The 83,874-nt window shown below is 39.3% G+C and carries 71 protein-coding genes; 57 read left to right on the forward strand and 14 right to left on the reverse strand.

Annotated elements, in window-relative coordinates; all coding sequences use genetic code 11:
• The first annotated feature begins 153 nt into the window (after window positions 1–153).
• Window positions 154–537, forward strand: a complete 384-nt coding sequence (locus tag EV207_RS04845) for a thiol-disulfide oxidoreductase DCC family protein (protein ID WP_243646950.1) — start codon at window positions 154–156, stop codon at window positions 535–537.
• Window positions 538–575: 38 nt separating this feature from the next.
• Window positions 576–998 carry a VOC family protein gene (locus EV207_RS04850; protein WP_132744220.1) on the forward strand — a complete coding sequence of 141 codons (423 nt, stop codon included), beginning with the start codon at window positions 576–578 and terminating at the stop codon, window positions 996–998.
• Window positions 999–1,097: 99 nt separating this feature from the next.
• On the opposite strand, the gene EV207_RS22945 is transcribed toward EV207_RS04850, so the two are convergent.
• Both EV207_RS22945 and EV207_RS04855 read right to left on the reverse strand, forming a co-directional pair.
• Entirely contained in the window at window positions 1,098–1,274 is a 177-nt protein-coding gene (locus EV207_RS22945) for a coiled-coil domain-containing protein (protein ID WP_165886835.1), read from the reverse strand.
• A 63-nt stretch (window positions 1,275–1,337) separates the two neighbouring features.
• Window positions 1,338–2,600: a helix-turn-helix domain-containing protein gene (locus tag EV207_RS04855; RefSeq protein ID WP_132744222.1), complete on the reverse strand. Its 1,263-nt coding sequence runs from the start codon at window positions 2,598–2,600 to the stop codon at window positions 1,338–1,340.
• Window positions 2,601–2,920: 320 nt separating this feature from the next.
• Here EV207_RS04855 and EV207_RS04860 point away from each other — a divergent pair, with 320 nt between their 5' ends.
• The 24 genes from EV207_RS04860 to EV207_RS04975 all read left to right on the forward strand — a co-directional run bounded on the left by EV207_RS04860 (window position 2,921) and on the right by EV207_RS04975 (window position 31,067).
• Window positions 2,921–7,150, forward strand: a complete 4,230-nt coding sequence (locus EV207_RS04860; RefSeq protein ID WP_132744224.1) for a S8 family serine peptidase — start codon at window positions 2,921–2,923, stop codon at window positions 7,148–7,150.
• A 68-nt stretch (window positions 7,151–7,218) separates the two neighbouring features.
• A complete protein-coding gene (locus EV207_RS04865; RefSeq protein WP_132744226.1) occupies window positions 7,219–7,755 on the forward strand; it encodes a signal peptidase I in 537 nt (178 codons plus the stop codon).
• Window positions 7,752–8,441, forward strand: a complete 690-nt coding sequence (locus EV207_RS04870; RefSeq protein WP_132744227.1) for a hypothetical protein — start codon at window positions 7,752–7,754, stop codon at window positions 8,439–8,441. The genes EV207_RS04865 and EV207_RS04870 overlap by 4 nt, the downstream gene beginning before the upstream one ends.
• A gap of 36 nt (window positions 8,442–8,477) precedes the next feature.
• Window positions 8,478–8,876, forward strand: a complete 399-nt coding sequence (locus EV207_RS04875; RefSeq protein WP_132744229.1) for a hypothetical protein — start codon at window positions 8,478–8,480, stop codon at window positions 8,874–8,876.
• Between the two features lie 134 nt (window positions 8,877–9,010).
• Entirely contained in the window at window positions 9,011–9,565 is a 555-nt protein-coding gene (locus EV207_RS04880) for an NUDIX hydrolase (RefSeq protein WP_132744231.1), read from the forward strand.
• Between the two features lie 29 nt (window positions 9,566–9,594).
• The gene (locus tag EV207_RS04885) at window positions 9,595–11,103 is read left to right on the forward strand and encodes a helix-turn-helix domain-containing protein (RefSeq protein WP_132744233.1); all 1,509 of its coding nucleotides are present in this window, start codon (window positions 9,595–9,597) and stop codon (window positions 11,101–11,103) included.
• Window positions 11,104–11,237: 134 nt separating this feature from the next.
• On the forward strand, window positions 11,238–12,896 hold the full coding sequence (gene hutU, locus EV207_RS04890; protein WP_132744235.1) for a urocanate hydratase: 1,659 nt from the start codon (window positions 11,238–11,240) through the stop codon (window positions 12,894–12,896).
• 138 nt (window positions 12,897–13,034) lie between these two features.
• Window positions 13,035–14,252, forward strand: a complete 1,218-nt coding sequence (gene hutI / locus EV207_RS04895; protein WP_243646951.1) for an imidazolonepropionase — start codon at window positions 13,035–13,037, stop codon at window positions 14,250–14,252.
• On the forward strand, window positions 14,245–15,195 hold the full coding sequence (hutG, locus tag EV207_RS04900) for a formimidoylglutamase (RefSeq protein WP_279389167.1): 951 nt from the start codon (window positions 14,245–14,247) through the stop codon (window positions 15,193–15,195). Before hutI ends, hutG begins: the two co-directional genes overlap by 8 nt.
• A 279-nt stretch (window positions 15,196–15,474) precedes the next feature.
• Window positions 15,475–16,236 (forward strand): SDR family NAD(P)-dependent oxidoreductase, encoded by a 762-nt coding sequence (locus EV207_RS04905; RefSeq protein ID WP_132744239.1) that lies wholly within the window; start codon window positions 15,475–15,477, stop codon window positions 16,234–16,236.
• 63 nt (window positions 16,237–16,299) lie between these two features.
• Window positions 16,300–17,583 carry a histidinol dehydrogenase gene (hisD, locus tag EV207_RS04910; RefSeq protein ID WP_132744240.1) on the forward strand — a complete coding sequence of 428 codons (1,284 nt, stop codon included), beginning with the start codon at window positions 16,300–16,302 and terminating at the stop codon, window positions 17,581–17,583.
• Between the two features lie 108 nt (window positions 17,584–17,691).
• Entirely contained in the window at window positions 17,692–18,714 is a 1,023-nt protein-coding gene (locus EV207_RS04915; protein WP_243646947.1) for a LacI family DNA-binding transcriptional regulator, read from the forward strand.
• Between the two features lie 94 nt (window positions 18,715–18,808).
• Window positions 18,809–19,420 (forward strand): cupin domain-containing protein, encoded by a 612-nt coding sequence (locus tag EV207_RS04920; protein WP_132744244.1) that lies wholly within the window; start codon window positions 18,809–18,811, stop codon window positions 19,418–19,420.
• Window positions 19,421–19,442: 22 nt separating this feature from the next.
• Entirely contained in the window at window positions 19,443–20,144 is a 702-nt protein-coding gene (locus tag EV207_RS04925) for an alpha/beta fold hydrolase (RefSeq protein ID WP_132744246.1), read from the forward strand.
• Between the two features lie 89 nt (window positions 20,145–20,233).
• The gene (locus tag EV207_RS04930) at window positions 20,234–21,466 is read left to right on the forward strand and encodes an ester cyclase (protein WP_132744248.1); all 1,233 of its coding nucleotides are present in this window, start codon (window positions 20,234–20,236) and stop codon (window positions 21,464–21,466) included.
• A gap of 70 nt (window positions 21,467–21,536) precedes the next feature.
• Window positions 21,537–22,814 (forward strand): histidinol dehydrogenase, encoded by a 1,278-nt coding sequence (hisD, locus tag EV207_RS04935; protein ID WP_132744250.1) that lies wholly within the window; start codon window positions 21,537–21,539, stop codon window positions 22,812–22,814.
• 72 nt (window positions 22,815–22,886) lie between these two features.
• A complete protein-coding gene (locus tag EV207_RS04940) occupies window positions 22,887–23,639 on the forward strand; it encodes an HpcH/HpaI aldolase family protein (RefSeq protein ID WP_132744252.1) in 753 nt (250 codons plus the stop codon).
• Between the two features lie 41 nt (window positions 23,640–23,680).
• Complete coding sequence (locus tag EV207_RS04945) at window positions 23,681–25,066, forward strand: amidase (protein ID WP_243646953.1); 1,386 nt, start codon at window positions 23,681–23,683, stop codon at window positions 25,064–25,066.
• A 151-nt stretch (window positions 25,067–25,217) separates the two neighbouring features.
• The gene (locus EV207_RS04950; RefSeq protein WP_132744256.1) at window positions 25,218–26,570 is read left to right on the forward strand and encodes an ABC transporter substrate-binding protein; all 1,353 of its coding nucleotides are present in this window, start codon (window positions 25,218–25,220) and stop codon (window positions 26,568–26,570) included.
• A 102-nt stretch (window positions 26,571–26,672) separates the two neighbouring features.
• Complete coding sequence (locus EV207_RS04955) at window positions 26,673–27,551, forward strand: carbohydrate ABC transporter permease (RefSeq protein ID WP_132744258.1); 879 nt, start codon at window positions 26,673–26,675, stop codon at window positions 27,549–27,551.
• Window positions 27,551–28,408 carry a carbohydrate ABC transporter permease gene (locus tag EV207_RS04960; RefSeq protein ID WP_132744260.1) on the forward strand — a complete coding sequence of 286 codons (858 nt, stop codon included), beginning with the start codon at window positions 27,551–27,553 and terminating at the stop codon, window positions 28,406–28,408. The genes EV207_RS04955 and EV207_RS04960 overlap by 1 nt, the downstream gene beginning before the upstream one ends.
• 88 nt (window positions 28,409–28,496) lie before the next feature.
• On the forward strand, window positions 28,497–29,735 hold the full coding sequence (locus EV207_RS04965) for an MFS transporter (protein ID WP_132744262.1): 1,239 nt from the start codon (window positions 28,497–28,499) through the stop codon (window positions 29,733–29,735).
• A 276-nt stretch (window positions 29,736–30,011) separates the two neighbouring features.
• A complete protein-coding gene (locus tag EV207_RS04970) occupies window positions 30,012–30,692 on the forward strand; it encodes an ester cyclase (RefSeq protein WP_207902918.1) in 681 nt (226 codons plus the stop codon).
• 39 nt (window positions 30,693–30,731) lie between these two features.
• Window positions 30,732–31,067 carry an ester cyclase gene (locus tag EV207_RS04975; RefSeq protein ID WP_424511348.1) on the forward strand — a complete coding sequence of 112 codons (336 nt, stop codon included), beginning with the start codon at window positions 30,732–30,734 and terminating at the stop codon, window positions 31,065–31,067.
• A 161-nt stretch (window positions 31,068–31,228) separates the two neighbouring features.
• Here the strand turns inward: EV207_RS04975 and EV207_RS04980 are convergent, their stop codons facing one another.
• Window positions 31,229–32,053 carry a helix-turn-helix domain-containing protein gene (locus EV207_RS04980; protein WP_132744266.1) on the reverse strand — a complete coding sequence of 275 codons (825 nt, stop codon included), beginning with the start codon at window positions 32,051–32,053 and terminating at the stop codon, window positions 31,229–31,231.
• 182 nt (window positions 32,054–32,235) lie between these two features.
• Between EV207_RS04980 and EV207_RS04985 the strand changes: the two genes are divergently transcribed.
• Genes EV207_RS04985 through EV207_RS05000 form a run of 4 tightly spaced genes read left to right on the forward strand, consistent with a single transcriptional unit; the run spans window position 32,236 to window position 37,186 of the window.
• A complete protein-coding gene (locus tag EV207_RS04985) occupies window positions 32,236–33,186 on the forward strand; it encodes a carbohydrate ABC transporter permease (RefSeq protein ID WP_207902919.1) in 951 nt (316 codons plus the stop codon).
• A gap of 3 nt (window positions 33,187–33,189) precedes the next feature.
• Window positions 33,190–34,026, forward strand: a complete 837-nt coding sequence (locus EV207_RS04990) for a carbohydrate ABC transporter permease (protein ID WP_132744268.1) — start codon at window positions 33,190–33,192, stop codon at window positions 34,024–34,026.
• A gap of 18 nt (window positions 34,027–34,044) precedes the next feature.
• Entirely contained in the window at window positions 34,045–35,310 is a 1,266-nt protein-coding gene (locus tag EV207_RS04995; RefSeq protein ID WP_132744270.1) for an ABC transporter substrate-binding protein, read from the forward strand.
• Window positions 35,311–35,335: 25 nt separating this feature from the next.
• Window positions 35,336–37,186: a beta-L-arabinofuranosidase domain-containing protein gene (locus EV207_RS05000; protein ID WP_243646948.1), complete on the forward strand. Its 1,851-nt coding sequence runs from the start codon at window positions 35,336–35,338 to the stop codon at window positions 37,184–37,186.
• 93 nt (window positions 37,187–37,279) lie between these two features.
• On the opposite strand, the gene nhaC is transcribed toward EV207_RS05000, so the two are convergent.
• The 3 genes from nhaC to EV207_RS05015 all read right to left on the reverse strand — a co-directional run bounded on the left by nhaC (window position 37,280) and on the right by EV207_RS05015 (window position 41,108).
• The gene (gene nhaC, locus EV207_RS05005; RefSeq protein ID WP_132744272.1) at window positions 37,280–38,773 is read right to left on the reverse strand and encodes a Na+/H+ antiporter NhaC; all 1,494 of its coding nucleotides are present in this window, start codon (window positions 38,771–38,773) and stop codon (window positions 37,280–37,282) included.
• 19 nt (window positions 38,774–38,792) lie between these two features.
• Window positions 38,793–39,998, reverse strand: coding sequence for a trans-sulfuration enzyme family protein (locus EV207_RS05010; RefSeq protein ID WP_132744274.1), 1,206 nt, complete (start codon window positions 39,996–39,998; stop codon window positions 38,793–38,795).
• A 207-nt stretch (window positions 39,999–40,205) separates the two neighbouring features.
• On the reverse strand, window positions 40,206–41,108 hold the full coding sequence (locus EV207_RS05015; RefSeq protein WP_132744276.1) for an AraC family transcriptional regulator: 903 nt from the start codon (window positions 41,106–41,108) through the stop codon (window positions 40,206–40,208).
• A 183-nt stretch (window positions 41,109–41,291) separates the two neighbouring features.
• Here EV207_RS05015 and EV207_RS05020 point away from each other — a divergent pair, with 183 nt between their 5' ends.
• The 7 genes from EV207_RS05020 to EV207_RS05050 all read left to right on the forward strand — a co-directional run bounded on the left by EV207_RS05020 (window position 41,292) and on the right by EV207_RS05050 (window position 48,020).
• The gene (locus EV207_RS05020) at window positions 41,292–42,107 is read left to right on the forward strand and encodes an SDR family NAD(P)-dependent oxidoreductase (protein WP_132744278.1); all 816 of its coding nucleotides are present in this window, start codon (window positions 41,292–41,294) and stop codon (window positions 42,105–42,107) included.
• A 31-nt stretch (window positions 42,108–42,138) separates the two neighbouring features.
• Window positions 42,139–43,176: an aldose epimerase family protein gene (locus EV207_RS05025; protein ID WP_132744280.1), complete on the forward strand. Its 1,038-nt coding sequence runs from the start codon at window positions 42,139–42,141 to the stop codon at window positions 43,174–43,176.
• Window positions 43,160–44,059: an SMP-30/gluconolactonase/LRE family protein gene (locus EV207_RS05030; protein ID WP_132744282.1), complete on the forward strand. Its 900-nt coding sequence runs from the start codon at window positions 43,160–43,162 to the stop codon at window positions 44,057–44,059. Before EV207_RS05025 ends, EV207_RS05030 begins: the two co-directional genes overlap by 17 nt.
• Window positions 44,060–44,077: 18 nt before the next feature.
• Window positions 44,078–45,238, forward strand: a complete 1,161-nt coding sequence (locus EV207_RS05035) for a mandelate racemase/muconate lactonizing enzyme family protein (RefSeq protein ID WP_132744284.1) — start codon at window positions 44,078–44,080, stop codon at window positions 45,236–45,238.
• Window positions 45,239–45,384: 146 nt separating this feature from the next.
• Complete coding sequence (locus EV207_RS05040) at window positions 45,385–46,347, forward strand: sugar kinase (protein ID WP_132744286.1); 963 nt, start codon at window positions 45,385–45,387, stop codon at window positions 46,345–46,347.
• Window positions 46,348–46,358: 11 nt separating this feature from the next.
• Window positions 46,359–47,015 (forward strand): bifunctional 4-hydroxy-2-oxoglutarate aldolase/2-dehydro-3-deoxy-phosphogluconate aldolase, encoded by a 657-nt coding sequence (locus tag EV207_RS05045; protein ID WP_132744288.1) that lies wholly within the window; start codon window positions 46,359–46,361, stop codon window positions 47,013–47,015.
• 51 nt (window positions 47,016–47,066) lie between these two features.
• Window positions 47,067–48,020: a dihydrodipicolinate synthase family protein gene (locus tag EV207_RS05050; protein WP_132744290.1), complete on the forward strand. Its 954-nt coding sequence runs from the start codon at window positions 47,067–47,069 to the stop codon at window positions 48,018–48,020.
• Window positions 48,021–48,174: 154 nt separating this feature from the next.
• Here the strand turns inward: EV207_RS05050 and EV207_RS05055 are convergent, their stop codons facing one another.
• Window positions 48,175–48,915, reverse strand: coding sequence for a GntR family transcriptional regulator (locus EV207_RS05055; RefSeq protein ID WP_132744292.1), 741 nt, complete (start codon window positions 48,913–48,915; stop codon window positions 48,175–48,177).
• A 132-nt stretch (window positions 48,916–49,047) separates the two neighbouring features.
• On the opposite strand from EV207_RS05055, the gene EV207_RS05060 reads away from it, so the two are divergent.
• From EV207_RS05060 to EV207_RS05085, 6 genes are all read left to right on the forward strand, one after another.
• Complete coding sequence (locus tag EV207_RS05060; protein ID WP_165886836.1) at window positions 49,048–50,364, forward strand: ABC transporter substrate-binding protein; 1,317 nt, start codon at window positions 49,048–49,050, stop codon at window positions 50,362–50,364.
• A gap of 33 nt (window positions 50,365–50,397) precedes the next feature.
• Window positions 50,398–51,324 (forward strand): carbohydrate ABC transporter permease, encoded by a 927-nt coding sequence (locus tag EV207_RS05065; protein ID WP_132744296.1) that lies wholly within the window; start codon window positions 50,398–50,400, stop codon window positions 51,322–51,324.
• A 19-nt stretch (window positions 51,325–51,343) separates the two neighbouring features.
• The gene (locus EV207_RS05070; RefSeq protein ID WP_132744298.1) at window positions 51,344–52,318 is read left to right on the forward strand and encodes a carbohydrate ABC transporter permease; all 975 of its coding nucleotides are present in this window, start codon (window positions 51,344–51,346) and stop codon (window positions 52,316–52,318) included.
• A 99-nt stretch (window positions 52,319–52,417) separates the two neighbouring features.
• A complete protein-coding gene (locus EV207_RS05075; protein WP_132744300.1) occupies window positions 52,418–53,740 on the forward strand; it encodes a family 4 glycosyl hydrolase in 1,323 nt (440 codons plus the stop codon).
• A gap of 10 nt (window positions 53,741–53,750) precedes the next feature.
• Window positions 53,751–54,485 (forward strand): 6-phosphogluconolactonase, encoded by a 735-nt coding sequence (locus EV207_RS05080; protein WP_132744302.1) that lies wholly within the window; start codon window positions 53,751–53,753, stop codon window positions 54,483–54,485.
• Window positions 54,486–54,506: 21 nt separating this feature from the next.
• Window positions 54,507–55,496, forward strand: a complete 990-nt coding sequence (locus tag EV207_RS05085) for an N-acetylglucosamine kinase (protein ID WP_132744304.1) — start codon at window positions 54,507–54,509, stop codon at window positions 55,494–55,496.
• 104 nt (window positions 55,497–55,600) lie between these two features.
• Here the strand turns inward: EV207_RS05085 and EV207_RS05090 are convergent, their stop codons facing one another.
• The 5 genes from EV207_RS05090 to murQ all read right to left on the reverse strand — a co-directional run bounded on the left by EV207_RS05090 (window position 55,601) and on the right by murQ (window position 60,903).
• Entirely contained in the window at window positions 55,601–56,842 is a 1,242-nt protein-coding gene (locus EV207_RS05090) for an MFS transporter (RefSeq protein WP_132744306.1), read from the reverse strand.
• A gap of 139 nt (window positions 56,843–56,981) precedes the next feature.
• Window positions 56,982–58,007: a Gfo/Idh/MocA family protein gene (locus EV207_RS05095; RefSeq protein WP_132744308.1), complete on the reverse strand. Its 1,026-nt coding sequence runs from the start codon at window positions 58,005–58,007 to the stop codon at window positions 56,982–56,984.
• Between the two features lie 149 nt (window positions 58,008–58,156).
• On the reverse strand, window positions 58,157–59,011 hold the full coding sequence (locus EV207_RS05100) for a MurR/RpiR family transcriptional regulator (RefSeq protein WP_132744310.1): 855 nt from the start codon (window positions 59,009–59,011) through the stop codon (window positions 58,157–58,159).
• 34 nt (window positions 59,012–59,045) lie between these two features.
• On the reverse strand, window positions 59,046–59,957 hold the full coding sequence (locus EV207_RS05105) for a BadF/BadG/BcrA/BcrD ATPase family protein (RefSeq protein ID WP_132744312.1): 912 nt from the start codon (window positions 59,955–59,957) through the stop codon (window positions 59,046–59,048).
• A 4-nt stretch (window positions 59,958–59,961) separates the two neighbouring features.
• Entirely contained in the window at window positions 59,962–60,903 is a 942-nt protein-coding gene (murQ, locus tag EV207_RS05110) for an N-acetylmuramic acid 6-phosphate etherase (RefSeq protein WP_132744314.1), read from the reverse strand.
• A 273-nt stretch (window positions 60,904–61,176) separates the two neighbouring features.
• On the opposite strand from murQ, the gene EV207_RS05115 reads away from it, so the two are divergent.
• From EV207_RS05115 to EV207_RS05125, 3 genes are all read left to right on the forward strand, one after another.
• Entirely contained in the window at window positions 61,177–62,304 is a 1,128-nt protein-coding gene (locus EV207_RS05115; protein ID WP_132744316.1) for a CdaR family transcriptional regulator, read from the forward strand.
• Window positions 62,305–62,437: 133 nt separating this feature from the next.
• Window positions 62,438–63,850, forward strand: a complete 1,413-nt coding sequence (gene glcD / locus EV207_RS05120; protein ID WP_132744317.1) for a glycolate oxidase subunit GlcD — start codon at window positions 62,438–62,440, stop codon at window positions 63,848–63,850.
• Window positions 63,847–65,154, forward strand: coding sequence for a (Fe-S)-binding protein (locus EV207_RS05125; protein WP_132744319.1), 1,308 nt, complete (start codon window positions 63,847–63,849; stop codon window positions 65,152–65,154). The genes glcD and EV207_RS05125 overlap by 4 nt, the downstream gene beginning before the upstream one ends.
• Window positions 65,155–65,410: 256 nt before the next feature.
• On the opposite strand, the gene EV207_RS05130 is transcribed toward EV207_RS05125, so the two are convergent.
• The gene (locus EV207_RS05130) at window positions 65,411–66,121 is read right to left on the reverse strand and encodes a GntR family transcriptional regulator (RefSeq protein WP_132744321.1); all 711 of its coding nucleotides are present in this window, start codon (window positions 66,119–66,121) and stop codon (window positions 65,411–65,413) included.
• Between the two features lie 287 nt (window positions 66,122–66,408).
• On the opposite strand from EV207_RS05130, the gene EV207_RS05135 reads away from it, so the two are divergent.
• From EV207_RS05135 to EV207_RS23665, 11 genes are all read left to right on the forward strand, one after another.
• Window positions 66,409–67,860, forward strand: coding sequence for a glycoside hydrolase family 1 protein (locus tag EV207_RS05135; RefSeq protein WP_424511349.1), 1,452 nt, complete (start codon window positions 66,409–66,411; stop codon window positions 67,858–67,860).
• A gap of 74 nt (window positions 67,861–67,934) precedes the next feature.
• Window positions 67,935–69,335 (forward strand): glycoside hydrolase family 1 protein, encoded by a 1,401-nt coding sequence (locus EV207_RS05140; protein ID WP_132744325.1) that lies wholly within the window; start codon window positions 67,935–67,937, stop codon window positions 69,333–69,335.
• A gap of 19 nt (window positions 69,336–69,354) precedes the next feature.
• Window positions 69,355–71,808, forward strand: a complete 2,454-nt coding sequence (locus EV207_RS05145) for a glycoside hydrolase family 38 N-terminal domain-containing protein (RefSeq protein WP_132744327.1) — start codon at window positions 69,355–69,357, stop codon at window positions 71,806–71,808.
• 45 nt (window positions 71,809–71,853) lie between these two features.
• The gene (locus tag EV207_RS05150; protein WP_132744329.1) at window positions 71,854–73,242 is read left to right on the forward strand and encodes a PTS sugar transporter subunit IIC; all 1,389 of its coding nucleotides are present in this window, start codon (window positions 71,854–71,856) and stop codon (window positions 73,240–73,242) included.
• A 35-nt stretch (window positions 73,243–73,277) separates the two neighbouring features.
• On the forward strand, window positions 73,278–73,589 hold the full coding sequence (locus EV207_RS05155; protein WP_132744331.1) for a PTS sugar transporter subunit IIB: 312 nt from the start codon (window positions 73,278–73,280) through the stop codon (window positions 73,587–73,589).
• Window positions 73,590–73,695: 106 nt separating this feature from the next.
• Window positions 73,696–74,922 (forward strand): hypothetical protein, encoded by a 1,227-nt coding sequence (locus EV207_RS05160; RefSeq protein ID WP_132744333.1) that lies wholly within the window; start codon window positions 73,696–73,698, stop codon window positions 74,920–74,922.
• Window positions 74,923–74,976: 54 nt separating this feature from the next.
• On the forward strand, window positions 74,977–75,303 hold the full coding sequence (locus tag EV207_RS05165) for a PTS sugar transporter subunit IIA (RefSeq protein WP_132744335.1): 327 nt from the start codon (window positions 74,977–74,979) through the stop codon (window positions 75,301–75,303).
• A gap of 94 nt (window positions 75,304–75,397) precedes the next feature.
• On the forward strand, window positions 75,398–76,282 hold the full coding sequence (locus tag EV207_RS05170) for an ROK family protein (RefSeq protein WP_132744337.1): 885 nt from the start codon (window positions 75,398–75,400) through the stop codon (window positions 76,280–76,282).
• A gap of 68 nt (window positions 76,283–76,350) precedes the next feature.
• Window positions 76,351–78,096, forward strand: coding sequence for a class I mannose-6-phosphate isomerase (locus EV207_RS05175; RefSeq protein ID WP_132744339.1), 1,746 nt, complete (start codon window positions 76,351–76,353; stop codon window positions 78,094–78,096).
• Window positions 78,097–78,164: 68 nt separating this feature from the next.
• Window positions 78,165–79,073: an ROK family protein gene (locus tag EV207_RS05180; RefSeq protein WP_207902920.1), complete on the forward strand. Its 909-nt coding sequence runs from the start codon at window positions 78,165–78,167 to the stop codon at window positions 79,071–79,073.
• Between the two features lie 25 nt (window positions 79,074–79,098).
• Window positions 79,099–79,221, forward strand: coding sequence for a hypothetical protein (locus tag EV207_RS23665; RefSeq protein ID WP_279389168.1), 123 nt, complete (start codon window positions 79,099–79,101; stop codon window positions 79,219–79,221).
• 134 nt (window positions 79,222–79,355) lie between these two features.
• On the opposite strand, the gene EV207_RS05185 is transcribed toward EV207_RS23665, so the two are convergent.
• Entirely contained in the window at window positions 79,356–83,528 is a 4,173-nt protein-coding gene (locus tag EV207_RS05185; RefSeq protein WP_132744341.1) for a S8 family serine peptidase, read from the reverse strand.
• Between the last annotated feature and the right edge of the window lie 346 nt (window positions 83,529–83,874).

Below are 83,874 nucleotides of genomic sequence, written 5' to 3' on the forward strand. Positions count from 1 at the left end.
ACAGTACGAATGTTAGCATTAAAGTAATGCCTTCAAATGTCGTCATAGGCGCCGCCTTCGTCTGCCCCTGGCTGGGGTTTGGGAACGACGCCGAACCCTTAAGTTGTACGCCACTGCATAGAAAGGAGCATTCCCATTAGTCATTATGAAAATATTGTATTGTTCGATGGTGTGTGCAACCTTTGCAACGGCAGTGTCCAATTTATTATAAAAAGGGACCCTAAAGGTTATTTTAAATTTGCATCATTGCAAGGTGAAGCGGGGAAGGAATTAATAAAAGGTTATGGTATCCCCGAAAATAGTGACAGTTTTATACTGATAAAAGATGGTGAGTGGTACAGCAAATCGAGTGCAGCCCTTCGTGTTTGCAGACACTTGAAAGGCTTTTGGAAGCTTCTGTATATTGTTCGATTTATCCCGCGGCAGATAAGGGACCACGTGTACGATATTGTGGCTAGGAATCGGTATAAATGGTTCGGAAAAAGTGAGAGTTGTATGATTCCTGATCCGAAGTTGAAAGATAGGTTTTTAGATTAAAGACATCTTTTAAATCATCAAAAAGGAGCTGTTTGATCATGACAATACGAATGACCCCCTATTTAATGATGAACGGAAACGCAAAAGAAGCGATCCAATTTTATGAAAAGGCATTGGACGCCAAAATTGTTTCTACTCAAACTTACGGTGAGATGGAAAGTCCTGAATTTCCTTGTCCTTTGGCGATAAGAGACCGGATTTCATTTGCGGAAATAAAAGTGGACGAAGCCGCTCTTATGTTTACCGATACACCCGGCCCGCCTGCTTTGAAAGGGAATCAAGTTATGATTTGTATATCAACAGGCGATGTGGAGAAATCCAAGCGAATTTTCGAAGCCCTACGGGAAGGCGGCCGGGTCAATTGTCCGCTTGAAAAAACGCCATTTAGCCCTGCCTTTGGTAATGTGACGGACAAGTTCGGTGTGACTTTCGAAATTGTGACAGAGAGCGAACCTAAATGATGGGCAAGTGTTCGAATCGTGCCCGTGGACCGGAAAAAGCGGCCTGGTCGGGCACGAAAGCGACCAAATCGTCCCCTCAGGTCGCGTCAATTTAAGTTGTTACCTTTTATTATCCGATTTAAGGTTTTTAACTTCTTCCTCCAGCAAGGCAACCTTCCGCTGAAGCTCCTCCTTTGGCTGCTTGACTTTTTTTGCAAAAATCATTATAAAACCGGCGATTGCAATAATGCCGCCGACCAAAGCAGCAGCCAAAATAAAGTAAATGTCAAAAAACATCAAAGCACCTCTTTCACGCTCGGTATCTTTCAAATTCACCTTAACATAAATATCCAAATATCGTTAGCCCTTCGTTTTGATTTCCCTTCCATCCCCATCATCCCTATTAATAATTTGGTCTGCGATCTCTAAAGCAAGTTCCGTCTGGCCGGTTTCAACGTAATATCGGTAAAGTTCTTTTTGATACTGTATGGTTATATGAATAAAGCCATGGGATTGGACATAAGGGAGAGCCTTTTCCTTCATATAAGTATGATACCGTTTCTTTTGCCCTTTAATTAAGTAGTCAAGCAGGTTGAAAAGAAGAATGTAGATGTCATCATTAAGTGCCGAAGCTGTAGATTTGCCATCATGGACCATCCCTAATAATTCTTCCTCCGATAATAGCCTCTCAAAGAAACAGCTGCGGACATACCCCTCCAAAGAAAGAAGATAGATATCTGTCCCTTTATCCTTTAGATCCATCGATTGTTTATAAAGTGATGCAGCCTTTTTGTAATTATTCCTGCTTAAGTGTTCATAAGCGAAGTTATGAAGAACTTTCCCTTTTTTATCGACAGAATGGCAAAGATCGCAGCTATGCAGCAGCCTATTATATTGTTCGACTGTTTCTTCAAATGGACGATGTTTGTCCACCTCCACCTGAATCAACATCAGCATTTCAGCATCGATAATATCAAGGAAATTGTTGTCCCGCTTGAAAAATTGCAAAGCCTTTTCTGCATAGTAGTAAGCTTTTACGGGTGAATGAATGTGGTGATAGGCGGCCGCTAAGTGATAGTAATATTTGGGATTTTGATAGAGTTCCGGCTGGATCGTCCTCAATATATCGATCGCTGTAAAATGTTCTCCTATAAACAAATGATAAATGCCGCGAACATGTTTAAATAAATTGTCCTCAAATTGGGGTAATTTTTTATAGTTCTTTTGTATGGCTTTAATCTGCTTGTTAGCGGCGGGGCTGTCACCAACCATCAAGAAATACCTCGCAATAAGCAATTGATAAAGCAGATGGTAATCGGAAATTGGGATTAAGTTATTTTGATCAAGTTCATTTTTTATCGCCTTTGCCTCATCAAGCCTTTGTGAACTAATGGCATCATGCCATTGGTCAAGTCTTTTCTTTAGGCTGGATAATTTGTTAAGTTTATCGGTCATATCGATCCCGAGACGCTCTGCCAGCATGTTTGTGATCTCAGGGGAATATTCGGTCAGTCCGCGTTCGATTTTGCTGATGTGTGTCACAGAACAAATGCCTTGCCCTAATTGATCCTGTGTTAAACGAGCTTTTTTGCGGTAGAACTTAATGATCTTCCCCTCATACATTCATTTTCCTCCTCTGATGGCATTTTTCTTAAGATGATAAAAAGCGGCGTACTAGATATTTTGGTATAGATCTTTAGATCTGTTTATAAAGAGCTCTATGAGGAAATGGGTGTCAGAAAACAACAAATTACCCCAATTTACAAACAAATGGCACTCTTGTAACATAAGCATCAATAATATGTCAATTTGTGCAGCACTGCCCCTGATGTAACTGCTTTATGGAGTTAGTTATTATTTTATCATTATTTTGCGGAAGGATTGATGCTTATAAGACATTAGTGTCATATTTGCTGTCAAAAAGATTAAGAGGAGGAAAACGCTTGAGGAAAAGAAAATGGTCGAAGCTGCTGATTGTTGTTCTATCTTTAATATTATTATTATTCTCAGCAACTCCAAGTCAATCGTCTTCTGCAAAAGAATCCCAATTAAAAGGGATCAAGAATGCGGATCAAATACTCAAATCGCTGACCGATAAACAGCGCAGGGCATTGAACGAACTCAAGGCGGGACCGGGATTTACCATCGATCCCAATATTGACATCACAAGTCCAAAGAAGATCAAGGTCATCGTCCAGTTCGAACAAAAACCTGCGAAGGTCGATGTGTTATCAAAAGCGGCAAAAGGCAAGAAAATGGGTCTTTCCGCTGCAAAAGCAAAAGTTGAAGACTCTCATAAAACGTTTAAAAGCCATCTGCAAAAACTTAAGAGCAAACGCAGCAAGGATAACAACCTGAAAGATGCCAAGATTACGAGAGAATACCGTCATGCGATTAACGGTGTAGCAATGGAACTACAGGCAAACGCCGTTCGTGACCTCTTGCAAACAGGTGTTGTGGCACGTGTCTGGAAGGATGACACGGTCAAGCTTGATCCGCCAAAAGTGAAAAAAGAAAAACAAATCCAGTCCAGAATGGTAGATAGTGAACGACAAATCGGCGTGGACAAGCTCCATGATGAAGGCATTACTGGTAAAGGGATTAAAGTCGGTGTTATTGATACGGGCATTGATTACAATCATCCAGATCTCACTGGCGCCTATGCTGGTTACCGCAGCAAAGATGGACAAGATCCCAAAAAAGTTGATCCGAACTCTGTCAAAGGATGGGATTTTGTTGACAATGATGCGGATCCGATGGAAACAACCTATAAGGACTGGAAAGCAACCGACTATCCGGAAATCTATCCAGGAACATCGGAAACTTACTATACGGAGCATGGCACACATGTTTCGGGGATTATCGCTGGTCAAAAAGCCGCTGATTTAGATTATGCTGTCCAAGGTGTGGCACCTGATGCCGATGTCTACGGTTACCGTGTCCTAGGACCATACGGCAGCGGCGCAATGAGTAACGTCATTGCAGGGATAGATAAGGCCGTCAAAGATGGCATGGATGTCATTAACTTATCATTAGGTGATACGCAAAATGATCCGCTTACTCCAACATCTGTAGCATTGAATAATGCGATGCTGTCGGGCGTTGTGGCTGTTGTTGCAGCTGGAAACGCCGGACCAAAAGATGGCACACTAGGTTCACCAGGAACGGCGGCCCTGCCGATTTCAGTCGGTGCAAGCGACGTGTCGATTACCATTCCGACATACACTGGGACTGCCGGAGATGAAACATTTGGCGCTATGAAACTATTAGCGAAAAATTTCACTGATCAGTTAAAAGAATTAAAGGGAAAGACACTTCCTGTAGCAGATATCGGACAAGGAACAGCAGACGATGTGAAGGGCAAAGATCTGAAAGGGAAAATCGCCCTCATCGAGCGCGGAAGCAATCCTTTGGCTGAAAAGGTCCAAAATGCGGCAAAAGCTGGGGCCGAAGCGGCTATTCTTTATAACAATGAAAAAGGGGATATCCCATATTACCTCGGTGAAGGAACCGGCTTTACCGCTACATTTACGATGTCGAAAGCTGATGGGGAACGCCTGAAAGCCCTTGTGGATAAAGGGGATGCGTCCTTTACATTTGGTGAACAAGGAAATGTTGAAACAGAAGGCGATCACTTAGCAGACTTCAGTTCAAGAGGACCTGTCGCGAAAAACTGGGATATCAAACCTGATGTTGTCGCTCCAGGTGTCGCTATTTTCTCAACTTTGCCTGAATATATCAATGCGCCCCAGGATGGCGATCAATACGATACAGCGTACGGCCGTCTTTCCGGAACATCGATGGCAACGCCTCATGTTGCCGGTGTCGCGGCGCTTATGCTGCAAGCGCATTCAAATGATAATCCTTTTGATGTGAAGACAGCTCTGATGAATACTGCAGATGATCTAAATGGTAACTATTCTGTCTATGAAGTTGGGGCAGGACGGGTTGATGCTTACGAGGCGGTTCACGCGAATGGGTCCGCAACAGTCATCGACCAGACAAAAAATGAAGATGAAAACGGACAGATTGTTAATATCGAAGAGAAAACAGGTTCGATCGCTTTTGGCAGCGAGTACTTTCCAGATAGCGATAAACCGATCGAAGACAAACGCAAAGTTGTCGTGAAAAATAACGGCAAACAGGCCAAAATCTATAACATAACAGCTGAATTTACGAAAGCTAACGATAATATAAAAGATGCCAAGAAGAATGGCGTAGAGATGCAAATGCCGGAATCGATCAATGTAGCTGCCGGAAAATCAAAAGATATCGAGTCAGCCATCCATATCCCTGCCTCCGCAGAAAAGGGCTGGTATGAAGGCTACATCCATATCGCTAATAAAAATGATGAAAAAGAAGCCTACCAAATTCCTTTTGCCATTCGGGTCACTGAAAAAGGCATTGGTTATATCAATCTTGCTCGCCCGGCTATTACCAACGACATGACCAATTATCATCAATATATGGTTCCGTTTACTGGATTTTCCTTTCAGCTTAACAGCCCAATGAAAACCATTGATGTTATCGTCACCGATGGGAAAACTGGCAAAGCGCTAGGATTTGTAGGCACCATGAATGCAGAAAACATGATACCAGGTGTGGAATATTACAATATACGAGGGTTCATGGGTATTGTTTATCCATTTACTGGAGATCCTGACAAACCGATAGCCGACGATCCTGTCAAGCTGCCAGAAGGGGATTATAATCTTGTTGCGACAGCTCACGATGAAAGTGGAGCGGATTATACCAATAGCAATGTGGCTGTCGTCGATAATACACCGCCTAAAATGACATTTAAAGATTACAAACCAGGTGTCTATGAACTTGATGAATCCATGTATACGGATGAGGATGGTCACCATGCCGCATGGGTCCACACTAATGTCTATGATTCAACGATTGATTTACTAAATTCAAGAGGACTCAAATATGATCAATCCGAGAATACGGTCATCTATTATCAAAATTCGCCTTTTCCAACCGGATTTCTTCCAGTTCAGGCAAATGGTGATATGAAGTTTGGGGTTGAACCAAAAGAAGTTGAAGATGGACCGCTGCAATTAGCTCTGTTACCGTTTGACATGGCAACAGCTGGTAACCCTGCAGGAAGGCCGATGTATACGTTTGTGAAGAAGGGCACGGCATATGCCAAATCTACCTATAACAAGGATAGCATCAAACTTGGCGATGAGATTACGCTGACATTGAGCTTAAATAATGTTAAAAAGCTGACTTCTGGTAATCTTGATATTGAATATCCTAAAGATCAATATAAGTTTAGGGATGTTAAGGTAAACAAGGCGTTTAAAGAATATGCTGAAGAAAATGGTCTTAACGTTAAATTAAAAAAGCCTACTATTAAGGAAGGAGACTGGAGCAATACAGTAAATGTCGGTGCCTCCCTTGAAGGTGATGAGGTTAAAGGGTTTGACGGGAGTGCTGCCTTCCTTGATGTCACGTTTAAATTGACAGATGACCAATATTACCACGGCTTTACCCAATTATCACTTAATAAACTCTCATATAACAAAGCAGGCAGCTCGGAGACTTCGACAATACCAGTTTTCGGCTCTGACTGGTTTAAAATCATATCGAAACACTCAAAAGTCCAAGGCTTTATTTTCCCTGAAGCCTTTATGCAGGATAGCGGGGAGTTGGATTATGATACGGACTTTACCAAAATCGGTGCCAAAGTCTATGCGAAAGCACCAAATGGCAAAGTATATGATGGCACGATAGATGATAACGGTCATTTTGTCATCCAAGGTCTTCCTGTAGCTAAGAATGAGTACAAAATTATTTTTGAAGTACCGGGACATCTGAAGAGGATTGAATCCGTTAAACTCAGTAAGGAACAAGACGGTGAGCTGGCCGGTATTTACTACTATATGCCGCCTAACCATTACAATTACGCAGGCGACATCAACCAGGACAAGATGATTGACATTAAGGACGTCATGCGGGTTGTTGCCCACTATGGCAAAAAGAACAAGAAGGCGGATATTAACCAAGATGGGATCGTCAACGAAACAGATATCCGTTATATCGAAAAGAACTTCTTAAAAGTTGGACCTGATGCTGGCAAAAACGCCAAACCGCAAGCAAAACTCGGCAAAAAAGGATTGAATGATTTCTTGGAAGCATTGGGGCTTGAACCGAATAATTAATAAAAAATATAAGGGGTGCCGGGAAGTGGCGCCCCTTTATCACCTTAGACAGAGAGTGGGATGCCGAAATGAAAAATATCATCAATAGAGGATTCAGACTGACTATGCAGCTTATTTTTTGTGTCATTATTTTGCTGTTGGTGATCACGGCCTATCAGTCTATCAAGCATCCGGGCTGGCCTGTCTCATTTCTCGGCTATATGCCATTGACTGTTTTATCCAATAGTATGAATCCCACTTTTGAAACTGGAGATTTGGTGATTTCCAAACAGGTGAATCCTGCAGATATTAAGAAAGGCGACGTGATCACTTTCAAAGGAGATCATGAAAGGTTAATTACCCACAGGGTGATTAAAATCAACCATGAACAGGGCGCCATTTCTTTTGTAACTAAAGGTGACAACAATAATGTTAAAGACCAAAAGAGTGTACCTGGCGAGCATTTAGTAGGAAAGCAGACTTTTCAGATTCCTAATGCAGGCTATGTTGTGAATTTTGCCCGCCGCCCTATTGGCGTGATTCTGCTTATTTTTCTGCCATTGGCGGGTTACGTATTACTGGAGCTGTATGAACGGTTCAAAATGAAAAGGGAGGAATTGACTTGAAGAAGACGAAAAGGTTTTTGTTAGGGACAACCTTGGCGGGTGCACTGATCGCATCGGCAGGATTTGGCACCTATTCATGGTTCACATCGGAAACACAAGCCAAAGGGGCCATGGAAAATGGCACATTGCAAATTAATGATGGAAAAGATATCACAACACCTATTTTCTCAGGTGAAAAGTTCGCGCCATCTCAGTTGCAATACGGGGAATGGCTCACTCTAAAGAATAGCGGGGATCTGGACACATATCTTAAAGCAACACTTTCCCAATCTGTTGATAAAGCATCATTAGACGGGTACAAAATTGGCTTTATTGCTATGAAGTATACAACAAAGCCAGATGAAGATGTCTTTGAGGCATCCAAAATTAACCTTGAAAAATTGTTTAAAGGTCCAACAAATGAAAGGTCTGTTGCTGTTCAAGGGCTGCCAAAAGGTGTTGAAGCTGTAAGCGGTATCCTGACAGATGATCAAGTGAAGGCAGCTGCTGATTCAGAAACCATTAAGATCGGCCAAGGCAATAATGAAGGAGCTTTCTGGGAACTAAAAGAGAATCAATATATGGATATTATGTTCGGCATCAAGCTTGATGCAAAAGCCGGTAATGAGTATCAAGGTGCAAAGTACAATGCAACGCTAAAGGTTAAAGCCAAACAAACCGAAGATGGATCAACATACGGTGGATAAAGGTAAGGCTTTTGTATAAAGGGGACAGGGAGCCAAATGAAAAAGAGATATATTTTTGTAGGTTTACTTGCGATCCTTTATCTATCAGCTTTTACTATAGGCGGGAGCAGGACCTATTCTTGGTTTACAAGCGAGACAGAGGCAAAGGGATCTGTGGTGAACGCGACAACAAAGGATTTACTGACGATTACCCCTAAGGTCATCTCTTATGATAAAAACTGCAGAGTCAAACTTCAGATTGCTGTAACAAATAAATCGGACATCAATATTCCGATAAAGCTAGGGCATTATCAAAAGAAGCTCTTGCCAAAGAAAACCATGACAGCAAAGTTTAATAAAAAAGTGCCTTGCGGGGCTGCAAAGACTGTATACCATTTAACGGGTTTAAACAATTATATAGACAAGGATATTATCATTCAGTTAAATAAAAGATAAGTTTTGAAGCCACAGTTCAGAAGCAGCTGTGGCTTGGTTTTTTTTTACGATTCTAAAGCCTTCTTGATCTTTCTAAGGATTCTATGGTATGCTTCTCGAATTCAGAAACGTTAATAGAGAAAGGATGGCAAACCATGAATTGGGTTCAATCCATAAAAAATTATCTAGCTTGGAATGAACAAGAAGAAAAAGATAAAGCAATAATACTTAAATGTATAGACATGTTTGATGACATACTGACAAGAGATAACGACATCGTACATATAACAAGTTCTGCATTTGTCGTTAATAAAAATAGAGATAAAGCTTTAATGGTACATCATAATATATATAATTCATGGTCTTGGACAGGAGGGCATGCCGACGGTGATGACGATTTATTGTATGTCGCAATAAAGGAGGTTAAGGAAGAAACAGGCATCCAGAATATCCGTCCTGTTATTGAGGATATGATATCTTTAGATATATTGCCTGTGTTAGGACATAAAAAAAGAGGAAATTACATAGCCCCGCACTTACATCTATCTGTCGCTTATTTACTAGAAGGTGATGAAGATGAACCGCTTTTTGTTAAGCCTGATGAGAACAGCAGTGTTCAATGGGTTCCGTTTGAGGAAATAGATGCATATTCGGACGAGCCTCACATGAAGGGAATATATAATAAAGTAATATCCAAAATACAAGGTTAATTGTGTATGGTTTAAGGAAGTGAAAACAGGTGGCAAGTATCTTAATAGCGGACAGGGATCAGACCGAACGGACGGGGATCCAGTGGTTCATCCAATCGAACCGCATCCAATTCGATCATATGGCCGAGGTAGCAGACGTTGAGGAAATGGCGCGGTTTATTGAAAATCAAAGGCCAGAAGTTGTCGTTATTGAACTAGAGATGATTCCAGCGAATCAAATGACGGAGATAAGTTTGCTTTTTCGCCGGCATGTCAAGAAAGTCATTTGTTTAACAGCAGAGGGTGTCTTTGAACGGGCACTGCAAGCCATTGAATTTCAAAGCATGGCTCTATTGATAAAGCCCTTGTCACAAGAGCAGCTGAAGCGAAGTTTGCTACAGGCCACGCAGCAGTCGCTTGCGGCGCCAAATAGCGATAAGGCGCTGGCGCCGGCTTCCGGCATCTCTTATGCAGCCTTATTCATGACCCAGCCGTTAGAACAAATTGAATACAGCTTAATCTTATTGCGTCCTGAGGAAAAGGATAGCATCCCAGCCCTATATCATTGGCTGGAGCAATACCCGCTCCCATATCCTGTACAATATTTTGCCTTAAGCAAAGATATCGTTTGTGTCCTTCAAGTGCCAAAGCAAAATGAGGAAGCGGTCTTGCAGCAAGAAGGCCAGCGGATCCTGCAGCGCTGGACCAGTGAGTATTCTAACCGGCGTTTAAGCTTAGCGATCCACCCGGCATCGATACCCGCGGAGAGCTTGCATGATATGTATATGATAACCAAGGACCTATTCAAATTAAGTTTTTTCAAGGGCTTGCAGCAGGTATTTCGGGTTAAGGAAGATGGCGCGTTTCATACGATTGATCCCTTCCTGACCCCGGAGGAGCAAAGGGTGTGGATGAGGGCTTTAGAGGAAGGGGATAAGCAAGGTGTTAAGAACTGGCTGTATCAGCATTTTACTGATTTCCAGCCGCCGTACCCTGAGCCTGAGCTATTGCGTGTCCGTTTTACAAGTATCCTTGCCCAGCTGCGCCGTTTTATGAAGACGTATCACTTAGATCAAATTAGTGAAATAGAAAAGCGGTACCATGGCATTTTTCAAACGGTTTTATCTGCACCGGTGTTGTTCAGCATCGTTCAAGAAGTGATTTTATTTATTTTTGATTTGATGGATGGGGCCGCAAAACAAAAAGAAAACTCTGCGACAGATGTGATTGAACGGGGCCTCCGTTTTATGGAACAGAATTATCATATCCAGGGTTTTGGTTTACAAGAGGTTGCGGATCACGTCGGGATGAGTCCAAGCTATTACAGCCATCTCATGACGCAAACAAAAGGCGAAACGTTCAGAGAAATCCTTACCGCCATACGTGTGAATAAAGCCCGGCGCTTGTTAGCAGAGACAACAATGACAGTCCAAGAAATTACAGAGCGGATCGGGTTCGCCGACCCAAACTATTTTAGCCGCGTTTTTAAAAAAGAGACAGGACAAACGCCGAGAGTGTATCGCCAACGTGAGAAAAGTAAAGAATCGAGGAAAAAGTAAGGTTTTGGCCTTGCTTTTTTTATTTTTGCATTTTAATGCTAACCTTTTTCGCTATATTCAAATATAAGGCATCTATTTATTAGGAGTTTTTCGAATTAAGATATATATAAAGCGATTACATTGGAGGTTATAACATGACAAATACAAAAGAAACGATTCGTGCACCAAGAGGTACAGAACTTCATACAAAGGGTTGGATTCAAGAAGCGGTTATGCGGATGCTGATGAACAATTTGGATCCTGAAGTGGCTGAGCGCCCTGAAGATCTTGTCGTTTATGGCGGCATCGGCAGAGCAGCAAGAAACTGGGAAGCCTATAACAATATCATTGCTACATTAAAAGAATTGGAAAACGACGAAACGATGTTAGTGCAATCTGGGAAACCTGTGGCAGTATTCAAGTCACATGCCAATGCGCCGCGTGTTCTCATTGCAAATTCAAACCTTGTCCCGGCATGGGCAAACTGGGAAACGTTCCGCGAGCTTGAGAAAAAAGGCTTGATCATGTACGGCCAAATGACTGCCGGCAGCTGGATTTACATTGGCAGCCAAGGCATCCTTCAAGGAACCTACGAAACATTTGCAGAAGCTGCAAGACAGCATTTTAACGGCAGCTTGAAAGGAACACTGACCGTGACTGCAGGTCTCGGCGGAATGGGCGGTGCTCAGCCACTTGCCGTAACAATGAATGATGGTGTTGTCATTGCGATCGAGTGTGACCGCAAAAGAATCGAACGCAGGATCGAAACGAGATATTGTGACAAGCTGGCTGAATCATTAGATGAAGCCCTTAGCATGGCCAAACTCGCAATGGAAAAAGGTGAGCCATTATCGATTGGATTACTTGGCAATGCTGCGGAGATTCTGCCTGAACTTCTTCGCCGCGGTGAGATTCCGGATCTTGTCACCGATCAAACGTCAGCTCATGATCCATTAACAGGCTATCTCCCTGTTGGTCTAAGTGTTGAGGAAGGCGAAAAATTACGGGAATCTAACCCGGAAGAATATCTAAAACAATCGAGAGCGAGCATCGTGAAGCACGTGCAGGCAATGGTTGATTTGCAAAAGGCTGGTGCTGTGACATTTGATTATGGGAATAACATTCGTCAAGAAGCCTTTAATGAAGGGGTAAAAGACGCCTTTGCTTTCCCTGGTTTTGTCCCTGCCTTTATCCGCCCGCAATTCTGCGAAGGAAAAGGACCGTTCCGTTGGGTAGCACTTTCAGGTGATCCTAAAGATATCCATAAAACGGATGAAGTGATTTTAAGAGAATTCGCTGATAACGAACACCTCTGCAAATGGATCAAAATGGCACAGGAAAAGGTAGATTTCCAAGGGCTGCCTTCAAGAATTTGCTGGCTTGGCTATGGCGAGCGGGCAAAATTCGGCCGAATTATCAACGAAATGGTCGCTTCAGGGGAAATTTCCGCACCGATTGTCATCGGACGGGACCATCTCGATTGCGGATCCGTTGCTTCACCAAACCGTGAAACAGAAGCAATGAAAGACGGCAGTGATGCCATTGCTGACTGGCCGCTTCTCAATGCGATGATTAACTCTGTGAACGGTGCAAGTTGGGTATCCCTTCATCACGGCGGCGGCGTTGGTATGGGTTACTCAATGCATGCAGGCATGGTCATCGTTGCAGACGGTACAAAAGAAGCTGGCGAACGTCTAGAGAGAGTATTGACTTCTGACCCAGGTATGGGTGTTGTCCGTCATGTTGATGCAGGCTACGATTTAGCGATTCAAACAGCCAAAGAAAAAGGCGTCAACATCCCAGGATTAAAATAAGTGATAAATAGGTTCGGCGCACTGCTCGGGTGATGCGCCGAATCACTATGTCAATAAGCTTGGGTTATATCATTGGAGGAGGGGACTATTTTGAAACAGGCAGATCTATTATTTTACAATATTGGTCAGTTATTAACGATGGACAGCGACGTGGACGGCCCGGTTAAAGGCAAGGACATGCAAAAGCTCACTGTAATTGAAAATGGGGCGGTCGCTGTTAAAGACGGCAAGGTCATCGCTGCCGGCAAAGAAGAAGAGCTAAAGGATATCGAGGCAGTTGAAAAAATCGACTGTGAGGGCAAGCTGGTGACACCTGGTCTAGTTGAGCCGCATACCCATTTGGTGTTCGGCGGATCGCGTGAACATGAGATGGCTTTGAAGCAGCAGGGGGCATCCTACCTGGAAATTTTGGAACAAGGCGGCGGGATTTTGTCGACAGTAAGAGCGACCCGTGAAACCTCTTATGAAGATTTGGTCGAAAAGGCGAAATTCCATCTTGAACGGATGATGTCGTACGGTGTGACGACGATGGAAGCGAAAAGCGGCTACGGGCTTGATGTCGATACCGAAATGAAGCAGCTGAAGGTTGTTCAGCAATTGCAAAAGGAATCTAAGATGGATATCGTTTCGACCTTCCTCGGTGCTCATGCTATCCCTGAAGAGCGGAAAGGTGAGCCAGAGAAGTTCTTAGACGAAATGGCTGCGATGTTCCCTGAAATCAAGGAAAAAGGTCTAGCCGAATTTGTTGATATTTTTTGTGAAACCGGTGTGTTTTCCGTTGAACAGTCTCGTGACTTTTTGAAAAAGGCGAAAGAGGCAGGCTTCAGGGTGAAAATCCATGCTGATGAAATTGATCCGCTTGGCGGCGCGGAGCTCGCGGCTGACCTTGGAGCTATTTCAGGCGATCATCTCGTTGGTGCATCCGACGAAGGAATCCGCCGTATGGCAGAAGAGGGTGTTATTGCCGATCTCTTGCCGGGAACGTCCTTCTATCTTGGCAAGAAAAGCCATGCTCGTGCCAGGGACATGATTAAGGCGGGCGGTGCTGTTGCCCTGTCAACTGACTTCAACCCAGGAAGTTCAGTCACGGAAAACTTGCAAATGATCATGAGTCTTGCTGCATTGAACCTGAAAATGACGCCGGAAGAAATTTGGCACGCTGTCACGGTAAATAGCGCCCATGCCATCGGCCGCGGGGAGACGGCTGGAAAGATTGCGCCGGGAAGAAAGGCAGATCTCGTCATTTGGGATGCGCCAAACTATTTATATATTCCTTATCATTACGGCGTAAACCACGTCAATACCGTGTATAAAGCAGGTGAAAAGTTGTATGAGAGGAGCGGGATCCGTGGCTAATCTCGAGCATTTATATCCAGCTGGGAAAGCCGGTTTTAAAGACAGCGAAGTGACCAAGTTCCATGAGTGCATCAAAGAGTGGAACGGTGAAGCCGCACGAGGCTACGGGATTCTCGGGGCGCCGCTTTCTAAGCCGTCGATCAGCCATTCCGGTGCGGCACAAGCACCGGCTGCGATTCGCCAGGCGTTCACATCCTACACGACTTATGCGATTGAAAGCGGTTTGGATTTAAAAGACATTGCCATTCATGATTTCGGTGATGTGGCGATGCATGTCACAGATCTTGCTTTATCACATGATAGAATTGAAGAAACCTTTTATGAGGTCTATAAAAGGAACCCAGATATGCTGCCGATCATTTTGGGCGGTGACCATTCGATCAGCTGCCCAAGCATTAAAGCCTTCGCCAAGGCTAAGGGATCCGTCGGTGTGATCCAATTTGACGCTCATCATGATTTGAGAAATCTTGAAGACGGCGGCCCGTCCAACGGGACACCATTTCGCGGTTTGCTTGAATCCGGTGCAATAAAGGGCGAACACCTTGTGCAAATCGGCATCCGCAGCTTTTCCAATAGCGACGAATACCGTCAATACGGGAAGGAAAAAGGTGTAACGATATATACGATGAAAGATGTCCGTGAAAGAAAGATCACAGATATTTTACAAGAGAGCATTGCTGCATTGAAAGACAAAGTCGATTGCCTGTATATATCCGTTGATATGGACGTCATGGATCAAGCCTTTGCGCCGGGCTGCCCGGCCATTGGCCCCGGGGGCATGGACAGCGCGACACTGCTTGAAGGCATCCGTTATCTTGGAGCCCAGCCGATCGTAAAAGGCATGGATATTGTCGAGATTGATCCAACCATCGATTTCCGCAACATGACGAGCCGCGTGGCTGCGCATGTGGTTATGAATTATATAGCTGGGAAAGAAGAATAGAATAGATATTTTCCACAGGCGTTACCTTCTTAGTCTCTATCCCAAATAGGGACAGGCGAAGGTGACGTCTTTGGCATTTTCATTCTTCTTTTCTTTACCCTAAAAAGGTAGTTCATTCAAATAAGTATCCAGTAACTTTCTAAATTTCTGACAAAAATCGTTTACATCGATTATGAAATGTAGTAGTATAAAAAACATAAAAGTTATGAATACGTATTCTGCGCCATAGCTTTTACCTTAATACGCCTTTTTAGCGAATATGCAAGAAGGAGGTTAACAATGGCAGATGATCGTTGTTTTGCGGGCCAGAAGGTTCTGGTAACCGGAGGAAGCAAAGGAATCGGGAAGGACATTGCGAAGACTTTTGCAGAGTACGGCGCCGAAGTCATTATTACCGGCAGGAAGGAAGAAGTGCTCGCCGAAACAGTCAAGGAGATAAAAGATATTCATAATGTTTGCTCCTACCTTCAAGCGGATGTTACCCAAGTTCAAGAAATCTATGGCATGGTTGACAATGCGGTTAAGCGTATGGGAAACTTGGATATTTTAGTGAACAACGCAGGAATAAATATTACTAAACCGGCGTTGGAAGTGACAGAAGAAGACTGGGATCAAGTGCTGGATACAAATTTAAAGGGGACTTTTTTTACAAGTCAAAGAGCGGCTTCATACATGGCGGATCAGGGGCTTGGAAAAATTATTAATATTGCTTCGCAGATGGCCTTTGTTGGCTTTTATGACCGTGCTGCCTATTGTTCCAGCAAGGGTGGTGTTGTTCAGCAAACGAAGGCGTTGGCAATTGAATGGGCACCGATGAATATTAACGTTAACGCCGTCGCCCCAACATTTATTGAAACCGAGTTAACAAAGAAAATGTTTGATGATGAAGCATTTTCGAAAGATATTATGAGCCGCATACCCCTTGGCAAACTAGCTCAGCCTAAGGATGTGACAGGGGCGGTCCTCTATCTTGCCTCACCTTGGGCAGATTTTGTAACAGGCGAGACCATTAAGGTGGATGGCGGCTGGACAGCTATTTAATTATTTATGTTTAATTATTTATGAATACGTATTCATGAAATTTTAATAAAAGGAGGAACGACTGTGGCAACTTTTTTGAAAAAGGGAAAAAGTGAAGCTGAACTTAAAGAAGCAGATACAAAGGTGCAGGAAGCTGTAAAACAAATTATTGCTGGTATCGAAGAAAGAGGAGATCAAGCGGTTCGTGAACTCTCGGAGAAATTTGATAAATGGTCCCCGGAAAGTTTTCGGCTGTCAGATGAAGAGATTCAAAGTATTGTAGATTCAGTGCCGGAACAAACTTTGGATGATATTAAATTTGCCCAACAACAAATTCGCTATTTCGCTGAACAGCAAAAAGCTGCTTTGAATGATATTGAAGTTGAAACAATACCCGGTGTTTTTCTAGGACATAAAAACGTTCCGGTTAACCGCGTGGGATGCTACATTCCTGGAGGCAGGTACCCAATGGTGGCATCCTCGCACATGAGTATTCTAACCGCCAAAGTAGCTGGGGTGAAAAGCGTTATAGCCTGTACGCCTCCAATTAACGGTGAGATTCCTGCAGCGACTGTTGCTGCGATGCATTTGGCAGGTGCAGATGAAATATATATTTTAGGCGGCGTCCAAGCTATGACTGCAATGGGTGTGGGTACAGAGTCCATTGCACCGGCGGATATGCTTGTAGGCCCGGGCAATGCTTTTGTCGCTGAATCCAAACGGCAGCTTTTTGGAAGAGTCGGGATCGACCTTTTGGCAGGACCTACTGAGATCCTTGTCATCGCTGATGAATCATCTGACGCAGAAATGGTTGCCTGTGATATTTTAGGTCAATCTGAGCACGGTCCAACTTCGCCTGGCGTACTCATTACAACCTCTGAAAAGCTTGCTCAAGAGACACTGAAAGAAATTGACCACCAACTTGAAACATTGCCAACGGCCGATATTGCACGTGTAGCTTGGGAAGAAAACGGCTCAATTATTTTGGTAGAAAATAAAGAAGAGGCTGTAGTGGAAGCTGACAAATTAGCTTATGAGCATGTGGAGATCTTAACTGAAGATCCAAGTTATTTTCTTGAAAATATGACTAATTACGGCGCGCTCTTTTTAGGCCCTGAAACCAATGTCGCTTATGGGGATAAAGTCATCGGTACCAACCACACCTTGCCGACAAAAAAAGCAGCCAGATATACCGGCGGTCTATGGGTTGGCAAGTTCTTGAAAACATGCACGTACCAACGCTGCACCCCCGAGGCAAGCGTTACAATCGGAAAGTATGCCGAACGCCTTTGCGATCTTGAAGGTTTTAAGGGACACAAAGCCCAAGCTACACTTCGGGTTAAACGCTATGAAAAGCAGAAGGTATAATAGGAAAAATCAGAATCCTCTTTCATTGACAACTAACCGTCCCTCATTTAGAATGAAAACGTATTCACTATATTTTCAGAGTACCTAGACTATTTTTGTGAGGGAATAATGATGAAGGTAACCGTCAATGACATTGCCAGAGTGGCTAAAGTTTCTCAAAGCACAGTCTCAAGAGTATTAAATAACTATCCTCAGGTAAAACAAGAGACAAGAAAAAAGGTGCTGGAGGCAATCGAAGAATTAAAATTTTCCCCTGATTTTGTTGCCAGAAGCATGGTAACGAACAAAACGAATACCCTAGGGTTAATAGTAGGGGATATTTCGAATCCATTTTTCGCCGAATCAGCGAAAATTATGATTTCGAGAGCGCAGGAAATGGGCTATGACGTGATTATAAGCAATACGAATCATATTGACAGCAATATGGACCATGCCGTACAAACCTTGCTGAGCAAACGCGTGGATGGGATTATCATTTCCTCTGCAAGCCGCGGCAGCAATAAAGTTAAAGAATTGCATGATGCCGGTTTCGCTGTCATCTTGCATAACAGCAGCGTTGAAGATGCTTCATCTAATTATGTTGTTTTAGATAACAAAAAAGGCGCCATTATGGCGATGGATCATCTGGTGCATTTAGGGCATGAGAAAATAGCCTTTATTTCAGGGCCTTCCAAATATTTAAACGTTTATCAGCGCTATGCCGGATATCAAGAAGCCCTGGAAAAACACGGCCTTCCATTTCGGAAAACATTTGTATACGAAGGTGAATTTTCATATGATGCTGTTTATTGGTTTGTGCAGAGAATGTTGGAGGAAAAAGAAAGGCCGACAGCCATTTTTGCAACTTCAGATCAAATGGCTCTGGCTGTGATGGATGCCGCTGCCGGCAAGGGATTGAAAATACCTGAAGATCTATCAGTCGTCGGTTTCGATGATATGACGATTTCTTCAAACCACTATATTGGCCTAACAACCATATCACAGCACAAAGAGAAAATGGCCTTGCTTGCTTTAGAACATTTAATTTCAATGGTTGAAAAAAAAGGAGAGTCTGCTGATTCGATTCACATGACGTTAGAACCTGAATTGATGATACGCAAAACGACTGGTCCACCGAAAAAGATAACATGACTAATAGTCTTATATAGATTTTTTTAATAGAAAATGAATACGTATTCTGAAAACGTATTTCCTAAAATATCTAACACCCAGGAGGAATAATACGATGCAAAAAGCTAGAACATCCTATACAAATGAAACAATAGAAAAAGATTGGATCGTCCGTTTCGATGATATTAAATCTAAGGCGATCCCGTTAATGTTCATCGACAGTATCGTTCCCGGCCATCAGCGTCTCAATTATGCTTTGATTGGCGATACCGCGAGTGAAAATCCGGACTATAACCCGGTTATCACGGAACCACATGACTTTCAAATCGGCATGGTTAAAGCCCCTAAAGGGAATGGACCTGCCTACCATACCCATGAATATATCGAAACCTTTTTTGTCTTAACAGGAGAATGGCGCTTCTACTGGGGAAACAGTGAAGATGAAATCGAAGGAGAGACTATTTTAAAACCATGGGACATGATTTCTTTGCCGCCATACCTCTATAGAGGATTTGAAAATGTAGCGGAAGAGGATGCTTGGCTCTTTTCGATCCTGGAACAGCATGAGGTCTTTGATCGTCCGGATCCTATTTGGGCGCCTAAAGTTGTCAAAAAGGGTGAAGAATATAATTTCCGTGTCGATGATAAAGGAAAAATGATCCCTCCAGAAAACTTTAAAGAACTCGAGAAAGAGATGGCGGAAAAGCTTCAGATGGGTAAGAAGTGATTTTAACGAAAGGACAATAAATATGGGGAAACAACCACTTGTTTTGTTACCGGGCACGCTTTGCAATGAAAAGTTATGGGCGCATCAAGCCCGTTGTCTTTCCGATATTGCCGATATCACAGTCGGTGATTTAAGTCAGAACGATACGATAGAGGAAATGGCGCAATCTGTCTTACAGCAGGCGCCCTCCTCTTTCGCATTAGCAGGATTGTCGATGGGCGGAATCGTCGCCTTGCAAATCATGCGCATGGCACCGAAGCGAGTGTCACATCTGGCATTGCTTGATACAAGTCCTTATCCACCCACATTAGACCAGATTAATACCTGGGAAAAGTTCATTGAGATGGCGGATACAGGACAATTTCTTGAAGTAACCACAAATTATCTGCTTCCTGGTTTGATAAGGTCTGAGAGTCGGAAAGACAAATCACTTGTTTCAACAATCGTAGAAATGGCGGAAGAGACAGGCAAGGAAGCTATGGTCCGGCAAATGAAGGCATTGATGAAGAAGCCGGATGGCAGGGCTATCTTGCCGAAAATTAACTGCCCAACACTCGTTTTGCACGGCAGGGAAGATACCATATGTTCAGCTGAAGCACATCAGGAAATGGCAGATGCCATTCCTAGCGCAGCCCTTGTGGCAGTGGAAGAAGCTGGTCACCTAAGTACGCTCGAACAGTCCCAGGCCGTAACTGCGTTATTGCGGTTTTGGTTGCAACAATGAATAAGTGTAAATAATGAAACCATCAATAAGCGGATGGTTCGTATTAAAATGAATTATAACCAAAATGATTTATAAGGAAGTGAACGAAAATGGAAAAGAGTACGGAGAACAATATAAAACCAAAGAAATCAGATAATAGGGAAAGTAAAAAGCCAGTTATGCACCCTAATAATATTGTCTTCTATGCTGATAGCAGTGAAGTGAATCGAATTGATTCCAAAGATGATTATGATTATGTAAATATTAGTGAGAATGAAAAAAAACGACAAAGTATGGACGGTTTTAATGATGAATACAACAATATTGTCGATTATATCGTTAAAATAACACGTCAAATCTGGAAGGAAAAAGATATCGGGTTAATCTATGATACTTATAGCACAGGTATAGCTGTCCATAAGGGGCTAATTAATAGTCACGGAATAAATGAGGTCATTTCTGGGACGTTACAGACTTTGCATGCTTTTCCCGATAGAAAAGGGCTAGGATGGAGTGTCATTTGGTCTGGTAATGATAAGGATGGGTTCTTTACTTCCCACCGTGGCAGATCAGTTGCAACTAATACTGGAGATAGCCTATATGGTCCGGCCACTGGGAAAAAGGTGATGTTTAGAACAACAGCAGATTGTCTCATCCATGCCAACAAAATTTATGAAGAGTGGCTTGTGATGGACACGTTTCATTTAGTTCAACAATTGGGACTTGACCCTATCGAAGTAGCCAAGAAAGTGGGTAAAAGTACCAAGAAATTAGCCCCTTCTCTAAAGTTTGGTTATCCAGAAACAGCAGAGACAGGACTTCCGCCAAAACTGTACGTTCCAACTTCTGAAGAGTTTGAAATAGGGGATTTTATTCTTGAAGCATTTAATAAAATCTGGGAACGACGTTCTTTTAATTATGTAAAAGAATTTTATGAAGAGAATGCTGTTGTACACTATGTTTGTAATAAGGACTTAGTGGGCCACAGCGAAATTCAGGGTATGTTTATAAGTCTATTTGCTTCAGTCCCTAATGCAAAAGTAGTCATTGAGCGAATCACGTGTAACAAAGGAGAGTCCGATCAAGAGTGGGATGTTGCTGTCCGCTGGAGAATACAAGGCATGCATGAAGGGACAGGTTATTTTGGTCAGCCAAGCGGAAAAGCAATTGATATTTTCGGTATTAACCACTTTAAGGTTAAGAACGGGAAAATTAAAGAAGAGTGGCTATTATTTGACGGAATAGAAGTGTTGCGACAAATACATCTGAGCACGGACGATGAAGAAACCTTAAGTGATGGGACGCAACAGGCAGATGACGGGAATTTTACAGGTGTATCATAAGAAAAATATAAATATTATCCTATCCTCTAGTTGTTAAAACACATCAAATTAAACTTAAGGAGGCAATGGTATGGAATATCTAAAAAAGGCGCAGCACCTTGAGCAAACAGTATCAAATGAAGTTGAGAAGACTGTAAAAGAGATTATTTCTACTGTAAAAACAGAGAGGGATGCCGGTGTAAAAAAATATGAAGAACGTTTTAGCAAATCAGTTCGAGCGCTTCGTGTAAGTGAAGAAGAAATCGAAAAAAGTGTAAGGTCACTTTCTTATGATGAAAAAGCCTTGATTGATCGCGTAGTGGAACGTATTTCTTCATTTGCGAAAGCTCAGCTTGAGTGTATTTCTCCCTTGGAAAAGGAGTTCGGGCCTGGCATTCATATGGGGCACAGAATTGTTCCGATTGAGAAGGTTGGAGCTTACATTCCTGGAGGGCGCTTCCCTCTTCTTTCATCTGGGCCAATGGTAGTTGCTCCGGCAAAAGTCGCAGGTGCCAAAGAAATCGTCGCCTGCAGCCCTGCCAACTACGAAGGGGGAATACACCCGGCAGTGCTTTATGGACTGGTTCGTTCAGGAGCAACTCATATTTATGCTATTGGCGGTGCCCAAGCAATTGCCGCAATGGCTTACGGGACAGAATCAGTGCCTGAAGTAGATGTTATCGCTGGACCCGGTAATCGTTTTGTTGCAGAGGCAAAGAAGCAAGTGTTTGGCAAGGTAGGCATTGATCTCATCGCTGGTCCAAGTGAAGTTCTCGTATTTACAGACGATACAGCTGATCCGAAGAAATGTGCTGCTGATCTCCTAGCCCAGGCGGAACACGATCCTTACGCTCGGCCAATTATGGTATCCACCTCACGCACCATCGCAGAACAAACTATTAAAGAAGTTGAGCAATTTCTTAAGGAATACTTTTCTTCTGATTCACCTGCTCATGAATCATGGGCACAGATGGGTGAGGTAATCTATGCCCGGTCATTAGAAGAAGGTCTAGACATATGCAACGACTATGCTATAGAGCATCTCCATGTTCATGTAAAAGACAGTCGAAAGCTCATGGATCGTCTTCACAACTATGGTTCACTCTTTCTCGACAGTGATAGTTCGGTAGTATTCTCAGATAAGGTATCGGGAACAAATCACACTTTGCCGACCCTAAAAGCTGCACGCTACACTGGAGGACTTTGGGTTGGAAATTATGTCAAGGTTATAACCCACCAAGAAATTACAGGGTCAGGTGTAGACTTTTTAGCTACTCATGCTACCGAACAATCTAATATTGAAGGTTTGGAAGGACACCGGTTATCCGCGGAACTTCGTTTATCAGATAAATATTTATACAATATCTAAAAGACTAACAATATAAACTATTTGAATACGTATTTAGGAATACGTATTCAAATAGTAAAAGGAGTGAATAATTTGCTAAGAAATATGGTAAAAGAAAAACTAAAAAAAGGTGAACCATCAATAGGCTGTATTTTGGGTCTTTATTCACCGGCACTTGTCGAAATGTTTGGCCATGCAGGATATGAGTTTATTGTCATCGATGATGAGCATGGTGCATTCAGTTGGACTGAACTGGAGGAGATGATTCGTACAGCGCTACTTGTTGATCTTGTTCCGATTGTAAGAACCAACTACGACCCATCTAGTATACAAAAAGCATTAGACCGGGGCGCTTTAGGCATACAAGTACCAATGGTAAATACAAAGGGAGATGCGGAAACGGTGGTTGATAGAGCAACGTTTCCTCCAAAAGGAAAAAGAGGGACCGCTTTCTCAATGCGGGCTGCGGGGTATGGTTACCATGGGGGAAAGAGGTTCATGGATGCATCAGACGAAAACATTTTAATATCGGTACACATTGAGACCAGTGAAGCTGTTGAAAACTTTGAGGAAATTATGAGTGTGCCTGGAATTGATATCGCTTTTATAGGACCTACTGATCTATCTGTTAATATGGGCCACAAGGCTGATGGAGATAATCACCCGGAGGTTCTGAAAAAAATTGATTTAGTGTATGAAAAGGCAAGAATACTAAATGCGTATGTTGGGACGATTGCAACAAATAAAGAAGAGGTTAAAAAAGCTTTTCAAAAGGGAGCATTATTTGTTCCTGTGGTGGCAACGTCTGTCATGAAGAATGCTTTTAATGGGGTTTTGTCCATATAGAACTTTTGATTAAAAAAGGGGCGAATAGTATCGTGATTAAAATGGCCATTAAAGAATTGGTTGACGGTTACAGAAGTAAAAGATTTTCGCCTGTTGAGATAACAAAAGATTATTTAAAACAAATAAAGGCTGCTGACCGTACATTCAATATATTTATTACAGTTACTGAGGAAATTGCTTTAAATCAAGCCGAAATTGCTGAAAGAAAAGTAATGGCAGGAGATGGTTTAGATATCCTTCAAGGTGTTCCGTTCTCTTACAAAGATTCAATTGATACGAAAGGAATAAGGACAACAAACGGCTCCTTGGTAGATAAAAACCGTATACCTTCAAAAGATGCCAAGGTAATAAAAATATTAAATGATGTGGGTGCTGTCAATCTTGGAAAGACCAATATGTATGAATATGCGTTTGGAATTACCTCAGACAATCCATTTTATGGACCTGTTAGAAACCCATGGGATACAAGATTAACTGCAGGAGGATCAAGCGGCGGTTCTGCTGCGGCCGTCGCCGCTAATCTTTGTATGGGGTCAATCGGCACGGATACGGCTGGATCAATTAGGGTTCCATCTTCATGTTGTGGTGTTGTCGGATTAAAGCCCACATACGGTCTGATTGATATGAAGGGAATTACGCCATTGTCATGGTCACTTGATCATGCCGGTCCGATTGCCCGGAATGTAACTGATTTAGCTTTAGTAATGGAGGCACTTACAAATAAACCTTTTGGAAAATCGTGTATACCTGATATCAAAGGGATGCGGGTTGGGATACCAAAACAGCATTTCAATGAGCGAATCGCTGTTGAAATTCGGCAAATATATCATAAAGCAGTTTTGGAATTTGAAAGGCTTGGGGCTGTTTTAGTCGAAATTGATCTTCCATTTGCAGCAGAAGCCCTGGGTGTCGCTTCTACAGTGGCGACCGCCGAAGTTGGATATGTGCATAAAGACCGAATGAAATCGTCGATAAATCTTTATAGTGATGGGGCCAAAAAAGTCTTTAAAACTAGTCAATCCATTTCATCCTTTTCTTACATTGAGGCCATGAATAAAAGGGAGAAAATGTCTCATCAGTTAACTGAACTTTACAATTATATAGATGTTATAGTGACACCTACATTACCAGCAATACCTACCGAAATCGGGGCGAATGAGGTTCAGTTTCCGGAAGAGAGAGAAGACGTTGAAGATTGTATGATCCGATTTACCTGTTTGTTTAATATAACCGGGCATCCGACACTATCTATTCCCTGCGGATTGACTGACAAATCTATACCAGTGGGTTTGCAAATTATTGCAAATCATCACAGGGAAGATCTTTTATTAAGAGCAGCATTTACTTATGAACAAACAGCATTATTGGATTTCTATTCTAAGCGAGATATGATATTTTCCAATGAAATAAAAGAAGGAGGAGATTAAATTAAAAGAGATCGGTTACGGAACTATTAGCGAGCGAGTTCAGAATCTTGGGATAATAATGTATCAATTACTCTGAAAATGCATTCAGAGGCTAGTAACATAGATTTGGCTTGGACGCTTTTGATAAAAAAAGACTAGGGGGAATGTGACGATGAAAGGAAAAGCCGCTGTTTTAGTAACCATTTTAATTTTGGTTATGTCAACCATGGTTTCCGGCTGCAGTAATTCAACAGACTCGGGAAATACCTCCGAAAGTGATAAATCTTTGAAAGGACAGACCGTTAAGGTGCTTCTTTCAGCGGGTGATGTCGGACAATTTAATGCTTGGAAAGCAAGGAGCAAGGAGTTTACTAAGAAGACTGGCATTAAAGTTAAATTTATAGAAACACCGTATGAAAACCTTTTAGAAAATATTACGGCAGATGGTGTTGCTTTGGGAGGGGCATATGATATTGTAGCTCACCCGGATACAATGGGATCATCTATAAAACAGTTTTTAGAACCACTTGATAATTATATAAAACGGGATGATTTTGATTTGAGCCGTTGGCCAGACGCTTATCTTGATTTGTCTACTTTTAATGGAAGTGTCTATAGTCTTCCGGTAAGAGCTCATGTTCAAATGTTATTTTATCGAAAAGATATTTTTGATCGGTTAGGTCTTAACCCCCCTAAAAATTGGAGTGAGCTTGAGAAGGTCAGTAAAAGGATTACAGAAAAGACAGATCTGTATGGCATTGTACCATATTACGGCGCAGGGAAAAATGGACAAAATCTCTACATGTGGACATCCTATTTATGGAGTAACGGCGGAGGTATCTTCGATAAGAATTATAAACCGATTTTTAATAATAATGAAGGTATAGAGGCTACAAAACGATACATTGATCTTCTAGTAAAGGATAAGGTTGCTCCGCCTGGATCGGTAACCTTTGGTGAACAAGATTCCAGGACTTACTTCAAACAAGGTAAGGCCGCAATGTGGTTAGGTTGGTGGTGGGTTTACTCTGAATTTAATGATAGTAAATCATCCGCAAAAGATGTGGTTGGAAATGTGGCATTTACCTCGGTTCCAGGATGGAAGGGCAAACAAAGCCGAACAAATGTTTCTACTTTTCCCTTGGGAATAATGAAAGGTTCAAAACATAAAGAAGCAGCGTGGGAATTTCTTAAATGGCTTTCTAAGCCCGATCTAGAGCTGAATATTGTCAAAGATTCTTTAACCGATAAAAGCCCTTCTGACCAACATTCACCGGTCATTACTCAAAAGGGGAATCTACGTAATAAGCAGCTTAATGAACTTTCGAATGGGTTTTATAACGTAGCCGCTGATAGTCTCGGAAATGCCAGAACTTTACCGAAAATAAAGGAGTGGCCAAAAATTGCAGATATACTAAGTTCCGCAATCTCAAAAATGGCAACAGGTAAACCCGTTAAACCCGTCTTGGATGATGCTGCTAAAGAGGTAGAACAACTTATGAAAAAGTCCGGTTACTATGATTAATTTTTATTGATTGAATGATCCCTTTATTGAACAGAGGTTTAGGTGGATCGACCTACTCCTCTGGCAGTGGGGATAATGAGCAAGTTTTAGGGGGGACATGATTTGAAAAATAAGCTTTTTAAATATATTTTATTAATACCTGCTCTTGTTCTCATAGCATCAACAACTATTTATCCTCTTATGAGATCATTTTGGATTAGTCTTCATGACTGGGATTTAAAGGAGTCTTTAACTATAGGGCCATTTGTGGGTATTGATAATTATGTACGCGCATTTAGTGACTCTCAATTTTGGAATAGTATTCTAGTTACACTGATATTTACTGTCAGCACAGTTTTGATAACGCTTGCACTCAGTATTGCTGTTGCATTGCTGCTTAGTAAAGAAAAACGGCATCTATCATTTCTGCGAGCTGTTTTGATCATTCCTTTTGCTATGAGTCCAGCTCTGGTCGGTTATTCATGGCGTTTTATGCTAAATCCTGACTATGGCTTATTTGATAAAATCATTGGTTTTTTCATTCCGCCTCTTGCAGACATAGTCTGGTTGGGAACTCCACAGACTGCAATGATAGCACTTGTATCAGTAGTTGTTTGGATTTGGCTGCCTTTTATGAGCCTTATGTTTATCAGTGGTTTAATGGGCGTGCCGAGGGAAGTTTTCGAAGCTGCTCAAGTAGATGGCGCCTCTTCTTTCCAAACCCTGTTCCGTATTACAATTCCAATGCTTCGGCCAATTATTCTAATTGCATCTATTTTAATGGTCATGTTTACACTTAAGGCATTTGACCCTATTGTAACGCTTACTCAAGGAGGACCGGGAGATTCAACAGAAGTCCTGAACTTCTTTATTTATAAAACGGGATTCCGATTCTTTGATATGGGCTATTCATCGGCACTTGGTTACATTCTAGCCATGATAACTGTGGGATTTGTAATTATATACATGAGAAGACTAGCTAAAGGAGATGATTGGAACTAATGAATAAAGTAGTGGATTTAGATAAAAGGGAAAAGGGATTCAATTTACGTATGTTATCTTCTACTATTGAGAGTTTAGCGGTAATCCTTGTTGTACTTTTTTTGTTTCTTCCAATCCTTTGGATAGTTATAACTGCATTTAAGCCAGCTCATGAGGTTTACACAACAAGTGTCTTCTTTCAAGCAACTTTAGATAATTTCAAAGCAATCTTTAGTCCCTCCTTCAATTTAGGTAAATATTATTCCAATAGTTTAATTGTAGTCTTCGTGACATTAGTAATCACAATACCGGTAAGTATATTAGCTTCATACAGTCTTTCACGCTTTCGTATACCTGGAAAGCAGGTTTTTATGTTTGCTATTCTTGCTACCCAATTCATTCCTTTAATAGTCAACGTCATTCCTTTCTTTATTATGTTTAGGAATTGGCGGCTTTTGGATACTACGATTGCCCTTATAATTGTTAATTTGGGCCATACCATTCCTTATGCTATTTGGCTTATTAAAGGATTTATCGACAGGATACCACCTGATATGGAGGAAGCCGCTACTATAGATGGTGCCAACCGAATAGAGGTTATATGGCATATTTTGTTGCCATTGGCTAGACCGGGAATAATAACAGCAACCGTGTTTTGTTTTGTTATTACATGGAATGAATTTATGTTTGCATTAATATTAACTAGTCAAAAAGCGGTTACTTTACCAGTGGCATTATCACATTTTATCGGAGAAAAAGGAGTAATATGGAACCAAATGGCAGCCGCAGGGATTATATTTGTGTTGCCAACCATTATTTTTATGCTTCTTGTTCGTAAACAATTTATTTTAGGTATGACTTCAGGAGGAATTAAATAGAAGTTGGCTATTAGCCGGTCCATGACAAATTGTTTCAAGTAAAGGTTATAGAAACGGATATGACTATAACATCCAATGAGGTGATCTAATGAACAACGTACAATTTCGGTCAAATATTATATTGTTTTTTATTATAACCATACTTTTCTTTGTCAGCATTTCAGCCTTTGATCCATTTATTTCTTCATATGCTACAACACTTGGGATTTCACCTGCAGTGATTGGTACCATTATGGGAGGTACAGGGTTAGCCTCTTTGATTTTCCGGTTCCCGCTTGGCGTCCTATCCGATGTACTGAACAAAAGGAAAGTTTTTATTCAAGTGGGGCTTTTAATTACAGTCGTGGGTTGGATAATTGCTTTTATTGAACCGAATGCCACCACACTATATCTCGGTAAATTCCTCGATGGTATAACAGGATCGACGTGGGTTATTTATACCGTGATGTTTGCTTCTTATTTTGGTCCAAAAAATGCAGCAAAAGCGGTGGCCTTGTTAACTTTAGCAGATTATGTAGGTGCTTTAATGGGTTCTGCTGTAGGGGGGATTGTCGCAGAAAATTTTAGTTATCCACATACTTTTCTTGTTGCAGTCTTTGCAGCCTCTATCGCTTTTATTTTGATTTTCTTTTTGAAAGAACAAAAGGCTCCGGTGAATAAAGAAAAATATGATAAAAAGATTATTATAGAACAAATTACCGATAAAAAATTATGGGTTATTTCTCTATTAGCAGTCATTGCGCAGATGGCCCTTTTTGGAATGAGAGATACATTTACTCCGCTTGTGGCAAGAGATTTAGGTGCTGATGCGATTGCGCTAAGTTGGCTTTCAAACACGTATAAAATTTCTGCGGGGGCAGCGGCAGCTTTATGTGGAGTATTTTTTTATAAAAAGATGGGATTAGTGAACACAGCTGTTTTAGGAGCATTCTTACAATTCGTCGCTGCTATTTTAATACCATTTGCACCTAGCTTAAGTTTGTTATTTACCCTGCAGGCGCTTTCCGGAGTTGCTTTTGCTTTAAATTTTACGGTTTTAATGTCGTTAAGCATTGTAAATGTGCCAGCACGAAAACAGTCTACCAGAATGGGGTTTTTTCAAAGCGTGTATTCGTTCGGAATCTTTTTCGGACCTGTCATGATGGGGATATTGACAGAGGCTTTTTCAAGAAATCTAAGTTTCCTAATAATAGGGATTCTCTCAGCTATTTCAGGTGTATTAATCAAACTTTATATTAAACCAAAACCAATTGAAAAACAAAATCCCAGATCAGAAATTGGTCATGATAATACGTGGGAAATAACTAAAAATTCACAAGTTGATTAGGGGAGGTGGTTCGGTACACGAATTGGTGAATGTAAGTGTATATATACTAGGAAATCAGGTGAGAGCTGTCAGCTTTTATTCATTGTATCATGGAAACGGAAGCTGACGGCTCTTTCTTTTGATTTAGTCTGATAGGAAAGGGTAAAAGGGAGCCATACCGTGACATTGAAGCAAGTGCCCGACACCATCTTATTTTTATAAATTTGTGTCTTGAGAATAGGGTCCAATTTATCAACTGTGGCTAGACAGTAGGCAAAGGAGCAATAGCTGTAACTATTGCTCCTTTTGCTGCCTTTTTTCTATCTATATTTTAATCGTCACAACATGCTTTTATCCATTGTAAAACAACTTGGTTTTGCCCCCCATGAAGTAGCAAAAAAATTGGCGAAAGCCTCAAGGAATAAAACACCAGCATTACAGTCCCATTTTGGCATCGGAGAAACGATGCAAGGACAGTTAGAGCCTAGAGTTTATTCTAGGAAGTCTGGGGATTTTGAAATCGGTGATTTCATTTTGGATATGTACAATAAAGTTTGGGAATGGCGGTTGTTCAATGAAGTCCCGAACTTCTATGCCGACAATGCAGTCCTTCATTATATTTGCGATAAAGACCTTGTTGGATTTCAACAAATTCAGAGCATGCTAGTTAGTCTATTTGCCTCTTTTCCAAGTGCCAATTTCCTTGTTGAACGGGTAACATGCAATCAAGGGGAGTCGGAAAATAGTTGGGATGTGGCAGTAAGATGGCGGCTGCAAGGGTTGCATGAAGGCATCGGTTATTTCGGGGACCCAAGCGGCAAACCAGTCGAAATAATGGGAATCAGCCATCTTCGTATTCAAAATGAAAAAGTGGTTGAAGAATGGTTCACCTTTGACGGGCTCGATGTTCTGAGACAGATTTATCTAAATGAAGATGATGACAATTATCGGATGGAGAATGAAGAACACAGTGATTAAACATATAATTACTACGTTGATCATGCTGCCATTAATTTCATTGGTGGAAAGACACTGATAGGATTAAATGAAATTCAAGGAATGTTTATCAGCTTATTCGCCTCCTTCCCCACAGCCAAATTCATCGTGGAAAGGGTTACATGTAACCAAAGAAAAGATGCTGATGAATGGGATGTGGCGGTGCGCTGGAGGCTGCAGGGTATCCATGAAGGTATAGGGTACTTTGGGCGGCCGAGTAATAAACCGATTAAGATCCTTGGCATCAATCATGTAAGGGTTAGGAATGAAAAGATTGTAGAAGAGTGGATGGCATTTGATGGGATGGATGTTTTGAAACAAATACACACAAATGCGGAAAATACATCTTCAGATTGAGTGAAATAAGACTATGCCCGATCAATAAGGTTATTAGATCAAAGGTGAAGCAATGCAAAAAATATTAAAAAACCTGCATATCCAGCAGGTTTTTTTGCTTTGGATCGTTACGTGCATGATTTTAGCAGGAGGGGAGAGTTACTATGTTTAGAAGTTTCAAGTTAACGGTAATTATTCCTAAATTCAGAAGGGGATAATCCAATTCCTTTTGTGAACGTTTTAGAAAAAAAGGATAGACTATTAAAGCCGCACTTAAATGCAACTTTTTCTATAGAATCATTTTTTGAACTTAATAAATTTTTCGCATGATTAATGCGTAGTTTCAGTAAATATTTTTTCATAGAAATACCATATACTTGTTTCATACAACGCGAAATATAAGAAGGATGAAAGTTCATGACATTTCCTAATTCAACCATAGATATATTTCTTTGAAAGTTGTTATTTAACCAAGTAGCAGAGGATTCCGCTATTTGAATAACCTTTGCTGAGACCGCCTGCGTGTTATTTTGGATTAACCGTTGAATTAATTGAAGAAATATAATTTGTTGATTAAATCTATTGTCTAGGTGATTGATTTGTAAGAAGCTATTTAATTCCTTTAGTATTTGGAATACAGGATCCGTATGCTTAAGTGAAAAAAAGTTAGGTAAATAAAGGGAATCATTTGCATGCTTTTTTTCAATAGAATCTTTGATCGTCCATTGTCCAGTTGTTTGAAAATGGATCCAATAAAAATGCGTGTCTTCCGTACAAGGTTTAAAACTATAATGATGGGCATAGGGAGCTAAAATCAGACCTTGATTACTGCCTATTGTATAATTAACCCCTTCTTCCCCGAGATATAAAGTGCCTTTCTCCACAATAATTAAGTCAAACCATTCAAAGTTGCTTCTAGAAATATGTTTATCACCCATTCTAAATACGTCTTCATTTGAATCATCATAATATAAATATGGAGGCAGTTTAAAGGTATAATATTTCATAATATTTTTCTCCTTTAGTCAAAAAAGTACAAAAATCGGTTTGATAACTATCTAGATTTTAAACTGCAATCGTTTACAATACAAGTATGGGATCGAAAAATTTGAATTATTAAACAATAATATTGTGGGGTTTTTGCTTTGCTTTAATTGATTCATTCAAAGTCTATTTAGGAGGAATAACAGTGGCAAATGTTTCTTTATTTAACCCGGCAAAAAGGATTACTAATACGACAAAGATTGCAAAGAAAACAAGGAGTAAAGGACAACTTGCATCTTTTCTCTTTATCCTTCCATTTTTACTAGGGTTCACATTGTTTTGTATTATACCTATCGTTTATGGAATAATTATTAGTCTCTTTCAGTGGAATTTATTAGACAAAGGTCATATTTTTTTGGGTCTTGAAAATTACAAACAATTATTTATATCTGGAAGTTATGTAAATGGAGTATTTTTTAGCACGTTAAAAAACACAGCATTATATGCTGTTATTTCAGTGCCGCTTTTTACCATTTGCTCATTGGTGTTGGCGATTTTAGTGAATAATGTTTCGAAGAGGTTTACTGGAATATTCAGGGCTATTTTTTTCTTTCCATATGTTCTGTCCCTTTCGGTTGTAGGAGCGGCCTGGGCTTTAATTTTTAACCCGGGTGCCGGATTTTTAAATGCACTATTAAATGCAATAGGCATTGATTCTATTCAATGGAACGCTACACCGGCGGGGGCATGGACGATGATTATAGTTACTTCTTTATGGTGGGGAGTAGGTTTTAATATGATTTTATTTATTAATGCATTAAATAATGTTTCTGAAGAATTGTATGAAGCTGCGAATGTGGACGGAGCATCCGCTTGGTTCAAATTTAAGGACATCACATTGCCGTCAATCCAACCTATTATGCTTTATGTTGTCATTATGTCTACGATCGGAGCGTTTAACTTATATGGACAACCACTTTTACTTACAGCAGGGGGACCAGGCACATCAACAAAAGTGACCATGATGTCTATTCTAGACGAAGCTTTCATTCGGCATCAGCTAGGTTCAGCATCAGCTATGGCTATTGTATTAGGTGGGATCATTGGCATTTTTATTTTGTTGCAATATCTATTTATAAAACGAAAAGAGGGTTAAGGTATGTCCTACTATAAGAGGAAGAGATTTTATGCAACAATTTTTGCAACAATTATTGCCCTGTTTTTTGTAGTTCCGGCAATATGGATTATACTGACTGCATTCAAGACAGATGCCGAGGCACTTAGAGGTGGAGTTAACTTTTGGCCAGACCACTTTACATTTAAAAATTTTATGTATTTATTTTCCTCTGAAAACTATGAAGTCGCTGTCTTTAGATGGTTAGGCAATTCCTTATTCGTTTCCGTAGTTGGGACTGTTTTAGTAATCATTATTGATACAATGGCTGCTTTTGCGTTAGCACGCTTGAATGTTCCGTTCAAAAAAATAATTTTGGGGCTTATTCTTATTAGCATGTTAATTCCTAATGTCATTACGCTTTTACCTCAGTTTTTAAATTTTGCCAATGCGGGCCTATTAAACACATATGGAGTTATGATTCTTCCGGTAACGTCCAGTACATTTGGTGTGTTTTTGCTTTACCAATTTTTGAAAAAATTTCCGGTAGAAATTGAAGAATCAGCCGTTTTAGATGGAGCATCTACATGGAAAATTTTCCTCCATATCGTAGTCCCAAATTCAAAACCAATGATTGTTACACTTGGTATAATTACATTTATTGGCTTATATAACGATTTTTTATGGCCTTTGATCACGATTAATCAGAATAGCATGAAAACAATAACGGTTGGTGTAGCTAACATGATGACCGGTTCGCTTTCAATAAGCTATGGGAGATTAATGGCATTATCACTTCTTTCATCGATTCCGATGATCATTGTTTTTATCATTTCTCAAAAACAAATAGTAAAATCGATTACTCATACAGGAATTAAATAGGGGAAGGAGAGAGGAATAATGAATGCAAAGGTAAAAGTGATCAAGATTCTATTACTTTGTGCCTCAATATGCGCATTTTTCATGATGTCTGCATGTTCTAATAAAAGTACGGGAAAGCAAAATGGCAAAATCAAAATTACCTATTGGGCATCAATGGGCGGTGCTGATTCAGAAACAATGCAGAAAATGGTTTATGCCTTCAATACTAGCCAGGACAAATATGTTTTGGATGCACAATTTATAACAAGTGATTACTATAAAAAAGTAGATTTAACGATAGCTAATAATATGAAAGGAATGCCGGATGTTATGATTTGTCATTCCGATAGATTAGCTACCTACGCTGGAAGAGATATACTTGCTCCCATATCGGAACTTGGGCAATCTAAACTGCTTGTTAAAGATGCTTATAGCTCAACTGCCTGGAAAGCAGGCAATTATAAGGGCGTTCAATATGGCATACCATTAGATATTCATGGTCCTGTACTGTATTGGAATAAAGATCTTTTTAAGAATGCTGGTTTAAATCCAAATCGACCACCAAAAACAATGCGGGAATTTTTAGAATTTGCCCAAAAAACGACAAGAGGAAAATCGTACGGATTTGTAATGAATACAGATTTCATTAACGAATTCATTTTAGAATCACTAGTGGAACAAGAGGGATCTTCTTTCTTTAAAGAAAACGGGAGACCGAATTTTAATTCAAAAGAAATGAAAAGGGCGGTTCAATTCGAATTTGATCTCATCCATAAATATAACATTACTCCTAAAAAAGACTATGATGAAGTAGGAAATTTTTTAAGAGGAAATGTCGCTATGATTTTTAATGGACCTTGGACTTCTCCAACATTTAGAGATACAAAGTTACATTGGGGAATGGCCGAGTTTCCACAGTTTTACGATAAAAAACAGGCAGTTACCAGCAAATCCCACCAATTTGTCATTCCAAAAACTCTGCAAAAAAGTAAGAGAGAAGGAGTTAAAGCGTTTTTGGAGTTTATGAATAAAAATTCTATGGATTGGGCGGATTCAGGACAAGCACCTGCTTCTAAGAAAGTATATGAAAGTCCTGAATTTCAAAAAAAGCCGCAAGTTGCTATGGCAAATCAGTTTGATAGAGCAGTCTTTACACCTCAAATTGATAGCGTGAGTTTGTACACTCAAATGCTTTATGCTCAAGTAACTGACATTTTATACGGAAGAAAATCAATTGATAAAGCCTTAGCTCGAGCTCAAAAAGATGCAATGGGTATGTATAAAGCTGAACATGTTAAAAAATAAAAAATGAATGTAGAGGTATATCGAAATGAGTATGAAAAATGCAACTGTAGGAACACGAAAATTTAAACCTTTGAAATTAGGCTCAATTAAACCAAAGGGTTGGCTGAAAAATCAGTTAACTATTCAAGCAAATGGAATGACAGGCCGATTGGAAGAACATTGGCCAGATCTAGGCAGTGACAGCGCTTGGCTGGGAGGTGAAGGTGAAGGGTGGGAACGCGGGCCATATTATTTAGATGGCTTAGTTCCATTAGCTTACCTACTCGATAATGAAAAATTGATAATAAAAGCACAAAAATGGATTGAATGGACTCTAAGCAGCCAAACAGAATCAGGATGGTTTGGACCAAAGAATAATAATGATTGGTGGAGCCGGATGGTGATGGTAAAAGCGCTTATTCAGTATCAACAATTTACTGAAGATAATAGAGTTATTCCGTTCCTTTTGAACTATTACCGTCACCAACTAAAAAATCTACCTACTCGGCCTCTTGCCGAATGGGGAAAAGCACGTGGCGGAGAAAACGTGTTAAGCCTGCTATGGTTATATGAAAAAACAGGTGAAGAATTTTTATTAGAATTGATTGATTTAACGAGAAGACAGACAACTGATTGGCAACAATTATATCGTGATTTTCCTTTTAAACGATACGTTGAAGAATTTGATCATACGAGCCATGTAGTGAATGTAGCAATGTCATTGAAATACTTAGCTCAAGATTATTTAATTACCGGTCATCAAAGTTACAAAGAGAGCGTATATAGTGCCATTGACCAGCTAATGACTTATCATGGACAATTACACGGCATGTTTTCTGGGGATGAATGGTTAGCCGGAACCCATCCGAGTCAAGGAACAGAATTATGTTCGGTAGTAGAATATATGTTTACTTTAGAGAATCTTTTATCCATTTTGGGTGATAGCAGATTCGGAGATATATTGGAAAGAGTTGCGTTCAATGCTTTACCTGCTGCAATCGGACGAGATTGGATGTCGCATCAATATGATCAACAAATTAACCAGATAGCATGCACATATGAAAAACGGGATTGGACGGAAAATGACAATGATGCAAATTTGTTTGGGTTAGAGCCGCACTTTGGTTGCTGTACGGCTAACATGCATCAAGGCTGGCCTAAATTTGTCAGTCATTTGTGGATGAAAGAAAATGACACGACTCTGGTTTGCCAATCTTGCGCGCCGTGTATTGTAAGTGACCTTATACATGACGAACCCGTTACAATCAACGTTACTAGTGATTACCCATTTAAAGAACTCATGAAATTAGAAATCGTTTCTGCAACTGATCAAAATTTTAGTATTAAATTGAGAATTCCCGAATGGTGCAATGACATTGAATTAAAAGTAAATCAAGAAAATTATCATAGTGTCATTACTGATAATTATATAGAAATCAATCGAGTCTGGCATAAGGGGGATACCGTTGAATTCTCTCTATTGATGGAAGTCCGATTCCAGTCAAGAGCACAAAGTGCTATAGGCATTACTCGAGGCCCGTTATTGTTTGCTTTGCCAATTGATGAAGAATGGACAATTATGAAGGGCAAATACCCATTTTTTGATTGGGAAGTTAAACCGCAAAGCGAATGGAATTATGGGTTAACGAGAAAAGATGACGTTTGCGTAATTGAAAAAAATAATGTTTCACATCAACAATTTGATTCTAAAAATTCCCCAGTGGCTCTTAAGGTTTTAGGGAAAAAAATTGATAACTGGGGTAAAAAGAACAATTCAGCGGATACCCCGCCATATCATGTAGAAGCAGCGCGGGAATTTGAAGAGTTAACATTAGTTCCTTATGGAGGAGCAAAATTGCGTATTGCTGAATTCCCAAACGTGGACGAAAGGCCTTAACTAACGAAAAAACGAAAAGCAATTAAGTAGTATAGACTAGGCTTAATTGCTTTCCTTCATTTAATATCATATTATAATAGAAAGTAGTTTTTTCTATTTAGCTACTTCGTTTTGTGGTAGTTCTTGCATTTCTTTTTCTATCTCCGTGGGTTTGTCTTCTAGTTTTTTTATACCGAACTTCATGTATTTGTATGTTGCCGCATACAAAAGTGAAAATATGATGCCTAGCCAGTTAAAGATAGCCCATGGAGCATAATCGAAACATGAAACCCCAACTGTCGTCGCCATGTATACCCCTGAAACGGTCCATGGCAGCAACCCTTCTATTATCGTTACGGAATCCTCCATACTTCGAGAAAGGTTGGCCGGATGCAATCCTTTTGACATATATGGGTCTTTAAATAAACTTGACATTAGAAAATAGGTTACATAAGCGCTCCCTGTACATGAGATGATGACAAGTCCGGAAGCAAGTGAAGCCGCAACTAGGCTGAAAACAGAATGCAAGAAATTTAAAAGCTTACGGATAATCACTTGTAGAACACCTGATATTTCTAATGCCGAAGCAAATAAAAACGCACAAAATACAAACAATAAACCATTCAACATCGAGTAGATTCCTCCACGGTTTAACAAGGTAGCAATATCTCCGGGAAGATTTTTAGGATGAAAGCCGGCTGTTTTAATCATCGAAACATTAAATCCTTCTACAGCTGCCTTTGCCACATCGGATATTGAAAAACCTTGAAAGATTAATGCCAGAATCATGGCAGCCGCAGAAGATATGAACATCACAACAACCGGAGACTTGCCTCTTATCGATCCGTACAAAATAATAACCGGTGGAATCAACAATAGAAGATTAAAGTGAAAGATTGAATGCAACGCATTCAAAACTTCGTTTACGTCTTTAATGGTTGCGTCACTATTGGCATCAAGCCCTAAACCAACCGTAAAATATACAATACAAGCAATAATACATGCAGGAATAGACGTGTACATGAGGTGCCGGATATGTGTAAATAAATCGACACTTACAGATAACGAGCTCATATTGGTTGAATCAGAAAGGGGAGAAAGTTTATCTCCGAAGTAGCCGCCTGCAATAACAGCCCCTGCAGTGATCGGAAGAGAAACATCCAATGTTGCTCCAATTCCCATTAAGGCAACACCGATTGTTCCGACAGATCCCCAAGAGGTGCCTGTGCACAAGGAAATGATTGCGGTAACTACGAAAGCTGTAATATATAAATATTTCGGGTTAATCAGCTCTAACCCGTAATTAACGAGAAGTGGTATCGTTCCTGCAGCGATCCAAGTGCCAACTAACATTCCTACTGATAATAGAATCAAGGCACCTGGTAAGGCCGTTTTGAACTTCTTTGCCATTAGTTCTTGTATATCATTCCAGTGGTATCCATGAAAATATGCAAAGACAGTAGCGAAAAGCGTTGCGGAAATTAAGACGAACTCCGCTTTAATTTCATAAATCGCTATTCCGAATATAAATAAAATCATGCAAAGTATTATTAGAACAAGCGCTGCACCAAACGTAGGGCTTTTCTTTTGAGTTGTTGAACTTTCCATCCTATTACCTCCATTCTAATTAAATGGCATTAAATGCTTGTGCTAAATCCTGTATTAGATCACGATAATTCTCTAAGCCAATGGAGAGACGAATCAATCCTTTTGAGATATTTTCGGCTTCTAAATCTTTCTCATTTATTCCATGGTTAGGAGACAATACAAGACTTTCATAACCGCCCCAACTTACACCAATGCTAAATAGTTGTAGTTGATCGATAAATGTTCGTACTTTTTCAAAACTAGGATTTTTCAATTCAAAGCTTAATAATCCCGAAAAGCCTGATAAATGTTTGTCCACTAATTCTTTGTCTTTTCCAGTGAAAAGGCTTGGATGATTGATGCTTTCAACCTTGTCACAAGTTGATAGAAAATCAATGACATATTGGGTGTTTTCTTGATGTTGCTTCATACGAACAGGCAACGAGCGAAGTCCGCGAATTAATAACCAGCCTTCAAATGGACCTAATACCGAACCATTAAACTGATGAGCATATTCAAAAATTTGGTCAATCAGTTCATCACTCGAAATAACTGCACCAGCTAAAACGTCACTATGTCCACCAATATATTTGGTACATGAATGGATAGAGATATCAATTCCGAAATCCAAGGGCTTCTGGAAGAGTGGCGTAGCCCATGTGTTATCAATAGCCGTTATTATGTTATTTCTTTTTGCAAGAGCAGCAAACTTTTCAAGGTCTAACATTTTGAAATTCATTGTACCCGGACTTTCCAAATACATTAATTTCGTATTCGGTTGAATGGCCTTTTCAATGACCGAAAGATCATTCTCATTAACGGTTGTGACACTTATATTGAATTTTTCTAGATACGACAATAAATTTCTTGCGGGTCCGTAGATATTGTTAACAACTAATACATGATCACCGCTTTTCAAAAAGGTAAAGAAAATGGAACTAATCGCCCCCATACCGGAACTAAAACATTTGCACCGCTCGCCATGCTCTAATGCAGCCAGTTTCTTTTCGAATATTTCAACAGTTGGGTTTACACCTCTTGTGTATAGATGATGTTGTCGTTCATTCATACTGGCCCGAATAAATGCATCAAAATTTTCGTATGCAAATAAACTTGTTTGAATAATTGGAGGAGCCATTGCACCAAAATACTTTTGACTGTCTTCCCCAAAATGAGCGATAATCGTTTCATCTGATTGGTAAGTTTTTTTTGTTTTTATTAATGACTTTTCTGTAGTAGTGTTCATTAGGTTTTCGTTCCTTTCACAAGATTTAATATCAGAATGTTGCTCCCTCTTTTACCTCCTTCACTGTGAAATGGAAACACTTTATTTTGTCTAAAAGCCTACCACGATTTCATTTTTTCTGTAAGCGATTCCAGTTGGTTTATTAAAAAAAGTACAAAAACATTATCATTTTTTACACTTCCTCACTATATGTTAACCCACATTTTTCTATTTACTTTCAATCGTTGCTGAATGTTTATTCCGATATTTTAGCGGTGTTATTCCTACTTGTTTACAAAAAAAACGTGTGAAATGGCCGGTGGAGGAAAAAGCTAAATTAACGGCAATTCTTTCAACAGGTAGATCCGTTTCTAATAAATATTGTTTTGCTTTTTGTAAGCGTAATTGTGAAAGATATGCTTTCGGTGTCATACCATATACCTTTTTAAAGCAATTCGTAATATGCGATCGATGTACGTTTAATTTCGTGGAAAGTTCTCCAATATGGAAATTTTCCTCAGCCTTACTTTGAAGTAAATACGCGATTTCATGGGCAATAAACGTATGGGAGGGCTGCACTAGAACATGTTGATCTTCCCGTTGTACTTCAAAATAAAACTCCGCAAGTCTGCTGATAAAGGCTACGACATTTGAATGCATCTGCAATATTTGAATCGATGTTTCTATATTGTTTTTTCTATCTTTTTTTGTTTCCTCATCATCAATTTCAATTAATAGCGTACTGTATTTTTGAATAAATTTATCTACCCAATCTTGTATTTCTGTACCTAGGCTTGACGAATCACGTTCAATGACAGGATTCACGGTTATTTGGAAAATTTCATGAATTTCCGGCAACTCCACATCAAAGTGAAAATCAAAGAACATGCATTCGCTTAATATCTTTGTTTCGTGGTACATATTGGATGGGATGATCATTGCATCACCCTCGTTCAATATATAATGTTGGCCGTTTACTGTCTGTTGGAGTTCTCCTTTTACACAATATAAAAACTCAAAATAAGGATGTCGGTGTTTCGGATACATCCACCCTTTTTGAGCACTTGAATATTGAATAGCTGTAAGATGGATAGCACTATAAACTCTTGGTAAATGAAATAAATACTTCATTCAATTATCCCCCTTAATTTATATAATGAAAAATTATAAATTTTAACTCCATTATAACGAATTTACTATGTTTCCAACTACAAATATACAATTTTTTTAAACAATTTTTTATTGTTCGTATTTAAAATGGTTGATACGCTGAATGTACGCAAAAATTTTTAACATGGATCGGAGGAGGCAACATTGAAACTATGTAACCAGGTGGCGCTAATTACGGGTGCAGGGAACGGTATCGGAAGGGGGATCGCCCAAATTTTAGCAAAAGAAGGCGCGACAGTAATCATAGCCACAATTGTTAAAGAGGAAGGGGAACAAACTGTTAGTGACATTTGTAAAGAAGGTGGAAATGCTTACTTCATTCAAACGGATGTTTCTTCAGAAAAAAGCATAATTGATATGACCAAGAAGGTTAATGAACAATTTGGCACAATTCATACACTAGTAAACAATGCCGGTATAACGGTTTTTAAATCAATTGAAGAGGCGACAATTGAAGATTGGAACAAGGTGATCAACACCAATCTTCGCGGTATGTATTTTGTGACTAAACATGCTTTGCCCTTGCTGAAACAAAATAAAAAGAGTTCCATTATTAATATTTCATCAAATCATTCTAAATGTACGATAGCCGATAGTGAGATGTATACAGCTACAAAAACAGGTATAAATGGGATGACACGTGCCATGGCAATCAGTCTAGGGAAATATGGCATCCGTGTAAATGCGATTTGCCCTGGTTTTACGAATACCTCTCATCATCAACAGTGGATACGCGAACAAGGTGCTCCTGAAGAAATTGAGAAAAAAGTGTTGGATCTTCATGCTGCGGACAGGATTTGTACACCTGCCGACATTGGGAAACTTGCTCTTTATTTGGCGTCTGACGATTCAGAAATGATGACAGGATCAGAGCTCTTAATCGATGGTGGTGCTACTTCATATTTATTTCATACAACATTTGAGTCAGATGAAATTTTAACAAAAACAACCGATTTCTAGAGAAGAAAAGCAGTCCTTTTGGAGGTATAAGATGAGAAAAAATAACCCATTTCCTTCTAAGGATGTCACGATCCAAACATCCGAAAGGGAAGGCTTTCTTTATGTATCCATTGAAAACAAGAATGTCAAGGCAGAAATTTTGCCCGAAATCGGTGGAAAAGTAACTTCCCTTTATAACAAAGTAACAGATCGGGAATGGCTTCTTGATTCGGGTAAGAGAGAACTTCAAAGCCCAGAATACGGATCAATGTTTACAGAGTGGGATATGAGTGGGCTTGATGACATGTTCCCAACCATTGATGCCTGCATGTATCCTGCAGATGGGAATTTTAAGGACATACCTCTCCAGGATCATGGTGAGGTTTGGTCACTTCCATGGGCATTTGAACGAACAAATGACTCCGTTTCATTAGTCGTAAAAGGAAAGGCACTTCCTTATGTATTGCAAAAAACCTATTACTTTCTGAATAAACATACGATTCGCTGCGAATATAAAGTGGAGAATTTGAGTGATGAAACGCTCGTTTATCTTTGGGCATCCCATCCGCAGTTCAAAGTCGATGAAACGATCGAAATTCTTCTGCCAGAAAAGGTTCAAACGATACTTTCGGTTCAGGGCGGTAAGAAGCTAGGTACTACCAACCAATTGTTCAATTGGCCCACAGTTGTTACAGAAGATGGTCAAAAAATATCATTAAACCAAATTGGCCCCTACACAAATCGGGATTCACGCAAGTTGTATGTTCCGGAGAAATTATGTGTAAGCTGGTCAGCTCTTTATGCATCAGACACAGACGACTTCCTATTGTACAAAACCTCGCCTAACCAGGTTCCATATTTAGGAGTTTGGGTGGATGAAGGAGAATTTAACAGCCGGGCGACATGTGCGCTGGAACCGAGCACAGGTTTTTATGACAATCTTGAAAATGCTTTTTATAACGGGACGTATTCCTCTGTAAAAGGCAAGGGGTCAAGTTCATGGTTTTTAGACATCGTCATCGATTCCGGGCCAAAAGAAAAAATGAGTATTATAAGCAAGAGGATGAATGAATATGAAGGCAAACGCTGAACTTTTTCTCGAAACAAAATGTGTACTGGGTGAAGGACCTTGCTGGGACGAACGGAGAAACGTGTTGCTTTGGGTTGATATCCTAAAAAACAAATTATATATGTACGATTTTTTTACAAAAAAGGTGGCTTTCACCGTTCTCCCCGAATGTGTAACATCGGTTGTCTGCCATCCGTTCGGCGATTATGTCATTACAATGGGCCGTGGATTTTATTTTTTTAACAGCGACACAGGGGTTCTGCGGCCCATTCAACATCTCGAATCTCACTTGCCGAATAATCGCTTCAATGATGGGAAATGTGATCCGCTTGGGCGGTATTGGGCCGGCACGATGGATCAAAATGGAGCAAAGTTTGCGGGTTCTCTATATGTGCTTGATAAAGACTTACAAACACATAAAATGCTGGAGAACGTATCGATCTCAAACGGTTTAGCCTGGAGCCCTGATGGTGCAATAATGTATTACATTGACACACTGACGAATGAAATTGTTTCCTTCAAATCTAATTTCGAAACCGGCCTTATTTCAGACAAACGGACAGTCATCCATATTGACAAAGAAGACGGATGCCCAGATGGCATGACCATTGACCAGGAAGGAATGCTTTGGATCTCTCATTGGGGAGGAGGCAAGGTGACCCGTTGGAACCCTGATACAGGTGATCTACTGCAAACTGTAAATGTTCCCGCCCCATATGTAACGTCCTGTACTTTCGGAGGTAAACGTCTGGACGAGCTGTACATTACAACTGCCTGTGTCGATTTAACGGAAGAAGAAGTTCATACCTATCCTTTGTCCGGAAGTGTTTTTCGTATAAAAACAACGGTAAAAGGTTTACCATCACATAAATTTATTGCTGCTCGCAAAAGAATGAAAAAATAAAAAAATGGAGGTATTATCATGAAAATTACAGACGTTAAAGCTTGGTTAGTTGAAGGAGTTAAATACAATTGGACACTTATCAAAGTTTATACAGATGAAGGATATACGGGAGTTGGTGAAGCAACAAACTGGCCTGGAAGTCCGATTGTAGAAGCCGCTGCAAAACATGCGGGAGAAAGAATTATCGGGTTAGACCCAATGAAAACCGATTTTATTTGGACGAAGCTCTACCGGGATTTGAACTGGGTTGGACCATATGGTGCAAGTTTATGTGCAATTAGCGGTATTGATATGGCATTGCTCGATTTAAAAGGAAAAGTGTTAGGTGTTCCTTGTTATGAACTATTAGGAGGGGCATTCCGTACGGAAATCCCGTTATACGCAAACTATTGGTTCACTGGCGGCGGTCATAATTCCGAAGATTATGCTGCTCAAGCAAAGAAAGTAAAAGAAGCGGGCTTTGGAGGACTTAAATTCGACCCGTTCGCACATACAAATTATTTATACGGTGAAGATTTATCTGCTAATTTATCTTTAACTCCAGAACTTCAGCAGAAAGCCTATGATGTTAGTAAAGCCGTTCGTGAAGCCGTTGGCTATGATAAGGATATGATGATTGAAACACATGCGATGTTAAATTTTAAGACAGCTGTCACTATGGCTGATAGATTAGCAGAATTAGATATTACTTGGTATGAGGAGCCCGTCGGACCGGAAAGTGCAGAGACGTTAAAAGCGGTTCGTGATCGACTAAATCCAGGTGTATCGATTTGTGTAGGGGAAAGGCATTATACGAGATATGGCATTCGTCCAATTCTCGAAAAACAATTAGTGGATATTATTATGCCTGATATTACTCGTTGCGGCGGTCCTTCTGAGATGAAACGCATGGCGACGATGGCGGAAGCATACAACGTTTTACTAGCACCTCATAACCCTAATGGGCCACTTTCAACGCTATCGAGTGCACATGTCTGCGCTTCAGTGCCTAACTTCTTTAGACAAGAGTTTATCTTTAATGATGTTCCTTGGAGAGATGAAGTGATTGATCATCCGTTAGAAATTAAAGAAGGGCACTTGGTATTATCGAGACGTCCCGGTTTGGGTGTGGATCTCGTAGAGGAGGCAATGGAGGCGCATCCGGGTATTAGAGAAGCTAGAGAGGGTTTTTACGTGTAAGCTCAAGCTTAGGCAATAAGAAAACAATATAATATAATTAGCTTTTACGGTGATGTGGTTTTAAATTCTTAAGACCACATCATTGTATTCTTCAATCATTACTTTTTTCGATAGCATTAATCCTAGCAAAGGAATGGTGGCAGCTCATGAAATCAATGGACATGGTTACGTTTGGTGAGACAATGGTTCTGTTTACTCCTGCCAGAATGTTACCGCTAGAATACGAGCATCAATATTACAAACAAATGGCCGGTGCTGAATCAAATGTTGCGATTGGTGTTAGCCGATTAGGACATTCGGCCGGATGGTTCAGCAAGTTGGGCGATGATCCTTTTGGAGGTTTTATTTTTAAATCACTAAAAGGAGAAGGGGTCGATAATTCCCGTTGTACATTTACTGAAGAAGCACCAACCGGCTTATATTTTAAAGAAAAGCGTAATGCAAGTGATGTGAGAATTTATTATTATCGAAAACATTCTGCTGCAAGCTTATTAAACCTGGAAGATCTTGATGAAGACTATATTAAAAAAGCTAGAATTCTACATTTAACAGGAATTACGCCTGCATTAAGCAAGGACTGCAGAGAAGCTGTATTTACTGCAATTGAGATTGCCAAGCAACATTCAGTGAAAATTGTATTTGACCCAAACATTCGCTTAAAACTATGGAAAGAGGGTGAGGCGAAAAAGGTATTATGTGATATCGCCGAAAAATCAGATGTCATACTCCCTGGTTTGAATGAAGGTACATTCTTGACAGGTGAGGATAAACCCGAAAAAGTTGCAGATAAGTTAGGCAAAAACGGAAAAACAATCATTATTAAGTTAGGAAAAGAAGGTGCTTTTTATCAAAATTCTGAGGAAAGCGGCTTCGTCCCCGGATTTTCCGTAGCGGAGGTTGTTGACCCTGTTGGAGCTGGAGACGGCTTTGCTGCTGGGGTAATTAGTGGACTTCTCCGCAATGAACCATTATCGATGATTGTGAAGCGGGCAAATGTAGTTGGAGCTTTAGTTGTCGGTGTAAATGGAGATTCGGAAGGGTTACCGACTAATGAAGAAGTTGACCATTTCTTATCAAGAAGTTCAACGGATGAAGATGTGATTCGGTAGGAGGAAAGCTAATGAATAAATGGGATAAGCTACAACAGTTAAAGGATTCAGGGCTTGTTGCCGTTATACGCCGTCCAAAACAAGACCACATTTATAATCTCGCGCAAGCATTGGTTGATGGCGGTGTTGGTGCACTGGAGATTACAGTAGACACACCTGATGTTTTTGATATGATTGTGAATCTAAAAGGAATCTTTGGTGACCAAGTTTTAGTTGGGGCAGGCACTGTCTTGGATGCCGAAACAGCTAAACAGGCAATTACTGTAGGCTCAGATTTTATCTTCTCACCAATCGTAGATATTGAAACGATTCAATTAACCAATTCGTATGGAAAGATTTCGATTCCAGGCGTTATGACACCAACAGAAATTGTAACAGCTTATAAAGCCGGAGCTGATTTACTAAAAGTTTTCCCTGGAAATTCGTTGGGTGTCAACTATATTAAAGAACTTCAAGGTCCATTAGGCCATATTCCAATGATGCCGACAGGCGGGGTGACGTTAGAAAATGTAGCGCAGTTTATTAAAAATGGAGCAGTTGCGGTCGGTGTAGGCGGTTCGTTAGTAAATAAAGAAGTGATTGAAGCAGGTCGATATGAAGAACTAACGGAAATTGCCGGGAAATTCATACACCTCATTAAAGAGTCAAGAAGTATAGTTCATTATTAATAAAAGACAGTATAAAACCGTTCGAATGAGATGGAAAGGAGTATTTACTAAATGGATATAAAAGGTGTTTATCCGATTATGGCGCCCCCGTTTAATAAGGATGGGGAAATTGATTGGGAGGACTTCTGCTCCCTCATTCATCATTTATCAACGACAGGAATTAATGGCTTAACAATGTTTGGCATCGCTAGTGAGTTTTATAAATTTACAGATTTTGAACGCGTGGAATTAGCAAAGGTTTTTGTCCAAGAGTTAAGAGGTACGGGAGTTCAAAGTGTATTGTCAGTTACCGATCATAGTACTGAAATCGCTGTAAAACGTGCAATGGATTATGAAGCCCTTGGAGCAAATGCATTAATGCTGCTCCCGCCTTTTTTCCTGAATCCAAGTATGGATGCGATTAAAGAACATATCCGAGCCGTAGTAAAGTCAGTGAAAATCCCCGTCCTTGTTCAGTATGCTCCAACTGAAACAAAGATGGAGATTGCTGCAGATGAACTAGTGGAAATTTATGATTCATTTCCGAATGTTGTATTTAAAATTGAATCTAATCCACCGATGGAATGCATGAAGGGAATCCTAGAAAAGCGTCCACAAGCCGTCATCTTGAACGGTTATGCCGGCTTATATATGCTCGATGTTTTAGATGAAGGCGGAAAAGGTGTAATGCCTGGCTGTTCTTTTTCTGAAATCTATGTAGAAATTTATCGTTTGTATCAAAAAGGGTTACTTAATGAAGCAAAACAGATTCACAAGAAATTGTTGCATTATATTTCGCAATGGATGAAAGATTGCGAGTATATTATTCAAGTAGAAAAAGCCATTCTTCATTTAAGAGGATTAATTAAAACAGATTACTGTAGAAAACCGTCCTATCCATTAAAGAAGGAGGACATGGATACCGTACATCAGTTTTTAACAGAGTTTCCTCATTTATTGCAAAAGATACCATCCCCTAAATGTGCAAATTCAGGGGATGACGAGCCGGGTATAAAAATATTATAACCCGAATATTAGGGGATAGTTTGTGAATGCATCTAATGGGACTGTTGAAAACAGAATACTACAGTGGTCAGTAACAAACTTTATTGATTTTAAAAGAAAAGGACGCTGTAAACTTATAATAGTTTTTCAGCGTCTTTTTCTTACTATTTCCCCCTTATAACAAATTATTATTTTGATAGTGCCTCTTTAAGGTGAATTTTGTTCGATCACCACGGATAATATCTTGTGCGTACTCAATAGGAACGTTCGCAGTTGAATAGATCACCGCATCCAATAAGAAGGCAGGGGAGCCAACAGTTACATTTAAGAATCTGCTGACCTCTTCATCCGTAAGAATTGGTTCAAGGGTTTCGATATCATGTCCAATTTGAATCTTATATTTTTCAGTTAAAACCTTATATAACGAATTTGAACAATCTTCATTTATAAGACCGGGCGCAATGCTCCACGGGATAAAGGAGATGATGTAGCTATGTGGTTCTTTATTTGCGTACCTTAATCGTACCAGTTTAACGACAGGTTCTTTTTCTTTAAGCTGCAATTTCTCCGCAACGGTTTCATCGGCTGGTATAAGCGTCAATTCCAAAACTTTAGAGTAGGGTTCCAGCCCCAAATGAGTCATTTGCTCAACAAATGATTGAAAACCTTGAGATAAATTTTCTTCTATTTTTGGCTTCGTCACAAAAGTTCCTTTTCCTTGTTTCTTAAGGATGAATCCTTCTATTTCCAATTGTTGAAGAGCAAGACGGACAGTTGTTCTGCTGACCTGATATTTTTTACTAAGTTCGGATTCTGTAGGCAATTGGTCACCTTCTTTATATGTTCCATTTTTGATCGAATTTAGAAGTTTCTCTTTAAGGGACGAATAAAGAGCGATACCTTTTTGAGTAACCATTTATAATAAACCCTCCAATTCACTAATTACTGATTAATTATAGAATAATCAGAAATATATTGACAATGGACCATTGCTTATTTTATATTATTTGTAGTAATGTTACAACAAATTTCACAGAGGAGGTTTTGCATGTTTCGAAAGCGAAAGTTCGTTTGTTTTCTGCTGTTGGTGTTTTTTCTAATCGCTGGTTGCAGTGCTGTGCCTGAATCAAAGTCCATACAAAATGAAGAAACAAAACCATTGAACTGGGACCAATCAGTTTCATCTTTAAAAGGTGAAACCATTACTGTTCTTTGGACGGGTGATCCCCAGAGAAAGAAATCATTGAGACTCTTTTCGAAGAAAACAGGCATTAAAGTAAAGGAAATTTCAGTAGACTATAATTCCCTTTATAACAAAATAACTGTCGCCGCTTTATCAAATTCCTCCGATATTGATGTGATAGAAATGGATAACATCTGGGGAGGCCAGTTCTATGAGGGGAACATAGTCACGGATTTAACAAATGTCATACCAAAGGATTACCTGGATAAATTCACAAAATCATCGGTAGAGTCTATGTCGTACGACAACCATGTATTAGGGATACCGTTATACTCCAGTACCAAACATTTTTACTGGAACAAAGAACTTTTAAGAAAAGCGAATATCACCTCTGCGCCTAAGACATGGAAAGAGTTTAAAGAGGATTCTAAAAAGCTCAAGGAAAAAGGGATTTATGCATCGGGTTGGTCATGGAAGCAAGCAGAAAGTCTTGTAAGTGATTATGTTACTCTTCTTTATGCTTTTGATGGCCGATTTTTCGATAAAGCAGGGAAACCCGTTTTTAATCAGGGTGGAGGGTTAAAAGCTCTTCAATACATGGTTGATCTTTTAAACAAAGACAAAACAGTATCACCGGCAAGTCTTCAATGGACGGAGAGCGATGTAGAAAATGCATTTTCTTCTGGAAAGATCGCCATGATGACAAACTGGGAAGGCATTTACCCCGAAGTGAATGATCCGAAAAAGTCATCAGTAGTTGGGAAGACAGATGTAGGACTAATACCGGGACAAGGAAAGGTTAAATCTGCGGCTGTCACGGGTACAGCGGGTGTTGCTATAGCAAAAAACAGTAAAAACAAAGCAGCAGCCCTAGCATTTTTAAAGTTTATAGGGAGTAAAGAATTTCAGGTCCCTTATTATCTAAAAGCAGGGTGGTATCCTTCTCTTGAAACTGCATATAAAGATTCGGAATTGTTGAAAGCGGATACAATTGGTAAGCTGAATAAAATTAAAGAACAGTATAAATATGGAGTAGACCGTCCGAATGCGCCTGGATATGTTAACTGGTCAGATATCTTGGCTGCGGAATTGCATGCAGCATTAAGGCAGCAGAAAACTCCAAAAGAGGCGTTGAATTCTGCCGTTAAAAAAATTGAAGAAGCAATTAAGGGAAATTCCTAAAAAAGCATAGCCTTGTATTTTTGGAGGTGAAAAATGTTTTCTAATCCGCTCCACAAACAAAAAAGAATAAGTTCAAGAGCTTTTCTTAATCGGCAAAGAAAAGATTATATACTGGCGCTGTTCTTTTTATTACCGACATTTTACGTATTATTTAAGACTTATATATTTCCCATCTATCAATCCTTTATCTGGAGCTTTTTTAAATACAATTTGATGGAAAATACTGATACGTCGTTTGTCGGGATAAGAAATTATTCCGACATCCTGCAATCCACAGAATTCTGGGTTTCCATGAAAAGAACTATTTATTTCACCGGTGTTTCTGTTTTTCTGGAATTAATCTTTGGCTTCTTTTGTGCTTTGCTGCTAAATGAGATATTTAAAGGCCGCATTATCTTTAGAGTGATAATTATTATCCCTTGGGCATTGCTAACATTAGTTAATGGTCTTTTGTGGAAATATATTTATCAACCGGGTTACGGGGCTTTTACCCAACTTCTCCGTTTCTTGCACATTATAGACCCTAACAGTAATCCAGTATGGTTATCTAATTCTGATAATATTATAAATTTTGTTATCTTATCGGATGTGTGGAAATGCACGCCATTTATTACGCTAATTCTTTTGGCTGGGATGCAATCCATTTCCGGAAACTTGTATGAAGCGGCAATGATCGATGGAGCAGGGTTTTGGGCAAAAATCCGCCTCATTACAATTCCTCAGTTATTGCCATCTATCATTATTGCCATTGTGTTAAGGACGATGGGGGCGTTTAAAGTTTACGATATATTGACTGTGTTTACAGGAGATCCTACAACTTCAGTTTCTTATTTAACGTTTAATAATGCATTCCGTTACTTTTACTTAGGCAATGCATCAGCAATGGCCTGGATATCAACACTTTTTATGCTTCTATTAATTATTATTTATATCCGAATCTTAAAGAGAAACACAGAATAAATAAGAGGGAGATGGACTAATGAACCATATAAAAACTGAAGTTCACAATTCCCCTAATGTAAATGGAACAATTGATGTAAAGGAAAGGATCAAGAAGGCTTTATTTCAACCTAAAGGAAACAACATCATACCACCGATTTATTTATGGATCGGGTTATGTGCACTTACCGTCTTTACACTTACACCTTTCATTTATCTTGTACTATCTTCAGTAACAATGAAAAGTGAGTTGATTAATGGGGTGATCTTTACCAAAAATCCAACATTCGAAAATTATATTAATATTTTTAAAGGTGGTGGCGGATCAGGCTTCGTTAAAGCTATTAAGAATAGTGTCTATGTTTCTGTTTTGACTACCTTTTTTAGTCTGGGCATTGGTGTTTTTGCCGCGTATGCTCTGGCTAGAATTAAATTTCCTTTTCGAATGACATCTTTATTTTGTATTTTGGCCATGCAGTTATTGCCGTCCATTAGCATCGTCGTTCCATTTTATATGATGATGAGAGATGGTATACAAATCAAATTGCCGTTTACAGATCTTATTCTTTATCACTCGCCTCCTTTATTGGATACGATCTGGGCTCTCATATTGGCTTATACTACCTTTTCATTGCCTTTTGTGATTTGGCTTTTGGCTGGATATTTTCAAACTATACCTAAAGAATTGGAAGAAGCTGCGTTCATTGATGGCTGTTCAAGATTTACTTCTATTATAAAGGTGATTCTTCCGATTGCTGCACCAGGGATAGCCGCAACAGCTCTATTCACGTTTTTAGGTTCATGGGATGAATTTATGTTTGCGAACGCTTTTACCCAAACTTATGAATCAAAAACATTGCCAGTCGTTATAAGGGAGTTTATGGGAAAACATAGTATTGATTGGGGATTTATGACAGCTGGGGGTATTATCGCATCCCTTCCGCCATTAATTATTTCTATTCTCTTATATCGCTATATCATTGGAGGAATGGTGGCCGGGAGCATCAAAGAATAGGGGAAGTCTCAGTTTTTTGCAAACTACTATCATGTGCTTATTTGTAGTAACAACATAACAAATAGACTTTAATTTTAAAATTTAATGGAGGGGAAAATAATGGCGCGTATTAAATTAGCTTATATTGGCGGTGGGAGCACAAGAGCTCCTGGAACGATGGCAAGCTTTATTCATCAAGGTGAAAACTTTAATGGTTCTGAGGTCGTTCTTATAGATTTAACAGAGGATCGGCTGCAGCTCGTAAAGGAATTGTCGGAAAAAATGGCTCGGAACAAAGGGATCGAATTGAAAATTACGACGACAACCAATCAAAGAGAGGGTTTAAGGGATTGTGATGCTGTGCTTACAAGTTTTCGTCCAGGTGGATTTGAAGCTCGGTATATAGATGAAAGCATTCCTTTAAAACATGGGATTATTGGACAGGAAACACAAGGACCTGGCGGCTTTTTCATGGCTTTACGCTCCATTCACGTCATGAAAAGCATTATTAAAGATATGGAGGAAGTTTGTCCAAAGGCCAAGCTTTTTAACTATACGAATCCAATAAATATTGTTTCGGAAGCTGTTTCACATCATACTGACATTCCAATCGTCTCACTTTGCGAAGGACCGATTATTTTCCCAAAAATGATTGCAAAAACAGCAGGTTTAGATCCTGATTACTTGGAAGTAGAAATGATTGGACTTAATCACAATTGCTGGAGCACCCATCATTTATATAAGGGGCAAGACATCGTGCCGATTTTAAAAGAAGCATATGAAGAGAAAAAGAACGATCAAAATGTAAAACACGAGGATTTAAGAATGCTTAAGCTGGCTGTAACAATGAATGCAATCCCGTCCGATTACTTTAAGTATTATTACTTTAAAGATGAGGTGATTGAAGAGCTGAGAGCAAAACCAATGACACGTTCACAAGAAATTATGTCTCGCGTCCCCAATTACTGGAAACATTATCGGGAAGAAGCGTTAAGTGATAATCCACAATTGGATCCCGCTCGTTCCAGAGGAGGCATTCATGAATTAGAGCTTGCATTTGATGTAATGGACGCCGTCTTTAATGATCGTAAGGAAGTATGGATGTGCAATGTTTCAAACAGAGGAGCAATTCCTGATTTCGCCGATGATTTAATTGTAGAGGTACCGTGTTTCGTAGATAAAAATGGAGTCACTCCATTGGCACAAAATCCGTTGCCCGGGCATGTTGCCGGATTGTTGAAAATGCTGGGAGAATATCAGTCTTTGACTGCAAAAGCTGCATGGAATGGGACACGTATTGACGCGATAAGGGCTTTAGCAACAAATCCATTAGTATCTTCTTTGAATAAAGCTGAAATCATTTATGACAAGATGGCCCATGCCTTACAAGATTATTTACCAGATCGGCTTCTGAAAAATACAACATCGAACACGGTTTCTTAGGAGGGTCTGAATGGAACTTATAACTGTAAGTGATTATGCGGAATTAAGCAATCAATGCGCCTTAATGATAAAAAAATTTGTAGATGAAAAACCCGATGCATCCATTGTACTCGCAATGGGGAATACCCCTTTGGGAACGTACGAGGTTTTAACAGAAATGAAGAAAAGGGGGGAGTTCGATCCTTCTCAATTAACCATTTATCAATTAGACGGATACTTAGGCTTAGAGCCTTCAGATCCTCGTTCATTAGAAGGATGGTTGAGGAAAACTGTTATTGAACCGTGGGGGATATTAGAAAGCCAATTTGTAAAGCTGCCTGAAAATTCGGATCACCCAGAGGCTGTTTGCTTAGATTACGAAACGAAAGTTAAAGAAGCTGGCGGATTTGATTTGGCGGTGCTCGGTTTAGGGCCTAATGGACATTTAGGGTTTAATGAACCGCCGTCTTCGGCTTTCGCACCAACAAGAGTCGTTCCTCTCACGAAAGAAAGCTTAATCAGTAACGCCATCTATTGGGGAGGAATGGAACATGTTCCGACGATGAGTATGACAGCGGGAATGAACCTTCTTTTAAGTTCGTGTCAGATCATTTTATTGGTTAATGGAGGGCACAAAAAAGAAATATTTGAACAGACCCTTCGCGGAAAAATTGATGATTCAATTCCTTCTTCCCATCTTCAATCACACGGAAATGTAAAGATTATTGCGGATAAACTTGCATTACCAGGAGAAGTTGCTAAATAACCTTGGAGAGGGGAAAATAACATGCCATTTTTTCTCGGGGTCGATGCAGGTAATACCAAAACGATTGCAGTTATTGCCGATGAAAACGGAACGATACATGGGATTGGCAGAAGCGGTTGCGGAGACATCTATGGTGCTGAATCACCTGACACTGCCATTGCAATAGCAAATGAGGCAATCACAAGTGCCCTTCAGATGGCTAATGTACGAAAAGAAGAGCTGGAAGCAAGCGGTTTCAGTATGGCTGGTGCTGATTGGCCTGAGGATTTTACATTTTTAGAAGAACAGTTTAAAAACCTGCAATATAACAATATTTCTATTGTTAACGACGCTATCGGAGGGTTAAGATCCGGAACAAATTCGGGAAAAGGGGTCTCGGTCATATTAGGTACAGGAGTTGCCATTGGAGCGTGTGGTATTGAAAATAAAATATGGCATGGAAGCTTCTGGATACAATCTATAGGAAGTCGTGAGCTAGTCAAGGAGACAATTAAAGCTGTTGTTAATGCCGATTTAGGAATATCAGAACCGACCAACCTAACGACTAGAGTGTTAGACATCTATCAGAAGGAAAAAGTAGATGAATTCTTATATGCCATTACTTGCAGAGATGGAAGAATGGAAATGAAAAACAGCAAAATCATAAGTGCATTAATATACGAAGCCGGAAATAACGATTCTGTCGCACGCCATATTTTACAGAACTTTGCGGTGTCATGTGCCGAATATGCGATAATTGCGGCGAAGAAAGTTGACTTTTCAATTACTTCATCATTTGATGTTGTATATTCGGGAGGATTATTCCACCATCCATCAACTCTTCTATTCGACTTAATCAAACAACCGATCGATAAGGAGTTTAAGAATGTTAACCATATACTTAGCAAGGTTGAACCGATAATAGGTGCATTATACCAAGCATACAATTCCGAAAATATAACGGTGTCAGAGCAAATGACAAACAGGTTGATTCAAACCATGCCAGACGTCTCATTCTTTACAACAGCATAGTTAAATTGATGCTTTTTGAAAGGAATACGAACTAAAACAGCCATTCATCAGTCAGAAACTGATAAATGGCTGTTTTTAAAAACCAAAACTTCTACTCCTATACTTCAAGCTTCCTCTATTCCATTAATTCCTTTATTCGAAATGCTACTTTTATTAAGAGCTAGGGTTGCAATAATACTGATTATCATCGCTATGATTAGAAACCAAAATGCACTAATGTAACTGCCCCCGGACGCGCTGATAAGAAATCCCATTATCATAGGGGAGAAAACCCCTGCTAAGTTTCCACCAAAGTTCATGATTCCGGATGCGGTTCCAACCGTTTTCGTGGGGAAAATCTTAACTACAAAAACCCATATAAGTGTAAGATTAAAATATAGAGGGATTGAAGCTAAAATTTGATATAGAATGGATAGTTGCAGTGAGTCAGTATTAAACATTAAATAGAAAAATATAACACTTAGTACACCCGCAGCAACCATAGCTATTTTCTCGTGTCCAGCAAGAAATTTATCTAACCACCATCCGCTTACCATTTGGGTTAAGGCCGCAGCCACGAAAGGTAATGATGCATATATCCCTGTTTGGACAAGATCGACATGCCGGACATTCATGAGATAAGATGGCAACCACGAGGAAAACCCCCATGAAGCACACGATAAGCCAAAGTCAAGAATAGCTAATTTCCAAATATCGATATTACAGAGAACATCTTTAACGCTTGGTCCCACTTCATCATTGGTTACCTTATTACCTTTATTCCTCACTTTTGAGGATGGATGGAAATAGATAAAGAGGGTGGTCAAAATAATTCCGATGACACCCATAACAATGAATAAGGGCCTCCATCCGAAGGTAGCCATAATTGATGCAGATACCAGGGGGGCTATAGCAAGACCAATAGGATTTGCAGACATGGCTATCCCTTGTGCTTTCCCTCTTTCTTTATGAGGAATGTTTTCTGCAATTGACTTTGCAGCTGAAGCTGGATATGATCCTTGGCCAATCCCAAATAAAAAACGTATGATTAAAAGTGATACTAATGACCATGCTAATCCTGTTAAGACAGTGAATAAAGACCACATAACAATAGAGATGACTATAAGTTTCTTAGAGCCAAATTTATCAGCCAACCAGCCACCAGGAATTTGCATAAAAGCATATCCAACAAAAAAGCTGCTTAAAACAATTCCCACTTCGGAGGGGGCTAGATGAAAATCCTTAGCAATCCCTGTAACACCAAGGCTCATGACCATTCGATCGAGATAGTCACAAAACCATCCTGCAAATAATAAGGCAATAAGAGTTAACTTTTTACTTTTATTAGAAATAGAGTAGTTATGCATGTCTTCCTCTCCTTAAAAGTTTTTAGAGTCTTAAATAAACTGTAGAATGCGCTTACAAAGGGCAAAGTGATAGATCTAAATTTTCAAAATAATGAGTCCAACTCTGCAAGATGTTTGTTCTTGCAGAGTTGATGAAAGTTTAGTAATCAACTTTTACAGCTTTCCCTTTGTTAGCCGACTCTAAGATTGCGATAAGCGCCAAACAACTATTGGCGGCCTCTTCAACACTGACTAAGAAAGGCTTACCATCGATAAGGCGGTCGACAAAGCTTCTAATGCTGTTACTTGAGAACCCAGCCATTTTATTTTCCACAATTGGTTTAGCAAGAATATCTGGTGACATAGTTTTCTTCTCGGTAGATATCTGGATAAGATCATGGCTAGAAGTATTAATATTTATCATGCCTTCTGATCCTAGGACGTTACACTTAAAGTCAATAATCGCTGTATTGCCATTTGGTGTGATCCAGCCATTTTCCATTTGAACGATGCATCCGTTTTCATATTCAAGTGTCGTTTGATACATATCAATCGTATCTACACCTAATTTCTTTAGAACGCCATCTCTTGCAACACTGTAAACTTTTTCAACACGGGAGTTGACTAACCAAGATATTGCATCGAGGCTATGACTGCCTAAGAACCACAATATAGATGAATTAGCTGACCATGATAACATATCGGTGGCAACGGATTTATTGTCATTTAATCTGATATAACCGCTGCGAATATCGCCAATCTCACCATTTTCGATTGCCCTTTTCGCAGTGCTAAAAGGCGGGCTCCATCGATTATGCAAATCAACCATTGCTCTTACTTTGTTTCGCTCAATGGCCTCTAACATGGCATGAATATCTTCTCTTGTTGTAGCAAATGGCTTTTCGATCAGGATGTGTTTCTTAGCATTTGTACAATCAATTGTCACTTGAGCATGCAAATGATCAGGCGTTACTATGGCGACAAAATCGCAATCGCTTTTATTTAACATTTCCTTATGATCCGTATATACTTCTTTAATATTATATTTTTGGGCCATTTCTCCAGCCCTTGTTTCATTTAAATCACAAATTGCTACAATATCGACATAAGGAATTTCATTTAGTGTTCTTGCGTGTACTTCACCCTGTTTTCCGGCACCTATAATAGCTGCTTTCATTTTATCCATAACGTTCCATCTCTTTTCCGGAGATGGATACACCACCTTTCTGAAATTAATGGTCTGATTTATCGTATTAACAGATTATTTAATTAAAGCTTAAAATCAGTAAAGTCTCACTAGTCATTTAATGATGTTAATCATTTATCATTAATGAACTAATCCTTATATTTTCTAGGTGTAATCACTTCTCTTGACCTGTCCAGATATTCTTCGATGGCGGGATATTCAATGCTTGCGACCCCTGAAAAAAGAATATCAACAATAGTTAACTGAGCGATCAATGAACCCATGGCCCCGCTTCTAATTGTTGTTTCGGGGGAAGAGAGAAATAGTTTGATATCCGATAATCCACTTAACGTGTTTTTCCCAAACCTTGTTATAGAAATGACAATCGCTTTTCTATCTTTGGCAATATTCGCTATATCAACTGTTTCTTTTGTTTCACCTGAGTTTGATATAACCACTGCGACGTCTCCTTCTGATAAAGTGGCAGTGGTTATGGCTTGTAAATGATAATCAGGGTAAGAAAAAACGGTCCTATTGATCCTTAAAAACTTTTGCTGTGCATCCATTGCCACTATTCCAGATGCACCGACACCATAAAAAACGATCTTTTTAGCTTTGTGAATTGCTGAAATAGCGGCTTCAATATCTTTATCATTCAAAACACGCTGGGTATCATCGATAGACTTTATATTGTTGTAACAGACATTTTTTATGATTGTGTTAAGGGTATCTCCGGGCTTAATATCAGTATATTTATGCTCCTGTTGTTCTTGAGAGGCGAAATCCGATGCCAAATCAATTCTAAAGTCGCGAAATCCTTTATAATTCAAACGTTGACACATTCTAGTGATGGCGGTCTTGCTGGCATGACATTTAAGTGCAAGTTCCCCTATAGGGAGGTGTACTGCCTCTTCAGTATTATTAAGAATATAATGCGCTACTTTTCTTTCAGATTCACTAAGATGATGTAATTCTTCTTTAATTTTTAATAAACAACCTGCCATTTGTTATATCCCTCTCTCGTTTATGGAAGATGAGTTAAATTTCCTCTTTTGCCATTATAACAGCACCCCATGCAGCATCTCTTTTCATAGGGATAACCTGTATCAGTGGATGAGATCGGTTAACAAGTTGCGTAAAGGCTTGTCTTAGATATAGATTTTTATTAAGTGCTCCGCCGCCTGTAGATAATATCCCTTCAGATATTTCTAAATGGTTAAGAACAGTAACTGCACTCAAATATAATTCGTGGGCGGCGTATTTAATAATAGAATGAGCCGCCTCATCATGGTCTGAGCATGCCTCACTAGCTATTTCCGCTAAACTGGCTATCTCCTTTTTTCCAATATCATTTCTGTAAATATACTGGATTAACTCCTCTGGATGATGCACTTTTAATTTATTAAGAAGTAAGTTCTTCATTTCTGTTTTTGGGCCACGCCCATCAAAGCTTTTCATCACAGCAGTGACAACGCGTTTTCCTATATCATAGCCGCTTCCCTCATCACCTATGACATGTCCCCATCCGCCACATCTATAGGTTTGGCCTTTTTTGTTCCTGCCAAAGCAAATAGAACCTGTACCAGAAATAACCACAACACCTTCATTACCATCCACTCCGCCGTACAAAGCAGTTTCTACATCGTTGGTTACTATGATCTTTTTAGAAAAACCAATTTCTTTGAGAATAGCCCGTACTATTTCTTTCTCGGCAGGCCTACCAGCTCCAGCTGTTCCAATACATACGGAGATACACTGTGAAAGCTTTAATCCTGTCTTATTTAGAGATTCATAAACCAATTCTTGTAAAACAGATTTGATCTGATCAGCAGAAGTAGCATTAATATTTGATGGTCCACCTTCACAAACAGCTAAAAGGTTATCTTTTGAATCCACTAGTAAAAGACGGGATTTAGTGCCTCCACCATCAATACCTATAATGTACTCCATTGGTCTACTCCTTGCTTTTGGGATAGTCTTCAGGGGACTTTTCAAGATGGCCTTCAATTGCTTTTGAAATAGAACCTTCCGCGCTGGCTAGCAGCTTCTCAGCAATAACCTTTTCAGTCTTTGTTTTTGCCATCACAATAGCCGCCTTGGCGTTAAATTCAGCCATCTTTAGATAGTTCATTGCATCTTTTTGATCCAAATCTGTAGCATGCATAATAATACGCACTGAACGATCAGCCAATTTTGAATTGGAAGACTGCATATCAACCATTAAATTGCCATAAACTTTGCCCAATTTAATCATGACAGCAGTTGTAAGCATATTGAGTACTAATTTTTGTGACGTGCCTGACTTCATCCGCGTTGAACCCAAGATGACTTCTGGTCCCACAAGTGGTGTAATGTCTAAATCTGCTTCTTTTTTTAGTTCAGACAGACTATTGTTACTTAATCCAATTGTTAATGCCCCAACTTTTTTTGCCTCATTTACAGCAGCTAAAACAAAGGGTGTTCTGCCGCTTGCTGCTATACCTACAACAACATCTTTTTCCGTAATGTTATTTTCATAAATGGCGTTTCGACCCAAAGTTTCACTATCCTCAGCACCTTCTACTGCGGATTGGATCGCCTCAGTTCCACCAGCGATAATTCCTTGAACAAGTGAAGGGTCCACGCCAAAAGTCGGAGGGCATTCTGATGCATCAAGGATGCCCAAACGTCCACTCGTCCCTGCACCTATATAAAATATACGGCCTCCAGATTTTATCCGGTCTACAGTAGCATCAACAACTTGGGAAATATTATCCAACTGCTTTTGAACAGCTAAGGGGACTAAGCAATCCTCAGTGTTGATGATTTCAAGAATTTCTTTGGTGCTGGCAGTATCAATATTAATTGATTTTTGATTGACTTGTTCGGTTTCTAAGGTAAGAAAATTGTTACTCATTTTGGGTATCAACTCCAATTTTTGTCCTAGCTAGAATGTGTTACAAATCATATTTTAGATGCGCTTGCCACCATGGCTTATTAGTATAATAACATCAATCGGTCAAAAGTTTCAATATATTTTTAAATTGTAGAAACTTATTCCCGGATTTAGTATAATGGAGTCTAAGGAAGAATCGATAGAAAATTTGATTATCAGGTTGAAGGAAGGGTATGGTTTGTAATTCGGTGCTTGATTTCGTGATCAAAATATTAATTTAAAGGATGACGCGATGTGCGGCTGTTTCCAAAGCTTGCAGGGAAAATTGTGAATGAGGTGCAAAAAGTGATAAAAGAAGAAATTATCGTCGTCGATATAGATGGTTTCATAATCGCTTCCACCGAACAGAAAAGAATCGGGTCACCGCATGAAGGGGCACAAATAGTTCTCAGGACAAAAAAGAAACTCTATATTGACGAAACAATGACAGCACGACTTAAAGGCGTGAAAATGGGCATCAATATGCCAATAACGTTTGAGGGCCGTGTAGCGGGGGTGATTGGCTTAACCGGTGATCCGAAAGAAGTTGAGCCTTATGCAGAGCTAATCCGCCGGATGACCGAGCTAATCATTAGTGAAGCTAGCTTCGCCGAACAATTGGAATGGAGAACAAGGGGACTCGAATCATATTTTTACGAATGGGTAAATTTGACGAAGGTCGACCAAGACTTTATTGATAGAGGGCTCATGTTGGGAATTCCTCTTTATCAAAAACATTTATGCGGTCTTATTCAACTTCACAGTGAAAATCATGAACCATTGAAGTTTATCCATAGGGAAATGTTTGAATGGTTTCAGCGTTATTTTACAAGTGAAAACGACTACCTTGTACATTGGGGACAAGGACTTTTTTTCATACTGAAAAATATGGAAGGTTCTTTTTCTGAAGACTTTTTCCGAACTCAACTCGAGAAACTGAAACGGTTTGGTGAGCAAAAGTATGGTATACATTTGGCGGTTGGCGTAGGAAAGACTGTTGGAACGTCCCATATCCATCAATCTTATCGAGAAGCAAAAAAAGCGTTGAGGGTGGCAGAAAAAAGCAGGGCCATTATTTTTTACCGGGAACTCTCCATAGAGATTATTTTAGAAGAAGTCCCGATGGAAACACGAAATGAATTTTTAAATAGGACGATTGAGAAACTTGGCATTTATCCAGAACTAATCAAAACATTACAAACGTATTTCTCAAATAACCAGTCAGCGAAAAGTACAGCTGACGAAATGCATATCCACATTAATACGCTACATTATCGGCTAAAGCAAATTAAAGAATTAACAGGTATTGACCCAAAGGAATCGGAAGGGGGTGTCATCTTTTATTTAGCACTCCATTTTCTGCCCGGGAATAATCTTATATAGGGTTTGGAAGAACAATACGAATTTTTGTTTAACTATACAAAAGTTTAATCCAAAATTGGCTCATATTTGGTGACTCGCACATAGAAATCAGTGGGGTCCCCTTTTTACAATAGTAACAAGAGGAGGGGTCTCAGTGTTAGACTCAAATGTTAAAGAACTATTAATCGGCATTGTAGGTGAAGGAAATGTCAATGACTCCTCGGAGAGCAGGTTGGCTTATTCCTATGATGCGACGCCAAATTTTCAAAGTCTGCCTGATGCGGTCGTGATGCCAAACAGTACAGAGGAAGTCCGGAAAATTCTAAAAGTGTGTAACGATTGTCAAATTCCTGTTGTCCCACGAGGGTCAGGGACCAATCTTTGTGCAGGCACCTGTCCGACAGAAGGAGGGGTTGTTCTCGTTTTCAATAAGATGAACAGGATTTTGGAAATTGATGAAGAAAATCTCACAGTTACCGTTCAACCAGGTACGATCACTCAAGAAATGATTAAGGCGGTTGAAGAGAAAGGGTTATTTTATCCACCTGATCCAAGTTCGATGAAGATTTCGACGATTGGAGGAAATCTGAACGAAAACTCAGGTGGTTTAAGAGGGCTCAAATATGGTGTAACACGTGATTATGTATTAGGGATTCAAGTTGTGTTGCCAAACGGAAATGTCTTTCGAACAGGAGGGAAATTGGCAAAGGATGTTGCTGGTTATGATTTGACAAGGCTTTTTGTCGGTTCGGAAGGGACGCTCGGAGTTATAACGGAAGCAACATTAAAACTTGTTCCTATGCCAGAAACAAAAAAAACGATGCTTGCCATCTATGACGATATTGACGCTGCCGCTAAAACGGTTTCGAAAATTATTGCGAACAAAGTCATACCTGCCACTCTGGAATTTTTAGATCATCCGACACTTGAAGTTGTAGAAGATTTCGCAAAGATTGGACTGCCAACCTATGCAGAAGCTGTTTTATTAATCGAGCAAGATGGTGCCCTTGAAGTGGTCGAACGTGATATGGAAAAAATAATGCGCATTTGTGAAGAAGAACATGCGATATCGGTGGATGTGGCAAAATCGGATGAAGAAGCGGCCGCGCTGTGTACTGCAAGACGGTCAGCGTTATCGGCACTTGCCAGAATGAAGCCGACAACGATATTAGAAGATGCAACTGTCCCACGTTCGAAAGTTGCACAAATGGTCAAGGCCGTTAATGAAATTGCCGGGAAGTACGATGTGAAAATATGTACATTCGGTCATGCGGGTGATGGGAATTTACATCCTACTTGTATGACTGATGTCCGTGACAAAGATGAATTAAAACGAGTCGAAAAAGCGTTTGAAGAAATTTTTGCCAAAGCAATTGAATTGGGCGGAACGATAACAGGTGAACATGGAGTCGGAGAAATGAAATCCCCTTATCTTGAATGGAAGCTTGGCCGGGAAGGGATCGAAGCGATGCGAGGGCTTAAAGCTGCATTTGATCCGAACGGCATTATGAACCCCGGCAAAATGTTTGCAAAAGACAGCAGAAAAAGAGTGGTGGTCGGAGTATGAGTAAAACAACAATGCAGCAAGAGTTGAAAGAACGATTAGACTACGATGAATTAATGAACTGCATGCGCTGCGGCTTTTGTCTCCCTTCATGCCCGACCTATACACAAACAGATCTCAACGAACCCGCTTCACCTAGGGGACGAATAGCTTTAATGAAAGGGGTCGTCGATGGGTTAATTGAGCCAGATGAAGACTTTGAAAAGCAGCTTAACCTTTGCCTTGGCTGCAGAGCATGTGAACCTGTGTGTCCTTCAGGGGTTAAATACGGCCACCTTTTAGAAGAAGCAAGAGACGTTTTAGCCCAAAGGAAAAAGTATTCCTTACCGGTGAAAGTATTGCGGCGAGTTGTGTTTGATGAACTTTTTCCGAAAAAGGACCGGATGCGTCGCTTGAACGGTTTAATTTGGGCTTATCAGAAAAGCGGATTGCAGGGAGTGACGCAAAAAACGGGAGTATTAAAGGTTATATCCAGAAACTTAGCCGAAATGGAAAGCATTTTGCCCGACATCCCGTCGCCAAAACAAATGAAGAATCGCCCGATAGAAGTAAGAGCAAACGGAGAAGTGAAAAAGAAAGTCGCTTTTTTTTCTGGCTGTCTCATGGATACAATGTTCATGAAAACAAATGATGCGTCAATAGAACTTTTGCAATTGGCGGGATGTGATGTATGGATTCCCGAAACACAGAACTGCTGTGGAGCGTTGCATGCTCACAGTGGAGAAAAAGAGCAGGCAAAAAGGCTTGCGAAACGAAATATTGAAGCCTTTGAGATGGAGGGTGTCGATTATATTATTTCAAATGCCGGCGGGTGCGGGGCACTCCTAGTGGAATACGATCATTTGTTAAAAGATGAGCCAGAATGGAAGGAACGTTCCAGGAAGTTTGTTGAAAAAATGAAAGACATTTCAGAAGTTCTTGTTGAACTCGAATTCCATAAGAAAGATCTTTCCTTGCTACCACAAACTATTACTTACCAGGATTCGTGTCATTTACGAAATGTGATGGGTACGTCAGGTGCACCGCGTCAACTACTGAAGGCGATCAAAGGTGTTACCTATAAAGAAATGAAAGGTGCCGATCAATGCTGCGGCTCAGCAGGCGTTTATAACCTTGTTCAGCAAGACATGTCGATGCAAATTCTCGATGATAAGATGAGGCATGCAAAAGAAACTGAAGCACAAACCATTGTCACGGCAAATCCAGGTTGTCTCTTGCAGATGAAGTTAGGGGTTAAAAGAAAAGGCCTTGACCATAAAGTTAAAGCAGTGCACATTGTTGATGTGTTACTGGAAGCTGTTCATTGATTCCGGAGGCAGTACAACCGTTTTAGCGTAGTCAAGTAATCTCCTTTTCAAACCCATAGATTTTAGCGAAGAAGCTAGTTTTTTTAAATCTTTAATAGGCCCAGAAGAACCAACGTTGCTGGTTCTTCTGGGCCTAAAAGTTTTCTTAAGTTAAATGCCACTAAATTAAAGAAGCATAGTGAAATCCGTGTATAATGGATTCACTCTTTAGATGAACTGTTTTTCTTAAGATATGAAAATATAACTTGAATTATTATTAAAGTTTAACAGATACAGACTCGAATTTAAATTCATCATATCTATGACGGGATTTTGAATATTCAAAGATGCGGCCGTCATCAAGAAAGACAATTTGCTCAACCTCAGCAACAGGTTCAATGTCAGTTAATAATAGATACTCTTTATCAAGTTTTTTCGGCTTGTCCGCTCGTATTGTTTTATGAGCACTTTGAATCGTTAACCCAAGCTCTTCTTCAATATAATGATAAATGGATCCCTCCACATGTGAACGTTTAATCCCTGGTATAACATGGATTGGCATATACGTTTCTTCTAAAACATGTGGTCTTTCATTCACGTATCGGGCGCGAATAATTTTATAAACAAATTCATCATCTTCTAATTTTAATTTTTCGGTAATGATTTTATCCGCTTGAACAACCAAGAACTCGATAACTTTTGATGAAACCTTTTTGCCTGCTTGGCTTCTGCTGAAGCCGAACAAATGTCTGCTGGTAGATGTGAAATTACTGGAAGTGGGTTCTTTTACATAGGTGCCAGAACCTCGGCGTTTATGCAGAAGGCCTTCAAGTACGAGCATATCTACCGCCCTTTTTATCGTCATTTTACTGCATGAATAGTTTTGGGATAGTGTCTTCTCATCGGGTATTCTTTCATTTGGTTCGTATTCTTTAGAAAAAATTTTATTTCGTATATCTTCGTAAATGATTTTATACTTTTCTTTCAATTTAATTACCCTCCACTTTTACAAATTTAAATCTTCTATCTCTAATAACCGCATTCTATTTTTGCACATTCTTAAAATCCAGTATACCAAATAACCACTTAGATATATATATATTATTAAATTTGATATATATGTTTTATTTAAAGGTATAGACTTTTGTTTTAAAAATATATATAATATTTACAAAGCTTTTTGTAAGGGGTTTCTTAACAAAAGTCTATTGTTGCTGAATGATGGAAAAATATTTCGAGCAAAATCTTAACCGATAATTTTCTTATATTTTGAAAATGGAGGCGGGAATATTGCTTCATGAAAAATTAGATGATTTTCCTAAAAACTTCTTATGGGGATCTGCTTCAGCAGCCTACCAAGTGGAAGGTGCGCGGAATGAAGATGGTAAGGGTCCCTCGATCTGGGACGTGTTTTCTAAAATTCCAGGGAACACATTTCAGGGTACAAATGGTGATGTTGCAGTAGATCATTACCACCGTTTTAAAGAGGATGTAGCTCTAATGGCAGAAATGGGATTAAAGGCTTATCGTTTCTCAACTTCATGGACTCGGATTTATCCGGAAGGAAAAGGCACTGTAAATGAAATAGGTTTACAATTTTATGATGATTTAATTAATGAGTTGTTAAAATACAATATCAAACCAATTATTACACTTTATCATTGGGACATCCCGCAAGCGTTACAGGAATTATACGGCGGTTGGGAATCTAGGGAAATCATAGAGGATTTCAATAACTACTGCATAACGCTCTACAAGAGGTTCGGGGATCGAGTGAAATATTGGGTCACATTAAATGAACAAAATATTTTTATTGGCTCGGGGTATGCACTTGGTACACATCCACCAGGAGTGAAGGATCATAAGCGGATGTATGAGGCGAATCACAATGCTAATTTAGCAAATGCCATGGCGATCCAATCGTTTAGATTATATGTACCAGATGGAAATATCGGGCCAAGTTTTGCTTATAATCCCGCCTATTCGTTTACTTGTCATCCCGAAAATACTTTATCCTCCGAAAATGCTGAAGAGTTTGAAAGTCATTGGTGGCTCGATGTCTATTGTTTAGGAAAGTATCCTAGCATTGCTTGGAAGTATTTGAGCAAGCACAATTTAGCCCCAACGATCCTTGATGGTGATATGGAATTATTAGCTGATGGTACACCGGATTTTGTAGGATTTAATTATTATCGAACAAATACGTATGAGATAAATCCTTTAGATGGAGTTGGCGCTGCCCAAAAGAATACAACAGGAAAGAAAGGCCAGTCTAGAGAAGGCGGGATCCCAGGGTTATTTAAAACAAAACGGAATCCGCAATTAGAAACAACAAACTGGGATTGGGAAATAGACCCGATTGGACTAAGGGTTGGTCTCCGCAGAATTACTAGTCGTTATGGGTTACCTATATTAATTACGGAAAACGGTTTGGGAGAATACGACAAAATAGAAGAAAATGATGTCATAAATGATGACTATCGTATCGACTATTTACGCTCACATTTAGAACAATGCCAAGAGGCAATCACGGATGGTGTCAATTTATTAGGTTATTGTACTTGGTCCTTCACCGATCTATTAAGTTGGAAAAATGGATACCAAAAACGTTATGGTTTTGTCTATGTTAACCGTGATGAAACGGATGAAAAAGATCTACGCCGAATAAAGAAAAAAAGTTTTTATTGGTATAAAAATGTGATTCATACAAATGGACAAAAACTATAGAAAATGATTCATGGGATTCATTGTTTCCATTTTGGCGATAAATTGAGAAATAAAAAGTAGTTGGAGATGATTAAATGGCAAAGTTTTATAGATTTCCGAAAGATTTCTGGTGGGGAAGTGCAACATCGGCTGAGCAAACCGAAGGGAAAGGTAATACAGGTAAAGGTGTAACGAATTGGGAACATTGGTATGCCATTGAACCGAATCGCTTTTTTAATGGGGTAGGTCCTGAGATAACATCAGACTTTTTCAATCAATATAAAGAGGATATTAGGCTACTAAAGGAAACAGGGCATAATTCATTTCGTATGTCGATTTCGTGGAGTAGATTAATCCCTGACGGTTTCGGTGAAGTTAATGAGGCGGCAGTTGAATTTTACAACAATGTGATCAATGAATTAATTCAAAACAATATCAAACCATTTGTCGGGCTATTCCACTTTGATATGCCTTATATTATGCAAGAAAGAGGCGGTTGGGAAAGTCGGGAAGTGATCGATGCTTATGTTCATTATGCGAAGGTATGTTTTGAATTGTTTGGTGACAGAGTTGCCAATTGGTTTACCTTTAATGAACCGATCGTACCAGTTGAAGGCGGTTATTTATACGATTTTCATTATCCGAATATCGTTGATTTCAAACGAGCGGCCCAGGTTGCATTCGGAACAGTGTTAGCACATGCAAAAACGGTGAAAGCGTTTAAAAGGTTGAATTTACAATCAAAGATCGGTATTGTCTTAAACCTTACCCCTTCTTATCCAAGAGGTAATAATGAACATGATTTGAAGGCAGCCAATTATGCGGATCTATTTTTTAATCGCAGTTTTTTAGATCCTTGCGTGAAAGGGGCATATCCGCAAGAGTTGATTGAATTGTTAAAGGAGTATGATCAATTACCGGTATACACCGAAGAAGACCTGCAAATCATTAAAGAAAATACGGTTCAATTATTAGGGGTCAATTATTATCAACCACGAAGAGTAAAAGCGAAAATGTATAAGGCGAATGAGGAATCACCGTTTTTACCTGAATGGTTCTTTGATCCTTATGAAATGCCTGGGCGCAAAATTAATCCGCACAGAGGTTGGGAAATATACGAAAAAGGGATCTATGACATTTTAATTAATTTACGTGACAATTACAGAAACATCGAATGTTTCATTTCGGAGAACGGAATGGGTGTCGAAAACGAACAGCGTTTTATCGAAAATGGACAAGTCAATGACCATTACAGAATCCAATTTATTAAAGGGCATTTAAAGTATGTCCACCAAGCTTTAAAAGAAGGAAGCAATGTCAAGGGCTATCACTTATGGACAGCAATGGACAATTGGTCTTGGATGAATGGTTATAAAAATCGTTACGGTTTGATCAGAGTAGATCTGGATTCCATGGAAAGAAGCATTAAGAAAAGCGGGGAGTTCTTTCAAGAGCTTAATGACAATAATGGGTTTGAAATGATAAAGCGAAAATAAAAAATAGAGGAGGGATTATGTGAACAATCGGCAGCGACCTTATAAAATAAAATTAATTCAACACTCTCATTTAGACATTGGTTTTACCGATAGACAGGAAAAAATTAAGCAATTAAGTATAGATTTTCTAAAACAAGTCATTAGAATTAATGAAAAAATTGAATCAGGTGAAAGAAGAGATTGGAACGGCTTTAAATGGACATGTGAAGCATATTGGTCTGTAGAATCATTTTTGAAATCAGAGAGTAAAGAATGGATTGTACGACTGGAGCAGGCGATAAAAAAGGGCACAATTGAATTAACAGGTGATTATCTACATTTATCAGAGCTAATAGATGAGCAAGTATTAGTGTCTAAATTAAAGGCCTCAAGAGAGTACGCTGATTCAATGGGTGTAAAGGTAAACTCTTCAATGAACGTGGATATTAATGGGTGTAGTCAAGGTTATGGAAATGCTCTAGTGGATACGGGCATTGAAAACTTATTTACCTGTGTTCATACTCACCACGGCATGTACCCATTGAAGAGGCAAGAACCTTTTTGGTGGGAGATGCCAAATGGTAAACGTTTATTAGTTTGGAATGGTGATCATTATCATTTGGGCAATGATTTGGGAATCGAACCATTAGTCATGATTGAAAAGGAAGAGCAGGGAAATTTCGTCACAACGCCAGTATTACATGAGGACGTGCTAAAGGATGTATATAAACGAATAACTTCTTACGTTCAAGAATTGGAGAATCAAGAATATAAGTACAACTTTATACCTATCACTGTTTCAGGATTATACGGGGATAATTGTCCTCCCAATGGTCACATCATGGATTTTATCGAAGCTTGGAACGGCATGTATGGTGACGAAGTTTTCATTGAAATGACTACAGTTCATGATTTATTCGAAGAATTAAAAAATACAGACAAAGAAATTCCGACTTATAGTGGGGATTGGCCGGATTGGTGGTCTGATGGAGTTGGTTCTACACCAAAGAGTACAAAATTGTTCCGCGAAGCGCAGAGAAAGTTACGGGCAATAAACGGACTCAATACAGAAAATCAATATATTGAACAAAGCGAAATTGAAGAACTTGAAAACAACTTAATACTCTTTTCAGAACATACCTGGGGATCGGCATTGGCTAATGGTAAACCATGGTCATCTCTAGCTCAATCTCTACGTTTTCGAAAAGATATGTATGCGACTCAAGCACATGTAAGAGCGTGGAAGGCGTTAGATAAGATCCTTTATAAAAAAGGGGAAGTGCTTTTAAGTGTAAATCGTCCTCTAACATTTAAATTGATTAATCCAAACCCATTATCAGTAAAAGAAGTAGTAAAGCTGCCTGTCCTTAGAAAATGGCAAACAATCCTACTAAAGGATGGATTTAAAGTAGTAGAAAAAGGAAACGGAAATGATTTAGTTTATCAAACTGAAAATCTAGATTCTTCAGGGAAGAAGATTGAATTGTATGTAGAGCTAGAGTTCGCTCCTTATGAAGAAAAGATTATCGAACTAATGCCATGCAAACAAGAAAAATTAATTGCTTCTTTATCTCCTGTACCTAGGGACAAAGTGAATGACGTAGCAAAATTAAATACGAATAATCCAGTAGAAGCCAATATGTTCCGATTAGAAACACCTTTTGTAAAAATAGTATGGAAACAAGGCGATGGCATCGTTTCCTGGATCGACAAACAAGAAAAAAAGGAGTTATTACGTGGAGATCGTCTTTATAACGCGTTTACACCGATTTATGAAATAACGAAGAAGCGAGAAGGAGAAGATATCGGATCTGTCCGAAGGCATCTTGGCAGGAATAGAAAGGGATTTCATGTGGAGAGAGATCGCGGGAAGTTAACAAATGTGAAAGTGCTTTCTATCGGTCCACTATATGCTAAAGTAGAACTCCAGTATGAAATGGAAGGTGTTAGCTACTTTTCTTTAGTTTTAAAAGCATATGCAAATTCACCGCGTGTAGATGCTTCTATTCGAGTAAATAAGGATAGTGTGTGGGAACCGGAAAACGTATACATTTCACTCCCTTTTGCTGTAAATCAAGCAGTAGAAACGGAAACATGGTTTGAGAAAACGGGTGGATTGATTCGACCGAGAATCGATCAGTTGCCAGGGACTTGTGTAGATTTCTATTGTATCCAAGAAGGGTTAGCAATGACTTCAAATGACCAAGGATTAGTCATTTGTACACCTGATACACCACTTATTCAAATGGGGTCTTTAGATGCTAAGGAAGTGGTATTACACGGTGATACAGAACATATAAAGAATTCAGATTTGTTGTATTCATGGGCAATGAATAACATTTGGGAAACAAATTTCGGTATTGAGTTAGGCGGGTTTCATGAATTTTCCTATTCCGTTTTTTGGGGGGGAGAATATTGTTCTCCACAACATTCCATTGAAACTTGCCGCGGCTTGAATACAGGAATCGTCTCTTTTTATTACGAAGAAAATTAGTTTTTATTGCTTACAAAATTCATTAAAGTGGAGGGAGTGTGAGTAATGAAAGAAAATAACTATAAAAATGTGACATTCAAAGACAAAATGATGAATGTTGTTACAAAACTATCTGAGAATATTTATTTGACAACACTAAGAGATGCGTTTATTTCAACAGCACCGCTAACTATTTTGGCATCAATGTTTATCTTTTTCAACAATGTTATTTTAGATCCTGAAAATGGTTTGTTTAGCCTGTGGGATACTACAAAGACTATAATGGGAAAATATAGTGGGATAATGCGGCTTGGCGATATTATCACTAATGCGACATTAAACTTTTTGGCAGTATTTATCGCCTTTTTAATCGGTTATTATTTAGCGCAGAAAAAGGGGAAAGATGCCATTACAACTGCTATTGTCAGTGTTACATCATTAATTGTTTTTATGCCTTTAACTGTAGACATCGTTCCGGTTGGAATGAAGTCATCAGTAACGGTTAATGGGGTGTACACGACAACCTATACATCTGTTAGTGGCATGTTTGTGGCTATCATAGTAGCTATTTTGTCTGCAAATTTATTTATGTACTTCTCTAAATTTGGAAAGTTACAAGTAAAATTGCCGGATTCAGTCCCTGAAGTAGTATCAAGATCATTTATGTCCCTTATTCCTTATGCTATAACAGTGACAGCCGTTGGGCTTGTCGCATTTGGAATAAGTTTGTTAGATCAGGGAACATTGCTTGATATGATAAATGCGGTTATTGGAACACCATTAAGAGCACTTGTTTCAAATATATATGGAATCACAATATATCAAGTGCTTGTCAATTCCATGTTTATTTTCTTAGGTATTCACGGAGGTTTTATTACAGGCCCCGTGGATGCAATATTGCAACTTAACATTCTTGATAATATGCAAGCTATTCAAAAGGGTTTAGAACCAGTAAATATTATTTCTAATGATTTTATTTACGTAGTGACACAAATAGGGGGGTCAGGTAATTTACTTGGATTAATCATTGCCTTCTTTATTGTGGGAAGGATGAAATCCCATAAGATCATAGCAAAGATTGCCCTTGTACCGGCTCTTTTTAATATAAGCGAACCTTTGGTATTTGGCATCCCTTTAATATTAAACCCATTGTATTTAATTCCGTTTGCTCTCAATATTGTAGTTGGTCTATCAGTAGGGTATATTGCCACATTAATTGGCCTGGTAGACAAAATCTCGTATTTAACGCCGTGGACGACACCACAATTAATTAGGCCGATATTAGGATCAGGTGGAGATTTTAAATGGCTTATTGTTTCTATAGCGCTGTTAGTCATTTCGATACTCATTTATATCCCATTTGTTAGGTTAGATGAAAAAATTAAGCTAGCAAATCAAGAAAAGGATATAGAAAACAGGCATACGGAGTTGCTTTCTACAGCGGATGAACTTTAAATTTTTTATATATTAAAAAATGGAGTTGATATGTGATGATAAAAGTATTATTAGTTTGTAATGCCGGGGCATCTACAAGTATTGTAGCAAAAAAAATGAAAGATCAATTTAAAAGGATTGGTAAGGAAGCTGAGGTATGGGCCGTTCCGGTTGATCAAGCACAAACAGAACATCAAAAAGCAGACATTATTTTATTAGGGCCCCAAGTTCGTTATCAACTGGATAATATAAAAGAGATGGTTAATAACCAAATTCCAGTAAAAGTATTTAATCAACAGGACTATGCAACAGCAAATGCTGAGTCTATTGTAAACAAACTAATAACATTATTTGGAATCGAAAAATAAGGGTCAATAATGAACATGACTGTCTTTATAGAAGTCAGTCGTGTTTTTTTAAAGATACCCTATTTAAGGTTACGTAATTTGCACTCTTTATGGGAGTGAGGATTTAATGGGAATTTTCTGTGGTGCTAGCAAAAGTATTATTACCCCAAAAAATAAAGATAAACTAGTAATATATGATGATTTGTTCATACATTCTTTGATTGTGAAGAAGGGTAAGATAGGATTTTTATTTCTGACATTTGATTTATTAGGGGTAGATAGTGAATTTGTATCTAAAGTGAAAAAGGAAATTTTTGAAACATACGGGATTGAAGGTTCTAACGTCTTAATAAATGCCGTTCACGTGCATTCGTCTCCTGAGGGTTTTCCACAGCATATGAATAACGGTATTTTAACAGACCATTTATATAGAAATAAGGAGTATGAATTATTTCTAATACAAAAAGTATTAAAGATCATACAAGCAAGTTTTAATTCTTTAGAAAAAGTTCGCCTATATGTATCAAAAGGTGTATCAAAAAATTTGTATGGGAACCGCATTTGCAAAGAAGATTTATATGATAACGATTTATATGTTCTTCGTTTTGTTACAAAGCTAGGGAGAACAAAAGCAATACTAATTAATCTTGCATGTCACCCTACAGTAATAAATGATCAATCTTGCATTACAGCAGATTTAATAGGTTATATGCGTGACTATCTTTCTATTCAACTAGATGGCTGTTTTATAAGTGTTTTAAACGGGGCAGCTGGAGACATAAGTACAAGATTTAATAGAAAGGAAAGAAGCATAAAAGAAGCGAAAAGAATTGGTGAAAAGCTTGCACAACAAATTATATATATATTAAAAAAAAGGTCAGAAGAGGTATTTATAGACGAAATAAAACGTTATGACATATTTTTTTCTTTCCAAAGAAGAGATGACTTGAAAGACATGTTAGAAAAGAAAATAACTGATATCAGTACTTTTATTCCTATATCTAATAAAAATGAATCTCAGGAATTAAAAGAGTACTTGAGATTATTAGAAAGAATAAAAAAGCCAAGTATCAGTCCTTATTTCCGTACAATAAAAATGGTGTGTAGTGTAATAAATTTTGGTGATGTGCAGTTGATTGCTATTCCGGGAGAGATATTTTCAAAAACGGGAATGTTGTTAAAAAGTATAAACAAAAACAAGTTAACATTCATTATTGGATATGCAGAAGATTACCAAGGATATATCTTACCAAAAGATAAACATAAAGATGATATATATGAAAACTTTGTTTCTTTGTTTCCTAAAGAAGCGGAGGGAATCCTTATTAAAAAATTAAGTGATTATTTGTTTTGACGAAAAGTTTGAAAGTATCTTGTTTGTTAAAAAACTACTTTATGGGGGGAGAATATGAAAGGTTTAGAATTGGCTTCATTTCAAATAATTAGTTCTGTCGGTACTGCTAAATCACTTATAATGGAAGCTTTATGTCTAGCTAATGAAAAAAAATATGATGAAGCGGAAACGAAGATTACTGAAGCAAATAAGCAACTTTTAGAAGGTCACCATGGGCATGTGGATCTTATACAAAAAGAAGCAAACGGAGAGGAAGTACCTTTTTCTTTATTATTTATGCATGCAGAAGATCAGTTAATGACGGCCATGACCTTACGAGATTTGGCAAAGGAAATGATAAAAATGTATAAATTGATTCATCTAAAGGGCGAAAATCTATAAAAAGCCTACCTCAATAAATAAACGGGTCACGTTTTTAAAAACGTGGCTTTCTATTTATGGCTTAATAATAGTGTTAATAAAGAAAGGTGACAGCATGTTAATAGGAGCGATAGAAGCAGGTGGAACAAAGTTTGTTTGTGGAATTGGTGATGAGAATGGGTGTATATATGACAAAATTATATTTCCCACAACAACTCCTGACGAGGTATTAGACAAGATTGTTACCTATTTTTCTGAAGAGAACATAAAAGCTATTGGTGTTGGTACATTTGGGCCATTAGACCTTAATGTAAATAGTCCAACTTATGGGTACATCACTTCAACCCCAAAATATTTTTGGCAAGATACAAATATTGTTGGGATGTTAAAGGAACATTTTTCAATGCCTATAGGATTTGATACAGATGTAAATGCAGCAGCGTTAGGTGAACAAACCTGGGGAGCAGCAACAGGGATTGATAGTTGTATCTACATGACAGTAGGAACAGGTATAGGCGTAGGTGCGATTGTAAATGGAGAACTGCTGCATGGACTCATTCATCCTGATATGGGACATGTCTTTATAAAACGCCATCCAGATGACCTCTTTCCAGGTGTTTGTCCTTTTCATAAGGATTGTCTAGAAGGATTGGCATCCGGGCAAGCGATAGAGCAAAGATGGATGAAAAAGGGACAAGAGTTGACGGCAAAAGAAGAGGTATGGGAACTAGAGGCTTATTATCTTGCACAGGGGATTGCTAACTTTATTTTAACGCTTTCTCCCAAAAAGGTGATTGTTGGAGGCGGGGTAGCCTCTCAGCAGAAATTGCTTCCACTCATTAGGAAGAATGTACAGAATTTATTAAATGGTTATGTTAAGCATGAATTAATACTTAAAAATATTAGAGAGTACATTGCCACGCCTAAGTTAGGAAGCGATGCAGGAATTTGTGGTTCATTGGTACTTGCCAGAACAGCTTTTTTTCATGCTGAAAAATGAGCTATGGATCTTGTTGTTCCGATTCTTAGGTTGCTTTTTGCTAAATTATAGCAGAGGAGAATGATGAAATGGCCACATATAATAAATTTCCTGAAATAGAAGTAAGCGACTATGATCAATGTGCTTTGCAAGGATACAAAGATATCGTTAGAGCGTTAAAAAGAAAAGCCTCTTCGCTTTACGATAAAAGAATTTTGGTGATTGACTGCTATCCGGGTGTTCGTTACGAGGAGATTAAGAAAGATTTAATCAATCCTCTTAATCCTAAGACCGTCATTTTTTCAGACGATATTTTTTATTCTGGTGATAAAATCACTGAGATGATTCAACGGAATTTAACAGATGACAGGGTATTTGGAGTGTTGTCTTGTCACCAGCTTACTGAGTTTATTGATCATAACAAGCTTGTACAAGTAAAGAACTTAATTGACAACCAAAAGGAAGGGTTAATTGTTGTCTATGGCGTGGGAGCTTCTTTGATTTCAGAAGGTGATATCCTGATTTATGCCGATTTAGCCCGGTGGGAAATTCAACAAAGGTTTCGTTCAGGAGAGTTACCGAACTGGAAAATGAACAATTACAATGAAGATATTTTGCGAAAGTATAAAAGAGGCTTCTTCTTTGAATGGAGAATCGCTGACCGGCATAAAAAACAGCTGTATAAAAAATTAGACTTTTTATTGGATACGAATGAAAAAGAAAACCCGAAATTTATCACGAAGGAAGCCTATCTTGAAGGTCTTAAACAAGTGTCACAGCGACCTTTCAGACTCGTTCCGTATTTTGATCCGGGAGTATGGGGAGGTCAATGGATGAAGGAAGTATGTGGTTTAGACCCGAATGTCGAGAATTATGCTTGGAGCTTTGATGGGGTGCCCGAAGAAAACAGTATCTATTTGCGATACGGGAAAGTTCGTGTTGAAATACCTTCTATTAATGTTGTGTTTAAGCATCCTATAGAATTACTTGGCAATAAAGTTCATGCAAGATTTGGAGATGAATTTCCAATACGCTTTGATTTTTTAGATACAATGGGAGGACAAAATTTAAGCTTGCAAGTTCACCCTTTAACAGAATATATACAAGAGCATTTTGGAATGCAGTATACACAAGATGAAAGCTACTATTTATTAGACTCGAAAGAAGATGCTGTTGTATATCTTGGTGTAAAGAAAGATATTGATCCGTTTGAAATGATGAATGACTTACGAGAAGCAGAAAAAGGTGAACTTCCTTTCCCAGATGATAAATATATTAATAAGGTTCAAGCTGAAAAGCATGATCATTTCTTAATTCCAGCTGGTACGATTCATTGTTCTGGAAAAAATGTAATGGTATTAGAAATAAGTGCAACACCTTATATTTTTACCTTTAAATTATGGGATTGGGGAAGAGTGGGAATGGATGGATTGCCAAGACCCGTTCATATTGACCATGGAGAAAGGGTGATTCAATGGGATCGTGATGCAAAATGGGTCGAGGAAAACTTAATCAATCGAGTAGAAGGCATTGCTGAGGGTGATGGTTGGAGAGAAGAACTAACAGGACTGCATGAAAGGGAATTTATTGAAACACGGCGTCACTGGTTCTTTAAACCCGTTCTTCATTCTACCCATAACAGCGTAAATGTCTTGAATTTAGTAGAAGGAGAAGAAGCAATTGTTGAAAGCCCGACAGGGGATTTTTCTCCATTTGTTATTCGATATGCCGAAACGTTCATTATTCCAGAATGTGTAAAAGAGTATACAATTAGACCTTATGGAAATTCCGAAGGAAAGGAAATTGCCACAATTAAGGCCTTTGTTAGGGTGTAATAAACGATATTGGTATAAAGATTTTATTACGGGTATTGAAGATAAATAGGAAAAGGAAGGTACGGATCATGAACTACATGGCGTTTGATATTGGTGGAACCAATGTCAAATATGGGGTTGTGGATAACAGTGGAAATATTGTTAAAAAAGGAAGCTTCCCAACCCCAAAAGCAGGTATAGATGTACTAGTTGTATCAATTGCGGCTATAACAAAGAAATTACAACAACTATATAACATTGATGGAATCGCTCTTAGCGCTCCGGGGGCAGTTAATAATGAAACGGGTTTTATAGAAGGAACGAGTGCCTTGCCTTATTTACATGGTCCAAACATTCGTGAACATATTGAAAAGACTACAAGGTTTAACGTAATTATGGAAAATGACGCAAACTGCGCGGCATTGGCGGAAGTATGGAACGGTGTGGCAAAGCATGCGAAGGATGTCTTATTTATTGTTTGTGGAACTGGAATCGGTGGAGCCGTAATAAAAGATCGAGTTCTGCATACGGGAAGTCATCTTCACGGCGGGGAGTTCGGATACATGTTGGTCGAGCAAGATTATCAGACAAAACGCTTTGTTAGATGGTCAAAGAAAGGGTCGACGAAAAGTCTCGTAAGTAAGGTTGTATCTTTGAAGAAAAGTAAGGAAGAGAATTGGAATGGGGAAAAAGTCTTCCAATATGCAGAAAATGGGGATGCGGATTGCCAAGTTGCGATTGATGAATTTTTTGAAACTATGGCAACAGGCATCTATAACCTACAGTATATGTATGACCCTGATATGATTGTCATTGGCGGAGCAATTAGTTTCCGTGATGATATTGTATCTCGTATTTATGAAAAGTTAGATATTTTAATAGAAAACGTTGATGTTTCACCGGTTTATCCAAATGTACAAAAATGCAAATATTCAAACGACGCAAACTTATTAGGTGCTGTATATAATTATTTAACGATTAAAGAGTTTTTACTCTAGCGAATTACAATCGCAGGATACCAGTATGATTAGTATCAATGGTAGAATCGTAAATGTTTCTGCTGCAGAAATGGTCTTAGAAGAACTTAAAGAAGAAAAAACAATGTTCGAGCTTTATCGGAAAATGGGATTCAAACAATTCCAGTGAAATAAAATGGCAGAGAAACCTTAAAGGGTTCAGAAAAGGCTGCACAAGGAGCAATAGCTATGGGCTATTGCTCCTTGCTGTTGCTTACATACTTCTTTTCAACATGCAGTTAACTTAAATGCTATTTAACTGGACTATTCTAACTCCTTTTTAATGCTTTGTAATGTCTTGCCCCTGAATTTCTTCCTTGGTTTCGGAGTGTTGTTTGCTTCTGGATTGCTGAACAAGAAGTTCTGTTCCACAAATGCGAAATCCTTCATGTCGACTTTTCCATCAAAATTAATATCTGCGTTTCGGTCATTCTTACCCCAGTATTTTTCGATGGCAATAGCGTCCCGGATATCAATGACCTCGTCGCCATTTACATCGCCAGCATAGGATGGTCTAACATCAACAGTCCTGAAAGAAGTACCAATCCATTTACCATGAAATTCGCGCCCAATTTTGACTGTCTTAGCAGCAGAGGTATGCCCCGGGATTTTTGCTTCAATTGTTAAGGTTTTACTTGTTAACGGCACATGATCGACAACAAAACTATTTTGTGTATTTGATCCAGTTAGAGCCGCACGGAAATAGCCTTTAAATTCCTTGCCTGACTGATCTGTTACTTTTATATCCGTGCCTGATTTACCCATGTCCCGTGTGTTCGCCTTAATTGCTTGCGGGTTTAAATTGAATGTTTCTGTTGAGTAACTAGGAACAATATTAACGATCTGCCCTGCATCAGAGGGTACATTTATCTCTTTCTTATTTTTTGTAACGGCCGTTGCATCAAGTACTCGTACACCTGCTAGAAATGAACCGATTGGTGCTTTTTCGCCCGCCTTTAGGGATACATCAAGCAGCGGTACATCTCCATTGATTTTTTTGCCTTTTACTTTTAAGGACACGGTAATAAAAGAATATAAAGCATCCTTTCCGCTATCCTCAGTTGTAATCGTTACTTTCCCTAACTTTTTAAGCTTTTTAGTAGGCTTGATATCTACTAAGCCTAAGTATCTTGTAGGGTACGAAATTCTGAATGTCCCACCGGTCCACTTTCTTGCATGCTTAACGGACACGGTGTTGTGGTAGGTCTCATTATAGTTGATCGTTTTTTTATTTGCAGTTGTTTGCAGATATGTTGTCCCTCGTTCTACAAAGGTAATGATTGGTGCCTCACTATATAACCCATTGCCTGCGCGGTCTTGACCAAGAATTCTCACTTGTTTGACCGGTTGGTCCAGTGGAATATCCCAGCTGAAATGTCCATTTTTCTCTACTCCTATATAGGCTAGCGGGAATAATTCTGGCTGATTTGGAACAATCGAATTCCTATAACGATAGACCGTCATATCGTTTTTGGATGAATCCATTTCGATTCCAGCTTCTTGAATAGCCTTCATTTCGGGATCCAGAATGGTGCCTGAAAGGGGATATGTTTTTTGTCCCTTTTTGTATTCAATGACTTTAGACTGCTGCATATCTAAATTCAGCTTAGGCTTGTTATTATCAATATAAATATCCACGGACTTAGAAAATGTTTTTCCTGACTTTCCTGTAGCTACTAATTTAATTTTATAGTGCCCAGGAGGTGCCGTCACTGTATCATCGGAAATTGGCATCTTAGAATTGCCCGTAAACGGGTAGTATTTTCCATATCCAAAGATAGGCGCCATTTGCATATAATACCCTTCGAAGTTATTGGATACATCCGCTCCTGCAATATAGCCAAGCTCATGGCCATCATTACCATCGGCTAAAAACGCATCAACTCTTTGCATAGGGGCACTTAGTTTAAATACAACATTCGTACCTTTAACTTGGATTGGTGCATACTGCTCAAATCTTTCACTGTCACTCATTACAGGCAACGTTGTTTGTAATTCCTTAATTCCTTCTGCTTGATAACGGAAGGCAAATGGCACCTGGTACGAGTCTTTTGGGTCTTTATGATTGGTAAAGGTGATGTACCCTTCATAAACCCCTTTTTGGGCTTTGCGTGGGATAATAAGGGATACCTTAGTTTCTGTTTCATTTGATGCACCGATTTTTACTGTGGCGTTAGTAGTTAACTTAACACCATTTTTCTTAGCGTTTCGTGATTCTTTTAAGCTTTGTTTATAATTGACCTTCACATCATAAGTTTGTGTTGTTTTTGATTTATTTTTAAGAGTCAGCAGTTCAGTCTCCCTGTACTTTTTGCCGTAGTCAACAAATGATCCCAGGCTTAGTGCGCCTGTAAGATTCACGATATCAATGGGTTGATCTTGGTTGTCAAACATTGCTGTGGTATCATGAACTTCGATCTCTAATTTAGAATGGATGGCTTCAACGGGGTCAACACGGCCCGCTCCTACCTCATAGACACTATAATCCTCTTGTAATGGATCTGCTGTATTCATGATCGTTGCCTTTATATCAGCCGGTGTGAGTGTTGGATCAGCCTGCTTCAATAAAGCAGCAATACCTGCCACATGAGGTGTTGCCATAGATGTGCCGTTTAGACGTTCATAAGCATTTTTGTAATTTCCTATATTGTCTTCCCCTTGCATGTAAGACGGCACAGTGGACATGATTGATACGCCAGGTGCTGTGACTTCCGGCTTAATATCATACGTGCCGGCAACAGGCCCGCGGGAGGAGAATGACGCGAGGTGATCACCTTCTGTTTTGGTTTGTCCCATGTCATCAAATGAGAAGGTTGCTGCATCTTCTGCTGCTTTTTCCACAAGCTCTTTCCCCTGTTCATTTGTAACACTAAATGTTGGGATAAAATCTTTTCCTTCCCCCAAATAAGCTTGGATGAAACCTTCTTCCGCATTATTGTTCCAAATAATAACCGCTGCTGCACCTTGTTTTTTGGCATTTTCAATCTTTTCATTAAGTGTGATGTTACCCCGCTCAATAAGAGCGATTTTGCCTTTTACATCTTTCCCCTTATAATCCGATACATCTCCATGACCGATATCTACAATGGGAAGATCCTTACCTTTCAAAGCGTTAATATCATCATCGTAGCCCTTTGCTAGTAATTGTAAATCAGCAGCTGCACTGTCTTTACCAGCATGTAGTGTTCCTTTAGAAGTTATGATTGTAATAGGTACATCACTTGCGCCTACTGTAAGGGCCAATGCAGCACCCCCAGGATTCCCTACAGTGTATGGATTGCTCCCTGAGTTTCCTGCCGCCACTACTGCAGTCACGCCACTTAGTACCGCATTATTGATCGCTATACCTGATGGTGAGAGAGGATCATTTACACTCGCTCCTAGAGAAAGGTTTATCACGTCCATTTTATCCGCTACTGCCTTGTCAATTCCGGCGATTATTTGGCTGAATGGTGCTGTTCCGTATGGACCGAGAACACGATAGACATACAAATCTGCATCAGGTGCAATGCCCATTGTTTTATATTTAGAATCATTCTTATGTTGGCCAACGATGGTTCCGGAAACGTGGGTGCCGTGATACGTATAGTATGTGTTACCTCCGCTTTTTTCTGGACGTCCGGACTTTCTCCAATCTTCATAAGTTGTTTCCATTGGGTCATTATCGTTATCTACAAAATCATAGCCTCCTTTATAAGCCCCTTTGATATCTGGATGATTATAGTCGACACCCGTATCAAGAACGCCAACTTTTACCCCTTTGCCAGTAAACCCTTCTTCGTGCAGCTTATCTATACCCAAAAAGGAATTGCTTTCTGACATGCCTTCTGATGAAGATACGCTTGAATCCATTGCTTTATCATTTGGTTTTGGGTCATCTAATTTAACAGTGCCGTTACTCCAAACTGCTTGTACAACATCTGACTTAAGAAGCTTTTTTACCTTATTTGCAGGAAGCGTCATGGCCACGCCATTAAAGGCATGTTTATATTCATTTTTAATCTTAAAGGTTGTTGTTCGACGTTTTCTATCTTCTTTAAATATGGCCGCTAGATCTTTCTTGAAACTCTCGTGAGATTGGGCTACTTTGTCTTTTGCCTGACTGGCAGATAAGCTTTTTCCCTTTAATTTTGCATGTACAACTGCGACGCTTTGTGGCTGTTGTTTAAATTGCACAATAACCGAAATTTCCTTTTCACTTGAGGTGTCCACATCGGGATCAAGTTGCAGGCCACTTGCCTGTTTCACATCCAGCTTATGAAGGGAGTTAAGTTGCTTGGGTGTCAGGGAAGCTAAAATGGATTCAGCGGATGGATGGGTTTTCGCTTTTGCTTGTTGTAAACTAGTTTGAAAGCTATCAGACCCATTGAATAGTAACCCTAAAAGAAGGACGATGATTGTAAATCCAATGGTATTCCTTACAAACTTCTTTTTCATTCGATTACCTCTCTTTCCTTGTTAAAATAATAAAACGATTAAATGCTGTTTCTGAGTCCTACATTACCCCTCCTTAACAAGAAATTTAATAAACTATGTTGAATTATATCAGACTAGTTCGAAATTTTTACATTTTTAACTGTTTTCCCAAATGTATTAGAATGTAATAGGAGATTGGAAGGCTATAAATGGTCAAAATTATCATTTGATAGTAATTAATACCCATGTATTTTTTGTGGTGCGTTTTTTTTCTTAGACGGCACAACTAGCACAATAGACTAGTTGTGCCCGTTCCATTTGCTTTCAATGTTGCTCAAATATGTACCTGGGTCTTGTTTAAATCTTC

The sequence above is a fragment of the Scopulibacillus darangshiensis genome (assembly GCF_004341035.1).
Taxonomy (GTDB): domain Bacteria; phylum Bacillota; class Bacilli; order Bacillales; family Sporolactobacillaceae; genus Scopulibacillus; species Scopulibacillus darangshiensis.

Excerpts from the sequence above, each read along its gene's own strand:
- EV207_RS04850 (WP_132744220.1), top strand. The coding sequence starts at position 576 with ATGACAATACGAATGACCCCCTATTTAATGATGAACGGAAACGCAAAA.
- EV207_RS22945 (WP_165886835.1), bottom strand. The coding sequence starts at position 1,274 with ATGTTTTTTGACATTTACTTTATTTTGGCTGCTGCTTTGGTCGGCGGC.
- EV207_RS04855 (WP_132744222.1), bottom strand. The coding sequence starts at position 2,600 with ATGTATGAGGGGAAGATCATTAAGTTCTACCGCAAAAAAGCTCGTTTA.
- EV207_RS04865 (WP_132744226.1), top strand. The coding sequence starts at position 7,219 with ATGAAAAATATCATCAATAGAGGATTCAGACTGACTATGCAGCTTATT.
- EV207_RS04875 (WP_132744229.1), top strand. The coding sequence starts at position 8,478 with ATGAAAAAGAGATATATTTTTGTAGGTTTACTTGCGATCCTTTATCTA.
- EV207_RS04880 (WP_132744231.1), top strand. The coding sequence starts at position 9,011 with ATGAATTGGGTTCAATCCATAAAAAATTATCTAGCTTGGAATGAACAA.
- hutU (WP_132744235.1), top strand. The coding sequence starts at position 11,238 with ATGACAAATACAAAAGAAACGATTCGTGCACCAAGAGGTACAGAACTT.
- hutI (WP_243646951.1), top strand. The coding sequence starts at position 13,035 with ATGGACAGCGACGTGGACGGCCCGGTTAAAGGCAAGGACATGCAAAAG.
- EV207_RS04905 (WP_132744239.1), top strand. The coding sequence starts at position 15,475 with ATGGCAGATGATCGTTGTTTTGCGGGCCAGAAGGTTCTGGTAACCGGA.
- EV207_RS04915 (WP_243646947.1), top strand. The coding sequence starts at position 17,692 with ATGATGAAGGTAACCGTCAATGACATTGCCAGAGTGGCTAAAGTTTCT.
- EV207_RS04920 (WP_132744244.1), top strand. The coding sequence starts at position 18,809 with ATGCAAAAAGCTAGAACATCCTATACAAATGAAACAATAGAAAAAGAT.
- EV207_RS04925 (WP_132744246.1), top strand. The coding sequence starts at position 19,443 with ATGGGGAAACAACCACTTGTTTTGTTACCGGGCACGCTTTGCAATGAA.
- EV207_RS04930 (WP_132744248.1), top strand. The coding sequence starts at position 20,234 with ATGGAAAAGAGTACGGAGAACAATATAAAACCAAAGAAATCAGATAAT.
- hisD (WP_132744250.1), top strand. The coding sequence starts at position 21,537 with ATGGAATATCTAAAAAAGGCGCAGCACCTTGAGCAAACAGTATCAAAT.
- EV207_RS04945 (WP_243646953.1), top strand. The coding sequence starts at position 23,681 with ATGGCCATTAAAGAATTGGTTGACGGTTACAGAAGTAAAAGATTTTCG.
- EV207_RS04950 (WP_132744256.1), top strand. The coding sequence starts at position 25,218 with ATGAAAGGAAAAGCCGCTGTTTTAGTAACCATTTTAATTTTGGTTATG.
- EV207_RS04960 (WP_132744260.1), top strand. The coding sequence starts at position 27,551 with ATGAATAAAGTAGTGGATTTAGATAAAAGGGAAAAGGGATTCAATTTA.
- EV207_RS04965 (WP_132744262.1), top strand. The coding sequence starts at position 28,497 with ATGAACAACGTACAATTTCGGTCAAATATTATATTGTTTTTTATTATA.
- EV207_RS04980 (WP_132744266.1), bottom strand. The coding sequence starts at position 32,053 with ATGAAATATTATACCTTTAAACTGCCTCCATATTTATATTATGATGAT.
- EV207_RS04990 (WP_132744268.1), top strand. The coding sequence starts at position 33,190 with ATGTCCTACTATAAGAGGAAGAGATTTTATGCAACAATTTTTGCAACA.
- EV207_RS04995 (WP_132744270.1), top strand. The coding sequence starts at position 34,045 with ATGAATGCAAAGGTAAAAGTGATCAAGATTCTATTACTTTGTGCCTCA.
- EV207_RS05000 (WP_243646948.1), top strand. The coding sequence starts at position 35,336 with ATGAGTATGAAAAATGCAACTGTAGGAACACGAAAATTTAAACCTTTG.
- nhaC (WP_132744272.1), bottom strand. The coding sequence starts at position 38,773 with ATGGAAAGTTCAACAACTCAAAAGAAAAGCCCTACGTTTGGTGCAGCG.
- EV207_RS05010 (WP_132744274.1), bottom strand. The coding sequence starts at position 39,998 with ATGAACACTACTACAGAAAAGTCATTAATAAAAACAAAAAAAACTTAC.
- EV207_RS05015 (WP_132744276.1), bottom strand. The coding sequence starts at position 41,108 with ATGAAGTATTTATTTCATTTACCAAGAGTTTATAGTGCTATCCATCTT.
- EV207_RS05025 (WP_132744280.1), top strand. The coding sequence starts at position 42,139 with ATGAGAAAAAATAACCCATTTCCTTCTAAGGATGTCACGATCCAAACA.
- EV207_RS05030 (WP_132744282.1), top strand. The coding sequence starts at position 43,160 with ATGAAGGCAAACGCTGAACTTTTTCTCGAAACAAAATGTGTACTGGGT.
- EV207_RS05035 (WP_132744284.1), top strand. The coding sequence starts at position 44,078 with ATGAAAATTACAGACGTTAAAGCTTGGTTAGTTGAAGGAGTTAAATAC.
- EV207_RS05040 (WP_132744286.1), top strand. The coding sequence starts at position 45,385 with ATGAAATCAATGGACATGGTTACGTTTGGTGAGACAATGGTTCTGTTT.
- EV207_RS05045 (WP_132744288.1), top strand. The coding sequence starts at position 46,359 with ATGAATAAATGGGATAAGCTACAACAGTTAAAGGATTCAGGGCTTGTT.
- EV207_RS05050 (WP_132744290.1), top strand. The coding sequence starts at position 47,067 with ATGGATATAAAAGGTGTTTATCCGATTATGGCGCCCCCGTTTAATAAG.
- EV207_RS05055 (WP_132744292.1), bottom strand. The coding sequence starts at position 48,915 with ATGGTTACTCAAAAAGGTATCGCTCTTTATTCGTCCCTTAAAGAGAAA.
- EV207_RS05060 (WP_165886836.1), top strand. The coding sequence starts at position 49,048 with ATGTTTCGAAAGCGAAAGTTCGTTTGTTTTCTGCTGTTGGTGTTTTTT.
- EV207_RS05065 (WP_132744296.1), top strand. The coding sequence starts at position 50,398 with ATGTTTTCTAATCCGCTCCACAAACAAAAAAGAATAAGTTCAAGAGCT.
- EV207_RS05070 (WP_132744298.1), top strand. The coding sequence starts at position 51,344 with ATGAACCATATAAAAACTGAAGTTCACAATTCCCCTAATGTAAATGGA.
- EV207_RS05075 (WP_132744300.1), top strand. The coding sequence starts at position 52,418 with ATGGCGCGTATTAAATTAGCTTATATTGGCGGTGGGAGCACAAGAGCT.
- EV207_RS05080 (WP_132744302.1), top strand. The coding sequence starts at position 53,751 with ATGGAACTTATAACTGTAAGTGATTATGCGGAATTAAGCAATCAATGC.
- EV207_RS05085 (WP_132744304.1), top strand. The coding sequence starts at position 54,507 with ATGCCATTTTTTCTCGGGGTCGATGCAGGTAATACCAAAACGATTGCA.
- EV207_RS05090 (WP_132744306.1), bottom strand. The coding sequence starts at position 56,842 with ATGCATAACTACTCTATTTCTAATAAAAGTAAAAAGTTAACTCTTATT.
- EV207_RS05095 (WP_132744308.1), bottom strand. The coding sequence starts at position 58,007 with ATGGATAAAATGAAAGCAGCTATTATAGGTGCCGGAAAACAGGGTGAA.
- EV207_RS05100 (WP_132744310.1), bottom strand. The coding sequence starts at position 59,011 with ATGGCAGGTTGTTTATTAAAAATTAAAGAAGAATTACATCATCTTAGT.
- EV207_RS05105 (WP_132744312.1), bottom strand. The coding sequence starts at position 59,957 with ATGGAGTACATTATAGGTATTGATGGTGGAGGCACTAAATCCCGTCTT.
- murQ (WP_132744314.1), bottom strand. The coding sequence starts at position 60,903 with ATGAGTAACAATTTTCTTACCTTAGAAACCGAACAAGTCAATCAAAAA.
- EV207_RS05125 (WP_132744319.1), top strand. The coding sequence starts at position 63,847 with ATGAGTAAAACAACAATGCAGCAAGAGTTGAAAGAACGATTAGACTAC.
- EV207_RS05135 (WP_424511349.1), top strand. The coding sequence starts at position 66,409 with ATGGAGGCGGGAATATTGCTTCATGAAAAATTAGATGATTTTCCTAAA.
- EV207_RS05140 (WP_132744325.1), top strand. The coding sequence starts at position 67,935 with ATGGCAAAGTTTTATAGATTTCCGAAAGATTTCTGGTGGGGAAGTGCA.
- EV207_RS05150 (WP_132744329.1), top strand. The coding sequence starts at position 71,854 with ATGAAAGAAAATAACTATAAAAATGTGACATTCAAAGACAAAATGATG.
- EV207_RS05155 (WP_132744331.1), top strand. The coding sequence starts at position 73,278 with ATGATAAAAGTATTATTAGTTTGTAATGCCGGGGCATCTACAAGTATT.
- EV207_RS05160 (WP_132744333.1), top strand. The coding sequence starts at position 73,696 with ATGGGAATTTTCTGTGGTGCTAGCAAAAGTATTATTACCCCAAAAAAT.
- EV207_RS05165 (WP_132744335.1), top strand. The coding sequence starts at position 74,977 with ATGAAAGGTTTAGAATTGGCTTCATTTCAAATAATTAGTTCTGTCGGT.
- EV207_RS05170 (WP_132744337.1), top strand. The coding sequence starts at position 75,398 with ATGTTAATAGGAGCGATAGAAGCAGGTGGAACAAAGTTTGTTTGTGGA.
- EV207_RS05175 (WP_132744339.1), top strand. The coding sequence starts at position 76,351 with ATGGCCACATATAATAAATTTCCTGAAATAGAAGTAAGCGACTATGAT.
- EV207_RS05180 (WP_207902920.1), top strand. The coding sequence starts at position 78,165 with ATGAACTACATGGCGTTTGATATTGGTGGAACCAATGTCAAATATGGG.
- EV207_RS23665 (WP_279389168.1), top strand. The coding sequence starts at position 79,099 with ATGATTAGTATCAATGGTAGAATCGTAAATGTTTCTGCTGCAGAAATG.
- EV207_RS05185 (WP_132744341.1), bottom strand. The coding sequence starts at position 83,528 with ATGAAAAAGAAGTTTGTAAGGAATACCATTGGATTTACAATCATCGTC.